We start from the raw sequence: 115,343 nt of genomic DNA on the forward strand, positions 1-115,343 counted from the left end.
TAAAGGCTTCCCAATGTTGATGATGATCAAAAAAGATCTCTTTTAGAATATTTCTGTCCATAAATAAAAAATACCACAGCCCTAATGACTGCGGTAGACCTTAAATTTTTATACTTTCTTATCTTTTCAAAAAAAACCATCAACATATCATTTGTTGATGGTCCAGTTCGAAGTTCACTGTCGTTTTATTCCGTTATTACTTCATATATAAGGGTTGGTGCATCCACTTTTGATGGCGAGACTTTAATATTTCGATACAGTTTTTCTTTAACCTCGCTGACGTCTTCAAAATTGCTATAAATCGTCACAAGTGATTGACCTTTAGTCACTTTATCACCAATTTTTTTATTGAGGATAAAGCCAACTGCTAAATCGATGCTTGACTCTTTTGTCGCTCTACCTGCTCCAAGCAGCATCGCTGCCGTTCCTATTTCATCAGCGACCATTTCTGTTACATAGCCATCCTCTTTCGCCTCTAGCTCAAAGATAAATTTTGCTTGTGGAAGCTTTGACGGGTCATCCACGACTGAACTGTCTCCACCTTGTGACTGTAAAAAGGTTTTAAATATTTCCAAAGCAGTTCCATTCTTAATAACAACTTGTAGCTTCTCTCGTGCTTCTTGGAGATTACTTGCTTTATTGGCCAAAAGCACCATCTGACTTCCAAGGGCAAGGCACAGCTCTGTTAAATCTTCCGGCCCCTCCCCTTTTAATGTTTCAATTGCTTCTTTGACCTCTAAAGCATTGCCAATCGCAAAGCCAAGTGGCTGATTCATATCAGATATAACCGCCATTGTCTTTCTGCCCACATTATTCCCGATTCGGACCATTGCTTTCGCAAGCGCCCGGGAATCTTCAATCGTTTTCATAAATGCTCCAGCACCAGTTTTCACATCTAAAACGATAGCATCCGCTCCAGCAGCAATTTTTTTACTCATTATTGAGCTAGCAATGAGCGGAATGCTGTCCACTGTCGCCGTCACATCTCGCAGGGCATAAAGCTTCTTATCTGCTGGCGTTAAATTTCCACTTTGGCCGATGACAGCTAGCTTATTCTTATTTACTAAACGAATAAATTCTTCCTTTGTTATTTCAACATGAAATCCAGAAATCGATTCCAATTTATCAATGGTTCCACCAGTATGACCGAGACCGCGTCCTGACATTTTTGCAACTGGAACTCCAACCGAAGCGACCAAAGGACCTAATACAAGGGTGGTAGTGTCTCCTACTCCCCCAGTTGAATGTTTATCAACCTTAATCCCTTCTATCGCCGAAAGATCTATTTGTTCACCTGATTGAACCATCGCCAACGTAAGATCCGCCCGTTCTTTTTCAGTCATCCCTTGAAAATAAATGGCCATTGTCAATGCACTAACTTGATAATCTGGGATTTCACCTTTCGTGTATCCTTCAACAATAAACTGAATCTCTTCTGTGGTTAGTTCTTTTCCATCTCGCTTCTTTTCAATTAAATCGACCATTCTCACGCGTATTCACCACTTTTTTTCAGAAATAGATGATTATCGGTTTTACTTTAATTCCTTGATCATGGCTTTGACAAAACGAAGAAAATTTTCTTTCACTTTTTCTGTTGTTTCAATTACTTCCTCGTGGTTTAACGGTTGATCAAGAATACCGGAAGCCATGTTCGAAATACAAGATATCCCTAGCACTTCAAGACCGCTATGACGAGCTACGATTACCTCTGGAACTGTCGACATTCCCACTGCATCGCCACCCATTACTCGTAGCATTCTAACTTCAGCAGGCGTTTCGTATGTAGGACCCGTATTTCCAACGTATACACCTTCTTGAAGCTTAATGTTTAACTGTGAAGCAATTGCTTTTGCCTTATGAATTAGTTCTTTTGAATACGCCTCTGACATATCCGGAAATCTTACGCCTAATCGCGAATCGTTTTTTCCAATTAAGGGATTAGATCCCATATTATTAATATGATCCGTAATTAGCATAAGGTCTCCAGCTGAAAAAGACTCGTTGATGCCACCGGCAGCGTTTGTCACGATAAGCGACTTCACGCCAAGTTCTTTCATTACTCGAACTGGGAAAGTCACTTGCTCAAAGCTGTATCCTTCATAAAAATGAAATCTTCCTTGCATGGCTACAACTGGTGCTCCGTTTAATTGACCGAAGACTAACTGACCAGCATGGCCTTCCACAGTCGATACTGGAAAATCAGGAATTTCCTGATAAGGAATGCGTACTGCATTTTCAATTTCATCAGCCAGTACTCCTAATCCAGAACCGAGAATGAGGCCAATTTCAGGATTCAAATTGAGCTTTTTTTGTAAATACTCAGTTGCTGCTACAATGTTTTCATAATTCATTTCATGATCCCTCCACTACTTTAAATCACCAAGGAAGCTTTGTCCGTATTTAGGGGGCTTTACTTTAAAGTTTTCAGCAACTGTTGCCCCAATATCAGCAAATGTCTCCCGTATAGGCAATGACTTCCCTGCTATATTTTTTGCATAAACAAGCAACGGAACATATTCACGGGTATGGTCTGTTCCATGATGTACAGGATCGTTTCCATGATCTGCTGTTATAATAAGCAAATCATCTTCCTGCAATTTTGCCAATACTTCCGGCAATCTTGCATCATATTCTTCAAGGGCCTTTCCATATCCTTCAGGATCCCTTCTATGTCCGAATAAAGCATCAAAATCGACTAAATTTAAAAAGCTTAACCCCGTAAAATCCATATCCAATGTTTGCACAAGCTTATCCATACCATCCATATTAGAAACCGTTCGCAACGATTCTGTTACTCCTTCTCCATCATAAATATCAGAGATTTTTCCAATTGCAATAACATCAAGGCCTGCATCTTTTAATTCATTCATAACCGTCCGTGCAAAAGGTTTTAAGGCATAATCATGTCTGTTAGCGGTTCTTTTAAAAGCACCAGGCTCTCCGACAAATGGTCGAGCAATCACACGTCCCACCATATACTTCTCATCAAGCGTTAGTTCACGTGCAATTTTGCAAATTTTATATTGTTCATCAATTGGAATAATGTCCTCGTGAGCAGCAATTTGCAGAACGGAATCAGCCGACGTATAAACGATTAAATCACCGGTTTTCATATGCTCTTCACCAAGCTCTACGAGGATTTCAGTTCCACTTGCAGGCTTATTGCCGATAATCTTTCGTCCTGTTCTTGCTTCAAGCTCGGAAATTAATTCCTCAGGAAATCCATTCGGAAATACGCGGAAGGGAGTATCTATATTCAACCCCATAATTTCCCAATGCCCTGTCATTGTATCTTTTCCACTCGAAGCCTCTTGCATTTTTGTATAAAAAGCTAACGGTTTCTCTACCTTTTCAATTCCTTTAATTTCACGGATATTGCTGAGACCCAATTTTCCCATATTCGGCATATGAAGGCCATTCATCCTTTCAGCAATATGACCTAATGTATCGGCACCCTTATCACCAAACTTTTCTGCATCTGGTGCCTCACCGATTCCTACAGAATCCATTACAACTAAAAAGATTCGTTTATATTGAAAAGTCATTCAATCTCCTCCTCGACAACATCATTCATCAGCGGCTATTAATCATTAGTTGAGATTTATCTTGCTTACTTTTCCCTGCTTTCACATAGATTACAAATAACTTTCATTTGTCAGAAGTCTGACATCTATATTTTACTAAAACATGGCAAGAAAAAGCTACCTATAAATCCCTAAGTAGCCGAAAAAATCTATTACTCTATTAAGCACGTGGATGAAATTTACTATATACATCCTTCAAGCGCGTCTTCGTTACATGGGTATAAATTTGTGTTGTTGAAATATCAGCGTGCCCGAGCATTTCTTGAACCGCTCTTAAATCTGCCCCATTTTCCAGTAAATGAGTGGCAAAGGAATGGCGTAACGTATGGGGCGTAAGCTCTTTTTCAATACCAGCTTCTTTCGTAAGCCTCTTTAAAATCTTCCAAAAACCTTGCCTTGTTAATCTTTTTCCATGATGATTTAAAAACAGGGCATCATCCTTATGTTTTTTCGAGACAAACTGCGGACGTCCGTTATCTAAATATTCCTGAATGGCGTTTGTTGCAGACTTTCCTAAAGGGATAATTCTTTCTTTATTCCCCTTTCCAACACAACGGACGAACCCCATTGTTAAATGGGCATCCTCTATATTTAAGCTAATTAATTCACTGACGCGAATTCCAGTCGCATAGAGAAGCTCAAGCATCGCCTTGTCCCTTTTTCCATAATGATTCTCAGCCTTTGGCGAATCTAGTAACCGCTCTACCTCATTCATGCTTAAAACTTTGGGAAGACTTCTCTCAAGCCTTGGGGTATCAATGTGGACAGACGGATCTTGGTCAACAATTCGCTCTCTTAACATAAATTGATGGAAAGCGCGTATAGAAGCAGTATGACGAGCCATTGTTTTTGCTGATTTCCCCTGTTCTTTTAAGTACCCTAAAAAATGGACAATTTGTGCACGTTGCACATTCTGATAATCGGAGATCCTTTCATTTTCCTGCAAAAATTTAATATAGCTTTTCAAATCACGTTCATATGAAATAAGCGTATTTTCTGCTAGCCCTTTTTCGACTAATAAAAAATGCATAAAATCTTTCAATTGAAGCTCCATGAACATTACTCCCCGTTTAAGTAAAACAAAATTAATCGGTTGAACCATGATGGCGTTTCCTCATTGACATTAGCGGATACCTTAATCGCTGTTCCATTTGGCTCATCATAGCGGTGATAATCCTGATACTCTTCATTTACCCATATAATACCATAGTAAAAAAGAATTGTGCATGCGGTGAATAGCAAAAATACTTTAAATGTATTTAATACAAGCTTAAGCCATGATTTCATTTTATTCGTTCCTCCAAAACAGCTATCATATATAGATGTTCTTTTTTAGAAAATGCCTCGCCAGCTTACAAGACAAATAAAAAACATCCTTATAGTAAAAGATATGCCAAGTAGGACAAGAAATATACCTCTCATACATATCTCTTTAAGCTCTATTGGGATCAATATCGGAGAAACGATAGCAAAAGCGCGAAGTGTGTCGAGTTGCTCCTGCAAGAGTGGAGCAAAGTTTCACTCTTGCTGGCCATACAAACCGCAAAGGCCATCGTCTTGGACAAAAAGAAACCGCCGATGGTACCCCACCGTCGGTCGACTTAGCAGGAATTTGATGAAGCATTAAACGCTTGTTCTTTACGTAAATGCACGACTTTTCCCTTAACAACAAAAAAGCCTCTTTCCCAGATAGAAAAAGGCCTTTATCTTATTCTTCTTCTTTATCTTGACAACGATAGCAAATGCCATGAAAGGTTAAACGATGATCTTTAATTTTAAAGTTCCATCTTTGCTCCACAACAGCTTCTACATCCTCTAATAGATCTTCTTGGATTTCATCAACAGCGCCACATTCAATACAAACTAAATGATGGTGGAAATGTGCAGCTCCTTCTTGTCGCAAATCATAGCGGGAAACGCCATCTCCAAAATTTATTTTGTCTACTATTTTTAACTCCGTTAATAACTCTAGTGTTCTATAAACAGTTGCTAGCCCAATTTCAGGTGACTTCTCTTTAACAAGGAGGTAGACATCTTCAGCGCTTAAATGATCCTCTTCGTGTTCTAACAAAACTCTCACAGTCGCCTCACGCTGAGGTGTTAGCTTATAGCTAGATGAATGTAAATGCTTCTTAATTCTTTCAATTCTTGTTTCCATTACAATTTGTCCTCCTCGCCACTGTCACGCTTTTATTATAACAGAGAGCGGAGTAATTTCAAAATAAAATCATTACAACCAAGGAAAGAAAATGATTTTTAAATAATAATCATTTTAATTAACTCTATGTTTACCAGATTCTTATCTACTGCACTGCATTCACAACCAGCTTCATTAAAGCCGGTGATACGTATGCCTCTATACCTGCTGCAGCCATTAATATGGCGAGTACCCCAATATAAGCAAGTACATATCTACCAAGTAATGGGAAAATGGGCTGACCTAACTTCTTCATAAATTGTCTTCTAATCATTTTAATAGAAAACGCCACTGATAGAGTTGCGCCAAAAATAAAGATAGGAATGATGATTAAATTTTGCGGCAAAATCGACACAAAAGAAAGTAAAAATCCATTCCAACCCATTTGATTGACTAAAAAACCGACGGTAAAGCCAACAACCATGCCTTTAATAAACAATAGCACAAGTATAACAGGAAGTCCGATAATTGAAACTCCTAATATCCACATTAAACCAACAAATTTACTATTGTGGAAAAAGCTCTGCATAAATAAATCATTAGAAGCGGCAACTTTTCCATCTGATACTTGTCCGAAAAACTGAGATAAATAATAGAATAAATCTTCTTTTTGCGTTAAGCTTAAACTATTTACCACGATCGCTCCAAAAATCACTCCCATAAGAAAGAGGACGACCACAAACAAATATATGGACGAATGTTCGCGAAAATGATTAATGACAATATCCTGGTACTTCTTTTTCTTCATGCCATGGCCTCCTAGAGTTCTAAATAGACTTATACTAAAATGTATGCCTTGTAGAACCCTTATATGCCATGAGAATCTATTAAAAAAGAAGAATCTATTAATCGCCTGTTTTTTGACATATACACTTTTCCAGCATCGAGAATGAATATGGTCTTATCTAGCAGCTAGTCCAATTTAGCAGAAATTTTTCCATATTTACCGCCGCCACCTGCTGCTAAAGACAAGGTTCCCCTTCTCGCTTGAACAATATATTGTGCGATTTTTTCTGGTACAACCTCATATAAAGCTGACTCCGGCACCGAATGCAAAATCGCCATTTCGGTCCCAAAATGATCCAACAGCTTATCAAACCATTTCGGACCGAGCCCAGGAATAAACTGCAGCGGAACTTGAGCTATATATGGAGGTCGATGCAACCTTCCATGAGCAGATGTTTTTAACTCACTTATTCGCTCTGCAACCCCTTTTATCACTTTTCTATGACCGCACTGTTGACATACTTTTTGATGCTGATCTGCTCTCGCGAAACATTTTGCACAAACTGTTTGATGATATTTTCCTAAAAGAGGATCAAGTCCATAGTTTTCAACAATTTGCTGGCCGTCTATCTCTTTAAAGGCTTCTTCTAAATGGGTAAAGGTCGCTTTTTCCATACGAATTTTTTGATATTCCCTCGCAATTTTCGCAAGCGAATGGGCATCAGAATTGGTTAAAAAGGGATATGAATGGAGCTCTTGTATTTGATCAGCCATTTGTGTATCCGCACTTAACCCAAGTTCAATTCCATCGATCAATGAAGGAATAAAAACCTCTGTTAATGATTTTTTCACCCCTTTTCCATATAAGCTTTTAAATGGTGTAAACACATGGGCTGGAATAAATAAACCGGCAAGCTCCTTTACTTTTTCTTGCAGTTCTCTTCCAGTTACATAAACACGCTGTGAGCTTAAATGAATATTTTTCAGATGATTGGCAAGCCAGTTGGAAAAAATCTTCATTGTCCTAAGATTTGCAAAGTAACAAAGGACATGAATCGGACCATTCGTGCCCTCATCATAGATTTCAAGCTCCGAACCGGGGATGACCGTCAACCCTTCATAATAAAGGCCACCCTCCTCAAGCTCAAGCAACCTTCCTTCCTCTAGTAGCCGCTCCATTTCCATGATCACTTCAGGTGAATGACAATCTATAATCCCAACCATATGCAACCCTTTCAAATCCCTAGCATGGGCAATGATATTTGAAAAAGTTAATGTTTTTGCTCCGGTAATTTTGACCGCTCGGCCTGTTTCCGTTCTGCCAATATGGATATGTAAATCTACAAAATAATCTTTCACTTTTTCAACGCCTCTTGAAGTTGTAAATATTGAATCGCATAAGCTGTTTTTGCATCATAAACCCGTTGTTCCTTCACGAATTCAATCGCCTCTTCCAATGTAACCTCCAGTACGTTCACAAACTCATCCTCATCAAGGCTTGCTGCATTTTCTTTCTTTGTTAGCCCCTTTGCCACATATAAATGAACAATTTCATCGGCAAATCCTGGTGATGTGTAAAAAGAAATAAGCCATTCTAACGATTGACTCTCATAGCCCGTTTCCTCTTCGAGTTCTCTTGCCGCTGTATATGCAGGATCCTCCCCTTTTTCTAGCTTGCCCGCTGGGATTTCGACCAATACCTTCTCCATCGGTTTACGATATTGCTCAACCATAACGATTTTATTGTCGCTTGTAATGGGGATGACCGCAACCGCTCCAGGGTGCTTTACAATTTCCCGTGTTGATGTATTTCCATTCGGTAATTCTACCTCATCCACTTGAAGGCGAATTATTCTCCCTGAAAAAACAGGTTCTGTCTTAATTGTCTTTTCCTCAAGACTTTTCATCATAAAGTCCTCCAGTTCTATTCCTAAATAATCTGTACATATAGTGTAGCATACTTAAATTGGAGGAGTACGAATGAAGGTATATGTGCATAAAAGAAAGATAATTCTGATTGGCAAAGCTCGTGAAGTACAAAAGAAACTAACACAATATAATCAATATCATCACTATGTCAACGATTGGATTCAACATATAAAAAAAATAAAGTCTAGCAATTAGTTTGTTCTTTGTTCCTCATTTTTTATACAATAAAATAAAAGAAGAGGTGAAGAAGATGAAAAAAAACAAGCTAGGAAAATCTGATTTGCAAGTGACAGAATTAGGTTTGGGCTGCATGTCCCTTGGAACAGACAAAGCTCATGCCCAAAAAATCATTGAAGCTGCCTTAGATGAAGGAATTAACTATTTTGATACTGCTGATTTATATGACTTCGGCGTGAACGAAGAAATCGTTGGTAAATCGTTAAAGCAAGTTCGCGACCAAGTCATTATTGCCACTAAAGTGGGCAATCGCTGGAATGAACAGAAAGACGGATGGCGCTGGGATCCTTCAAAACATTATATTAAAGAAGCGGTTAAACAAAGTTTAAAGCGCCTCGAAACAGATTATATCGATCTCTATCAACTTCACGGAGGGACGATTGAAGACAATATTGATGAAACCATTGAAGCTTTCGAAGAATTACAAGCAGAAGGGTTTATTCGTTATTACGGCATTTCCTCGATCCGTCCAAATGTGATTCGTGAATATGCGAAAAAATCGGACATTGTTTCCGTCATGATGCAATATAGTATTCTTGATCGGAAGCCTGAAGAGGAAGCACTTCCCTTCCTTCATGAACAGCAGATCAGTGTCGTAACACGTGGTTCTGTCGCCAAGGGACTCTTAAGTGAAAAAGCTTTGGAAAAGACTTCTCCATCTGGATACTTGGAGCATAGCTATGATGAGCTTCAACAAATCATCACAGAACTACAGGAAAAAGTCGCCGATTCTCGCCCGTTAACGGAAGTCGCTTTACACTACAATCTAGCAAATCCTGCCGTTGCATCTGTTATCGTTGGAGCAAGCTCTGTTGGGCAACTTCAAGAGAACGTGAAAGCCGTCAACTCTACTCCACTGACGAAAGAAGAGGTTACAGCGATTCAGAAGATTGCGCGAGCACATACATATCCAGCTCATCGGTAATGGGGAACGGTTTTCCTGTGCGCAATTATCCAAGAAAAAACAAAGTACGGTTCTCTCACCGCCAATTCCCATTGGTAGTACAAGAACCGTATTTCTCTATAACCCTAAGGTTTTATTTGGCACTTTTATTCTGAATGTGATCTGATCATTCTTCAAATCAAAGCTCTGAACTTTGACCTTGAATTTACTTTTTACTTCCATTTGGGTAACCCCAATATAGATGGATTGACTGCTCGGATCAATGTTGACCCAATTAGGTGTTTCTAATTTTTTTTCACGTATTCAAGAATCTTCTTTTCTGGCAATTGCAATAAACCTAGCGACATGTCTGAAGCATATAAAACAAGGTCACCATTTTCTTGTACCGAGGGCTCTAAAATGATGGAGATCGGAATTTCAGTTTGAAAAGCTTCAATTGACCCTAGTAATCTAACATTTTCACCAAAATCAACGGTGTATTTATCGCTTTGATCCTTCATAAGTTTATCAACATATTCGTTGACTAACTCATTCAAATTTTGTTTGCTTGAGTTGACCGTAAATTCAGCGCCCGGCTCCTCTTCAATATAAGCTTTCTCGGGCATTTCTGCTCCTGATACTGGCCATAGCAAGAGCGCGAAGACAAGGATGAATACAATAGCATTTACTCCAGCCAAACCTATAAATAATTGCTTCCATGACGGCTTTCTTTTTAGTTGTATTCTCATTTTTCCCACCTTCTATTCTGTCTCATCACTTGGCAATCCTGACTGTTCATTAAAATCATCTAAATACTCGAGCACACGCTTAGCCATCAATTTATACCCGCTTGTATTAGGATGGAATTGGTCCTCAGATAAGAGATGGAGCGTTGAATTAGAGAATAAATCTTTAGTCGGAATGTAGATGACATTTTCAAATTCCTCTGTCACCATTTCACTTGCATGATTCCAATCATCAAGAATGATCTCTAATTGTTCAATATCTCCGAAGACACGCTCAAACGGATTGTAAAAGCCAATCAAATAGATTTCCACCCCTGGATTTAGTTCATACATTTTCGTAAAAATAGCTCTTAATCTCTCAACATAGTTTACTCTTTCTTTTTCAAAAGGCTCCATGTTAAGATTCGTGTAATTACTTCGAACCACTTTCATAATATCATTTGCACCAATTGTGATGAGGACAATGTCCGCATTCTTAATTGATGATGCAATTTCTTCATTTTCCAGCCTGAGTAATAATTGATCCGTTCGATTGCCTCTCTTCCCTAAATTCTCAATCGAAATATGAATGTTCTGATCTTCAAACGTATGATTGAGAATTCCGACATAACCGCCACTATCCGTTTCATCTCCTACACCTTCTGTGAGAGAATCACCGATTGCAACGATTTTTTTATCATCATTAAAAAAACGAATTGCGCCTTCGATTATTTCCTTAACCTTCTCCTTAATCACCACTGCCACTGATTGTTCTTGCTCAGCATCTTCTTCTTGTTCTTCTCCACCATCAATATCATCAGAATGATTCTCCACATCTTCGTCATTCAAATTTGATACCACGTTTACACTTTTTTCTTCAGTCCTTGTCGAGATTGTTCCTGATAAAAATATATACAGAAGGAAACAGGCGATGACAAAAATAGCTGCGATAACCCACACTTTATTTCCCTTCAATTCACTCCACACCACCAAATTATCGTAATATCAAAATCTATGCATTGTAGAAGCCAACAAGTTATTTTATCACTCAATTATATGTTAAAGTAAGTGGATTTTAAAACCAGCCGCCTTAAGCCTTACCCTAGTCTAAAGAAGGATGAAACATTGCAACAGTCTACATTTTTATCATCATATAGTGCTAATTCTGCCTTCCCTTGCTTGTCTGCTTTGATGACAGCCTTTCCCTCTATTTCTCACAAAAGTGGATTTAACAATGGTATGCGGCATATTTATTCCTAGCAGAAACAAGCAATAAAAAACCCGAACAACGGCTGCGAAATCGTCATTAGCATTTCGCATCATTGTTCAGGCTTATCTTTAGTCGGATTCTTTTATTCCCCTTAAATGTATCAAAGTTGTTCTATCCTATTTGAACTTTTTCCAATCCATCGGACTTTCATTTAGCAATTCTTCAAACGACTTATTTTTTTCTCGCAACCGGCGCTCTTCTCTTTTTCTTTCCTCTTCTTCAAGCTGCTTTTTTTCTTCCGCTTTCTTTAACTGCTGCTTCTGGTCCTTTAACTGCTTCAGTAAATCAGCATTTAACATATCCCCAAGTGTTACCGGCTTATCTTCTTTTTTTGGTTGGACGTTCTGTTTCTTTTTCTTCATATTTATATTCATTCCTTTCGCTGCACTCAAGGCACAAAACGCAATGAAACAAATGCGCCTCGAGCGTTATTTTTAAAATATTCTAAGGTCATAGGGATAACAGTCAACTACAAATCACGCGGAGGTGAGTAGACCTCTTCGGTTGCGGAGTGACCGCATATTTATATGTGTAGATTGCCTTTCCAAGCACAAATAAGTGTAACTTCGAGCACGCAGACTTATCTTTGTATAAACAACTACTCGTTTATTGCTGGGCAATCAGTCCATGCTGTCTATCCCTATCATTCTCTGAAAGGATCGTTCCCTATGGCTTTAAAAATTGTGTATCCCATCTGTTGTGGACTGTATTGCTTCATCTGAAAAAGGGGTCCCTATTTACAAACGCCATCGCTTTTCAACCTATACAAAAGGATTGAATGAGCTGTCACAATGGCTTTGTGAGAGGAACTGTAAGGATGTCTGTATGGAATCTACAGAGAAATACTGGATTCCTGTGTTTAATGTTCTTGAAGATTCCTGCAACATCACTCTGGCACATCCTAAATATGTCAAAGCTATTCGCGGAAAAAAGACAGACAAAAAGGATGCCAAATGGATTGCTGATTTGTTTAAGCATGACCTCGTAGCTGGAAGCTTTATGCCTCCACATGCGATCAGACAACTTCGTGATTTTATACGTTATCGTTTTAAACGGACTAACATTATGTCAAGTGAGAAGAACCATCTTCAAACCGTTTAACCGTGTCTAACATCCAGCTTGGACATGTTGTTTCAGATACCTTCGGCAAAAGCTCTATGAACATCATTGAAAAGCTCCTTAAAAATCCTTTAAACACTACTTTTGATATTGAACCTTTTATCCACGGCTCCATCAAGAATAAACTTCCTGAACTGGAACTTGCCATTGACGGATTGATTACACCGGAGCAGGCTGTTATAAAGCACCTTTTGGTACAGTGTGCTACCGCTGTGTCAAAAGTGGCATGCATCCCGAAATTTGAAACCGCTATTTGAAACTCAAAAAAAGCGTAGAGGTCACAAACGGGCAATTATTGCCATTGCACGAATGCTTTTAACCGCTATCTACAATAATCTCAAAAAGAAAGAACCCTATAATCCAGAATTGTATAAAAAAGCTGATGTTATTCCAGTAAACCGTGAAATCGCGGTAGAACAAGCTCTTTTATTAGTTAAATCACAAGGGTTTCGTGTCATACCAGTAACGACCTGAGACTCATTTTCAACTAAATATTTCCTGTTCGCTCATTATGTGATGGCTTGTTTCACTATGCCTTCTTTTCTAGTGGTTGACCGTAGTAGTTATTTCAGACTTGTCTCTCACTAAAAGAACTTATATCGATTATAACATTTGAATCAGCCAACTATTCACCGGCAATTCACAAATAATTTAATTTTAATCAATGATTGAACATTATAAATTGGTATAATTTTACTGTATTCCAATGGAAAGGAGCTATGTTAAATGAAAAACTAACAATTGCAGCACTTTGATTATGTTTGCAGTTAATGTTTTTTCTAGGAATCTTACGTTTTTACATGCTAAACGGTATCTCCTTCGTAAATGGTCCTAATTTGTTTTAAAGAATTACATTACTAAATATAAACTTCTATCTTGAAAAACTTATTAACGTTTGAATTTAAAGATTAAACTATTATTCAATAATATGGAGATTTTCTATGAAAAAGTCAATTTTTATTTTTTTCATTATCTTAATAATTATTTTAGCTTTATGGGGATTAACAACGAAATATTTCCCAAAAACCAAAAATACTCAAAGTATACCTTCAAGTATTAATGGTATTACACTTTCCTTAAATAATAATCAAACTCATTTAAATAAACCTGTTTTAGAAATTAATATAAAAAACTCCAATAATTATGAAGTGACGTATGGTAGTGAATGGACAATCGAAAGATACGTCAATAAAGAATGGAAAAGAGTATTCCCAATTGATGAAAAAAGCTTTACAGTTCAATTATTCGCAGTAGAACCGCATTCTTCTAGTATTGAAACCATTAATTTACAATCTTATTTAGAAGATGAATTAATTGTTGGGAAGTATAGGATTATAAAGGAAATCGAGAATAAACAAATCAAGTATCTATTGGGAATTACCTTCGAAATCAAATAGACAACGAAAAGTTAAATTATATTTTGGGGAGGACTACAGAATAGGAAAAATTCTCAAATCGTTATTAGTTTCCGTATTCATTTTTAGTATTGTTAATGTAACTAGCGCTTCTTCAGCAACCTATGAGAATACTAAATTTAACCCGAATCAAGGTGCATTAAAATATATAGAAAGTATTGAAAAGACACTTGAAAAAAACTATGGATCACTCAAAAGATTTGAAGATGTTGGCGGACTATATTTTGATGAGATGGGTGTAGCACACATCGGCTTAAAAAATCGAACTTTAAAGAGTACTGAATTGACCAATCATATCATCGAAATTGTAGGGGATAGTTACATTAAACTTGAAGAAGTGAACTACTCTATTACAGAACTTGATAACTTAAAAGAATCTATCTTAAATGATATAGTATCCTTCTTAATCATATGAAGATTTTAAAAGATCTACTTTTACAATAGATGCTTTATTTAAAACACAAAACCTAGTCCTTACTTTTAATTATGAAGGATTACCAGAAGATTTAGTAAACCAATTAAAAATAAAATATCAAGATGTTTTACTGGTTGAAGAAGTAAATTTTCAATCAAGCCCAAATAAAGGAAGAAAAGAAGATTGGAATCAACAAGTTTCAGGGCTTGGCATTAGAATGTCCAGTGTTCTTCATGCTCAACTGGTGCAATTTTCTATAAAGATGGGAATTACTTTATCTCGACAGCAGGGCATTGTTTTGGAATTGCTGAAACATCTGCAACGAGAGGTGCTTTAGTAAGACAATATTCTACTAATATTGGAAGACAACACGCCGATGGTCGTGGTAGAGGATTAGATATTGGATTAGTTCGAATTACCACTGATAATACATTAACTGGTGGGCGATATGCTACAAATAAACTAAAACGTTATAATTCTGTCGATACTTATGACGCAAGTATTACTTCATTGTCAAATGTTTACACTGGTCAATATGCGTGTAAGTCTGGAATTACATCAGATTATACATGTGGTGCTGTGACAAACGCCAATACGACTGTTAAATACCCAGAGCAGACTTACACTTTTAATATTGCCAAAGTAGCAGGTACTGACTGGTCTTTGCCTGGTGATAGCGGTGCAGGTGTTTATAATAGTAGTGGTTCAACAGCAACTATTTAGGTAATGTTTCTGGTAACTATAAAATAAATGGAGTTGTTCAAGGAGGTTATATTTCAAAATTTAGAGATGTTGCAGATTCATACGGTGTATCTTTATATATATCTAACACAATTTATAAAGTAGTGAATTAAAAAAATGGAGAATTTTTTCGGTTCATGAACCCTTCGGTGTTTGTTAAGAAAGTGTCTAATTTTACTTTTAAAAAAACACCTAAAATGTTTTCATTTGATGGCCACTTCATAAAAAATTATTTCTTGCGGTCTAATCTTTTATGAAGTGGTAAAATCTATTATAGCACCTATCCCATTCTATTTCCGTTGTAAGCTTTTGTTCACTATCACTGAACGTATAAGCTCCTCTTATTTAACTCATTCTATGGATGAGGGTTTATCGAAAAGGAGGAAACGAATATGAGCCAAAAGCGTGAAAAAGGAAACAGTCAAAAAGGACAGCCTCATGCTGAGAATGTGAAACAAAACATAGCTGCCGAAGAGTTAGAACAAGCTATTCATCCAACAAAAAGGCAGAATTCTAAACAATAATGTAGTGGAGAGACTTGGTTTTCTGCCAGTCTCTCCCCGTCATGTAGTCATCCCTATCCTTCGTGGACAATCGTTTAACTTTTGTTTTTCCACTAATTATCTCTGTATCATGTTCAGTTGTTTTAACCCCTAGCCTACGTGCTCCCATGCCAAATGGGCATTCATAACCAACTTCGCTCATTCTGACTAAATTCCTTTTTCCTTTGATTCGATTTCATCATTATCCTAAAATGAAAATACTACGAATATTACAAAAGGAAGGATGAGTGCACATGAGTGAAGATAAACATGTTTTAGTTACCGGTGGAACGGGTATGCTTAAAGGTGTTGTTCGTTACTTTGTCGAGCAAGGCAATACGGTTTCCGTCGTAGCTAGGAATAAGGAGAAGTTACAAAGTTTAAGCTCTACATTTAGAAACCTTCCTGGAACCGTTCATCCCATAGCTATTGATTATACTCAAACCGATGATTTCATTCGTAGAATTTCCCAATCTATTTCCCATTTTGGACCATTTTTCGTGTCAGTTAATTGGATACATAGCACTGCCCCACATACCCCTGCAGCGTTATTGCAATTACAGGCACACACCTCACCAGGCAGCCGCTATATGCAATTGTATGGAAGTGCCTTTGCCAATCCGGAAAGAAAGGATGACGATAGAAATACATACAGAAAAGAATGCCCACAGATTCACTATCAGGAAATTATTTTGGGTTTTATGATTGAAGGTAGCTCTTCTAGATGGCTGACTAATCGGGAAATTTGCGAAGGTGTGATTAACGCTCTTGCCTCTTCACCTGAACGAAAAATAATTGGCGCTGTTTCTCCCTGGTCTTTAAGACCATAATCGGTGCCATCCTTTCCCTAATCGAACAAAAAAGAAAATGAAGTCTAATCGGAGAATTTTTAACTTATTTCGGCTATATTGATTTTTAGCATGAATTTGCTTCCATATCTAAGTTAAAATTCTGTAAACCGCAAACCAAAGCTCGTTTTTGCTCTTGAAATGTGTAAAGATAAAATTGATTCATTTAGATCATGATGCTCACTTGATCATGTTAAGCAGTAAGAATGATTTTTATGGAGGAATCGTCATGAGAAAAGCGCTTCGTCTCATCTTATCAATTCTTTTTGCCTTTTTAACTGTTGGCTTGTACTTTTCCAACCGGATTATGTACATGAAAAAGAAGGATGATGATTTTATCATTGACCGTGAAAAGTCTGCTGGAAGATTAAATACCACTTCTTTTGAGCAATTGCCAAAGCGAGAAATTTTGATCGCTTCCAACTTTGGCTATCACTTAAAAGCGGTTGTTGTTGAACCCCATCAAACCAATAAATACATGATCTTCTGTCACGGTGTAACAGAAAATAAATTTAACTCTATTAAGTATATGAATCTTTTTTTAGAAAGAGGTTTTAATGCCGTGATCTATGATCATAGGCGCCATGGAGAATCTGGCGGCAAAACCACGAGTTATGGCTATTACGAGAAATTTGATTTAAAGGCGATTGTCGATTGGTTGCGGCTAGATCGAGGACCTGATTTACTCTTGGGAATTCATGGCGAATCCATGGGCGCTGCCACCATGCTTCTTTACGCAGGTATGATCGAGGATGCGGCTGACTTTTATATTGCTGATTGCCCCTTTTCTGATTTCCAAGAACAGCTTGCTTATCGCCTAAAAGCAGAATTGAAGCTGCCAGCTAAGCTGCTGTTACCTGTAGCCGACCTCTTTATTAAAATGCGCCAGAAGTACTCTTTAAAGGATGTTTCCCCTATTTCTGTTATTGATCATATTAAGAAGCCTATCCTTTTTATCCATAGTAAGGAAGATGATTTTATCTTGCCGACGATGACTGAGGCTCTCTATGAACAGAAACAAGGACCAAAAAAGCTATTTATTGCTGAAAACGGAGTCCATGCCCAATCATTGAATGAAAATAAAGAAGACTACGCAAAAGTAGTAGATGAATTTTTAGCAGATTATGTAGTTGTAAAAGACCAGAGAAATAAACAAATGGCTGGCATAGAATGATGGTGTATCTATACCAGCCATTTGTTATATCGTTAATTTAGTTTATTGACAAAACTCATTCTCGGGTTCAAGAATTCATTCGGACTTTTTAACTGAAAGCTATTGGAACTCTGAGAAAAGTCAATTTTAAGATTCTCATTTAAAAAAACTTCTTTTGATTTTTCCACATAGATTGAACCGATAGAGGTTTCAATCGCCCGGTCATCTTCATCAATTTCGTTGACTAGCCAAAGTGATGTTACCCCACTAACGACACAACCGCACCCTTCTGTATCATACTTCAGCTTAAGAAAACCCTTTTGTTTTCCAGTCTTTTCCTCAATTTTCTTCGCTGCTCTCTCTGTAACGGTAATTTCCATTCTATCATCCCCTCCATCTGTTGATATTGTAGCATAACTACTCTCTTCTTCCACACCTCATGTTTTCGCATCATTTAAATTGGGAAATGCTATGAAATATACTTTTAGCAAAACCCAAATTTCCTTAACGAAACATTTTTTCGCTTTCCCTATTTATATAGAATGGCACAATAAGATTGCTATAGACCCACCCATTTAGTTGTTGTTATCCTAGTAATATGTTAAATATAGGAGAGTTCGAAGAATGAATACTGAAAAATATCACAACCTCAAACTAGGAGAACGGGGAGCAATTCTTAGTATTTTTGCTTATATTGTTCTGTCTATCATAAAATTACTCGTCGGCCATATGAGCGATTCTGCTGCTTTAAAAGCAGACGGCCTCAATAATACAACCGATATTATTGCATCACTTGCTGTCCTTATCGGGCTAAAATTGGCGCGCAAACCACCTGATAAAAACCATCGTTACGGCCATTGGAAAAGTGAAACGATCGCCTCGATGATCGCCTCTTTTATTATGTTAGCCGTTGGGATACAAGTATTGATTGATGCCGGATCATCTTTATTTGAAGGCAGCAAGGAGCCGCCCGATATTATCGCTGCTTACACTGGTGTTTTTAGTGCAATAGCCATGTATTTTGTTTATCGTTATAATAAAAAATTAGCGTTGAAAATCAACAGTAAAGCCGTGATGGCCGCTGCAAAGGATAACATCTCTGATGCATGGGTAAGTATCGGAACAGCAATCGGGATATTTGCTTCCCAATTAAATATGCCCTGGTTGGACGTATTAACCGCTATTATCGTAGGGCTGTTAATTTGTAAAACAGCTTGGGATATTTTTAAGCAGGCTGCCCATGAACTTTCAGATGGATTTGATGAAACTAAGCTCGTCGTGTATCAAAAAGTGATCTCAAACATTTTTGGCGTTACAGGAATAAAAGAAATTAAAGGAAGGAATTATGGCAATAACGAAGTGATCGATGTTGTCATTTTCGTCAATTCAACCTTAGATATTAAGCAAGCTCATGATATTGCAACCGCAATTGAAGATACCTTGATGAAAGACTATGGAGTTTATGAAGTACATGTCCATGTAGAGCCTCATTGAAAATATTCTAATTGTCTTTTGAAAAGATAAATAGACTATTTCATAACACAACGCCATGCCATCTCGTCAATTTTATACAGTCTGCTTTCTGGATTGTGCGAAGCTTTACATCTATTGCGCAAATTTGAGAGATAATGCACACTTTTTATAGTTTATTGCGGCTCTTCCTCTAAATGACAAGTGCTCAAAAAGGCAAGTGAAGAAAATCATGCCAACTATTTCTCTACTTGCTAGATTGTTTTAAAACTTTTTAATCAGCCATCAGGTGCGCCTATTATCGATTTACGATTGGAAAGAATGACTTGTTTCTCCTAATAGAATGTCAAAATCTTTTACATATACAGCATTTCCAGTAATTTCAACATCTAAAGATTCGTTGTTTTTGGAAATGTGGACCATAACGCGACCATTTTTTTCCATTTCATGACCTTGCTCAACGATAAGGTGCAAAGATTTTTTAAAGTGGTGATTAATATATGTGGCATAAAAAGCTCCCATCACACCCGAAGCTGTACCCGTTACTGCATCCTCGATAGTACCTGAATACGGTGAAGAAAAATGTCGAGCATGCATATCGGCATTGGAATCATAGGTTTCCAAACAGAATGGATGCACAGATGCTGTAGGCATTTCTTTTAAAATAGATGGGAAGTTTTTATTATTAGGGTGCATTTTTTTAAATGCCTCTAATTTTTTTATTGGTAGTAATAATGTCCACGTACCTGTACTTCCATATACTATTGGTAAATTGTCTTCAATATCAGATTCTTCCAATCCGATTGAGTCCGCTAGTTCTTTTCTTGAACCATTAAAACTTTCAAATTTTGGTTGAGCTTGTTTCATCGTTATAAATTGGTCACTTCCAGTTATCGTTACAGGTAATATCCCTGCTTTTGTTTCAATTGTAAGGTCTATTTTATCCCCCAACAATCCTTTCTTTTTTAACGCATAAACCGTTGCTATTGTGGCGTGACCGCATAGATCCATTTCATGACCTGGGGTAAAAAAACGTATTCTCAAATCAGCTACTTGTGATTTAACTGGAAAGGCCGTCTCATTAAAACCCACTTTTAAAGCAATCTCCTGCATTTCCTCTTCAGTTAACTCAGCTCCATTCAAAACAACTCCCGCAGGATTCCCTTTATTAGGTTCTTTGCTAAATGCATCATAATGATAAACTTTTACAGACTTCATACCCATCCCCCTTTTATTTTATCCCACTCATTTCTGCGTTCTTTTTTCATTAAAATAACTTCTATAAATATAAACATAAAACCTCCCTAGGCTATCTTTTTTATAAATCATTTTAACTGATTCAGGCATTTCAAAATCAAATTTTTTTATCCTTCTAAATATTTCTACTTAGGCATTTTTACACTTAAGGGTCATGAATATGTGCTCTTATCAATCTCAATCTAAAAACTGCCATTCCCTTTCTACTTCACAAGCACTTATTTCGCGAGATTTTATTCATCATTTAATCATTCTTTTTCGCTAACCAGAAATATTTCCCAGTACTAATCGAACATACTTTCGTATATAATAAAAGCGAATATATGTTCTCTATAAGGAAAGGAAGATACCAAAATGAAGGATAAAGTGATTTTTCTTGTAGATATTCAATCGTTTTATGCTTCTGTAGAAAAGGTTAGAAACACAGCTTATCAAAATAAACCTCTAGTAGTAGCCGGAGATCCTGAAAGAAGGTCGGGAATTATTTTGGCTGCATGTCCGATTGCAAAAGGTTTCGGAATTAAGACCGCTGAGCTACTGTGGCAAGCTCAAACAAAATGCCCTCAACTAGTTGTCGTTAAACCACATATGCAAACCTATATAAATGTCTCAGTAGCGATTAGCCGGATCATGGAACAATTCACCGATTTAGTTGAACCATTTTCAATTGACGAGCAATTTTTAGATGTATCTGGAAGCTTGAACATATTAGGAAACGAGTATAAAATGGCCGCAACATTGCAGCGACAAATTCTCAACGATGTCGGAGTATATGCCAGGATCGGTATCGGCAAAAACAAAGCTCTTGCCAAAATGGCTTGTGATAACTTTGCAAAAGGAAATAAAAAAGGAATATTTAAGTTAGATGAAACGAACATGGAACAACTTTGGAAGCTACCAGTTAATAAAATGTTTGGCGTCGGAAGAAGAATGGAGAAAAACTTACAAGGCATGGGGATATTTACCATCGGCCAATTAGCTACATTCCCAGTTGAGATCCTTAAAAAGCGCTGGGGAATCAATGGAGAAGTGCTCTGGCAAACCGCTAATGGAATTGACCCTTCTCCTGTTACCGTCAAAACACATGATCAACAAAAAGCTGTTGGCCATCACATGACATTGCCAAGAGATTATTCTGAAATAGAAGAAATTAAAACCGTTTTATTGGAGCTTAGTACTGAAGTAGCCAGAAGATGTAGGAATAAGGGCTATATGGGAACTACCGTTTCATGCGGAGTTAGGGGGGCAGATTTTGATGCTCCAACTGGTTTCCATAGACAGATGACATTGCCGATTCCTACTAATTTTGATATGGATATTTTTACCGCAGCCTATAAATTATTTTTAAGACATTGGGATCGGCAACCGGTCAGAAGTCTTGGGGTTTCATTAACCAATCTGCAAACAGCTGACTGTTATCAAATCGATTTATTCGATAACTATTTAGAGAGAGAACGCTTAAATCATGCATTAGATGCGATCTGGAATAAATACGGACGGACAGCCATTTTTCGAGCTTCTTCTTTAACCCACGCAGGGCAAGCCTTTGAGCGTGCAAAAAAAATAGGTGGACATTACAAATAAGGGTGAATAGAAAATGCCAATAAATAAGTTAAGCAAAGGACATAATTTACGCTGGGAATCCAGTCGGATGATGCTACCTGAGCATAAAGAACAGCTATTAGAAGAAAAACGAAAACAGCAGGAATTTATTCCGCCTCTACTAGATCATGATCAGCTCGAAGAGATTAATCGTGAAATTTTGAAATCGATCGAACAAATGCGAGCAGTGACCATTATCTATGCAGATAAATACGGACCAAGGCAGTTCTGGGGCTGGATTCAAAAGGTTGATCCAATAGAAGGCTCGTTAAAAATCGTGAACGATGCTGATGCTCTGAGCCTTTCCTTTACGAAAATTCTCCAAGTGGAAATCAGCTAAAAACCCCTCTCGTAGATTCTCTGAAATGTTTGGATGGACATTATAAACAGATTCAAGTTCAGGCATCGAGTGATTTCTGTCTTTCAAGGCCTTCATTCTTGGTTTTTTTCTTTACCGAACGAACTCTTTTTGACATAAAAAATAATCCCCTTGAAGTAAACAGGGTGTTTAATCTGTCTACCTTAAGGGGATCATATCACTTTACTTAGTGTCTTTCGTTTGTTAAATCGTAAACTTTAAAAATAATGACATTAGCTTAGCCTTATCAATTTCAAAAACTCACTTCTAATTTAAAAACGAACGTTCAGTTATCTAAATAGGTTGTTTTTCAATTAAATTTCATTTTAGTAACGCTAAATAATTAAAAATTGTTCGTTTTTTAATTTACCTTAACAGATTGTGAAATCAACTCAGCCGCCAAAAAAATTCCGAAAGGATTGCAATGTTGTTTCACGATTCAGTGCAGCGATTGATGTGGTCAATGGAATTCCTTTTGGACAAACCTCCACACAGTTTTGTGAGTTTCCACAGGCTGTTATTCCACCAGCTCCCATAATGGCTGCTAACCTTTCTTCTTTATTCATAGCCCCAGTCGGATGGGTATTAAAAAGACGAACTTGCGATAGCGGAGCAGGACCGATAAAAGAGGATTTCTGATTCACATTTGGACAAGCTTCAAGACAACAGCCGCATGTCATACATTTAGATAATTCATACGCCCACTGCCGCGTTTTCTCTGGCATTCTTGGACCTGCACCAAGATCATATGTACCATCTATCGGAATCCAGGCCCGTACTTGCTTCAATGCCTCAAACATTCTTTCCCTATCGACCATTAAATCTCTAATTACAGGAAAAGTTTTTAAAGGCTCCAGTCGGATCGGCTGCTCTAATTTATCGATCAAGGTTGAGCATGCTTGTCTTGGTTTCCCATTAATGATCATTGAACAACTTCCACAAACCTCTTCCAAACAGACGCTTTCCCAAACAACAGCCGTTGTTTTTTCTCCTTTTGCATTAACAGGATTTTTTCTAATTTCCATTAATGCAGAAATAATATTCATATTAGGACGGTACGGAACAAGAAATTCTTCTTCATAAGAAGGTGAATGAAGATCATTTTGTCTCGTAATCAGGAGGCGAATGCTTTTTTTAGCTTCCATCTCACTTCGCTCCCTTCGCTTTTGTATAATCTCTTTTTCTTGGCTCAATTAAAGAAATATCTACTTCTTCATAAGACAGTTCTGGTGCGTTTTTACTTTCATTATATTTTGCCATCGTTGTTTTAAGCCATTCCTCATCATTCCGCTCTGGAAACTCAGGTTTATAATGGGCACCTCGACTTTCATTACGGGCGTATGCACCAAGAGTGATTACTTTTGCCAACTGGATCATTCCTTCTAGCTGTCTAACAAATGAAGCACTTGTATTGCTCCATTTTGCTGTATCTTCGATATTAATTCTTTGATAACGTTCAGAGAACTCCTGTAATTTCTCATAGGTCATTTTTAGTTTCTTATTCTCTCGAACAACAGTCACATTATCCGTCATCATTTCACCGAGTTCTTTATGAAGAGTATAGGCATTCTCTGATCCATCCATTTTTAAAATAGCTTGATAGTTTTCTTCATCTGCCGTCACTTGCCGTTCAAATATCGAGGATGGAATCTCTTGAGCCGACCTATTTTGTGCAAGGATATAGTTGACCGCTTCAGGCCCAGCTACCATTCCCCCATAGACAGCCGATAATAAAGAATTAGCCCCTAGGCGGTTAGCTCCATGCTGAGAATAATCGCACTCACCTGCAGCAAACATTCCGGGAATACTTGTTTTTTGGTGAAAGTCAACCCATAATCCACCCATAGAATAATGCACGCCAGGGAATATTTTCATCGGAATTTTGCGCGGATCATCTCCCATAAATTTCTCGTAAATCTCCATAATCCCACCAAGTTTTACATCAAGCTCTTGAGCAGGAATATGAGAAAGATCCAAATAAACTTTATTTTCGCCATTTATGCCTAGTTTTTGATTTACACACACGTCAAAAATTTCTCTAGTCGCAATATCCCTAGGAACCAAATTCCCATAGGCAGGATACTTTTCCTCTAAAAAGTACCAAGGCTTTCCATCTTTATACGTCCAAACTCGACCACCTTCTCCACGAGCAGATTCACTCATTAAGCGATTCTTATCATCGCCTGGAATGGCAGTAGGGTGAATTTGAATAAATTCGCCATTTGCATATGTGGCACCTTGCAGATAGAGTCGAGCTGCTGCGTAACCTGTATTAATCGTTGAATTAGTTGATTTTCCAAAAATCATTCCCGGTCCACCAGTCGCCACAATAACCGCATCAGCAGGAAATGCTTTTATTTCCATCGTTCTTAAATTTTGAGAGGTAATGCCTCGACATACACCATTCTCGTCAAGAATCGCTGAAACAAACTCCCAGCCTTCATACTTTGTCACAAGCCCTTTTACTTCATAACGTCTTACTTGTTCATCCAACGCATATAATAACTGTTGACCAGTTGTCGCTCCTGCATAGGCCGTACGATGATGCTGTGTTCCTCCAAATCTGCGAAAATCCAACAATCCTTCTGGCGTACGATTAAACATCACTCCCATACGATCAAACATATGAATGATTTTCGGGGCTGCCTCACACATTGCCTTAACAGGTGGTTGGTTTGCAAGAAAGTCTCCACCATATACAGTGTCATCAAAATGTTCCCATGGTGAATCATTTTCTCCTTTCGTATTAACAGCACCATTGATGCCACCTTGAGCACAAACAGAGTGAGAACGCTTCACAGGAACAAGTGAAAATAAATCTACTTTCATTCCGGCTTCCGCGATTTTTATTGTTGCCATTAAACCGGCTAACCCGCCTCCAACGATCGCTACTTTTCCATTTTGCATATTAGAAACCTCCTGCTTTGAAGTTAGGCTTTGTTATATGTCGGTATTGATTATTGGCTCATTTTCTCAGAAGATCTTTCAGTCATACTTCCAAAAGTTTGTGAAACCATGTTTCACAAGAAATGAGCCAAAAATTGTTTTATCAACAATATGATTTAACGAAGCCATAAGTTAAACAAAAGCGAAAATAGCTCGAACCCCTACGAATGATAAGAGGATAAAAGCCCCTATCGATATATATTGAAAGATTTTCTGCGATTGTGGCGAAACTGTAATTCCCCATGTAATCAGGAATGTCCAAAGTCCATTCGTGAAATGATAGACCGCAGAAACGATACCAATTATATATAAAATTAACGATATCGGATTTGAAACGATGTCATGCATCATGCTAAAGCTTGCTTCGGCACCAAATGCTACTTGCACCCTTGTTTCCCAAACATGCCAAACAATAAAAAAGAAGGCGATAAAACCTGTTAAGCGTTGAAAAAAGAAACTCCAATTTCGAAAAAAATGATAGCGATTCACATTATTTTTAGATTTTAAGGCAATATACACGCCATATACAGCGTGAAAGATCAGGGGTATAAAAATAACAAATAACTCTAAAACGATTTTGAAAGGAAGATTCATCATAAAACTAGAAGCTGCATTATAGGATGCTTCTCCCCATGTCGCTGAATAATTTAAAAGTAAATGAAAGGTCAAAAATACTCCGACTGGAATGACTCCAGATAACGAATGAAGTTTTCTCCAAAAATTCTCAGTAAGACCTTGTCCCATTTGCAATGCCTCCTTCAATCAATCTACAGAAATAGAGTAGGTGCCAACATTTTTAGCACCTAGTCTACTTAAGCAGTTCTATTAACTGTGTGCAAAATCTCTTTCTTTCCTGTTTTTCCCTAGAAGCTCTTTACCAGCAATGCCTGGATGAGTCATTTCCTTTGGAGCAAGGATGATGTCCAATTCATCAGGAGTTAATATTCCTCTTTCTAACACGATTTCACGCACCGAACGTTTACTGCTAATCGCTTCTTTTGCCACTGATGCTGCCACCTCATAACCGACATGAGGGTTGATCGCCGTAATAATCCCCACGCTATTATTTACATACTCTTCCATAACTGAAGTATTGGCTGTAATACCGTTAATGCAGTACTTGCGAAAAACGGTAAATACATTGGTCATAATTTTAATGGATTGCAATAAGTTAAATACTAAGACAGGCTCCATCACATTTAATTCAAATTGGCCAGCTTCACAAGCCATGCTGATCGACAGATCATTTCCGGCTATTTGGAAGGCACTCTGATTAAGCACCTCTGCCATAACAGGGTTTACCTTCCCTGGCATAATTGAGGAACCAGGTTGACGTGGCGGAAGGTTAATCTCGCCAAAGCCGCATCTAGGACCTGATGCCATTAACCTCAGATCATTCGCAATCTTTGACATACTGAGCATACAGTTCTTAATGGCAGATGATACTTCCAAATAACAGTCCGTATTCTGAGTACCGTCAACAAGATTTTGCGTTCCTTTAATTGGATAGCCACTAAAGAAGGCAAGGTAACTATTTACAGTGGCAATGTATTCAGGGTCAGCGTTTAAACCAGTGCCAACCGCAGTTGCTCCCATATTGACCTCATATAAATTTTCTCTGGTACTGCTGATGCGCTTAATATCCCTTTTTAACACTTGAGCATAAGCATTAAATTCTTGGCCTAGTTGAATCGGAACCGCATCTTGCAAATGGGTCCTTCCCATTTTAATCATGCCATCGAACTCTTCTGCCTTTTGTAAAAACTCCTTATACAAACCATCCATGGCATTGAGCAAATTCTCTAAAGTCATTAAAATGGCTAAATGGACGGCTGTAGGAAAAGCATCGTTTGTTGATTGAGCCATATTAACATGGGTATTTGGACTGATGATGCTGTAATTTCCTTTTTCCTCGCCTAACAGTTCTAAAGCACGATTAGCAATAACCTCATTTGTATTCATATTAATAGAAGTTCCTGCTCCACCTTGAATGGGATCAACGATAAATTGCTCATGAAGTTTCCCTTCCAATATTTCATCAGCAGCGGTTAAAATTGCATTTGTAATCGATTCATCCAACTGCCCAATCGCATTATTGGCTAATGCTGCTGATTTTTTTACGATTGCCATCGCTCTTATTAATGCTTCATCAATGCGATATCCGGTAATCGGAAAATTCTCAACTGCACGCAGCGTTTGAACACCGTAATAGGCTTCAACAGGAATTTTCTTCTCACCTAAAAAATCCTTTTCAATACGAAAATTTTCAAGATTGTCAGACATATATATCACTCCTATTCAATATGATGCGAAATCTTATCACGAAACCCTAGAGCAATATGGAACTTAACAAAATGCCGATCGTAACCGCCCCAATTGTTGAAACTAAACCAGGAATCATAAAGCTATGGTTTAAAATATATTTTCCAATTCGAGTTGTGCCAGTGCGATCAAAGTTAATTGCTGCAACAACTGTTGGATAATTCGGAATGAAGAAATATCCATTAACTGCTGGGAACATGGCGATAAGCAAGGCCGGATTAATCCCTAATGTAATACCTAAAGGCATAAGTGTTCGGACCGTTGCAGCTTGACTATAAAGAAGAATCGATAAGATAAATAGCGCGACGGCAAATAACCATGGTGCAGACGTAACTAAATCAGAAATAGAGCCTGTGATCATCTCGCTATTTCCACTGAAAAAGGTATCTCCCATCCAGGCAATTCCAAAAATAGCCACTACTGCTGCAGCGCCTGCCTTAAAGACACTGCCAGAAACAATTTTTTCAACATTGACCTTACATAAAATAATCATGAGAGCTGCTGCAGTAAGCATGATAATTTCAATCGTTACAGGCATTCCCATTCTTTCCAGCTCACCTTCAACCTCCCAAGCTGGACGCAAATTCTCAAATGAACCGAAAAAGACAACTAAAACAGCGGCAAGTAAAAATAATGCAACAGAAAGCTTTGAGCTTTTATCAGCCACATACGCTTTCTTTTCCTTTTTAATTGGTGCTAATCCCGCTTCTAATCGTTTCAAATATTCTGGATCGTCGGACAGCTCTTTACCTGTTTTACTAGCAATAAATGCTCCAATCATACAAGCAATAAAAGTAGACGGAATACAGATCATTAAAATATCTGTAAGCGTGATATTAAAATCAGTTAACAGTGCTAATAGAGCTACCGTTGCCGCAGAAATCGGACTAGCGGTTATCGCTTGTTGGGATGCGATAACAGCGATGGACATAGGTCTTTCTGGTCGTATTCCCGCTTCACGCGATACTTCGGCAATAACTGGTAAAACCGAGTAGGCAACATGCCCAGTACCCGCGCAAAATGTAAACAAATACGTAACCATCGGTGCTACATAGGTGATATATTTCGGGTTTTTCCGCAATGCTTTTTCAGCCAAATAAACAAGATACTCCATGCCACCTGCTGCTTGTAAAGTACCTGCTGCTGTTATAACAGCTAAAATCATCAGCATGACATCAATAGGAGCAGAAGTCGGTTGGAGACCAAAGATAAATACGAAGATAGCTAAGCCGACACCACCCATAACTCCAAGGCCAAGACCCCCTAGCCTCGCCCCTATAAAAATGCAAGTAAGTAGGATAACTAACTGGATCCACAGCATCATTGATTACCTCCTATCATTATTCAATTTTTTAAAAGAATGGCCTAACTTCAAGATTTCATTAATCACCACCTTTTGTGAAGTTTTTCACATGAATATTTGTCTTAAATAAGACTTATTCATATAGGCTATAAATAACCCACATCTCCATCATATGGATGACCTACAAAAACCTACAATAAATTACAAAACCACTCGAGATATACATAATTTTGTCATTTTTAATAAAACAATCATTTTGCCTATCTATTACAATGAAAGTGGAAAAGAAACATCGATTTGAGTTTTTACTCGAAGGAAGGATCGATTAAGTGAATAGAAAACTTTTAACCTATTTATTGCTCATTATCCTCGTTCCGATAGCAGGAGAATTCAATTTTTACCCTTTAAAAACGGAAATAAGAATTAGCTTAGGTACCCCCGTTTTTTTCTTTATTCTGCTATGGTCAAACAGGATTAACCCAGTAATAGCGGGATTTCTTACTGGGCTGTCTGTCGTCATATTTCGGGTGACATTGGGAACCTCTATTATGGTGGATAATTCGATTCCTTCTCTGTGGGGATTCCATGGACCGGTTTTTTTCTATTATTTTACATACGGTCTTCTTTTTTATTTATTAAGATTAAAAAAGTTCCTCCATGCTCCTTTTATCATGGGATTACTTGGAGTCGTTACAGAGGTATCTGCCAGTATGATTGAAATTGGAGCTCGAAATTTAATATTTCAACAGGAAATGTCATTCAGAACCTTTATGTGGATTAAAAGCATTGCAGTCCTTCGCAGTTTTTTTGTTCTCGGCTTTTTTAATATCATTATTTTGCGTAAAACAAAGCAGGCAGAGGCAGAGCTTAGAGCAAAAAATGAACAAATGCTTATTCTTGTCTCAAATTTATACGTTGAAATGATCCAACTGACAAAAACGATTCAAAATGCAGAAAACCTTACAAGAGAATCATATGAACTATATATCGAATTAAAAAAGGAAAATCATCGATTCGCTAAAAACCTTCTCTCTATTTCAGGAAAGACACATGAAATAAAGAAAGACGATCAACGTATTTTCTCTGGGCTGGCAAAATTAATCGATAAGGGGTCAAATGTTGATTATATGGAAATAGAAGAGATTCTCAATGTCATTGTAACCGCTAATCAAAATTACAGCTTGCTGCTAGAAAAAAAGATCGATTTTCAATTATCGATTAACGGGAGTCATCCTCCCTATCGAACCTATGTCATATTGTCCATTATCAATAACCTTGTTGCAAATGCAGTTGAAGCAATCGAAGGTTTAGGCAAAATTGTAATTTCTGCAGATCTAAATGAAGACTTTTTATATATTTCAGTGTCAGATAATGGTCCAGGAATTGCAGAAAAGCATAAAAAATTAATCTTCCAACCTGGATTTACTACAAAATTTGAAGGCAATGGGAAACCATCGAACGGAATAGGTTTAACCTATATTAAAAACGTAATTGAAGAAATAGAAGGAACGATAGAATTAGTCGATCAAGAGAAGGACAGTGGCACAACCTTCGTCATTTCTCTGCCAATCGACAAAATGAAAGGAAGTGATCTTCGATGAGATTTTTCCTTGTAGATGACGACGATTCAATCAGGATGATTTTATCTGATATTATCGAAAATGAACAATTTGGCGAGATTGTGGGGGAGGCAAGCGACGGTTCAGAGATTGATATAGAACTGCTTGCGAAAAAAAAGGTCGACATTTTGCTCATAGACTTGCTTATGCCACATCGTGATGGTCTCGAAACAATCCGAGCGATTACACCTGATTTCACTGGAAAAATCGTGATGCTTTCACAAGTTGAAATAAAGGAATTAATCGGGGAAGCCTACTCTCTCGGTATTGATTATTATATTTTGAAACCAATTAACAAACTCGAAGTTATTAATGTTTTAAAAAAAGTCAGTGAGAGAATTATTCTCGAAAATTCCATTCACAATTTTCAAGCTTCATTAAGACAAATTAATTCTCTCCAATCAATGAAAGGAGAAGAGCGTCCGCTTGTGAAAGATAAATCAATTCGTTTCCAAACGGAATGTCAAGGTATCCTAGCCGAGTTAGGAATCCTTTCCGAAGGAGGCCATAAAGATATTATTGATATATTGGAAATATTATTTGAAAGCAGCGATGATACATACTCTACCATTCCATCTTTAAAACTATTATTTGAACAAGCTGCGCAAAAAAACGGAAATGCTCGCGACGAATTACAAAAAGAAGTTAAAGCTTCTGAACAAAGAGTAAGGAGAGCCATTCATCATTCTTTAAATCACATTGCAGCTCTTGGATTGGACGACTACACCAACCCTATTTTTGAACAGTACGCAGCTAAATTCTTTGATTTTTCACAAGTGAGACTTAAAATGTATGAATTAAAACTAGGCTACCAAGTAGAAAATCAAGTTCCCCGAATCAATATTAAAAAGTTTATTCAAGCACTATACTGGGAAGTGTTAAAGCAGATGGAAGCCTAAAATACACTTAAAAGCTTGTTGCTGAAAAATATCGTAACAAGCTTTTCTTTATTTAGTTCCAGACCTCTTTAAGTGTATTTTTGAAAAGGAGGTCGAGTTTAGGTGTCCAATCTGGAGCATCCTTATTGAGCGTTCGTGTATACGCTCTTAAACGTAAAATTTCCTCGTTCACAAAATCGTTTATGACGTCAATCTTCGATTCAAGGGCAAGTTCTTCACCACTCATTTTTCTTGTGAGCAGCGTTTCTATCTCTTTCTTTAAGTCTCCATCTGGTAAAAGATTCTCCAATAATTTTGTGAACTCTAGCGGTGGAAATTGATTATATTTTTCAATCCATTGAGCAGCCAAAATAGGACGGAGGACATAAAAATATTTCTTTATTTTCACTTCATCCCCCTGCAAATACTCGCGAAAATTGTTGCTTGCCATATTTAAATAATGATGGATACATGAATGTGGAGTAAATATATGTTGACTTAGCTTCTTCATCTGCTCAATCGTTGAAAATGCTTGATAGTATACGATCCCAGAATGCAACCATTCTAATAATGGAGGATTCGATTTTCTCAATAATCTTAATGCCTTAGTAAGTTCCCATCCTGTTATATCTAATAAATTGTTAATCGGCAATTCAATCACATCGCGTTTTTTTCCTATCCCCATTTGGTCAATCGTTAAGTAATCTTCCACTTTATGGACATAAATGAAGCGAACATCATAGTCGCTATCTTTTGAAGGAAACTCCCATGCCCTGCTTCCTGATTCAACCGCATAGAGAATCTTTACATGATATTCTTCTTCTATTTGCATTAATGATTTTAAAATGATCTCTTTCAAAGCGATGACCTCATTTCTTTCCTATCTCCTCTTTAACCTCAAATGAAAATTCACAAGCTATTTTTTATCGAATATACTCCCTGTCAGTTTTTCAGCTAAGTTAGGAAACAAATTGTAAAGGATGCTTCCCATATTCATCCATCGTGGTAAATTTAATTCACGCTTCGGGTTGATCATTAATTTGATTATTTGTTCGGCAACATAATCCGATTTCAGCATCATTCTTTTTACATTCTTCACATAATTGCCAGATTTATCAGCAATGCTAAAAAAGTTCGTTTCAATTGGACCGGGATTAACAGCTGATACGAAAATATTTGTTTTTAACAATTCCATCCGCAGGCTGTTTGTAAAACCAAGGACAGCGTGTTTTGTTGCGGCATAACCGCTCGATTTTGGTGTAGCAAGTTTACCTGCCTGCGAGGCAACATTAATAATATGACCACGTTTCTCCTCCAGCATTGCAGGCAAAACTTCCATCGTACAAGCAATTAATCCAAACACATTCACTCGAAACATCTTTTCAATATCTGCAAAATCGGCTTCATGAACCGATTCAAAAACGCCAAAGCCAGCGTTATTTAAAAGAATATCAATATGACCTACTTCCTGAAGTATTTTTTGAAAAACGATTTTGACTTCTTCAACATCACTGACGTCTAGCTGATAGTATATGGCTCCAACAGTTGTTCTTTCATTTACCTGTTCACATACTTCGGCAAGCTTCTCTGTTGAACGGGCAAGCAAAATTGGTCTAGCTCCTCTTTCCGCCACCATCCTTGCTACTTTTTCACCAATACCTGACGAAGCACCAGTAATCACGATGTTTTTATTGTTCAATGTCACCATTTCCACTCCTCAACTTACTGTATATCGAAAAACACCATCTTCATTGCATTCCTTTATTTCCTTCTCGGCCATTAAATAATCAAATTGTCCAACAGTCTCGGACATCGTGAGCGAAAGTTGACGTTCATACACTTTTGGAAAAAGGAGCTGACACGCTTCAAAAACGGTCAATGCATTTTTCTCCAGCATCTTCTTAACCTTTTTAGCCCGTTCGTGCTGCTGGGATAAGCGGTTAAGAATTAATTCATTTTTGTGGAGGATGTCTTCACCATGACCTGAATAGACAAGATTGATCGGGATATCTAACAATTTTTTTATAGAAGCATTGTATTGAAGAAGTGGCTTCGGCCGATCACTCCCCATCGATATCGGCGGTTCTAATATCGGGTTAGGAGAAACATGCGCTAACAAGTGATCCCCGCCAATGAAGCAACCATCTTTTTCTCGATACAAGCCAATATGACTTTGGGCATGACCTGGCGTCTCAATCACCTTCCAATCAGATAACCCTTGTGGTGAATCCCCTTCTGTTAAAAAGCCGGTCAATAAACGGTTGCAAGAATATTTCAATTCCTTCTTTATCGCCCCAGCCAATCGCCAATAATCTTTTGGAATCCCGAATTCATGAAATGATTTTATAAAAAACTGCTCACTCTCAGCTAAAAAGCTTTCCGTTGGCTGCAACCATCGATTATTCAATGGATGTCCGTATACAGGTAGGGAAGCTGAGAAATAATCGAGTAGGCCAGCGTGATCAGGGTGATGATGGGTTAGCACAACCTGCTCCACGTCTCCTGGTTGCAAATCCAATTCTTTTAACTGCTCATTCAATGCTTGCCAAGCCTCTTCTGTTTTCGGTCCAACATCTACAAGTGTTAACAGCTCCCCCTTAATGACATACACATTCACATCTCCAACTGGAAAAGGAGTGGGCAAAATTAATTTGGCAATTCCATCTTTCCATTCCGTCATTCTTTAGTCTCCTTAAACATTATTTTCCCATACTTATTTATCCATTATATAAACGTATATAATCATTAGTTTACCTTCATTTTCAATAACTGTCATTATTTTCACATATTTAACCATTCACAAGAAACCCATAATATAGATTGTATACAAAGTAAATGTCGTTGCTTCTAACTTGAAGTTGACGATTTATGAATATGTTTTGCCTTATACTATTTAAAATTTAATTTTTTTCTTTATCCCACTTGACAGACAAGCTCTTGATCTTGCATAATCTCTATTAATATTTATACAAAGCAATGACTAAGGACTAGTAAATGGGAAATGATGAAAGAGAGTGAAGCTCAGCGGCTGAAAGGCTTCACCATCCGCTTGACCATTGAACCTACCTCACGAGCTGTTAGCAAACCTAACCGTCTGCCGGCGTTAACGGATATGAGATCATCTAGTTTTAACCTAGATGAACAAAGGTGGTACCACGGGAGCAAACCCTTTCGTCCTTTATAGGATGAAAGGGTTTTTTTAGATAAGGAGAGGATAGCATGAAAAAAATCGCAATGATCGGAGCCGGTTCGATGGCTGAAGCTTTAATTTCCGGTATGGTTAAAAAACAATTTATGAGAGGTGAACAAATTTGGGTAACCAATCGTAGCAACCGAGAAAAGCTAAGTCTGCTCCATCAACAATACGGAATAAATCCAACATATGACTTCGAAGAAATGCTTCAAGATGCTGACGTCATTCTTTTAGCGATGAAGCCAAAGGATGTCGCTTTAGCAGTAAAGCAAATAAAGCCTTATTTAAATCATGAAACATTTCTCGTCTCGATGCTTGCAGGAGTCTCAATTAAAAGTATTGAAATGCTGACTGAACGGTCGGTTCCAATCGTTAGGGCAATGCCCAATACTTCTGCGGCGATCGGACAATCAGCCACTGCCCTTGCTGCCAATTCCATTGCGACAGAGGAACAAATTCATTTAATTAAAACAATGTTTGATACCGTTGGACTTACCGTTTATGTTGAAGAAAAACAGCTAGATGCAGTCACTGGACTATCGGGAAGCGGTCCAGCTTACATTTATTATCTAATTGAAGCAATGGAAAAAAGTGCAGTGGAAATCGGACTTAACGGAGAGTTAGCACAGAAGCTCATTGTGCAAACGTTAATTGGTGCAGCTGGAATGGTTTCAAGAACGACAAAGCCGCCAAAACAGCTCCGAAAAGAAGTAACGAGTCCTGGTGGTACTACTGAGGCAGGGTTAAAAATTTTAAAGGAACATCAAGTCCAGGAAGCTTTTATTCAATGTATTAAAGAAGCTACCTCCCAATCAAAAAGGCTCGGCCTTACATTAGCGGAAGAGCTTGAAAAAGAGCAGCGGACATAAGATAGTGAACTCGATTATCGGAAATACATTGGGATTGTTAACCACTATGCCTAGCCCATTAAATGAAAGTAGCTAAAGAGAAAACATAGATAGCAAAGCTCATTTTCTCCTAATTATTTCAGGACCTTTCAACATAAAGGAATGGCATGTGGAATCATGGTTTCACACAAAAATGAGCTAAAAAATCATACTGTTAAATAAAGCATATTTTTGAACTAGGCACACGATAATAAGCATATATTTTTTGAATTTTTCTTTCCATTGTTATACTTTTAGCATATCGAAACAAGAGGAGGCAATTCAATTGGATGCAAAGTTATTTTCTACTTATACGCTTAAAAATTTGACTTTAAAGAATCGCATCGTCATGGCCCCGATGTGCATGTATTCAAGTGAAAACGAAGATGGAAAAGTCGAGGATTTTCACATTACCCATTATGTCAGCCGAGCGGTTGGGCAAGTTGGGCTCATTATTCAAGAGGCAACCGCGGTAACACCTCAAGGACGCATCTCCTCAAAGGATCTTGGAATCTGGAGCGATGATCATATTGAGGGATTAGCTCGATTAACAAAACAAATGAAAAGCTATGGGAGCAAAACGGGAATTCAGCTTGCCCACGCTGGCCGCAAAGCAACCGTAGATGGTGAAATTTTAGCCCCGTCTGCTATTCCTTTTAACGAAACGATGAAAATGCCAAAGGAAATGACATTGGAAGACATTCATGAAGTAATTTCAGCCTTTAAAGAAGGTGCTTTAAGAGCTAAGAAGGCAGGCTTTGATGTCATTGAAATTCATGCTGCCCATGGATACTTAATTAATGAATTTTTGTCCCCTCTTACTAACAAGCGTACGGATGAATATGGTGGCACAACAGAGAAGCGCTACCGTTTCCTCCGGGAAACAATCGATGCCGTCAAAGAGGTTTGGGACGGTCCACTATTCGTTAGAATTTCAGCGTCTGATTACCATCCAGATGGGATGAAGCCAGAGGACTATATTCTCCTTTCAGAGTGGATGAAAGAACAAGGAGTCGACCTGATCGATGTTAGCTCTGGAGCGGTGGTCCCTGCAAAAATTCAGGCTTATCCAGGTTATCAAGTTCCTTTTGCAGAAACCATCAAACATGAAGCAAACATGCCAACAGGCGCTGTCGGTTTAATTACTACTGCAATTCAAGCGGAGGAAATATTGCAAAACAATCGAGCAGATCTCATTTTCCTTGCCCGCGAATTGCTGCGTGATCCTTACTTCCCTAAAAATGCGGCAAAAGAATTAGGGGCGGTAATCGAAACTCCTAAACAATATGATCGTGGATGGTAATACTCCGTTATCTTGTAAGCAGATCAATTAAATGATAATTGATCTGCTTTTTTATAGAGAACTTAAAAAAATAGTGACATTAGTTTCAACGTAAAAAGATTTTTACAAAAGTCTTTGTGATATAAATAGTCTTAATGTATTGTTAGTGATGCTCTCCCACGACTCATCTATAGAATTGTGAAATTACTGAGAAAGTGATTTCACCAGTGGGATCTCAATTTCTTTAAAATCATATGCAACTTCTGTCGTTGCGAAAACCTTTTTCGCTTCTCCCTCAAGCATTTTCCAATCATCGCGATCATACCTCGAGCTAATATGAGTTAAACATAATTTCTTAACATAGGCCGCTTTGGCGATCTGTGCCGCTTGCGTTGTAGTTGAATGAAAATATTCGTAGGCCAATCCTTCTTCACCAGCTGCAAACGTTGCCTCATGAATAAGCAAGTCAGCACCTTCTGCTAATTCCTTTGCTGCCCCACAAAACCTCGTGTCTCCTAATATGGTTACCACTCTTCCCTTTATATCGGGTCCTGTAAACTTTTTTCCATCCACAACGGTTCCATCTTTAAGGGTTACGCTCTCCCCATTTTTGACCTTTTTATAGACTGGCCCTGGCTCAATCCCAGCTTCCTTTAGTTTGTCAACTAATAAAACCCCTGGCCGATCCTTTTCTACAACTCGATAACCATAAGAAGCAATTCCGTGCTCCAGCAAACGTGCCTCGACAAGAAACTGTTCATCCTCAAACACGATTCCCTCGCTAACTTCAACAAAATGAAGTCGATACTTTAAATAGGTTTGACTGACAGAAAGATTTGTTTCCACAAAGGTTTGAATTCCCTTCGGTCCATAGATCGTCACGTCCAATTCCCCCCCTTGAAAGGAGCGACTTGCTAAAAAACCAGGAAGGCCGTAAATGTGATCACCGTGTAAATGGGTTATAAAGATTTTTTCAACCCTTCGTGGCTTTAGAGTTGTATGTAAAATTTGATGCTGCGTTGCTTCACCACAATCGAACAGCCAAACAGAGCCGCGTTCTTCAAGTAATTTCAAAGCAATTGACGTAACATTACGCAGTTTTGCAGGAACTCCAGCTCCCGTCCCTAGAAATAATACTTCCACAATAAAACTCCTTTCTTCCATTCCAGTTCATCTTTATTTATATTTAATCTCAAGTATTGATGGTTTGAATATGTTACAGAAATGCAAGCCATTTATCAGTAAACCTATAAGAACATTGGCAAACCATAATTCGTACTTACTATACCATATGTGCCATTTATGTTCATTTTGGATAGTTCCATCATAAATGACAAAAAATAGCGAAGAAATATGCTAAAATATTTGCGAATTGCGTCTGAACACTATAAAATTCATATTTGAGTCAAATTCGTAGAACTTCTTTCAAGTAAAGTCTAAACTAGAAGATATATAATTCATACATAAAGTGAGAAAAGAGGTCTAGTATCTTGAACCAGAATGATAATCAAACAGCACTCATCATGATATTTGGAGCAACTGGTGATTTAGCAAAACGCAAGCTATATCCCTCTCTATATAAATTGTTTGAAAAAGATAAGCTCTCTAAAAACTTTGCCGTTATCGGCGTAGCGAGACGCCCCTTAACAAACGATGAATTTCAACAGTCGATCAAGGAATCTGTTAAAACAGCGATTGAAAAAGAAGATCGAATTGATGAATTTGCATCCCATTTTTACTATCATTCCCATGATGTCACTGATTCGGCTTCCTATGCGGCTTTAAAAAATATGGCATCTGATCTCGATAACCATTATCAGCTAAATGGAAATCGTATCTTTTACTTGGCAATGGCGCCCGAGTTTTTTGGCTCTATCGCCCTACACCTAAAGTCAGATGGACTTACAGACGTACGCGGCTTTAAACGGCTTGTGATTGAAAAACCATTTGGTCATGATTTAGAATCAGCCAAAGAACTCAATGACCAAATTAGAACGGCTTTTTCTGAGGATGAGATTTATCGAATTGACCATTACCTGGGTAAAGAAATGGTGCAAAACATCGAGGTCATTCGTTTTGCAAATGCCATTTTCGAACCATTATGGAACAGTCGCTTCATCTCCAATATCCAAGTGACCTCAAGTGAAGTTCTTGGTGTTGAAGAAAGAGGTAGATATTACGAAAATAGTGGCGCTCTGAGAGATATGGTACAAAACCATCTGCTCCAGATGGTGGCCTTGCTTGCGATGGAACCACCAATTCGCTTAAATACAGAAGAGATTCGCTCAGAAAAGGTGAAAGTATTAAGAGCGCTGCGTCCTATCGAAGGTGAAGAAGTAAATAAATACTTCGTTAGAGGCCAATATGATGAGGGGACCATAAATGGAAAAACAGTGCCAAGCTACCGCCAAGAGCCAATGGTTGCAGAAAAATCAAACACAGAAACATTTGTTGCTGGAAAACTATTAATTGATAATTTCCGTTGGGCAGGTGTTCCATTTTATATCCGAACTGGAAAACGAATGGCTGCAAAGTCCACAAAAATCGTCATCCAATTTAAGGATGTTCCGATGAATCTTTATTATCAGACAGAGCAACCATTAAATCCAAATTTACTCGTTATACACATACAGCCTGAGGAAGGTGTAACCATTCATCTCAATGCTAAAAAGGCAGGTACAGGAATGGAGGCAACTCCGATTAAGCTAAATTATGCCAATAAAGGGATTGATGGAATTAACACGCCTGAAGCGTATGAAAAGTTATTATACGATTGCATGCGTGGCGATGCTACGAACTTCACCCATTGGGATGAGGTAGCCCTTTCGTGGAGCTTTACCGACAAAATATCAGACGTTTGGGAGAACCATATTGATGAAAGCTTTCCTAACTATGCATCAGGCACAATGGGACCAAAATGCTCAGATGAACTTTTAGAGAAAGACGGCTTCTTCTGGTGGCCCGTTACGAATTTAGAAGTGAGCGACAAGCAATAAAACTCATACCTTTTAAGAAAAAACAGCGATTGGGATCAATCGTTGTTTTTTCTTAATGCGATTTCGCCGCACCGGATGCTCATCTCTCTGTAAATTAAACATATTCATTTTAGGATCACTTCGAAATCTTTCATCTAATAAATTTTGAATTTGAAGGCGATATTACACCGGAGCACTCAAGATCGTTTATAAAATCGGAAAATCAAAATAGAAGGATCATATGCTTCTTTAAATACTAAAAAAGAACATGGGGATTACAGGTTAGCTTAATCCCCTAGTTTACGTCAAAAAAGAATCCTTGGTTTCTTAAACTCCCATATAAAAACGGTCATGATTTTAACCACTTTAATATTTTGCTAACACAATCGAGGAATCGCCGTTATTTATCTGATTTTTCAGTAAACCACTTGTATAATTCTTTTGATTGGATTGTCAGAAATGTGTTATTTGCCCTTTTTAAAGTAATCGTTCCATCTATCGATGTATCGACATTGTCCACCCTCCACACTTGACTTTCACTTGCATAGTACTCTTTTTCTGTATACAGACGATACCAGGTTGTACTTCCTTCAACATTTTCGACAATTTTGAAGTTGCCTACTTTCTCTTCAAAATCACCACTTCCATCCCCAACAGTCACTTGAATGACTTTAAACCCTTGTTCATCTTTATAAAAATTAACCTCTTTGTTCGACGTTGTTCTTGTACTGCCGTTCGGTGTTGCTTTAAAAGTAATTGCGTCAGTATAATATGGAGGTCCCGCTGGTTCCTCTATTGGATCAACTTGAGTAGCTACAACTTCCAATTTTATATTACCGGTCGCTCCTTGGAAATCAATATCATTATCGCTATGCGGCCAATCGACTAATACTCTATATTTCTCAATATCATTTTCAGGACGAAATGTTGTTGAGTAATCCACATCGACCCAGTTATTATTAATAAATCTTTGAAGGCTCAGCTTTACTGGGGAATTTTCCGCAAAAAGTGCACCGCTTCGTTCTAAGTGAACTTTGTATTCGACAGGCAAAGTAGTATTGTTTTTATTAATTTGGAAATTATATGCCTCTAATGTAGGCATTCCAGGATATAAATCCTCTCCTAAAGCAAACTGGCCATCACCGATGGTCTGGCCCTGACCATTGACCGCCTCTACATCAAACTTAGCTGCAACGGCGACATTATTGTCACTTGTAAAGCTTTTACTAAAGTAAGCGATTGTTCCAATTGTTGCAATCGTTAATAAAAGAACTCCTATTAAACTAATCCATAGCTTATTTTTTTTAAAAAAATTCATCCTCTCTTCTCCTCTCTCGTGTATTTTCAACAAACAAAAAGTACTTAATAACGAACGTTTTTTTTAAAAAATTTTTTACTGTTTTCTTCCCCTTCATTATGCCTTAGTTGATCACCCCCTAAAATTATTTTTGTGTAAGCTGCTCTTTTTTCCGAACAGCCAGTATTTTTCTAATGATCCTTGCGCTTATGGAAAAAGAGACTATAAGCGTTAAAAGAATAAGACCGAGCGGACCTTTTAAAGAGCTTAATAGTAAACCGAGTTTCGGAATCTTAAAAGCGACTGTGCCAGCTATTTGATCAAGTGAAACAAGGTCTTGATCAAATGAATTATTGGCATCCCCTTTTGTTTGAAAAAGACTTGTCCCATTATTGTCAACAAGATCGACAATACGATGCGTAACAAAGGTTCCATTATGATTCCGATATGTAACGACATCATTTATTTTTGGCATCTCAGTACTGTACGGATGAATAATAATCAAGTCTCCTTCGGATAATTTTGGTTCCATACTCCCAGTTAAAACCGTTAACAAGTGGTACCCTAAAATCGATGGTAATCCATCAGAACTTCTACTTGCGTGAATAACGTTAGAAAGTGAAATAAGCAGAATAACTACAAATCCAAGCAATACTAAATTTCCAGTTACCTTAAAAATTCTTTTAATCTTTAATCCCCCTTTCATGTACGCAAAATTTAATCACTGAAATAAGATACAAAATCGTTCTTTAATAAGAACGAATTATTTAAAGTATAATTCAGTTCTATCCATTAGACAAGACTATTTTGTTCGAAATAGTGAAAAAAAATTACTCGAACATTTAGCAATTAGTTGTCTATTCAACGATTTGAAATTGATTACCTCTTAAAATTTCAGATATAATCAATGTATGCTTAGTCCGTAAGCTAAGTAAGATTAAGAAATCTTTATAGCGTAACCAGATTTGAATGCCATGTTATGAAGATGTAAAATGTCAAAAATAGGTTAATAATTAAAGTTTTGCAACTACGTTTCTCCTTCATGAATATGAGGAGATTTTCTAAACCGATTACGCCATTTTAAAAGGAAAAAAATAACGATCACACAACATAATATGATTAAGATGAACTTAAAAAAATGTTCGACCCAATTAAAAACAACCTGCCATTGATTACCGAATATATAACCGATACCGATAAATATGGATACCCATAGGGCAGTTCCTGTATAGGCATATAGAGCAAAGGTTCGATACGGAATTTGAATAATACCCGCAAAATAGCTGTTAAGCTGGCGAATGCCGGGTAAGAAGAAACCAAAGAGAAGCATTTTGTTCCCATATTTTTCGTAAGCCATTTTTGTTTTCTGCAAATATTTGGGTTTCAAAAACAACCATTTACCGTATTTTTCGATCAGTGGCATCCCCAATTTTTCTCCGAGCCAGTAAGTAGTCGTAATTCCGAGCACAGATCCAGAATACGCTGCAGCTAGAGCTGGTAGAAGGTCGAGAACATTTTTATAGGATAAATATCCAGTATATGCGAGAGTCGAGTTTCCTGGAGGGATCGGAAGAGCAATTAATTCCATTGGTAGACCGATTAACAACACTAAATAACCATACTGTGCAAACAAACGTTCAATCATTTCCATAAACTCACCTCATTTCTCCCACTTTATTTATTGATTTCATAAAGAATGGACGAAATATTCTGGTCTATACCATTATTGTTCGTTAAGGATTAAACTTTATACAAAATGACAACGCACATAACAGAAGGATTTTGTCCATTTAGAAGTGAAATTCGGACTGTCTTTTTCGAAAAACTGAGGCATTTCGGGTTAAAAGTCCTCTCAAGCAACTCATCAATTTTTGGCAAGGTCGTTTTTCAAACACAGCTCTTGTAATAGAAAAGTGAAACATGATAAGGCCGGACAACAGGTTTCTTAAATCTCTATCTATCTTGGAATCAAAGTGCTTGCCTATCCGTCCAAAACATAACAGGTACTCACCAACAAATCCCATGAAAAAAGCAAGTGGAGAAAAACCATTCGTTTTTCTCCACTTGCTTTAGTTAAGAGGACGTTTCCAAAACCTTAGGAGGTTTTTTTATTAGTCCAACCATTCCGTATGGAAAATACCTTCCTTATCAACGCGCTGATAAGTGTGAGCACCGAAATAATCTCGTTGTGCTTGAAGTAAATTTGCCGGTAATGTTTCCGTTCTATAGCTGTCATAATACGATAGTGCTGCAGAGAAGCAAGGAACCGGAATTCCATTTTGAACGGCAACGGCGATAATCTCACGTAATGCGGACTGGTAATTTTCAACGATATCCTTAAAGTATGGGTCCAGAAGAAGGTTCTTTAAAGCGCCATCTCTGTCATAAGCATCCTTAATTTTTTGCAAGAATTGAGCACGGATAATACAGCCTCCACGGAAAATCATGGCAATATCTCCATATTGTAAATCCCAGTTATATTCTTCAGAGGCAGCTCTCATTTGAGCAAATCCTTGTGCATAGGAACAAATCTTACTCATATAAAGTGCCTTGCGGACAGACTCGATAAAGCTTGCACGGTCCCCTGAGAATGGCTTTACTTCAGGACCATTCAACACCTTGCTTGCAGCAACGCGCTCATCCTTCATCGCTGAAATGAAGCGGGCAAAAACTGACTCTGTAATAATCGGTAGGGGTACACCCAGATCAAGAGCACTTTGACTTGTCCATTTACCAGTTCCCTTCTGACCTGCTGTATCAAGGATGACATCGACCATCGGCTTACCTGTCTCCTCATCCTTTTTCTTGAAAATATCTGCTGTAATTTCAATTAAGTAGCTATCAAGTTCACCCTTATTCCAATCAGCAAATACTTCATGCAACTCATCCGCAGACAAACCTAGTACATGTTTTAATAAAAAGTAAGACTCGGAAATTAACTGCATATCCCCATATTCGATTCCATTATGAACCATTTTTACATAATGACCTGCACCATCTGGGCCAATATATGTGGTACAAGGCTCACCATTCACTTTCGCAGAAATATCTTTAAAAATAGGAGCGACTAATTCATAAGCTTCCTTTTGACCTCCTGGCATGATTGATGGCCCTTTTAGAGCCCCCTCTTCTCCACCTGAAACACCTGTACCAATGAAATGAATGCCAAGCTCACTTAATTCCTTATTACGTCTTTGGGTATCAACGAAGAAGGTATTTCCCCCATCGATTAAAATATCGCCTTTTTCTAAATGAGGCTTTAACTGTTCAATGGTCGCGTCTGTAGGAGCACCTGCTTTTACCATTAACATAATTTTACGTGGCTTTTCGAGCGACTGGACAAACTCTTCAATTGTATATGTACCGACAAAATTCCGGCCTTCCACTTCTTTTAACATTTCATCCGTTTTTTCTCGCGAACGATTGTAAACAGAAACCGAGTAGCCTCTGCTTTCAATATTCATCGCCAGGTTTTTTCCCATTACGGCAAGCCCAATTACACCAAATTGTTGTTTTGTCATCTGTGTTACTTCCCTTCTAACCTTTAAATACGATTGAATATATCGTGAATCCACTTTACTTTAGCAAGAATTGCGTAAAGATGCAAAAATATGAGTTTCCTATCAATAGTTTTTCAAAAAACAATGAAAAAATAAGCTAAGGAGAATCCTTTTTTCTCTTTTCAATTTGAAGAAAATCCTTATTAAAACTGGTCTCTGTACCGATTTGCCGTTTTTGCTCGTATGAAAGATTGCTTGCCTGCTCAATAATATGAGCACCGAATTTCTCCTTTAGCTTTGACACCGTGTCAATAAGCGGTTCCTTTTTTGCATCCTTTTCATACGTAAAAAGGTCAAGCTGCTTTACCGCATGGTCGTGCTCAACTAAATCTGTCCCAGTAATCCCGAGCAACCGCACAGGATCACCGGTCCAGTTGGCAACAAGCATCCCCTTTGCTAATTGTAAAATTTCTTCTTGAGTAGAAACAGGATTTAATAATTTCCTGCTCCTTGTTACCGTTTTACGATCTTTGTATCGAATTGTAATCCCCAATGTAGTTGCCAGCACTTTTTTACGTTTTAAGCGTACGGAAACCTTTTCAGCTAAACCATTTAAAACTTGAAAAAGCTCCTGTTGATTGGAAACATCCTTCGGCAAAGTGGTTGAATTTCCAATACTTTTAAAATCAGTTATGGCATCTGGATCGACTGGACGATTGTCGATCCCATTTGCCCTCTCCTTTAGCCGTATTCCATTTATCCCCAGCAACGCTTTAAGCTGGATCTCGTTTCCTTTTGCTAAATCCCCTATCGTGTGAATGCCAATCCCTTTTAATTTATCCGCTGTTTTCTTACCGACACCATGCATTTCACCTACTTCCAACGGCCAAAGAACAGTCGGAAGATCCCTTTTTCTTAATACAGTTATTCCTAATGGTTTCTTCATATCTGAAGCCATCTTCGCAAGAAACTTATTCGGTGCCACGCCAATGCTACACGGTAAATCAAGTTGCCGGATTAAGCGCTTTTGAATTTGTTCAGCAATCTCTAATGGAGAACCAAGCTCAAAGCTTTCAGTAATATCCACATATCCTTCATCAATCGATACAGGTTCAACAAGCTTTGAAAATTGGTTTAACAAGTCAAACATTCCCATAGAAGCGGCCCGATAACGTTCGAAATCAGGCCTTTTCACAATCAGCTGTGGACAAAGCTTTTTCGCTTCCCATAAAGGCATCGTCGTTTTCACTCCAAATTTCCTCGCTTCGTAGCTACAAGTAACGATTATGCCCCTTCTTTCCTCTGGGTTTCCTGCAATCGCCAACGGTTTTCCTTTTAATGAAGGATCATAAGCCATTTCCACAGATGCATAGAAGCTATTCATATCCACATGTAAGATGACGCGACCGTTTTTTGGATACATATCTTTCATACCGTTCACACTTCCAAAAGAAGAAATTCTTATAGTTCTATTTTATCATATGTTGGTTTGTTAAACGAATAATGCTCCCATATTGTGACAGAGCTTGTCAGGATTCAAAATGTTTTTTTAAAGAGATGCCATCTGTTTTTTAAAAGGCTTGACGATAAATTTCTTCCCACCGCTTTTCCAGTTCTACTTTCTCATTATAAATTTGTTGTAATTGCGCTAAATCCTGCGTTTCAATTAACAATTGTTCTAACTCTGAAATTCTTGATTCTATTTGTTCTAATTGTACTTCCCATTTTTCATCTAGAGAATTTTCTTCATTGCTCCCTCTTCTATTGCTATCATTTCTCTTTTTATTGCTCACCCTTTCATTTTTCCTAAAAAGGACTTCATCCATTTTCTTTTTCGCATAATGATAATTCCCATCAAAGCAGTAAATTTTCTGCGATTCGATCCAATACACTTTCTCAAAAAGCTTATTAAGAAAATAACGATCATGTGAAACAGCTAATATCGTCCCTTGGAAACGACTCAGGACTTCTTCCAGCACTTCGAGAGATTCAATATCCAAATGATTCGTCGGTTCATCTAAGATGAGCGTATTAACATTTAAATGCATAAGTTGAGCTAAACGAAGTCGCATTCTCTCTCCACCACTAAGTTGAGATATTTTTCTAAAAACCGTATGTCCAAAAAATAAAAATTGCGCTAAAATCCCCCTTGCTTCTCCCTCCGTCACTTTTATGACATTGCGAAAAACATCGATGAGCCTCTCATCTTTCACATCCGCAAAAACATGTTGAGATAGATAGCCTATTCTCACATTACTTCCTATTTTAATTTCACCTTGATCTGGAGTTAATTCCTGCAAAATTAATTTAATCAAAGTGGATTTCCCAGTTCCATTTCCTCCAACAATCGCTACACGTTGTTGATAAAATACATTAATATTCACTTGTTCAAACAGGACTTTTTCTCCGAATCGTTTAGAGACATTCCGGACGATAATAACATCCTTTCCACTGCGGTCCGCAGATACCATTTCTAAGTTCATTTTCTTTTGATTCATTACAGGACGTTCCAAGCTCTCCATTCTTTCCAAAGCTCTTTCCATATTTCTCGCACGTCTATGGAGCCCCTCATTGGGAGGATTAGCCCTGTTTGCCCAATCCCGCAAGCGTTTAATTGCTTCTTTCATTTTCTTTATTTTCTTTTGCTGCTCTTCATATACATGAAATTCTTTTAACAACCTCTCCTCTTTTTCTTTCATATAACCAGAATAATTTTTCACGTAGCTTACAATCTCTCCATCTTCTAAATCTAATATTTTGTTGACTACTTCATCTAAAAAGTGCCGATCATGTGAAACAACAAGCACAGTTCCTTGATAATCCTGTAAAAAATGGCTTAACCATTCGACTGCTGCAAGATCTAGATGATTCGTCGGTTCATCTAGCAACAAGAAATCTGGTGCTTTTAAGAGCACAAAAGCCAGCCCCACCTTTGTTTGTTCCCCACCACTAAGATTCACAAATGGTATATCTAATAGGTCAGTAATATTTAAGCCATTCACAATCTTATTAATAGAGGCCTCAATTTCATACCCACCTTTTCTCGTAAAATCATCTTGCAACTGACCATAGTCCGTTACTAATTTTTCAAGTTTATGAGCGGTTATTTCATTACTCATTTTTCTCGTCAATTCCTTCATCTTTTCATCCAATAATAACAGTTCAGAGAACGCTGTCTTTAATACTTCTGCCGCAGTTACTTTATTTCCAAACTCTTTTAGTTGTTGAAGAAAGCCTACTCGAGTTCCTTTTTTCCAATGGATTTGACCAGAATCCGCTGTTTCTTCACCGGATAAAATTTTCAATAAACTCGTCTTACCACTGCCATTTCGACCGACAAGACCTACCCTTTCTTTTTCCATAATTTCAAATGAACTATTTTCTAAAATAATATTGCCTCCATACATCTTTGTCATTTGATGAACACTGCAAGCAATCATCTCTATATTCCTCCCTTTTACCAATAAACATATTACAAAAGCGCGGGGCACTCACGGACCGAGCGGAAAGATAGCTCCTATTAATCCTTCTAAAAAGCTTTCCATGGTGCTCATGGTCATACAAGCGATAAAGCACCTGTTCAAAACCTGAATTGCGATAGCCACTCATGGTCGCTTATAAATCCCAATAGCAATGTTTGTTAGGTTTTGACTGCTTACGAAAGACTAACCACACTCATTAATGAATGACCGATAATAATAAAATTTATAGTTCCAAAAACACAAAAAAGCCATGGAAAACACATACTTCCCCATGGCTATGCACGTAAATTTAAAGACAAAAAAAGAGAGCATGAAAAGCTCCTCTTTTTTCCATCCTATCTATTGTGGGTTTAAAGATGTTTTCACTGTTTTCATTTACTATTTAGTTACCAAAAAAGGGCATAGCTATCCCGTTAGCAACTAAACTAGCAAATTTTGCACGGCAAAAATATAAGAATTCCGTCCAATATCCGTGCGTTAAAACAGCTTGATTCAACACCTTTCCCCACCTCCGTTTCATCATATTTCTATTATATTGTATTCCTCTTTCGTTCATCTTTCAAGTTTTCGTCGAATATGAATCATTGTCCTTTTTGCCTTCTCGCAGTTATTGTTTCTCCTGCAACACCCCAATTGTCAGTATCAACTTCATCTATTACAACAACTGTTGTGTTTGGATTTTTTCCTAACACATCAACAAGTAATTGAGTTGCTCCCTTAATTAACTCTGCTTTTTTAGCTGCTGTAACATTCTCATTTGTAATTTTAATATTCACATACGGCATTAAATCTCCTTCTTTCCTTTTGAATGTATTAATTTTTTCAATTTTCAGCCTTCTTTCATAGCGAATTCCGCTCACAAGGAAAATCGCTCCAATGAATACTGCGCCAGCTGCTCCCAATAAAACAGCAGCAACGTTTTGTGTAGACGATAATAAGATTCCTGCAATCGTTGGCCCAATCATTTGCCCTAGCGCGTATATCGCTGTTAAATAGCCAATAATCTGGCTGCTGTTTACTGGACTCATTTGCCGTACTAATGTTGTCGCTAATGTCGTAATCCCCATAAAAGTTGCACCAAATAATAATGCACTGAGCAATAAACTAAATTGACTCAACCATGAGGCAGGAAGTGCAATCCCAACTGATTGAACAATCATTGAAAAGACTAATGATTTAACGCTACCCCATTTTTGCGCGCAAGCAGCTAAGCACACACATGATGGGATTGCCCCTAAGCCTACAAACGTCCATACAATAATCGCATCAATGCTAAAGATTGAAGCATTCTCGGCTATTGCCACAATAAATGTACCCGTGACAATATAACCTAATCCTTCTAAACCATAAGCAATCATTAAATACGGAAGCCATTTAATAGGTGGTAGTTGTACGTTAACACATTGCTCTTCCTTTTTTATCATTGTACTAGGGGAATGTTCTTTTAGCCAAAGCCAGACAAAGATTGCAAGAATAGCACTAACGACTGCTAAACCAATCCAAACGCCCTCCCACATAAAGTATCTGTTCAAGTTCGGAATAAAAAGCGTTGAAAAAAAGATTCCAAAACCTACTCCAGCATAAAAGTATCCTGACCAATTTGTTTTACCAACAGCTGCTAGTTTATCTAAAACAATGCTTGACGCTAAAACAAAAATAAAGGCACTTGTTGCTCCGGAAATAAAACGAATAATAAGCATCACGATATATTGATGAGAAAACCCCATCAGACAGGTAGTGATGATGCTTAATATAAGGCTGCTTCTTAAAATAGAGGATCTTGTTTTCAAAGGAAGAACGCCTGTTAATATCGCTCCGACAAAGTATCCTGCATAATTGCTAGATGCAAGATAACCTGCCTTTGCATCGGTAAATATCAACGCTTCTTGCATAAGCGGTAAAATCGGAGTATAAGCAAATCTACCGATGCCTATAGCGATCATTAATGAAAAAATTCCCCCGAATAAAATTAAAAAAGGATTTTTATTCATTTTTCACCTCCAATCAAACTGAGTTTACATTTTTATCATATCTGTTTTTGGCTATATGATATAATACATAAAAATGATATATGGATATCACTTATATATATATCGAAATGAAAGAGGCGTTGAATCATGGATTTGCAGGCTTTAAGGTTTTTTCAAGCGGTCGCAAAATTAGGAAGCATATCACAGGCTGCTCGAGAAATGAACTACGCACAATCCAATCTCACAGCAAGAATTCAACAATTGGAAGCAGAGTTGCAAACAAAGTTATTTTACCGACATAACCGAGGAACCACTTTAACTGATAAAGGGAAAATACTACTCTCCTATACGGATAAAATATTTCATCTTTTAGATGAGGTTCAAAATGTGATCGCTGATGGACAAACTCCAAAAGGACCCTTATTGATTGGGTCAATGGAAACGACCGCCGCCATTCGTTTACCAAAGCTACTGTCAGCATTCCATCAGCAATATCCTGCTGTTGATCTAACTTTAAAAACTGGGCCTACCGCGCAACATGTTCAAGATGTTCTCAACTACACATTGGATGGAGCTTTTATTGCGGGACCTATTCAGCACCCTGATCTCGATTATGAAAGGGTTATAGAAGAAGAATTGGTGCTTATAACAGATAAATTGCATCATCCATTAACTTCAATAAAGGATATTGAAAATCGTACGATTTTAGTGTTTCGTAAAGGCTGCTCCTATCGGGCAAGATTTGAAGAATGGTTGAAGCACGAAGGAATAATTCCAGAGAAAATAATGGAGATGGGAACACTTGATGGCATCATTGGCTGTGTCTCAGCAGGTCTTGGGATAAGCTTACTTCCCAGAAGTGTAGTTGCCAATCATATTCAAAACAATCAACTTAGTCAGCATACCATTCCAACTAGTTATGCAAAAGTCAAAACAATTTTTATTTATCGTAAAAATAAATACATTTCGACTTCATTAAAAACTTTTATAGAAATGTTGAAAAATGGAAAAAATCGCTCAATTGCTAGACTATAAAAAAAAGCTGATTCCAAAAGTCAAATCAATGACTTTTGGAATCAGCTTCCTGCAACTGGCTTTCCATATATTCTTGAATCTCTTTTATCCCCTCTAGTGTTTTCACCATGACTGTTGGAGAAATAATTGTAATAAGGCGACTATCAAGATTCGCTACTCCCGTAAAATAACTTGTTTTTTGATAAGCTACCAGTCCCACCTGTTTAATGACTTCAGATGGAATATCCAATATTTCTTTTGCTTCTTTGACGAGAACGCCTAAGGAAATTTCATCTGTCCGCAACACAATGACTCGAACTGAATCGCTTGCTTCCATTGCACGGTCATACAAAATGGTCTCCGTATCAATTGTCGGAATTAGCTCTCCGCGAACTTTCATAATGCCTTTCACATAAGCTGGTAAATGAGGTATTGGCGTAATCCCTTCTAATTTTTCAATGGACAACACACTTTCAATCGGGATCGCATATTCTTCATCTCCCACTGTAAAAACGACAAATTTACTTGAATCTTGCATGAACATCCCTCCTGACTTTTCTACTTCTATAGTACTCACCGAATAGGCGGCTTGTCTATGCTAACTTTTGTACAAATGGAAATAAGAGAACCTTTCATCCGGTTCTCTTAGAATGAACTATGCCTTGCTCACTTCTTCAATAATGGCAATGACCATTTCAGCAAGCTTATTTAGCTCTTCGATCGGCATCCGTTCATTTTTCGTATGTATCTCCTCATAACCAACAGCTAGGTTGACAGTTGGAATTCCAAATCCAGCGATAACATTAGCATCGCTCCCCCCACCACTTTTCAACAGTTCAGAGCTTCTGCCAATTTTAGCCGCTGCTATACGCGCTACTTCGACAACATGGTCACCTTCTCCATATTTAAAGCCCGGATACATGATCTCGACTTCCACCTCGGCGCCACCGCCCATTTCAGCTGCCACTGATTCAAATGCAGCTTTCATCTTTTGAACCTGGGCTTCCATTTTTTCAGGAACAAGAGAACGAGCTTCGGCGAGGATTTCAACGCGATCACAAACGATATTCGTTGGACCTTCCCCTTTAAAATAACCAATATTGGCCGTTGTTTCTTCATCGATTCTTCCTAACGGCATTTTAGCAATCGCCTTTGCCGCCATTGTAATCGCGGAAATTCCTTTTTCCGGTGCAACACCTGCATGGGCTGTTTTCCCTAAAATGGTCGCTTTCACTTTCGCTTGAGTAGGTGCAGCAACAACAATATTTCCTACTTTTCCATCACTGTCGAGAGCATAGCCAAATTTAGCAGTTACCAAGGATGAATCAAGAACCTTAGCACCAACTAAGCCAGATTCCTCCCCAACGGTAATAATAAATTGAATCGTTCCATGAGCTATGTTTTGCTCTTTTAAGACACGGATGACTTCAAGCATAACAGCTAAACCAGTTTTATCATCAGCACCAAGAATCGTTGTGCCATCAGTGACAACATAACCATCTTTAATGGTTGGCTTAACACCCTTTGCTGGAATAACGGTATCCATATGAGATGTAAAATAAATCGTATCCACACCATCTTTAGTTCCGGGAAGTGTGCAAACTAAGTTTCCTGCACCATGTCCTGTTAATTCCGTTGTATCATCCTCAAAAACCTCGACACCTAGAGCAGAAAATTTTTCCTTTAACACTTTGGCAATTTCCGCTTCGTATTTCGTTTCTGAATCGATTTGGACAAGTTCTAAAAATTCATTTAGCAATCTTTCTTCATTTATCATTGATGTAACCCCTTCCGCTATATCTTCCTATTTCAGTATATCTGTTTCAGTCAAGAATCGGCAAATTTTTCTTTGTTGCTAAAGAGGAATATTTCCATGCTTTTTATGCGGACGTGATTCCTTTTTATTTCGCAGCATCTCTAGAGACTGAATGATTTTGATCCTTGTCTCTCGCGGATCAATGACATCATCAACCATGCCCATGCCTGCAGCCACATAAGGATTAGCAAACTTTTCTCGATATTCCTCAATTTTTTTCGCCCGTGTTTGTTCTGGATTTTCGCTATTTTGAATTTCTTTTGCAAAAATAATATTCGCTGCCCCCTGTGGTCCCATAACAGCAATTTCTGCATTAGGCCAAGCAAAAACAAGATCAGCACCAATGGATTTACTATTTAATGCAACATAAGCCCCACCATACGCCTTTCTTAAAATAACCGTAAGCTTCGGTACAGTTGCTTCTGAATAAGCATAAAGAATTTTTGCTCCATGACGGATGATGCCACCATGCTCCTGCTTAACACCTGGGAAAAATCCCGTTACATCCTCAAAGGTAATCAGCGGAATATTGAAGCTGTCACAAAAACGTATAAAACGCGCAGCCTTGTCGGAGGAATCAATATCAAGTCCACCTGCCATCACCTTTGGTTGATTACAAACTAAACCAACCACTTCCCCTTTTATCCGCGCTAATCCTACGACAATATTTCTAGCAAAGTCTTTGTGAACCTCAAGGAATGAATCTTTGTCTACTACCTCATCAATGATAACCCTTACATCATATGGCCTAATCGCATCAAACGGAATCACGTCGGTTAAGTTCGGACGATAGTCATCTTCAGGGGCAACCGTTAGCATCGGTGGCTTTTCCTCACTATTTTGTGGTAAATAACTTAATAATAACCTTACACTTTTAATAATTTCTTCTTCGGAATCACTTCGAAAATGAGCGTTTCCACTAATCGAATTATGAACCCTTGCTCCACCTAAATCTTCAGCACTAATTTTCTCACCTGTCACCGTCTCAATAACCTTTGGACCTGTTATGAACATTTGACTCGTTTTTTCAACCATAAACACAAAATCTGTTATGGCAGGAGAATAGACTGCCCCTCCCGCACACGGTCCCATTATGACTGAAATTTGTGGTATCACCCCTGAATAAATTGAATTTCGATAAAAGATTTTGCCATATCCATCTAGCGAAACAACCCCTTCTTGAATTCTTGCCCCGCCAGAATCATTTAATCCGATGAAGGGAGCTCCGTTTTTTGCGGCCAGATCCATCACGTTGGCAATTTTATTAGCGTGCATCTCCCCTAACGCACCACCAAACACTGTGAAATCCTGGGAAAACAAATAGACAGAACGTCCATTGACTTTGCCATAGCCTGTCACAACCCCATCGCCTGGGCCCTTTTGATGCTCTAATCCAAAATCCCGTGAACGATGCTCGATAAAGGGGTTTAATTCAACAAAGCTCCCTTTATCCACAAGCAAATCAATGCGTTCTCTAGCTGTTAATTTCCCTTTTTCATGTTGTTTTTCGATGCGTTCATCTCCACCGCCAAGTTCAACTTCTCTTCTCTTATCGTAAAGTTCGTTTATTTTTTCATAGATGTCCATTTTGCTACTCTCCCTTTTCCGTTTTTTCACATAACTCCCATAACACCTTACCTGTTGATTTCGGATGCATAAATGCTACAAGTGCCCCTCCTGCACCTATTTTCGCTTTATCCTGGAGCATTTGAATCCCTTTTCTCTTCATTTCATCAATCCTTGCTTGAATAGAATCAACCCCTAATGCCACATGGTGAATCCCCTCGCCCCTTTTCTCAATATGCTTTGCAATTGCACTTTCTGGACTTGTGGGTTCAAGTAATTCTATCTTCGTCCCGCCTATTTTTATAAACGCCACTTTTACCTTTTCGCTTTCTACTTCTTCAATCCCCTGAATCTCTAGCCCAAGCACTTCTGTATAAAATGGCAATGACTCCGAAATTGATTTAACGGCAATTCCGATATGATCTACTTTTTCAATCATTCTTCTCCCCCCACCTGAGCAAAGCTCAATATAGTTAAAATATTCGCTAAAATATGCCGATTTCCTTCCTAAAATTGAGCGGTTGTTCATTTCTGCAATACCTAGTAAAATAGAAAACAGGATGTATAGATTGGGAGGGAAAGATAATGAAAAATAAAAAGGCTAGAAAAGTAATTGTTTACTTAATGATATTTGCTATGCTCGCATCAACTCTTCTCCTTGGACTTTCCATGTTTATATAAACAATTTCGGAAAATGTAAGCAGCTGTAAAATGGTTCCAGACTTTTCTCCATTCTCACCAGCGGACAAGCTGGAATCATTGGCGCTTTTTTCGCAATATTTATCGAAGGAGCGAAGTTTTATAACCGCTTCTTACAGTGGACATATAAACAATTATAAAGAGTAGGAATCCCTACTCTTTTTTCGTGTAACCTTTTATCAGAAATGAAGTCTAATTAAATGAAGACAATTTAAAAAAAGTGGTGATTCCAATGATCATTTCTCTAAGGAAAACAGCCGTCGTGATTACTGCATTTCTTTTTGCATCCTTAGTAGGCTGTGGAACGACAGACAACTCAAAAAATGAGAACAGTAACGGAGGAGGATCCGGGGAAGAAATGAATATCTCTATCAACAAGATCACTGATTTACAATACCAACTCTCCATTCAAAACAATCAGGAAAAAGAAGAAAAGATAACATTCCCTTCTTCACAGGATTTTGATTATTTTATCAAAGACAATGATGGCACTATCGTTTATACGTATTCAGCAGATAAAATGTTTGCCGCTACAGTAGAAGAAGAAGTATTGGCACCTGGAGAAAAGCTTGAATATGAACTCGATCTTTCTGAAGCTCTTTCCTATATCGAGCCTGGAGATTATGTTTTAGAAGCATGGATTACGGCGACGGAAATTGATGAAAATAAGGTGGAGACTGACTTCAGTTATGAGGGCTAAAAAAGTGCCAGAACATTTAGCAATCGTGCTAACCCCAAAAGATAAATTTTACGGAAACTTTTGGGGACGTTTCATATTTCGACACTCTCCTATTGTTTACTTTCGATAGCTGTTCACGTTTTGCACCCAAGCCCTATGTTCGTTTACAGGTGTTGACACTATCTTTTCACGGAAGTGCCCATTCGGCTTTCTACAAAATATTCACCATATTGTAGATGAAACAAGTTTTGGCTCATTTCGTGTGAAGCCTTAGTTTCACACGCCATTCAGTCATACTGAAAGGTCTTCTGATTCCATAGATGTGAGAAACAAGTTTTCTCTATCGCTTCATGAAATCGAAGAGAAAATGAGCCAAAGATCAACACCGAGATATAACAAAGCGATTGTTTAAAGAGCACGCTCCAAAAAAACTACTGTAATTCCACACTGCCTTTTCGATACTTCTTCTTTTCTCTCTTCAAATACTTGAAGGAGTTTTTCAGCATCAAATATTGTTCCATTTCCTTCGTTAGCTGCAAGAGGGCAGCGCGGACTTCAAATTCTTCACGTGTTTGCGGCAGCTCCATACTTTGAAATTCCTCTCTCATCTCCAACAGATTTTCCAGAAAATTCTTTGGTACTTCACCAGGACTTATATGCTCAGCCAGCTCCTCCAAAAAGTCTCCGATCATTTGGCCTTGCACCACTGTAACAGGTAATGAAGCAACTATAGGCAAAATTCTCTCGATAATCTCGAACTGCTTTTCACGCATTTTAAAATAATGATAGTACAAATTGTCATTGCGACGAAAATGATTCTCTACATCTTGGAAAGCCATTGTTTTTGCTTCATCAATTAACCTTGCTGTACGGGTAAGTTCACTTCCGTCCCAGCTGCTGTCACTTGTTCTTAAATAGTGGACAATTTCCAGCATAATTTTCCGAAAATTATCTTCAAGCTCTGCCTGATATTGAATCAATTTTTTCCCTGCACTCGGCATATAGAGATTCATTATTAACGCCATTCCGACACCGATAATCACAATGCCTAATTCATGGAGAAGAAGTTCGAAGGTGACATTTCCAGCCATGTAAATATGCAGTATGATGACGCTACTTGAAACAATTCCTTCCTGAGCCTTACACATAACCGCCGTTGGGATGAAAAATAATAGCATGAATCCAATCGTAATCGGGTGGTATGTGATGCCCTCAAAAAAGAGCGTTGAAAATAACATGGCCATGAGACACGCAAGAACTCTATCCCATGAAGCTTTAACGGACTTTACCTTTGTCGGTTTAATGCAAAGAATGGTTAATATCCCTGCAGATGCGAAATTATTGAGGCCTATTGTTTGTGCCAGCAAAATTGATAATGTTGTTCCTAGAGCGGTCTTGATTGTTCGATATCCTATCCGAAATTTCATCATTGTCCCCATGTACCTTCCATATTTCAAATTTATCCTAAGAATCAGCACATCTTATTGTATCAAAAAAACCTCGGAAAAAAACCGAGGTCTTAAACTTCTTCACAATATTGTTCAAATGCATCCTGTAATTTTTGGACAACCTCCATCGGACCATGGCCTTCAATATCGTGACGCTCTATCATCGTGACAAGCTCCCCATCTTTTAATAAAGCAAATGATGGAGAGGATGGCGGATAGCCAGTAAAGTAAGAGCGAGCTTTTTCCGTCGCCTCCTTGTCTTGGCCAGCAAATACGGTTACTAATTGATCGGGTCTTTTATCGTAATGAAGGGAGTGCATAGCAGCTGGGCGAGCAATCCCACCGGCACAACCACAAACTGAATTCACCATCACTAATGTTGTCCCTTTTTGCTGTAACGCTGCCTCCACTTCTTCTGGTGTTGTCAGCTCTTTATATCCTGCAGCGACAATTTCTTGCCGAGCTTGGCGAACTACGTCGTTCATGAATAAATTAAAATCCATGTTCATCTATATCGCTCCCTTTTATCTATTTTTCTTTTTCATCATACCAATACCAGTGCAATGTTTACAACCATTCAACTCGTAATTATCATAAGTAGATGAAGAAAGGTAAAAAAAGAAGAAAAGATGTTTTATTTTCTTTTAAATGGGTAAATACATGATAAGCAAGATCTATCCCATAATTACCCCTATTTGGCTACCATCTTTGAATGGTAGCCCTTTTTTAACTTTTCGCCTCAAAAAAATGCTGAAAAAGGCAGTTTACCGCAGAAGTAACCGTTTTATCTCCTGCAATTACCTCATTTTCATATTTTGGGAGCAGTTCTTTTACAAGGGGATGATGAAAGAACTCTGTTTGTAGTTGATCGATGATCATCGATTTCATCCATTCCTTCGTCTGGACTCTGCGTCGCTCCGCAAAGATACCTGATTGTTTCGTCGTTTCCTCGAACGCTTTAACCGTGCTCCAAACATACCCGATTCCTTCATTCTTTAATGCTGAACATGTATAAGCTTTCGTTACCCACCCTTTTGTCGCAGGCTGGAGAAAGTGAAGAATTTGATTAAATTCTTGTTTTGTTTTTTCAGCACGCTTTTTATTTTCACCGTCTGCTTTATTAACAAGAACGGCGTCAGCAAGCTCCATAATCCCTTTTTTCATCCCTTGAAGCTCATCTCCTGCCCCTGTTAAAACAAGGAGCATAAAGAAATCCACCATCTCTCTGACAATGACTTCACTTTGCCCTACCCCAACTGTTTCCACTAATATCACATCAAATCCAGCCGCTTCACACACGAGCATCGTTTCTCTTGTTTTACGATGAACTCCACCAAGCTTTCCACTTGATGGAGATGGGCGAATAAACGCCCTTTTATTTCTAGCAAGCCGCTCCATTCTTGTTTTATCGCCTAATATACTTCCACCGCTAATATTAGAGCTTGGATCGACGGCCAAAACAGCCACTCTTAATCCTTCGTCACAAAGAAAACTACCAAGCGCCTCAATAAACGTACTTTTTCCTGCACCTGGAACACCAGTAATTCCAATTCTTAATGCTCTTCCGGCGTGAGGAAGAAGCTTGTGCAAAAGCTCTTGCGCTTGAGCAAAATGGTGTTCTGCATTGCTTTCAATCAGTGTAATGGCCCTCGCAAGCTCTCTACGCTCTCCTGCTAAAACCCCTTTATACAGCTTTTCGAGCGATGGACCATTAACTTTTTTTCTTTGAAAACGGACCTTTTGTTGGGCGAATGTTATTGGCTCCGAGCCTGCTACCCCTGTTCGAACAACTGAGTTATACTTTTCAGGCTGATTCGGATCGCTCCACTCAGGCTTCTTATCCTCCGTCATGTTCACTCGACACTTCCTCATAGCCTAGTCTTTCATAAATGGCGTGAATCACCTTTTGTGCAGCCACAGGAATTACTGTTCCTGGCCCAAATATCGCTGTTGCTCCACTATCATATAAAAACTGATAATCCTGGGCAGGAATAACTCCACCGACAACCACTAAAATATCTTCTCTTCCCAATTTTGTTAGTTCTTCTCGTAGCTGCGGCAACAATGTTTTATGACCTGCTGCTAAGGAACTCATCCCGATCACATGCACATCATTTTCCACAGCTTGCAAGGCAGTTTCTTCTGGCGTTTGGAATAACGGACCGATATCGACGTCAAATCCTAAATCGGCAAAAGCAGTCGAAATTACTTTCGCACCACGATCATGCCCATCCTGCCCCATCTTGGCAATTAAAATTCTTGGGCGCCTCCCTTCATTTTCTAAAAATTCCTCTGTCATTCGCTGAACCTCTGCAATTTCCTCCTCATTTGAAAAGGCAGAACTATAAACACCACTGATTGAACGTATCACCGCTTTATGGCGATTCACTACCTGTTCAATCGCATAAGAAATTTCCCCAAGTGTAGCTCGTACTCGTGCCGCTTCGACAGCCAATTGCAAAAGGTTCCCTTCTCCCGACTCCGCTGCTTCCGTAATAGCCCTTAACGCTTCCGTTACTTTTGCTTCATCGCGTGCTGCTTTTAATTTTTCTAACTTTTCAATTTGTCTTAAGCGCACTGCCGTATTATCGATATCAAGAATCTCTATCGGTTCTTCCTTTTCGAGTCTGTATTGATTAACGCCGATAATTATCTCTTTTCCGGAATCAATTTGCGCTTGTCGTCTTGCTGCCGCTTCTTCAATTTTCATTTTTGGAAGACCCGTTTCAATCGCTTTTGCCATTCCACCAAGTTGCTCAATTTCTTCTATGTGCTCCCACGCCCGCTCTGCAAGTTCTGCAGTCAAAGCCTCAACATAATAAGAACCTGCCCACGGATCAATCACATCTGTAATCCCTGTCTCCTCTTGTAAAAATAACTGGGTATTGCGAGCGATCCGCGCTGAAAAATCAGTCGGTAAAGCAATCGCTTCATCGAGCGCATTCGTATGAAGCGATTGTGTATGTCCCATCGCTGCCGCATGCGCTTCAATTAATGTACGGGTAACATTATTAAACGGATCCTGTTCAGTTAAACTCCAACCCGAAGTTTGTGAATGAGTACGCAGCGCCATCGATTTTGGATTTTTCGGTTGAAAATTTTTCATCATTTTTGCCCAAATAAGACGTGCTGCTCTCATTTTTGCGACTTCCATAAAATAGTTCATGCCAATTGCCCAAAAAAACGACAGCCTTGGTGCAAAAGAATCAATTTCGATCCCCGCTCTTAAACCCGTCCGTACATATTCAAGTCCGTCCGCTAATGTATAGGCAAGTTCAATATCAGCTGGTGCCCCAGCCTCTTGCATATGATATCCTGATATACTAATACTATTAAATTTAGGCATGTAAGTAGATGTATACTTAAAAATATCAGCGATAATTCTCATCGACATTTCGGGAGGGTAAATATACGTATTACGAACCATATACTCCTTCAAAATATCATTTTGAATCGTTCCAGAAAGTTTATCTTGTGATACTCCTTGCTCTTCTGCGGTAACGATGTAAAACGCCATAATCGGTAGGACCGCACCATTCATTGTCATTGAGACAGACATTTGATCAAGTGGAATCCCGTCAAATAGTGTTTTCATATCGAGTACAGAATCAATCGCTACCCCCGCTTTGCCCACATCCCCTACTACTCTTGGATGATCAGAATCATAGCCGCGATGCGTTGCTAAGTCAAAGGCGACAGAAAGTCCTTTCTGCCCCATTGCTAAATTTCTACGATAGAAGGCGTTGCTTTCTTCTGCAGTCGAAAAACCAGCATATTGCCGGACAGTCCACGGCCGATTAACATACATCGTCGGATATGGACCTCTCGTATATGGCGGCACCCCAGGCAAATGCTCTATATGCTCTAAATTTTGACGATCTTCATTCGTATAAAGCGCTTTGATTTTGATGTGCTCATTTGTTTCTAAAAGAAGCTCTTCCATATTTTGAGCAATTTCCTCTCTCGCTTTTCGTTGCCATTTTTCCTTCAAATCACTTTTCGACGCAAATAAAGAAAATGCCTTAAAATTTGGCTTAGTCATCTATGCCCACCTCCAAATCAGCTAAAATCGTAGCAAGGGTTTGATAGCAGTTGCTCTTTAAATGAATAAAACCAGAAATCCCGACCTTTTCCCAGCTTTCCCGCTCTTCAGGAAGCCCAGCAATATACAAGTGAACGTGAGGGAAGGCTGTTTTGATGTTTTGAGCAAGCTCGATTCCGAATGATGCATATTGCTCATTGCTTCCACAAAGACAGTAATGTTTATAGCCTGTTTCTCTCACAAACTCTAAAGCATGATTGATTGAATGAATTTCTGTACTCATTCTCCCTTCAATACCAGCTGGTGCGAGAAATCCGTTGGCAAAGTCAGTCCGTAGTTTATGAGACTTTAATTCTCCTAACGTGAGCAGTCCTACAGCTAGATCTACTCCTTGCTTTTTCAATTTCTGCGCACTGAGCCTAAGCTCCTCATATGACTCTGATAATCGCCCTTGTGGAATTGGTGGAAATTCGGCTCTATGCTGCACTCCTCTTACTTGCACGTTTTTTAATGACTCACCTTGTAAATCCACATATTTATTCGTTCCCACAATCGTTTGCTGCCTTGTCGCTATCGCTTCTTCACGCATCTTTCTTACTTTAGCAATCTCCGTCTGCATCCAACCTTGCTTAAGTACTTCAACAATTCCACCTTTTTCATCGATCGCCAAAAATAGTTCCCATGCTTTTTCAACAAGCTCTGTCGTTAAAGATTCCACGTACCAAGAACCACCTGCTGGGTCAATTGTTTTTGCCAAATGGGACTCATCTCGTAAAATTAATTGCGTATTTCTTGCAATACGATCTGAAAAAACAGTCTCTTTTCCTTCAGGCTCATTAAAAGGGCTGACATGCAAATATTGAATTCCTCCTAATACTGCTGCAAAGGCCTCACTTCCCGCTCTTAACATATTCACATAAGGATCATAGAGCGTTTTCGTAAAGCGAGAGGTCGTAGCAGAAATAATCATTCCCCGCTCCTCTTCATCTACTCCATAAGCTTTCATTACCATATCCCATAACACTCGAGCCGCTCTTAGCTTTGCCAGTTCCATAAAGAAGTTTGCCCCTATTGAAAATTGAAAAACAAGTTTTGACACTACTGTATTGATGGTTAAGCCCAGCTCGGCAAGTTTTTCAATATGCTGCACCCCTGTGCTAATTGCAATGGCCAATTCTTGCACAGCATGAGCACCACCATTATGATATGGAACTGTATCCACTAAAATGGTGCGAATACGCGGAAATGAAGTTAAGCCATTATTGACCGTTTCAAACAACTGCTGATAGCCTTCATCCATCCGATCTATTCCTTTTTCTGCTAGAAGAGCAACTGGATCGATGCCGATATAACCATGACCTTTCTCAGAGTAAGGCAGACTTTGTATTTTCTTTAAAAATTCATGGTGATATTCTTTTGCATTGATTGAAAATGGGTAGTGGAGCAACTCCTCCTCTAATTCTTCTACTATTCCCAGCACCCTCTCATTGATCTCAAACGAGAGCGCTGTTTGTCCTTTAGAAATCGCTTTGTATAGCTGCTCATTTAAATTTTTATCAATCGTAAGTTTTTGTGCCAGCTTCCATTGATTTGATAAGTAACCTAGAGAAAAGGTTCCTCTTCTAAAATCGGATTGTGCCGGAAACTGACTTACTTCCTCTTGATCGTTTTGCGTGTAAAGCGGTTTCAATCTTATTTGCTCATATGTATCTTTTTCAAGCGACTCAATCTTTTTCCCTTTCATTGAATGCTCGCTTTTTTCAATCCAATCTTTAATAGAAACCTTTGGAAACGATTGCTCACGCATTTCCTCTCCACCTTCCATGAGGTTATTAAAAATTCCGATTATTAAATCTAAACCATATTTTTCTATTGATACCACTATTGTAGTACACGAATTTCATTCTAGCAACGGAGAGAAAAGAGGAAGACCGTTGTCTGACAAACGGTCTTCAAGAAATTATATGCTATTTTAAAATAACATTTAGTAAATCGAGGTATTCTCTTTGCTTGTATGTTCAAGAATTTCTTTCACTCTTTGGAGAAAACGACCACATACTAAGCCATCAAGAACTCGATGATCAAGCGATAAACATAAATTCACCATATCACGAACGGCAATCATGCCATTTAAAACAACAGGGCGCTTAACAATCGATTCCACTTGTAAAATCGCAGCTTGTGGATAATTAATGATTCCCATCGATTGGACAGAACCAAATGAACCGGTGTTATTTACAGTAAATGTCCCGCCTTGCATGTCTTCACTTGTCAATTTACCAGCACGCACCTTTGCTGCATATTCGGTAATCTCGCGAGCAATCCCTTTAATTGTTTTCTCATCGGCTGCCTTGATAACCGGTACAAACAAAGCATCATCTGTTGCTACTGCAATAGAAATATTGATGTCTTTTTTCTGCACGATTTTATCTCCTGCCCACATTGAATTCATTTGTGGGAACTCTTTTAAGGCTTGAGCAACAGCTTTGACAAAAAACGCGAAGAAGGTCAAATTAAATCCTTCTTTATTTTTGAATTCATCCTTGATCGTGTTTCGATATTCAACTAAATTCGTCACATCAACTTCGATCATCGTCCAAGCATGGGGGATTTCATGCTTGCTTCTAAGCATATTTGCTGCGATCGCTTTACGAACTCCAGATACCGGAATTTCAGTATCACCAGCCCCAACTGGAATCGATGGCACAGGAGCGCTTTGTTTTGCTACCTGAGTTTGAGAAGCCGTTTCCTCTACTTTCGCAGGCGGTGTCTCAGTTTGAACCGATTTCGGAATCTGACCTGACTCCACAATTTTTAAAATATCCTTACGGGTAATACGCCCGCCAGCACCGCTTCCTTGTACAAGGTTCAAATCAATACCATGTTCTTGTGAAAGTTTCAGTACAGCAGGTGAGTAACGAGCTTTGCTGCTCGTTCCATCAAACGAAGCGTTTGTACTTGAAAGCTCTTCTTCATTTTGAGGAGCTGGAGCTTCTTCAACTGCTTCACTTGTACCGCCCTCTACTTCCACAGAGCAAATCACTTCACCAACTGCTAGCGTATCCCCTTCATTTGCAATCAGTTCTTTTATAACACCGGAAAAAGAGGAAGGGATTTCCGCATTTACTTTATCTGTCATAACCTCTGCCAGCGCGTCGTACTTATTGACTTTATCCCCTACTGATACAAGCCATTTGCTTATTGTTCCTTCGGTTACACTTTCTCCTAATTGAGGCATTTTAATTTGTTCAATTGCCAATTCGAAAAACCTCCTTCAACTACGCTTATTCTCTATTTAAAATTCAGCCAACTCTCGCATCGCTTGTTCAACTTTATCCGGATTAACCATAAAATACTTTTCCATTGTCGGTGCATACGGCATTGCTGGTACATCCGGTCCCGCTAAGCGCTTAATTGGAGCATCTAAATCGAAGAGGCAATTTTCTGCGATTATCGCCGACACTTCACTAATAATGCTACCTTCCTTATTGTCCTCTGTTATAAGCAATACTTTGCCCGTCTTGCTAGCTGCTTCAATAATCGCTTCTTTATCCAACGGATAAACAGTACGTAAATCTAAAATATGTGCCGAAATACCCTCGCTCGCAAGTCGTTCAGCTGCCTGTAGGGCAAAATGAACACATAGCCCGTACGTAATAACAGTAATATCATCGCCTTCACGCTTGACATCCGCTTTTCCGATTGGAAGAACATAATCATCAGTAGGCACTTCCCCTTTAATTAAACGGTATGCTCTTTTATGCTCGAAAAAGAGAACAGGGTCTTCATCACGAATTGCCGCCTTCAATAGCCCCTTTACATCGTATGGCGTAGATGGCATGACAATTTTTAATCCAGGCTGGTTAGCGAATACAGCTTCAACCGATTGGGAATGATACAATGCTCCATGAATACCACCACCATATGGAGCACGGATCACAATAGGACAATTCCAGTCATTATTGGAGCGATAACGGATTTTTGCTGCTTCAGAAATGATTTGATTGACAGCCGGCATGATAAAATCAGCAAATTGCATTTCCGCAATCGGACGCATGCCATACATTGCTGCCCCAATTCCCACTCCTGCAATCGCAGATTCAGCAAGAGGGGTATCGATTACTCTTTCTTCCCCAAACTGCTCATATAATCCTTGAGTTGCTTTAAAAACTCCGCCCTTTTTCCCTACATCTTCACCAAGAACGAAAACTTTAGAGTCTCTTTCCATTTCCTCACGAATCGCCATCGTCACTGCATCTATATAAGAAATGACAGCCATTTCAATCTTCCCCCTTACTCTGCATACACATGCTTCATCGCATATTCTGCCTCTGCGTATGGAGCGTTTTCTGCATAATCTGTTGCCTCGTTAACAATTCTCATCACACGATCATTAATTTCTTTTTCCTTCTCATCGTTCATTACACCATTTTCCTTCAAATAAGCTCCAAAAGTTATAATCGGATCTTTTGTTTTCGCCTCAGCGACCTCATCAGGAGCACGATAGCTTCTGTCATCGTCATCTGAAGAATGTGGTGTTAAACGGTAAGAAATCGTTTCAATTAATGATGGACCTTCGCCACGGCGTCCGCGATCCACTGCCTCTTTAACGGCCTTATACACTTCTAACGGATCATTTCCGTCCACTGTAATTCCAGGCATTCCATAGCCAACAGCACGATCAGAGACATTTTCACAAGCTAACTGCTTTTCAATTGGTACAGAAATAGCATATTTATTATTCTCACACATAAAGATGACTGGTAGCTTATGAACACCGGCAAAATTGGCTCCTTCATGGAAGTCACCTTGATTCGATGAACCTTCACCAAAAGTGACGAAAGTAACAAGATCTTTCCCTTCCATCTTTCCAGCTAAAGCCACTCCAACCGCATGAGGAACCTGTGTCGTTACTGGGGATGAACCGGTGACAATCCGATTTTTCTTTTGTCCAAAATGCCCGGGCATTTGTCGGCCTCCAGAGTTCGGATCTTCCGCTTTTGCAAATGCAGAAAGCATTAATTCTGTTGCTGTCATTCCAAAGGTTAATACCACTCCCATATCGCGATAGTAAGGCAATGCATAATCCTTCTCCTTATCTAAAGCAAATGCCGCACCAACCTGCGCAGCCTCCTGTCCTTGACAAGAAATGACAAACGGAATCTTACCTGCCCGGTTTAAGAGCCACATTCGTTCATCAATTCTTCTTGCTAACAACATTGTTTCATACATTTCCAGCACTTTTTCATCGCTCAATCCAAGAGCGCTATGACGATTCTCAGTCAATTCCATTCCCTCCCGAGAAATTAATCTTATCCATGTATCGCTTTACCATCAACCGCTAAAGCTGCTTCACCAATCGCTTCTGATAAAGTTGGATGCGGATGAATTGTATGGGCAACCTCCCAAGGTGTCGCATCTAACACTTGTGCTAAGCCTGCTTCAGAAATCATATCAGTTACATGAGGTCCAATCATATGGACACCTAATATATCATTGCTTTCTTCATCAGCGATCATTTTCACAAATCCATCTGATTCACCAAAAACAAGTGCTTTTCCAATCGCACGGAAAGAAAATTTCCCAACTTTAACTTTGTATCCTTTTTCCTTTGCTTCCTCTTCTGTATAGCCAACACTTGCTACCTCAGGAGCGCTATATATACATTTGGAAATTAAACGATAGTCAAGAGGTTCTGGCTTCTCTCCAGCAATATGCTCAACCGCAACAATCCCTTCATGCGAAGCAACATGGGCAAGCTGCAAGCCGCCGATACAATCTCCTATTGCATAAATGTGCGATTCTTTTGTTTGATAAAAATCATTTGTGACAATGAATCCTTTTTCTACCTGAATATCCGTATTTTCTAAACCAATTCCTTCTATATTTGCCATTCGGCCAACCGAAACAAGTATTTTATCTGCTTTAAACTGTTTTTCTGCTCCTTTTACTTCAGCAGAGATGGTGACAGTCTCACCTTTTTGAAGCGTTTCTGGCAAAACCTTTGCACTTGTGACAACATTGATTTTACGCTTCTTCATTAGCCGTTGCATTTCCTTGGAAATTTCTTTGTCTTCTGTTGGTAAAATGCGATCCGCATATTCAATCACCGTCACTTCAACCCCAAAATCGGACAGCATTGATGCCCATTCAATTCCAATCACACCGCCACCAACGATTATGATTGATTGAGGAAGTGATTCCATTTGCAACGCTTCATCTGAAGTCATTACGAATTCACCATCTATGTCTAATCCCGGTAAAGTACGTGGCCTTGAGCCAGTTCCAATAATAACGTTTTTGGGGATTAACATTTCGTTTTCTGTTTTATCATTCATTTCAACAGAAATCGTTCCAGGCATAGGTGAAAAAATTGACGGGCCTAAAATCCTCCCTGTTCCTGCAAAAACATCAATCTTACCTTGCTTCATTAAATGTTGAACACCTTTATGCAGCTGTTCGACGATATTGTTTTTTCGTTCCTGCACCTTAGCAAAATTTAATGAGACACCTGTCGTTTCCACGCCGAACTCTTCGCTTCTTTTTGCCGTCGCAAATACCTCAGCGCTTCTTAGCAATGCTTTGCTAGGGATACAACCTTTATGTAAACAGGTGCCGCCGAGTTTCCCTTTCTCAACGATTGCTGTTTTCAAGCCTAACTGAGATGCCCGTATCGCTGCTACGTAGCCACCTGTACCACCGCCAAGAATGACTAAATCATATTCCTTTGCCATAAAAAACGACCTCCCTTTTCAAATCCTCTCACTGCACTTTACTGGGCTTGGATAATTCTTCTCCTTTTCCTCACCTCTTAACACTCTAAGTGCCCCTTCCGCTAATGCCTGAAGCTCATTCTCTCCCGGCTTAACGATCACATCAGCAATCCATTTGACTCTTTCCTGAATCTCCTGCACAAATCCTTTTCCATAAGCGAGACCACCCGTTAAAATAATCGCATCGACCTTCCCTGATAAAACCGCACTAGCCGACCCAATTTCTTTTGCTACTTGGTATGCCATCGCAGAATAGACTAAGCTTGCTTCGTTATCGCCATTTTCTATCATTTTTTCCACCGCAAGGGCATCATTTGTTTTCAAATAGCCAACTAAGCCGCCTTGTCCGACCAATTTTTTCATGATTTCTTCATAAAAGTATTGTCCAGAATAACAGAGAGCCACAAGGTCACCCGCAGGTACTGTACCCGCACGTTCTGGACTGAACGGGCCATCTCCATGAAGACCGTTGTTCACATCGACAACCCTTCCTTTTTTATGTACACCAACCGTAATGCCGCCTCCCATATGGGCGACAATTAAGTTAAGCTCTTCGTATCTTTTCCCTAACTCCTGCGCTACCCGCCTCGACACTGCCTTTTGATTAAGGGCATGAAAGATGCTTTTTCGGTCTATTAACGAAAAACCTGAAACTCGAGCAATAGGCTCTAATTCATCAACAACAACCGGATCAACAATATAAGCTGGAATATTTAATCCTGATGCAATTTCATGAGCAATAATTCCACCAAGATTAGAGGCATGCTCACCAGCAAAACCAGCACGAAGGTCGGACAACATCTCTTCGTTAACTCGATATGTTCCCCCTTCTATGGGACGCAACAATCCACCGCGACCGCAAACGGCTTTAAGCTTGGAAATATTGATTCCTTCTTTATCAAGTGATTCAAGGATCGTCTTTTTACGGAATTCATATTGCTCGATAATTTGATTAAATTGACCAATTTCATCATTAGAATGACGAATCGTCTTTTCAAAAACAGACTTCTCATTATCGAATACCCCTATTTTCGTTGAAGTAGATCCTGGATTGATGACGAGAATTCGATTAATTGACTCTGGCACTGTTTAACCCTCCAATTGAAAAGCGCAAATTTCCCTTTATATTGCTCATGCTCTTTATTCGATTGTTTGAGCCATGCATAACGGAAGCTTGCGCTTAACACCATTCAACATGTAATAACCATACCATTTAGCTGACAAATCATTTATCTTCTGCTTAAAATGTGATGGCCATTTTGAAGAAATTGACTGCGAGAATTGCGCATTCTTTCAATTCTCTCCTCCGCCATACGATCTGCTGCTTTATAAGTTGGAATTCCATCGCGCTTTGAAATTTCAATTACCTTCTCAATGTTTTGATAAATTGTCTCGACTCGCTTCATCGCTCGGTCGCGGTTATAACCGTACAATTCATCAGCGACATTGATAACTCCACCGGCGTTAATTACATAATCAGGTGCATAGACTATCCCTAATTCATGTATGAGGTCACCATGGGTCGTATCACGAAGCTGATTGTTAGCAGCTCCTGCAATAACTTTAGCCTTTAATTGTGGAATCGTATCATCATTGATAACAGCCCCCAGTGCACAAGGAGCATAAATATCACAGTCGACACTATAAATTTCGTCAGGCTCGACCGCCTTTGCACCGAACTCTTCCACCGCTCTTTGCACAGCTTCTTTATTAATATCAGTTACAATTAAACTTGCACCCTCTTCATGTAAATGACGGCATAAATTAAATGCAACATTACCAATACCTTGAACAGCAACCACTTTTCCTTCTAGTGAATCATTCCCAAACGCTTCCTTAGCTGCTGCTTTCATCCCACGATATACACCATAAGCTGTAACCGGCGATGGATTTCCAGATGAACCGAATGCTGGAGATATTCCCGTTACATAATCGGTTTCTTCATGGATCAAATCCATATCAGCAACGGTTGTTCCTACATCTTCAGCTGTAATATAACGGCCATTTAAACCCTGAATATAGCGACCAAAAGCACGAAACATTTCTTCATTCTTATCTTTACGAGGATCGCCAATAATAACCGTTTTACCGCCTCCAAGATTTAATCCCGCTGCAGCATTTTTATATGTCATCCCCTTCGCTAAGCGAAGAGCATCCTCAATAGCCGCCTCCTCTGATTCATATGTCCACATCCGTGTTCCACCAAGCGCCGGTCCTAAAGTCGTATCATGTATTGCAATTATCGCCTTTAGTCCCGATTGCTTATCTTGGCAAAAAACGACTTGTTCATAATCATAAGACTCCATATACTTGAAAATTTCCATGTTGTATCTCTCCTCTTTTGTTAAATATCATCAATGTTTAATAGAACATATGGCTAAAGCTAGAGAGTAGAGCTTGCTTTCAGCAGAATCGGCCCTGGAAGTTAAAACGATTGGCGCTTTTGCCCCGGCAATGACTCCTCCAACCTTCGCTTTCGCAAAATATGTTAATGATTTATACAACGCATTTCCAACCTCTATTGTTGGCACAAGCAGGATATCTGCTCGTCCAGCAACCTCACTTTTGATTCCTTTTTGCTCTGCTGACAAGCTCGAAATCGCATTATCGAACGCAAGCGGCCCATCAATAAGACAATTCGTGATCTGCCCTCTCCGATTCATTTGCGAAAGTGCAGCAGCATCCAGTGTTGCCTGCATACTCGGGTTGACTACTTCAACAGCAGCAATCGGCGCCACTGATGGCCAATTGACCCCAACACTTCTTGCAATTGCAACGGCATTTTCAATAATTTGTACCTTTTGTTGAAGATCAGGGTAAAGATTCATCGCTGCATCGGTAATAAAAAGGAGGCGATCAAAGTCTGGGATTTCAAAAACAGCAACATGCGAAAGAATGTTTCCAGTCCTTAAACCATATTCTTTATTTAAAATTGCTTTTAAAATAACCGCGGTTTGAACATTTCCCTTCATTAACACACTAGCTTCATTTAAATGTACAGCCTTAACGGCTTTTTCAGCTGCTTCCTGATTGGTAAGAGCATGAATGATTTGAAGATCACCGTTGTTCATCAATTCAGGAAATTTAGCATTGATAAGCTCGATGATCTTCTCCCTGTCGCCATATAAAAGGAAGCGGGAAAGCGTTCTTCGCAGCGCTTCTTGTATCGCCTCAAGAACATCCTCATCTTCAGCAGCAGCTACTGCCACCGTTATTGGAGGAAATTGTATGGCTCTATCAATTAGAGATTGCAATTTCAAGCTGTATTCAACCCCCTTTAATTTTTATCTGTATTTTCCTTTATTTGGTCAAATACATTTTGCGATAACATTAAAATATGTTTGCAATTTTTATGCCAATTAATTCAAGGTGTCAAACTTCCCTTTTGCTTTGCCATCCATGAATTTTTTTGCAGACATGCGAAAAAAGTTGCATGCTAATCTTTACAAACATGATCATAGCCTTATAAATTGTATTTGTCCAACTTATAGTAGAGATTACGAACAGATAAACCTAATGCTTTGGCTGTCTCCGTCTTATTGCCATTCATTTTTACAAGCGTTTTTGCGATAATTTCTTTCTCATATCGCTCTAATCTCACGTTTAATGTCTCTCCTTCTGTTTCAGAATGAGAGAATGGTTCAATTATCTGCTCCTGAATGATGTTTAAATTCGGTAAATGCAGCAGAGCAATCTCCGTTTCATGATAATTCATGAAAATAATCGCTCGTCCTAATATATTTTCCAATTCTCTAACATTCCCGGGCCAATGATATTGAAGCAAATGTTTCATGGCCTCTGCCGTTACTCCTTCCACATTTCTTCCATAATCTTGATTAATCTTCTGGATCAGACGCTCACATAATAACGGAATATCTCCTTTTCGATCCCTTAACGGAGGAATATGGATCGGCATTCGATTGAGACGATAATATAAATCTTCTCTAAATGTCCCATTGATGATCCCTTTTTCAATATTAACATTTGTAGCCGCAATTACTCTTACATTAATGGAAATTGGCTTCGTGCCACCGACTCGAGTAATTTCATTTTCCTGCAGTACTCGTAATAGTTTCGCTTGAGTATTCGCTGTTAATTCACCAATTTCATCTAAAAAAATACTACCATTGTTCGCCTCTTCAAAAAGACCTCGCTTTCCTCCTCTTTTCGCACCAGAAAAAGCTCCTTCTTCATAACCGAAAAGTTCGCTTTCAAGTAATGACTCTGAGAGGGAAGCACAATTAACGCGAACAAATTTGTTATACTTTCTATCACTTGCGTTATGGATTGCATGAGCAAAAAGCTCTTTTCCAGTACCGGACTCTCCACGGAGAAGAACGGTAGCAGGTGTTCTAGCCCCCAGCTTCGCTTGCTCAATAGCTAAACGCATCTCTTCGGAATCACCAATAATGTCTTCAAATGAATATTTTGCTTCCAGTGTTCGAATAATCTGCCTCGCTCTGCTCAGTTCTCGGTTCAAGCTCTTTATTTCAGACATGTCATGAACGACTCCGACACTTCCTTTTAATTTGCCATCAACAATGACGGGCGCCACATTGACAATGACCTCTTTTTTGTTCGGGCCTAATCGCATTGCCACCCCACGAACAGCACGTCTCGTTTTTAAAACTTGCATATGCATGCTTTCTCCTTCAGAAATATCAGCAGTCGCCGGTTGACCGATAACCTCTGCTTCAGAAAGCCCAGTTAACCTCGTGTAAGCTGGATTAATAATGATCCCTATTCCATTTTCATCAACAACAGAAATCGCTTCTTCACTCGATTGAATCACTGATTCAAGCATCGTTTGTACTTCTTTTAGATTGGTGAGTTCCTCTGCTAAATTGACAACCTCTGTTATATCCTTAAAAACGGCAAATGCCCCGATTATTTCATTATTTTCAGCGATCATCGGGATTCTCGTCGTGATGATCTTCATCCCGTTCGCAAGAGTTTGCTTTCGATTCGTTTCAGGTTTTCCAGTTTCTAAAATAATCGGCAAACGGCTTGTTGGAACAACTTCTAAAACCGGTTTTCCGATCATTTCTTCCTTTTTCATCCCGATCATCGTTGCTGCACTATGATTGATGAAGGTGATCGTCGCATCTTTATCTACAACTAGCATGCCATCACCAGTTGCATTAAATATTAAGTCATGTTTGTAGGTTTCGTATTCAAGTCTAGAGATTAATTCTTCTTTTTCTTCAATCAACTTAGAAATTAGATAAGCCATACTCCCCGGAATTAACACTGTCCTCCGGTCTCTTAACTCACGAATTTCATTAAATACCTCTTGTCTTCCTGTTACTTCTATGACCACATCTAGTTGATCAGCTAAATATTTTTTCCAATCCGTTCCCACTTCAATCCCTAGCTCCTTAGCAAACAAGATTCCCGGAGCATTTTCATCTATATCGATGACCACTTTCACATCCAGAACAGCGGTTTCTTTTAATATCTTTAAAATCGATAATCCACCCAATCCAGCTCCAACAATCATTACTGTTTGCACATGATTTCCCCTACCTTCTTGCAAGAAAAAATTTTCATAAAGAATGAATTTTTTTGCACATAAGTCTATTTTAGTGTTAATCGGTTTCAATGACAAATTTTTTTAGAATATGTTTTAGTATAAGTTGCCGTTGATTTTTGGCTAATTTTCTTACCCTTCTGCATAACAGAAAGAAATATGAAACCAATGTTTACCGCGAAATAAATCGTTTTATTCACCGTATTTTTTTAACAAAACCTTAAAAAAATGTTAAAAGTTTGGGAAACGAGAATGTCAAGAGGACGACATACTTATATTGAAAAAGCATGTTATAATATAGGGGATCAAATAGAAATGAGGATTTTTATGATTCGGATTATAGCATTATTAATTTTAGTAATACCTGGAATCATTGCAGCATATGGAATTAAAATGATGCGCGATATGGTCTTTGGAATTACAATTGGACCGTTTACCTCCTCATTATTATGGCTGCAATTTATCTCTGGACTATTATTGTTTTTAGCTGGATTAGCCTTTATCGGAGGATTTATCCTTCATCGTGATCGCAAGAAAAATAAAGTGCAGAATCGCTTTAAATTGGATAAGAAACTTTAGTTTAACACATTTATTTAAAGAGCAGGGCGCCTTTTAAGCTAGTTCAAATAGGTTACCAGCGGACGATAATAAATGGAGCTTTCCTCTGTACCTCCGTACAGCACCTGTTTCTGCCCGACAACGGATGAGGCTCTCTTTCTTACTCGCTTGTTAACGCGCTCATTAATGACTAGAAAGGCATCCACAAACTTTTTGTGGATGCCTTTCGCAATTGAGAATAATTTAATGATACTCTTTTCTAATTTTAAGCGCCTTCACTGGATCGTCTGTAATAAATGCCGTACAACCAATATCAAAGAGTCTTCTCATCTCCTGTTCTTTATTGACAGTATAAGGTCTCACTTCAATACCAGACTCAAGAGAAGCTTTAATGATTTCATTGGGAGCGACTCGATAATTAGGATGCATCCCCTTTGCTTTAATCGAGCGGGTATAGACCCAAGGCATGTAGAGCCCCTCATGATATAAGGGAGCAATTTCAATTTCAGGAGCAAGGCGATAGCAGTATACGATACTATAATGATTAAATGACGAAATGATCACTCGCTCTGTTAAAGCAAATTCACGAATAAGCTCAATAAGGGGCTCCTCTATTTTCATGTATGATTCCGCACTGCTTTTAATTTCAATATTGCACTGAAGTTGATTGGTTTGTAGCCACGCAAGCACTTCTTTTAAAGAAGGAATCGGCTCTTTTTTTAAAATTGTCTTATGCTTATAGCTTGCATCAAGTCTCCGCAATTCTGCGAAGGAATAATCTTTCACAAAACCTCTCCCATTGGTCGTACGATCGACTTTGTCATCATGAATGACAACGAGCTCATTGTCTTTTGTTAATTGGACATCTAATTCAATACCATCAGCACCTGCATTTTCCGCTTCCCTAAAAGCTTTCATCGTATTCTCAGGGAATTTTGCAGAATAACCACGGTGGGCAAAAATAAGTGTCAAGTTTCTCCTACCTCCTAAATCAGAAATAAAAGACGCCCATTCGACATCTTTTATTTAGTCCTTTCCCTTTCAAGAAGCCTTATGCTCCAAACGAAGCTTATCAGCCACCATTGCGATAAATTCTGAGTTGGTTGGCTTTGCTTTGGACATGGATACGGTATAACCAAATAAAGATGAAATTGAATCGATATTACCACGGCTCCATGCCACTTCGATGGCATGACGAATAGCACGCTCGACGCGGCTAGCTGTAGTGTTATATTTTTTGGCAATATCGGGATATAAAACTTTCGTAATCGATCCTAATAATTCTATGTCATTATAAACCATGGAAATAGCTTCTCTTAAATATAAATACCCTTTAATATGAGCAGGGACACCAATTTCATGAATAATACTTGTAATACTAGCATCGAGGTTTCTTGGCTTTTCTTCCACAACTGGTCTAACAGCACTTGCTAACCCTGATGATTTTCTCATAACAGGCGCTTCCTTTCCGCTTACCTGACGAATGTGATTGCCTAAATGCTCTAAGTCAAATGGTTTTAAAATAAAATAAGACGCACCTAACTCAACTGCTTTTTTCGTTACATCTTCCTGGCCAAAGGCCGTTAACATAATAACATTAGGAAGATGGTTCTTTTTCATCTCCCTTAGCCTTTCCAATACTGCTAATCCATCTAAATGCGGCATAATAATATCTAAAACAAGAACATCTGGGTCAGTTTCCTGCAATACTTCCAGGCACTCCTGTCCATTATGGGCCACACCTACAACTTCCATGTCTTCCTGAGAAGAAATATAATCTTCTAATAGACCCACTAGTTCTCGATTGTCATCAACTACACAAACTTTAATTTTCTTCACTTACAGTTTCCTCCTCGATCCTTAAGTTTCTCGTCTCTAAAATTTGATTCTTATATCTTTATTCTAAATATTCAATTCGACAAAGCCAATAAAAATCCTTTTCTTTTTTTATTTTTTCTGCAAAAATGTATTAATTCTTTGATTTTCTTCTATTTTCTCTTATTTTCGACTAGTTTCGTCACTTGATTTTTTTAAAATGATAACTTTGTCGAAAAATCTTTATCTTTATCCATATTATACACTGCTATCATAAAAAAAGAAGATGGAGGCGGAAAATTCCACCTCCATAAGGTAATTAATTTAACTTGCTTTTTCCTCTTCTTTTTCATAAATATCGATCCCTGCTTCATTAAGCATCCACTCTATATGAACCCCGTAACCTGAAGTTGGATCGTTAACAAATACATGAGTAACAGCTCCAACTACTTTACCATCTTGAATAATTGGGCTTCCCGACATCCCTTGAACGATTCCGCCTGTCTTATCAAGCAATTCTTTATCTGTAACCTTTAAGACCATTCCTTTCGTGGCAGGGAACTTTTGCGGGATCGTACTGACAATTTCGATGTCAAAAAGTTTAACTTCATCATTATCGACAACTGTCAGTATTTGTGCCGGACCTTCCTTAACTTGATGAGAAAGAGCGATTGGCAAAGCTTTATCCATAACTCCGTTCTCAATATCACGATTAAGCTTTCCAAATATTCCAAATGGGCTATTTCGTTGGATATTTCCAATTACCTCTTTATCTGAAGAGAACCTAGCTAATTTTTCTCCAGGATCTCCATTGCTTCCTTTTTCAATGGATGTTACAGTTGAACGAACAATTTGCCCGTCTTCTACGACAATGGGCTTTTTCGTATCCATATCAGATATGACGTGCCCTAAAGCACCGTATTTTTTACTTTGAGGATGATAGAACGTCATCGTCCCTATTCCTGCTGCTGAATCTCGAATATAGAGACCAAGCTTAAACTTATCTTCATCTTTTTCCTTTTGCGGCTTTAGTTCTGTTGTTACTTTTCCACTTTCACGACTAATCTCAACCTTCAACGGTTTTCCTGATTCTCCGGCCTCTTGAACAAAAGGGGCAACATCAGACATTTTTTCAATCTGCTTCCCATTGATCCTCGTAATAATATCGCCGACTTTTATTCCCGCTTCCTCTCCCGGTGATTGCTTTCCTTCAATTGTATTCACCTGATGGTGTCCTACTACCAGAACCCCAACTGTATTTAATTTAACCCCGATAGATTGGCCACCTGGAATTACTTTAAAATCCTTTAGAACATTGACATCGACCTTTTTAATTGGAAAACCCGCTAATTCTAATAGCATCTCATTTTTTCCGTATTTGTTTGCATTTAATGAAACTGTATTATCTTCATCATCGACTGAAACACTAAGGTTAGAGCTATTCATTTCTGCTGACACTGGTCGGGATTTCTGAAAAGTAAATTCTTGCCCTTCAAAAAGGGTTACTTCCTTTGGTAATTGAATATACTGCTGCACAGGTTTCGAAAAACCAAGAGCAACAATTGAAACAAGGAGAATTCCACCAATTATTTTTCTAAGAAGTTCAAAATTCAACATCTTCACTCTCCTCGCTTCTAGTCCACACACACTCACTCTAAAATGGCTACACCTTTAATTTTGCCTCCTTTAGACGCATTTATAACCGCTAGAGAGATAAAAAAGCTACCCAGAATGGATGTTAATGGAACTTGGGCGCTTGCAGAATTATTTTGCTATATGTTGTTATAATAATGAAGTAAAATGATCATTTTGGCTGAACGATGATGGCTTTTAGATAATGTTAACGTATTTGGCCAACCATTTCTCAACAACAGTATTTACTTTATTTTCAATCGTTATACTGCTTCTTTAAGGACATTGCGTATACTAAATGATTTACCCTTTATTCAAATAAAAAGATAAAAAATGATAATCACGCGTGAACTATGATTTACCTTTTTATTTCTATCCATTCGAATCTTCCTCTATAAAAATAAAGCTATCCAAATTCGGATAGCTTTCATTGTGTTATTTTAATCTCTTTTGCTAAATGAAGAAGTTCTTTTGCATGCTCCTTCGTTAAATCGGTTATCTCTACCCCTGAAATCATCCTCCCAATTTCACGAATTTTTTCAATTTCATCCAAAACTTTTACGGATGTCCTTGTCCGACCTTCCGCGATTTTTTTCGCAATAAATAAGTGAGTATCGGCCATTGCTGCTACTTGAGGAAGGTGGGAAATACACAGAACTTGCGAGTCAACAGACACATGATATATTTTTTCAGCAATCGCTTGTGCTACCCGGCCACTGACTCCCGTATCGACTTCGTCGAAAATAATCGATGTGATGCCCTGATGCTTTGAAAAGATGCTCTTTAAGGCAAGCATAATTCGCGATAATTCTCCACCAGAGGCAATTTTTGAAAGTGGTTTTAATGGTTCACCCGGGTTGGTAGAAATGTAAAATTCAACTTTATCTGAACCGGCAGATGTAAAATGCTCGTAATCACTAATAAATCGTACTTCGAATAGTGTTTTTTCCATGTAAAGCTCTTTTAATTCAGTATGAATCAATTTTGTTAGTTGTCCAGCATACTTTTGTCTCACCTTACTTAATTCACGAGCTTCAATGGCCAGGTCTTTCTGGATGACGGAAAGCTCCCGCTGCAATTTCTCAATATGTGTTTCTTTATTCTGCAGTGTTTCCAGCTCTTCCTCAATTTTGGCCGCATACTCTAATATCTCGGCAATTGTTTTTCCATACTTTCGCTTTAGTTGATTAATTTCGTTAAGCCTATCCTCAATATTACTCAAACGTTCAGGATCAAATTCAAGGATATCAAGCTCATTTCTTAATGTCCGTACGATATCCTCAAGTACATAAAAGCTATTGGAAACCGTATCAGATACCTCTTTATAGTGCTCATCAATCGATGCTGCGTCTTCCAAATGGTTCATCGCGAGACCAAGCCAATCGAGCCCTTTATTATCGCCCTGTAAGGCTGAATAGCTTATATTCAACGCTTCATGAAGCTTCTCAAAATTGCTCAGCTTCCTTCTTTCCTCGATAAGCTCCTCATCTTCATGAAGCTTTAAATCCGCTTTTTGAATTTCCTCTAATTGAAAAGAAATTAAATCTAAACGATGTGCAACCTGCTGTTCATTTTCACTCAAATGTTTTAATGCCCTATGCGTTTTTTCATATCGCTGATAAATATGTACATACTCTTGATAGACGTCCTCAATTTCCTTGCCGCCAAATTGATCAAGCAAGAATAAATGACGGGTTTCATCCATTAATTCTTGATGCTCATGCTGACCATGAATATCAACAAGCGCCGCACCGATTTCACGCAGTGTTGAAATTGTCACTAGCTTCCCATTTATGCGGCAAATACTTTTCCCACTCTTTGAAATGTCGCGTCGAAGGATGATCATTCCGTCTTCAATCTCGATGCCAAACTCCTGCACCTTATGAAATAATGGATGTGAATCATGATCAATTTGAAAAAGCCCTTCAATTTCCGCTTTCTCTTCCCCATGGCGGACAAATTCAGATGAACCTCTGCCACCAACGAGCAAATGAATGGCATCAATAATAATTGATTTTCCTGCTCCTGTTTCGCCAGAAAGAACCGTTAGCCCTTTGTCAAAAGAAATCGAAAGTGCCTCAATTATAGCAAAATTTTTAATCGATAACTCGCTGAGCATGAATAATCACCTCTAAATCAAATTCATCTTCACTTAGTCCAGATTCACATGTATGATTGATTTCATTTGTTCTTTAAACAAAATGAAAATAAACGTAAATATTACGCTCAGGTTTTGAATCACGGACAAAGGAATTGTTACAGCATTTCAAGAAATCGAGCCTGTATGATTTCTGTCTCAACTGGAGTTTTGCAAATAATTAAAATCGTATCATCCCCGCAAATTGTTCCTAATATCTCTTCCCAATCAAGATTATCAATTAACGCCCCTATTGCCATTGCGTTTCCAGGCAATGTCTTCATAACAAGCAAATGTCCCGCTTGATCGATGCGAACAAACGCATCCATGAGATTTCTTTTTAATTTTTGCAGAGGATTAAAGCGTTGATCGGCCGGGAGACTATACTTATAGCGGCCATCCATAAGAGGTACCTTTACTAAATGAAGCTCTTTTATATCTCTTGAAACCGTTGCCTGCGTAACATTAAAACCTGCTATTTTTAATTCATCAACAAGCTCGTCCTGTGTTTCAATATCATTATTTGTTATAATTTCTCTTATTTTAATATGGCGCTGACCTTTATTCATAAATAAATCACCTCTGAAATTTATACAGTGTAATGGTGTTATACTATTTTACTTTTTTACATTCATAATTGCACAGATCATTCAATAATATGTTAGCTGAAAAACAGGAAAATGTATACTTTTTCATATAATGATTCGTGATTAAACGACGATATTCCTCTTTAGTCTCCACCTTTAGCAATGCTTTTTTTGCTAAAATTTCCAAATTTACAACTCACACAAAAAAGGAATAAGCCTCTACTTATTCCTCTGTTTGCTTTCTTTTCAATTGTTCATGGGCGCTACGCACAATGTCTGATGGTAAATAAAGCAAGCTTTTCTCCCCCATAACCTTCGACCCATTCCACTGAATATGAAGGAGAAACTCGATATTCCCATCTCCTCCCGTGATCGGAGAGTAGGACAAATTCTTGACATCATAACCTTCTTTTAACACGAAATCAATCATTTTTTCGAGAACCTCTTCATGTACATTTGGGTCCCGAACAATCCCTTTTTTTCCTACCTGCTCACGTCCTGCTTCAAATTGAGGCTTAATTAACGCGACAATATCACTTCCCGGAACAAGCAATGTTTTTAATACAGGAAAGATCAATTTCAATGATATAAATGAAACATCAATTGAAGCAAAGTTAGGGAGCTCAGCCGACAGATCAGCTGGAGTCACGTAGCGAAAATTAGTTCTTTCCATGACAACAACTCTCTCGTCCTGTCTGAGCTTCCACGCTAATTGGTTATAACCTACATCAAGAGCATAGGACATTTTCGCCCCATTTTGTAGGGCGCAGTCTGTAAAACCACCAGTCGAAGCACCGATATCTAGCAGAATCTTGCCTTCAATATTTAAATCAAATTCTTTCAACGCTTTCTCAAGCTTTAATCCTCCCCGACTTACATAAGGAAGGACATTTCCTTTCACTGTAAGCGGACTTTCAATACTAATTTTTTCCCCAGGCTTGTCTAACCGTTCTTCATTACTATAAACAAGACCAGCCATAATCGCTCTTTTGGCCTTTTCACGGGTTTCAACTAAACCTCGTTCTACTAATAAAACGTCTATCCGTTCCTTTTTCATTTTTGTTTAGGCCCTTTTTTGTTTTTTTCTTGCCAATGTTTGCAGTTTATTGACAACATTTTCTGTTGTCAGGCCAATTTCATTTAGCAATTCATTCACACTTCCGTGTTCGATAAATCGATCAGGAATACCAATGCGATCAATTTCAGCATGGTGGTATCCTTTTTCAGATGCAAATTCTAAAATAGAGCTACCAAATCCACCTTGTAGAACAGCTTCTTCGATAGTAAGAATCGGCATATCTACTCCTAATAGACCGAGAAGCATATCTTCATCAATTGGTTTAATGAAACGCGCATTAATCACCTTGATCGAAACTCCCTGTTTCTCAAGAATTTCTGCCGCCTTCATAGCCATTGGGATCGTCGTCCCAAAAGTTAAAATCGCTCCATCAAGCCCTTCTTTTAATACTTCCCATGTTCCAATCGGTATTTCTTTCAGCTCTTCATCTAAAGGAACTCCGAGACCATTTCCTCTTGGGAATCTCATCGCAATTGGACCCTCATCGTATTTTAACGCCGTATGGACAAGATGTTGTCCTTCATTCTCATCCTTTGGCATCATTAACACCATATTGGGTACATGCCGCAAAAAGGCAATATCAAATACCCCTTGATGAGTTTCTCCGTCAGCCCCGACTAAACCAGCACGGTCAATTCCAATAAAGACATTTAAGTTTTGACGACAAATATCATGGACGACCTGATCGTAGGCACGCTGCAAAAACGTAGAATATATCGCTAGGAACGGCTTCATGTTTTGTGTCGCCAATCCTGCTGCCATTGTCGCGGCATGCTGTTCAGCGATCCCGACATCATACATGCGCTCAGGAAATTCGCTAGCAAAGCCTTCTAATTTAGAACCAACTGGCATTGCTGGAGTAATCGCGACAACCCTCTCATCTTCACGGGCAATCTTCCGTACCGTTTCACTAACAAGTTTGCTCCATGCTGGAGGAGATTGAACAGGCTTAATAAAGTCACCCGTCTCAATTTTATAAGCTCCGGTTCCATGCCAAGTTCCGATTGTATCATTTTCTGCCGGCTGATAACCCTTTCCTTTTTTCGTAATGACATGAAGAAGAACGGGTCCTTCCATTTTCTTCGCATAAGCAATATTTTCTAGCAATGCATCGTAATTATGGCCATCAATTGGACCTAAATAGGTAAAGCCGAGCTCTTCAAAGAAAACTCCCGAAACGAGCAAATACTTTAAACTGTCCTTTATTCTTTCCGCTGTAGCCGCCAATTTACCACCGACAGCTGGAATTTTCTTCAGTAAGTACTCCAATTCGTCTTTAGCCCATTGATATTTACCTGCCGTCCGAAGTCGTCCTAGCACATTGTGAAGAGCACCGACATTCGGTGCAATTGACATTTCGTTATCATTTAAAACAACAATCATATTTTTTCGTTCATGCCCAATATGATTTAACGCCTCAAGTGCCATCCCACCAGTAAGCGCTCCATCACCAATAACGGGTACAATGAAGGACTTCTCCTTTTTTAAATCACGGGCGATCGCCATTCCCATCGCAGCAGACAATGATGTAGAGCTATGGCCTGTTTCCCAGACGTCATGTTCACTTTCGACCATTTTGGGGAATCCACAAAGACCCTTATATTGTCTTAACGTGTCAAATTGATCGGCTCTTCCTGTAAGAATTTTATGAACATACGATTGATGACCGACATCCCATAGAATCTTATCCTTTGGGCTGTTAAAGCATTTATGCAACGCAATCGTAAGTTCAACAACACCAAGATTTGGGCCAATATGGCCTCCTGTTTTCGACAACTTTTCAATTAAAAACTCACGAATTTCTTGGCTAAGCTTCTCTAGTTCCTTATTAGACAATGCTTTCAAAAAAGATGGGTCTTTTATTGATAACAGATCCATAACGGACCACTCACTTTCATTTCTTTTTCGGATTATTGATTCCGATTTCGGATTTCTAAAAAAAACTGTGTTAAATATGGTTTCGTTCATTTTTGGATTATTTTATGGCTGACTCGATGAAACGAAAAGAAAACTTACTTATTTCCACAAAGTCAGAATCAGCTTCATAGACGTAAGAAATGAAGGTTGCTTACGTAGATGAGCCAAAAATCAACTTAAATCATATAAAACATAGCCTTGAAAAAAGAACCGCTAGCACAAAAGTGATAACGGCTGAACTGACCTCATGTCAATTTAGACTTTTTGTATCGTCGTTAAAAATGTTGATTGTCTGATAGAAATTATGTTTTGCAAATTCCATTTAAAGCAAATTATTTATTTTACTCGTTCCTTTTCACTGCTACAGCTTGTTTAAAATAAAGAGTGAAGGTTGATATACTCCATTTTGTTGTACCCTCTCATTGCTGTGTTTACAGAGAAAGTTTTTGTTTACATTCAGTTTATGTAGCAAAATAAATATTTAGACAAAATCATTCTGTATTATAACATAGAAATTCCATTTAGTAAAAAAGCAGATTTAAGCCACCTTATTAGGGGGAGATTAGTGATCTCGATTTGCAACCAAATCAGTTAATTCCATAAGCACTCCTGTATTTAAACCCGTTTCCTGAAGAATGCCTTGCGCTTTCGCAATTTCCTGCACCAATGCTTTCTTTGCACCGTCCATAGTTAATAATGCAGGATAGGTGCTTTTATGATTAAAAGTATCACTGCCAGTACGCTTCCCCAACTTTACCTCATTTCCTTCCAAATCAAGAATATCATCGCGAATTTGGAATGCTAGTCCTAGGTGATGGGCAAATTTTCCAAATTGCTCAACCATAGCGTTTGGTGCTCCAGCTAAAAGAGCTCCTGCGACAGCACTAAAGGACAACAGTTTGCCCGTTTTATGAATATGAATATATTCAAGCTCGTCCAAGGTCAAACAGCGATTTTCTCCGCTTATATCAGCAACTTGCCCCCCGACCATTCCTTCGGCACCAGCAGCGATAGAAAGCTCTCGTATTAGTTTAAGCTTTGTTTCAGCATCTACCTCAGCAGTTTCCGTAATCAATTGGAAGCTATAAGTTAGAAGAGCATCTCCTGCTAAAATCGCAAAAGCATCCCCGTATACTTTATGATTTGTCGGTCTGCCTCTTCTTAAATCATCGTTATCCATGCTTGGGAGATCATCATGAATCAAAGAATATGTATGAACCATCTCAATTGCTGCTGCAGTCAGTAACCCTTTTTCAACTTTATCCCCGAATGCATCAATTGTGGCAAATAAGAGCATCGGTCGAATTCTCTTCCCGCCAGCCTCCAAAGAATATAACATCGATTCTTTTATAATCTCTGGGGCCTTCATTTGCATCACACTTGTCCGTAATTGCTGCTCGAGGAGCTCTTTATGTTTTTGCATAAAAGGTGCTAAAAGCTCCACTTTACTCCTCCTCTTGGATAGAAAACTCCTGTTTTTTCCCATCTTCAGTAATAATTTGTGTCAATTGTTCTTCGACATCTTTTAGTTTATCGTGGCACAGCTTAGAAAGCTCCATTCCTTTTCGATAAATTGTGATCGCTTCTTCTAACGGCACATCTCCTTCTTCCAGCTTTTCCACAATATCTTCGAGATTTTTCATCGCTTCCTCAAACGTCATTTTTTCTTCCATTATTAATTCTCCTTCCCCTCAACATTCAGCACTTGGCACTGAATCGAACCGTCTGCCATCCGTACGGTTAGTTGATCCTCTTTTGAAATGCGACAAACACTTTTTACCAGTTTGCCGCTATCATCGTAGACAAGACTATAGCCCCGTTCCATTACCTTCAATGGACTTAACGCTTCCAATGTTGTAAGCATTTGTCTAAAATCCTTCTGTTTGTCTGCCAAAATAGCTGTCATCATACGGTTCAGTTGCCTTTCCGCTTTTTCATGCTGTTCCCTTGCTTCATTTAACAGTTCACGTGGTTTATGTCTTTCAATACGGCGATATAAATTTAAATAGGCTTCTTTTTGGGTTAAAAATTGTTTTTCCGCACCTTTTACAAGACGTTCTGTTGCTTTGTCAACTTGCTCCATCTTCTGCTCATATGCTCGCCTTGGATAACGAAATGCATAAGAACGTTCAATTTGCTTTAGACGTTCTTGTGAATAATGAACTCGCTCTTTCATAACCCGCAGCATTCTTGTTTGTCTCGTCAATATCCGTTCCATCAATTCATCTACGTGAGGTACTGCTAATTCAGCAGCTCCTGTCGGGGTAGGAGCGCGCATATCCGCCACAAAATCAGCTATCGTAAAATCAGTCTCATGCCCAACTGCTGAAATAATAGGAATCGTTGAAGTATAGATCGCTCTAACTACTATCTCTTCATTGAACGCCCATAACTCCTCAATCGAGCCACCGCCGCGGCCCACAATTAAACAATCGACTTTATCCATTTCATTCGCTTTTTTAATGGCGTTTACAATCGAGTTTGGCGCTTGATCTCCTTGAACAATTGCGGGAAAAATGAGGATGCTGGCAACCGGATATCTCCTTTTTATCGTCGTTATGATATCTCGGACAGCCGCACCTGTTGGTGAAGTTATGACTCCAATTGTTTTTGGATATTTAGGAAGTGGTTTTTTATGTGCAGGTGAAAATAACCCTTCTTTTTCTAATTTTTCTTTTAACTGTTCATACGCCAAATAAAGTTCACCAATACCGTCAGGCTGCATGTTCTTAACATAAATTTGATATTGCCCGCTTTGCTCATACACGGTGATATTTCCGGTAATCAAAACCTTCATCCCATTCTCAGGAATAAATTTCATGGCACGCGCATCGCTGGAAAACATCACTGCCAATATTCTTGCTTTATCATCCTTTAAGGTAAAATACATATGCCCACTTGAATGCTGTTTAAAATTAGAAATTTCCCCTTTTACATGAACTCCTTGTAAATGGGGATCGGCATCGAATTTTCTTTTTATATATTTCGTTAAGGCTGCGACAGTAAGATAGCGCTTTTCCTTCATAAGATAACCCCTTTTACATAAGCAAACTAGTTACAATCCATTAATGAATCTTTGATAATATTCCATTGATAAAGCGGCTCGATTGGTCATCTCCATAGATTTTAGCGATTTCAATCGCTTCATCAATCGCCACTTTCGTCGGAACATCCTCTTTGCAATACAAAAGTTCATATGCTGAAAGTCGCAAAATGTTACGATCGACAATCGCCAACCGTTCAAGCGTCCAATTTTCGAGATGCTTCTGCAACATTTCGTCTATTTCTTCTTTGTTTTCAACAACGCCTAAAACTAACTTCAATAAATAATCGTCATTCCTTACTCCTTCAAGGACATGGGCAATCGCATCCTTCGGCTCCACACCACTTACATCAATTTGGAACAACGCCTGCAGCGCTTTTTCTCTAGCTGTTCTTCTTTTCATTTATTTTCTACTCCTTTTAGGATGGTTTAGATGGAACTTATATCGTTAAACTTCCTAACCAAAATGGCTAAAGTGATTGGAATAACGTAGCATCCTATTTTGCCAATTGGATTAAGCCACTCGTTCAAGCTTTATGGCTTTTCTATAAGTCATTAAAAATAATAGCATAACAAAGGGCTATGTTAAACAATATTATTGTGTGGCCGATTTTCGTGTTCACCGCAAGTACCTTCTTATTTTCAAACGCCTTTCAGCTCGACTCTTGCACCCTACTTTAAAGCTAAAATTTGCGGGTGCTTCTAATCTTATCCTTCACTATAACCGTTATTTTGATAGGTTAATCTCCTTTATCAGAATTAAACAGAGCCAAGAAGCTTTTTTTGAAAAGAAAACAAAAACCAAAGACATTTCGTCTCTGGTTTTTTCATTGTACCATTACATTTCTTGCTCAGTTTCCGCTTCTTGTTTCGGATTGTCAAATTGGATTCCAACAATATGAACATTCACTTCTTCAGCCTCAAGTGCAGTCATATTTAGTAAGGCTTGGCGGATATTATCTTGAACCTTTCCAGCTACCGCTGGAATAGAGATTCCAAATTTCATCAAACAGTAGACATCGACTTTAATCCCGTCTTCAGTAAGCTCCACTTTTACGCCTTTTCCATGATTTTTCTTCCCTAATCGTTCCACCACACCTGTTGCAAAGCTACCACGCATTTGTGAAACTCCTTCAACCTCTGAAGCAGCAATTCCAGCAATGACCTCTATAACCTCTGGAGCAATTTCTACTTTTCCAAGTCCAGTTTGACCTTGACTCATTTCCAATATGTTTTCGCTCATATCCGAGTCCTCCTATTTGTATTAAGATTTCATAACATCGTGCATTTCCAGAAATTTCGTATTGAAATCACCTTCCACAAATTTCTCGTGATTAAGCAATTTCAGGTGGAAGGGAATGGTTGTATGAATCCCTTCAATGACAAATTCGCTCAATGCTCTTTTCATTCTTGAAATAGCTTCTTCTCTTGTACTTCCATAAGTGATTACCTTTGCAATCATCGAGTCATAGAAGGGAGGGATTGTATATCCTGGATATGCTGCCGAATCGACCCTAACTCCCAATCCTCCCGGTGGAAGATACATCTCAATTTTACCAGGAGAAGGCATAAAAGACTTTTCTGGATTTTCCGCATTGATTCGGCATTCAATCGCCCATCCATTAAATTCGACTTCTTCCTGCTGAAATTTCAATGCTTCACCAGATGCGACTTTAATTTGCTCTTTTATGAGATCGACTCCTGTCACCATCTCTGTTACTGGATGTTCAACCTGAATTCGCGTATTCATTTCCATGAAATAAAATTGGCGATTTCGATAATCATATATAAATTCTATCGTACCTGCACCAGTATAATCAACTGCTTTAGCTGCTTTTACAGCCGCATTCCCCATTTCTTCTCGAATTTCACTATCTAATGCTGGGGAAGGAGTTTCTTCTAAAAGCTTTTGCAGTCTTCGCTGGATCGAACAATCTCTCTCACCTAAATGAACGACATTGCCAAAATTATCAGCTAAAACTTGAATCTCTACATGGCGAAAATCTTCTATATATTTTTCAATATATACCCCTGGATTGCCAAAAGCAGTAAGTGCCTCTTGTTGAGTGATGTTTATTCCTTTAATTAAATCAGCCTCATTGCGCGCAACGCGAATTCCTTTTCCACCACCGCCGGCAGTTGCCTTGATAATCACAGGATAGCCAATTTCTTCGGCAAGCTTAATAGCCTCCGTTTCATCTTTAATAATTCCTTGCGATCCGGGAACGATTGGAACTCCAGCTTCCTTCATCGTTTCTCTTGCAATATCCTTTGTTCCCATTTTTGTAATCGCTTCCGGAGTCGGACCTACAAATATAATATTGCACTCTCGACAAAGCTCTGCAAAGGCTGCATTTTCAGCTAAAAACCCATATCCAGGGTGAATCGCCTGGCAATCGGTAAGTTTCGCCACACTGACAATATTCGTAAAGTTCAAATAACTATCCTTCGATAACGTCGGCCCAATACAATAGGCTTCATCAGCAAGTTGAACATGAAGGGCATCCTTATCCGCTTCAGAATATACAGCTACTGATTCAATATCTAATTCCCGGCACGCACGTATGATGCGGACAGCAATTTCTCCTCGATTGGCAATTAATAATTTTTTTATCATTTCGCTTCGCTCCTTATTCAGGCTTTACCAAAAATAGTGGTTGACCATACTCTACTAATTGGCCATCTTTCACAAGGATCTCCACGATTTCCCCACTTACTTCTGCTTCAATCTCGTTAAATAATTTCATTGCTTCAACAATACAAACGATCGAATCATTGGTAACCTTACTCCCTACTTTTACATAAGGCTCCGCCTCTGGTGATGGCTTGTGATAAAAAGTGCCGACCATTGGCGATGTTATTTTATGTAAGCTTTCATCAACAGAAACAGGTGCAACATCCGTTTCCTTTACTTCAACTTCCTTGTCAGCTTGAACAACCTGTGGTTTTGGTGCTACTTCGACGGCTGCTCGTTCAACAACTGGCGGAGCTGATACAGCAACTACACCACCATGGTTTTTTTTCATTTTAATTTTGCAATCATCAACTTCATATACAAACTCATCTAAATTGGATTGATCTACAAGTTTAATTAATTCACGAATTTCTTGTACCTTTAACATTTATGACACTCCTATTCACATTAAAGTTTAGCACTAGATACTAATACTATACGATAAGACCTTACAAAAGTTCAATCATTACATTTTTTTCAATCCTTTTCAGGCTTCTCCATGAAGATATTCAAGGCATTGATTAATTCCTTCTTGAGGGTAAAGCAAGGATATGTACTTTCTGCCAATCCCTCCTTAGTATTTGCTGAAGGAAAAGGAGCGGAATACTCTTGTCCCCAGACCTTTCAGTAATATGAGCGCGTTATCATTACTGTTGATTTTTAATTTATTCAGAATATTTTTAAATGATTCGAAATAGACGACTAACCATGTTGCTAAAACACAATTATGAAATTACATTTTTGAAGAGGATTTTTTACAATTATAGCGAAATTTATTGTTTGAAGGAAAAATCAGGGAGGAATAGGATGAAAACGATTATAGAAATTAAACAGGAGGATTTAACGAGAAAGAATTCACTCGTAATTAAAGCTACATTTGTCTGTGTCATCTTGGCAGCTCTTGTAGACATCGTCATGCAAAAAGAATTAGCTCTTATTTTATCTATTATTTTCGGCGGTGGTCTCGGAGTTGGCCTTATTGCTCTTTTCCATTATACAAAAAAGTTCGTAACCATTATTCCATACTTAGCAGTTCTCCTTGTCGCTGTTGTTATGTATGTGATCATGGCGAATAGTGTATCTCCTACCGCCTATGTTCTATTGTACTTTATTCTAGCTACGGCAGCTATCTACATGGATAAAAAGGTACTATGGTCAGGCTCGATACTGGGTTTTGTCGCAATTAGCGCCTTCACTTGGGTGTATCATCCTGCATTGCCGTTAGATATAAAGAACTATGCAACCGTCTATCTTCTCTATCTTTTAGTATCGATTTTGTTAGCATTCCAATTATCCATTGCTAAAAATTTATCTGAAAATATTGTCGCAGCGCAAAAACAGACAGAAGAGCTGTTATTGCTTGATCGGGAAATTAGAAAAACGGTTGGTGAAAGTACGGTTAGCCTCTCAGATTTGATCCAGTTTGTCAAACATAAAAGTCATGAAAATTATGAAGCTGCGCAAGAAATGAACAATTCAATTAATGAAATTGCCACGGGCATGCAAACTCAGACTGATTCAATTCAAGAAATCACTAGAGAATTAGAAAATTCAAATCAAGTAATTCATGAAACAAGTGAATTAGTTCATAAGCTCCACAGAGATTCAATCGCTGCACAAGAAGTGACCAATAATGGTGCTGTGCTCGTAACCGAGTTAAAAGATGAACTTGAAATTTCCTATTATAATATGGAAGAGATTGCGAAACAAACCACAACACTAGCTTCTCTAGTAAAAGAAACCGTTAAATTTTCAGAGGCAATCCAAGGAATAGCGGATCAAACAAATTTACTCGCGTTAAACGCCTCCATTGAAGCTGCACGAGCTGGAGAATCTGGTAAAGGATTTGCGATTGTAGCTGATGAGGTAAGAAAACTTGCGGAAATAAGCCATAAAACGGCCACGCAAATTTCCGAAAACCTTCAATATGTGGTGGGCGGTACTGAATCTGTGACAGAAACAGTCTCGTCAACGAGAACAAAAATTAATCAAAATCTACAGATGGCGATCGATACACAGCAGACCCTTATACAAATTCAAACCACATTCCGCCAACTTAAGGAGGATATCTCCAAATACGAGACGCTGACGAAAAGTGTACTTGGCTCCTCTAGATCGATTGAGCAGGCAATCAGTGAATTTAGCGCTGTTATTGAACAAGCAAGCGCCACACTACAAGAATTATCATCGGCAGTCGGAGTACAAACGGCACAACATGAAATATTGCTAAATTCTGTAACAGAAGCGCATCAATCTGTTGATAATTTAGTGAAACTTCAACAAACATAACGGGAGGCGTAAGCCCTCCCGTTATGTTTATTTATTCATTCGGTTGAAATTCTACTGCGACTGCCTGCATTTGGCCAAGCTCTGTTTTCACTACTTGAATAATTTCATTTGCTGCAGAAGCAGAAGGCTCATTAGATTTAACAGTTATACGAACTCTCTCACCATCCGCACGAACAAGAGCATCATCGTAACCCATAGCAACAATTAATGTTTCTAGTACAGCTTCCTTCTGTGCAACTTGATCAAGATTTTGAATCTTATCATAAGCGTCACCACGTTCCTCTGATGGCAGCTCTGTTGATGCCATAATATCTCTTAATTCTTCCTTATACTTACTTCTCTCTTCATCAAGTTGAAGACGTAGTGCATCAAATACTTCATCACTAGCCACGCTTGAAATCACTTCACCCTCTGTTTCTGTTTCACTAATTACCCCTTCCTCCTCTTGGGTTACAGCTTCTTCTTTCTCTTCTGTTGTCGCCAATTCTTGCTGCCTTTGATCTGGTGATGTCATATAATAAACTGATAATACAACCACTAAACTTAACATTGTTAAAAGCCAAACCGTTTGCTTTTTTAATAACATTTATAAATCCCCCTTCATGAAAATGAATATAAATTGTTTGTTCACACAATATATAAAATCGTTTCCTAAAAATGCTTAGGAGCGATGTTCTTCATTTCGCTACTTCCTTGGCATGACTGATACACGATGGCTTGGAACATCAAGCAATTTCGTAACAGACTCAATGATCCACTTTTTAACCTGAATATTGTCAGCGCCTTTTGCTACTACTAAAACCCCACGAATCTGCGGCTTTTTCGTTTCTAATTCAATTGGAACCTCTTTTTCCCCATCCCGAATAATGACAATTTGACTGTCTTTAGACTGATCCTCTACTTTCCTTTGTCCACCTTCCCGATCGGTTTCTTCGGTCGTTTGTGAACGAGTTACTGTGTTTTTTTCGTATACACTTTTTTCTGTCGCATCAACATTAACGACAACCATCACATCGCTAACGCCAGCGATTCCCTCTAAAGCTTCCTTTAACTGCGCTTCATATCTGGCTTCATAAGTACTAATCTCATCGTCTCCTGCTGCCTTCGCAGTTCCTATTGCTTCAATTTCACTCTTTTCCTCATCTTCATGATTCAACACTGGGATGCTAGAGTTATCTTCATCTAATAATGAATTACTCACTATCATAATAGCTGCCCCAAAAAGAAGAATAACAATGAAATAGCGGTATTTCTTATCTATCTTTCCTTCCTTTGAAAGCAATCTTTTCAGCCAAGACAACGGGCCTTTTTCTTGCTCCATTGATTAATCGCTCCCCCCTTCTACGACGATTTCTATTTTTTCTTTTTCAACATCCCATTTTTCGGAAAGAAGAGATGCAATCGCTTGACTTTCTTTTGTTAATTTCTTAGGTGGGAGAGGCTCACTTGTATTGATCTCTACTTTTTTCACGACTTCAACTGCGTCTGTCTCAGTATTAGGTTCCTTTAGCTCGACAACGATTGATTGAATTTGTTCAAAAGACTCACTCTGACTGTCATCGTCTACATCAATTTCTATATGGGCAATTTCTAATCCGTACTGATCCATCAACTCCTCCTCTACGTCCGATTGCAGTTGGACAGCCGTTTCTTCTAAAATATATGCATGGTTGGAGGCTTGTATTTCTTTTTTCTGCAATTCTATTAAATTTTCCATATTTTTTTCTTCACTCTTGGATGAAAGCGATGGGATCGAAGCCAGCGCTGATTCAAAATCGGAAGAAAGAAGCTTAAATATTGGAGACAAAATAATGGTTATTAACAATAGACCCGCCACCATTTTCGTATATTTTTGTAAACTCGTATTAGGGAGCAGAAGGTCTATTACAGTCGCAATGAGAACAAAGAGAATAATATTGGTAATCCATTCAGTAATGTAATCCATAGCTACCCCCTAAGTACCTTATTTATCGCACCATCATCGTTAAATTCCCAGCTGCAATAATAACCGTCAAACTGAGAAAGAACATTAAGGAGACAATCGCCAATGCTGCAAACACATATATGACACTTTTGCTAATAATATCCAAACACTTTATAATTGGTCCTCCACCAAGAGGCTGGAGAATGGCCGCTGCAAATTTATAAATAAAGGAAATCATTAAAATTTTAATAGCCGGAAAAGCCACAATTAAGAGCAGAATCGCGACGCCAGCAATCCCGACTGTGTTTTTTAAGAGTACTGAGGCGCTTATGACGGTGTCCGTTGCATCTGTAAACATTCGACCGATTACTGGAATGAAATTTCCAGTAATAAACTTCGCTGTTCGAATTGTTACCCCATCTGTAATTGCGGTGGATGCTCCCTGAACCGAAATAACACCAAGAAATACAGTTAAAAAAAGACCGAGCAATCCAATACTCCAATTTCGCAGCAAATTTCCCAGTTGTGTCACTTTATAGTGATCGGTCAACGTGCTAACAATATTCAACAAAGTAGATAAAAAGAGAAATGGCAAGACGATAAACTGAATGAACGTTCCACTTATATTCATGAGAAACAAAATAACAGGATGAAAAAAAGCTGCTGAAATCACTCCGCCTGAACTTGCAATAAGAGCTAGCAACAGCGGAATCAATGCCAGAATAAACGAAGTCATCGTCTGAATGGCATCTGTCGTATATTCAATCGCTACATGAAAACTATTTAAAGCAATGATGACCAATACCATAAAGACGATGGAATACGCCACTTTACTAACTGTACTTTGTTCAAACGCATTTTGCAGGGATTGTAAAAACATCGAAAAGATTGTGAGCATAATTAATGTTCCAAGCAATTTACCATTCACTAAAAACTCATGAAACATGTACTTCATAAAACCTGAAAACCATTCTTTTATAGAAAATTTCTTCTCACCTTTTAAAAAGTCATATATACTGCCCTTTTGACTTTCAGGAAGAAATCCGCCGTATTCATCCAACACATTCTCCCAATATAATTTAAGTTCATCTAAATTTAATGCCTCCAGTTGAGCGTCAACTAACGCTTGCGGATCTAATCCGTCACGCTCTTCTTCCGCTGCGTGTGCTTGTCCATTTAGTAAAAATAAAAAAAGGATGCAAAGGAACATTATTGAAAAAATTGTTGAAGAGTGCTTCATAAATTTCACCTTCTCATGAGAAAAGCATAGACGCCTTTAAAACGCCGTTGATCGTTTTCCTTCATACTCATCGCCTAACATCATGGAAGATTCGAATGTCAGATTGGCGATTTCCAAATCTAAATTTTTACTTATCGTTTCAATCGAATTTGGGAAGGAGAACCGATGCTTGGCGCTGGTGTTAAACTATTCTCAAAGTTAAGTTATGTGCTTTATAAAAAACGAAAAGCATTGGTATGATTAGCGCAACAGATGGAAGTAACGAATCTTCAGCTTGGGATTAACTTAATGATCGTTTCAATTAAAACGGATAAAATTGGAATCGCCATTGCCAGAATTAATATTTTTCCTGCTAGTTCTATTTTTGAAGCAATGGCTCCTTGCCCAGCATCTTTCGTAATTTGGGCTGCAAATTCAGCAATATAGGCAATTCCTATAATTTTTAAAATCGTTTCAACATAGACGATATTAACTTTGGCATTTACGGCAATTACTTCGAGCATGTGAATAACTGCATATATTTGATCAAGCAAAAATAAAAAAATCGTACAACCAACAAAAACAATAAGTAAAAATGCAAAATTGGGTTTCTGCTCCTTAACAATAAGTGCTAAAAAAGTGGATACTAGGGCAATTCCTACAATTTGGATAATTTCAATCTTTAAGCCCTCCCTTTATCCTTGGAAGAGGAACACCGATTTTATTTTTTGAAACAAGTCATCTACAATCGATGCGACCATAAACAGAATGTAAATAAAGCCAAACAGAGTGACCCACTGGGCATATTCCTTTTTTCCAACTTGGTCAAGAATGGTGTGCAGGAAAGCAACGACAATTCCTACTCCAGCTATTTTGAAGATTATATCTACCTCTAACCCCATGTGTTTTCCTCCCTAAACGCTAAATAAGTGATTTCATAATGACATTAAATAGCCGTTATGAAAGCGAGAGTTTTATCTGAACATATATAATGGTGAGTACTCTGTGTTGCTGTTTTTGAACCTGTCATATCAAAAGGATGACCAGCAATATTCCGGATAAAAAACCAAGGCTTTTAACCATTTTTTCGTATTTTGCTTGTCTGTCATAAGCATCTTGTTCCTCTCGTTCTAAGTGTGTCAAAGTAAGTTGAATTTGCTTCTGCTGGGAGATTCGGTCGTGCCGCCCCAACGTTTCACCAAATTGCTTCATGATTTCAAATTCTCCTTGCTTTAGCGCTGTCAACTTCCATACTTCTTTTAAGCTTTCCTCCCACGCCTCTCTGACTGTTGTTTCCGTATTCGTTAACTTTTTCGCAAACGTTTCGAAAAACCATGATAATGGCTTACTCATCTGGACAGCTATTCTTCTTGATGCCTCATGCAATGGTGTGTGCCCGTACATAATTTCCGCTTCAAGAGACTGCAGTGCCGATTTTAACAAGCGCAATTGTCTTGGCCTTTCATTTAGATGGCGCGATGCCTCAAAACCTGTCCATGTCGTGGCTAAAATAATGACGATAGCTCCAATCATTTTCATCATTTATGTCACTCTCACTTTTTTAACAAGCTCTGAACCGTTTCCGTCCTTTATGGCGGATATCGTTCCAGGACCCTTGAGCCGATTTAATTCAATAAAACGTTGAAAGATTCCCATTTCAATCAATGGTTTCAGAGTTGGTCGATTTTTCACTTCTTCATATGAATAACCATGGGTTGTTGTAAAAAGCTTAATCCCAGCATGGAGAGCTTCTAAAATTGCTTCACAATCTTCCTTTCTCCCGATTTCATCGACAATCAAAACATCTGGACTCATTGAACGAATCATCATCATCATCCCTTCCGCCTTTGGACATGCGTCCAATACATCAACACGGGGGCCAAAGGTTAGCTGCGGAATTCCCTTGACGCTTCCTGTGATTTCTGATCGTTCATCGACAATCCCTACTTTTAAAGGAGAATAAGTACGATCACCACCGGAAATGATGCGTGCAAAATCTCGAAGCAATGTTGTTTTTCCAGTTTGTGGAGCCCCGATGATCATTGTGTGTTGCCAACCATTGTCATATATATATGAGGCAAGTCCATCTGCTATCCCGATTTTTTCTCTTGCGATCCGAATATTAAAAGAAGATATATCCCGAATCGCTTTAACAGAATCGTTCTCTAAGATGACCTTCCCAGCTAAACCAATTCGGTGCCCCCCTGCGATTGTCACATACCCTCTTTTTAATTCTTCTTCCATAGTGTAAATGGAAAAATGACTAATTTTATTCAAAAGATGAATCGCATCTTCCTCCTTCACTATATAAGGAAGAAAGTGGGGAGTTCCCTTCACAGCAATTTCAAGCGGTCGATTTATCCGAATTCTTATTTCTTCCATTTCATTAACTTGAAAAGGAGGAAGCAACTCGATCTGGTGAGTAATATTGAGAGGCAGCATATTTAAAACTTGTTCCAACATAATTCCCCCTCTCTTCAATCTTGAATTGTAAGATGAACCTATTAAAAATGTATGCCTGCTTGGACACTTTATGACTAGTTCAGCGTAATCACTTTTAGAAGAAAATATTTTAATTAAAACATAGTGTTAAATACTATGTTTGCGCATACTATTTTTTAACTTTTTTCGCTCTAACTCGATGGAACGAGGAAGAAAACAAGCTTTCTCTTAGCGTTTCATCGATTTAAAGTGAGCTTTTATGAAAAAACACGAAAAACGAAGGCTTCTCACAAAAAGAGGCAAAATTCAACAGAATCATATAACATTAGGCAAGACATAAAATGTAATAATGGGAATAAGAACAAAATTTAAGTGGGTGGAGGGAGAAGAAATGTATCATCAACAACCGTACTATCAAGGAACACATAGAAATCTTTCCGAAGGGGAGATTAAAGTAATTGGCGAAGGAATCGTTACAATTCAGCCGGATAAAGGAAGTGTAAAATTAGGAGTTGAAATAGAAAACAAAGAATTAATGAAAGCCCAAACAGATAATGCAAAAGCAATCTCTTCGATTATGAATGCATTGCAGCAAATTGGAGTATCAGCAGAACATATTCAAACAGATCAGTTTACAATCTATCCAATGTATGATTATGTGGATGGAAAACAAATTTTTCGTGGCTATCGTGTAGAGCATTTGTTACGAATAACGGTAAGTAATCTTGAAAACATTGGGCTTGTTGTTGACACTGCCGTCGAACATGGAGCTAACCGTGTTTCGAACATCTCGTTTCAAGTTTCAAATTCCGCTGAAGTTTATCGAGTCGCTTTAAAAAAAGCAGTAGAGGATGCTGTAAAAAAAGCATATACAATTGCAAAGTCGTTTAATCTAAGCATTGTCCCAACACCAAGGAAAATTACAGAAGAGAAGATGGCTCTAAGAGAACCTAGTCCATTATATGAAATGCAGATGGTCAAAGCTGCTTCCACCGAAATAGAACCGGGAACGACTGAAATAAGATCTGTGGTAACCGCGATATTCATCACCAACTAATAAATAAGTCATGATTTGCCGGCTATCACCCAAATTAAGAGCGTTCGTTAACTCAACAAAAAAATCCCAAATGGAACTTCCACTTGGGATTCTTACTCATTTAGTTTATGCGCGTGAGACATAAGAGCCTTCTGAAGTGTTAATGATTAAACGATCGCCTTCATTGACAAAGAAAGGTACCTGAACGATAAGACCTGTTTCAAGTGTTGCTGGCTTTGTACCTCCAGAAGCTGTATCTCCTTTAATACCAGGCTCCGTTTCTGTTACTTCTAATTCAACTGTATTCGGCAGCTCAATTCCAAGCGTTTCACCTTGGAACATCATAATATGAACTTCCATGTTTTCTTTCAAAAACTTCAACTCATATTCAATGGCAGATGCAGGTAACTCAATTTGGTCATATGACTCATTATCCATAAACACATGCTGATCACCATTAGCATACAAATACTGCATTTTACGGTTATCAATTTGAGCTTTAGCTACTTTTTCTCCTGCGCGGAACGTTTTTTCTTGAACCGCACCTGTACGAAGATTACGTAATTTAGAGCGCACAAACGCTGCTCCCTTACCTGGCTTTACATGCTGGAAATCCATCACACGCCAAAGCCCTCCATCTACTTCAATCGTTAATCCTGTACGGAAATCATTAACAGAAATCATCTTAAAAATCCTCCCAAAGGTAATGTAATAAAAATATAAATTGGAAGCACGGAGTCTTTTTCCAAAATATCAAAAAAAACTGATTTACATAATTTTATTTTATAATATAATGAGTTCTTTTGTAGAGTGAGTCAAAGACTCATTTCCTTTTTCGGTAATCACTGTGTCGTCTTCTATACGAACTCCGCCAAGTCCCGGTATGTAGATCCCTGGCTCAACCGTTACAACCATGCCCGGTTCTAATTTGAGATCAGATTTAAAGGATAATGCAGGTCCTTCATGTACTTCAAGTCCAATTCCATGCCCTGTTGAATGTCCAAAATAATCCCCGTATCCTTTTGCAGAAATATAATCTCTTGTTAAAGCATCGGCTTCTCTTCCAGTCATGCCAGGTTTTATTCCTGCCATCCCTAATTGTTGAGCACCTAGCACGATTTCGTAAATTTCCTTTAATTTTGCGTCTGGTTCACCTACAGCTAACGTTCTCGTAATGTCAGAAACATATCCTTTATAATAGGCTCCAAAATCTAAAGTAACGAAATCCCCTTTTTCAATGATTTTATCCGATGCCACACCATGCGGAAGTGCTGAACGTGTTCCTGAAGCAACAATAATGTCAAAAGAAGAAGAAGTGGCACCAGCTTTTCTCATAAAGAACTCTAATTCATTCGAAACATCTAACTCCGATATGCCAGGACGAATGAATTTCAATATATGTGTATATGCAGCATCAGCTATTTCTGCTGCTTCCTTTAATATCTTAATCTCTGCATCAGTCTTAATCAAGCGAATTTTTTCAATTAAGCCGGACACAGGTACAAGTTCTGCATCAACAGCTCCTTCATAGTTTTTAAAGCTTGCATATGTAAGATGCTCCTGTTCGAAACCTAGTCGCTTAATAGCTAAGTTCTTCACTTGAAGAGCTACTTCTTCAGGAATCGTGCCAGTGTGTTTGACAATATCGAAGCCTTCACATTGCTTTGTTGCTTGCTCCACATAGCGAAAGTCAGTAATAAATTTGGCAGCATCTTTACTAATCAAGACAACACCACTTGAACCGGTAAAATTAGAAATATAACGTCGATTGTAGGTGCTTGTTATCAGTAGACCATCAATCCCTAACTTTTCAAAACTATCCCTTACTTTTTGCAATTTATCCACTTTGGCTCTCTCCTTTAACTTACCACTTGTAAGAATAGTAAAAATATACTTAACAAGAATATTCTATCATATTGTTTTTTTAAGTAACATGCTAAGACTCTGGCGGAGAGAGAATCCACACTGTTGCTGAAGATGCCCTCACCTAGGAAGGCACTTCTTCAGCTTCTTGTCTTTTTCGCATTTGCAGCTCATCATATTCATATGAGATGGAATAACCAATAAATATTCCATATAATATAAATAAACAAACCGAAGTAATAATCGTCGTTCTCTTAAGTTCTCCAAACGGTTCTATCCCAGGAAAAATGGGATTTAACACCAAAAACACGAGCAGGAATAAAGCGACGCCGTAGCCAATTCCTCCAAGAATACTCGTTATTTTTTTTAGAACAGCATAATAAATTAGTGCAACTCCAATAGAAATAATGCCGATAAAAATAATGGAAATTACCGTTCCGAGCCATTGCTTTTTCCATTCTCCCAAGGCCCATGGTTCAAGTATGACATTAGGACGGATCTCCGTGAAATGAAACACATATAGTAAGTAGCCAACGCTACTCCATAAAATTCCCCCGACCAAACCTGTTAAGACTACCATTGTCATGATGGACATCGGTGCCTCTTTATTATTTTGCTCTAATTTAGGATTTGCTTTCATTCCTTCCACCTCCAATTATATTATGTCCTAGCAATAGCGTTCCTTTACATTTCAGGTGGAAATCTTTTTGCTAAAATGGCTTTATTTAAGTTGGTGTTGATTTTTAACTCTTGTGAAACCAAGGTTTAACAGGAGCAACCATATTGTTTAATAAATAAATAAGAAGAAAAAGTTTACGATTATGGAGGTTTTATTGATTTTCTAGTAGAATAAATTATAATAAATACTAATAAACCCCAATTATTTCACAATTTTCAAAATAGCGTGCCAATAAAACAAATAAGCGCATAAAATATTGGTAAATTCTTCAATCCTATTGTTCGTTTTTCATTCACCACTTATTTGTTCAAGCCCATTGTGTTGACGTTCACATATTTATTTATAAAATAATCTTTAGAGTGGTTTAAAATTAGAAATTTATGCTAATTATGCTTGTAGGGAGGTGGCTTTATTGAAAAATCGAACTTCTTTTTATTTTGTAGCAGGTCTAATTGGTTTGGCAATTATAGGAATAGTGAGTCGTTTTATCTCTAATCCTACTTCTTTTTTGACAAATATTTTTGTCTTTCTTATTATTGGATTCGGTATCTTCTTTTTAGTTCGTCGCTTCTATGGTGCAAGCCCACAAAAACGCGAACAAACTGCTTTTAAAAAAGCTGCGAAACGGTCAAAGAAACGATTTCAGCAAAAAGACGCGCCTAAGCCTTCTTCTAAAAGCATTTCTGGGAATGTTAGTACCTTTAGGAGAACAGCCAATAAAGCAAAATCAGCAGCACATTTAACCGTAATTGAAGGAAAAAAAGGAAAAAAGAAAAAGCGGGCCTCCTTTTAACAAATAGGCTCGGGGCTATTAAAACGGGAGTTCAATTAAATTGGGCTCTTTTTTTGATTACTAACTTTAACGATGAAACATAGCTTGATTTTTTTACTATCAATCTTCTTTTACTCACCCTCTGCATTTCTTAATGGCATGTATAGCTTATTAAAAATTAATAAGACCACGTTTTAAAGAATTTAGTTGTGCGATTGTAACCAAGCTCAAATAATAATCGTTTTCTTTCTGGACTTAGATCAAAATCAGTTGTTAGCACCCCTTCAGTTGGGATAAAAATGATGTTTTTTTCATGCTTACGTGAAATGTAGCGAGAATCATGGGCATCTTTCATTGTCTCAAATAATGCTTCAAAAAGATTGATAGCATTATTAATTTCATTCTTTGGAAGCTCATTAAGATGATGACTCAGCTTTATTCCTAAGACCGGGCGTACCTTTTTCACATTTTCTTTATCAAAAAGCCACATCGGAAAATTACTTAATACTCCACCATCCACAATCATACTAGGCGTAACACTGTTTTTAAGTTTTACCGGTTCAAAGAAATAGGGAAGACTACAGCTCATTCGGATCGCCTTTGCAACTGAAAAAGCATTGAGATTAATTCCGTAATTATGCAAGTCATCCGGTATCACCATTAAGCGCCCGTTCGTCAAATCAGAAGCAATTACCCTTAATGTCTGTGGTGGTAAATCAGCAAAGGTACGAATGCCTCTAACCGCTAATTTCGTCTCCAACCATTCTTCTAATTTATTTCCTTTATAAAGACCCATTCGCCAATATAATAATAACCATTTCGCAACCTTCGTTGGGATAAAGGTTCTGCGCTGATCTAAAAAATCAACTAAATCTAACTCATCAATAAGCTGATAAACTTCCTTGCTCGTGTAGTTGGCCGCAATCAAGGCAGCGACAATTGAACCTGCACTTGTCCCAGCTACACGTTTAAATTTAAGTCCCCTTTCCTCGATGGCTTGATACGCCCCGATTAAGGCAAAACCCTTGATCCCTCCACCGGAAAAAACTCCATCTATATACATAATCGTCACTCCTTAGATGTTTTTTCACTTCTTCGTTGTAGGACCTATTGGACGATTGAAAATACAGCAGCATACATATTGCTTGCCTACGAACAAGGGCGACATTTCTTAGAAAAAAGCTTTTTACATAAATAAGCAGGAGTCTATCAAAATAGTACAGTGGACATGAAAAAAGCTGCTTTTTGCAAACATAGAAAGTTACCTGAATGGCTAATTCTTAAAACAAAATATATGTATAAATGTTTAGTGCTCTAAGATTTAAAGTAGCCACCTTATTCGAAAAGGTGGCTTTTTTAGAATCAGTACTAACAGAATTTAAGCAAGAATATTTAGCTCCACGATAATGATCCGAAAGGATACTTACCCTAACTGACGTCTGAATGCTTTGCTAGCAAATGAGTAAGCAATGACCATAATACCGATGCACCAAGCAAATGCGAACCAAATATCATTGCCAATTGAACCTTCAAACAGCAGGGAACGAATCGTATTTACAATGGAGGTAACCGGTTGATTCTCAGCGAAAGCACGAACCAGTTTAGGCATCGTTTCTGTCGGAACGAAAGCAGAACTGATAAACGGCAAGAAAATTAATGGATACGAGTAAGCGGTTGCTCCTTCCATAGACTTTGCTGTTAAGCCAGGAATAACGGCAAGCCACGTCAAAGCTAAAGTAAACAGTCCAAGAATCCCTGCAACTACAAGCCACTCCAGAATGCTAGCACTAGAACGAAATCCGATTAAGAAGGCAACGATGAGAACAATTACGAGAGTAAGTGCATTGGAAACCAGTGATGTTAACACGTGAGACCATAATATAGAAGAGCGCTTTATTGGCATGGTAATGAAACGTAACATCAAACCACTCTTTACATCCGTAAATAGCCGCACGGAAGTATAAGCAACACCTGATGCAATCGCTATCAGTAAGATTCCAGGCAATAAATAATTGACATAGTTAGCCATGCCAGTCTCGATGGCTCCACCAAATACGTAAACAAACAACAGCATCATCATGATTGGTGTAATTGCCACCGTGATAATGGTATCTGGGCTACGCATGATGTTACGCATTAATCGCCCTAGTAATACTCCTATGCTGCTTTTCATTTATAACGCCTCCTTTTTACTTATAATGGCAAGGAAAATTTCCTCTAATGTTGGCTGCTTCTCAATATATTCCACTTTCGCTTTCGGGAACATCTCCTTTAGTTCGTTAAGGGTACCCGTTTTGATAATTTTTCCTCCATGGAGAATGGCAATGCGATCCGCCAACTGTTCCGCTTCTTCAAGGTATTGAGTCGTCAGCAATATAGTCGTTCCGCAATTAGCAAGCTTCTTGATCGTATCCCATACTTCCATCCGCGCTTCAGGGTCAAGACCTGTCGTCGGTTCATCAAGAAAAATCACTGCCGGTGCCCCAATTAGGCTCATGGCGATATCAAGTCGGCGTTTCATCCCACCAGAATATTGCTCTGCCCTTCTATGCGCCGCATCGGTTAGGCTGAATCTTGCCAGCAGCTCGTCAGCAACTTGAATTGGCTTAGAAACTCCCCGCAACTTAGCAATCAGTGTCAGATTTTCCCGTCCGGTTAGCATGCCATCAAAAGCAGCAAACTGACCAGTCAGACTTATACTTTGACGAACGTGATCCGGTTGACGTTGGACGTCGTATCCGCAAATACTTGCTTCACCACCATCGGACTTCATCAAAGTCGAGAGAATGTTAACTGTCGTCGTCTTTCCTGCTCCATTTGATCCGAGTAATGCGAAAATTTCACCCCCTTGTACCTCAAAATCTACCCCCTTTAAAACTTCTTTATTTTTAAAAAATTTTGTTAACCCTTTTACAGAAATCGCTGAATGAATCATATTAATTTCTCCCTTTATAAGTGGTTCTCCATAAAAATCGATTTCCAGACTCTTACTATTAAGTGTGACTGATATTCTGTAATACTTACTACCGTGGTGAAAATAAAACTGATTAACAAAGTGAAGATTCACTATTCCAATCAGCTAAAATTTTTTTATTGATTTATTTCGAAATCACGTTCCTGATAGACGATCCGTACGTACTTACTTTCCACCACCAAGCATATCATTCAACCTCTTACGATATTTGTCCTTCCAACTTTGTTCGTCCTTCACTAGGTCATCACAGAAAGCAGCCACGTCGTCACCGGTAAGATCAAGGACGCTTTTATCACCTGCAGCTCCTTCCTCAAAAAGATCGAGAATACCGCCATAAATTCGGCTCATGTCCTGCCATTCAGTGGGACCACCAACAGTCCACATATACTTTTGAATAGCTTTATAAGCAGTTTGGTACTCATTTGGTAACGCCTTCGCACGTGCCTCCAACGCCTTCCATTCCTTTTTTTGATCAAGGCTCCCAATAATTTTTTCAAAAAAACTCATAATATCTCTCCTTTTATTTTCTTATTTGTTTTAAGCTCGTTAATTTTACTTGAAACAAATTCCCATTTTCTCCAGAAAAGCTCCAATTGCTCCTCTCCAGCTTTATTGAGGGTGTAAAATTTTCTCGGTGGTCCCATAGTGGATGGCTTTTTCTCAATATCCACTAAATTGTTCTTCTCAAGACGCATCGTAATCGTATATACGGTGCCTTCAACGACATCTGAAAAGCCAAGTTCTCGTAACTGTTGTGTGATTTCATATCCATAAGTCTCGCCTCGGCTGATGATTTCAAGAACACACCCCTCAAGCACTCCTTTCAGCATTTCCGTAATATTATCCAAAATTTCACCTCCTTTATTGACTATATTCTTCAGTATTTTGTTATACATATATTCAGTATTACTTATTACTAGTATATAGTAATGCAGAATAGTGTCATTTGTCAACTGCTGTTACTGCCCTTTCAAAAAAAATATAGCACATGACGTATACGAGCAAATCGATTAGCTATTGATTTATACACCGCATGACGCCTAACTATTTTTCAATTATAAAAAAAGTAACCTCTTGCGGCTCTACCGCAGAGGTTACTTTTTATCAAACTTTATTCAAAAAGAGAGCTCGACTCGCTTCAAGGAATTAAAGTCCACATTTTAATTGCGTATTACAGTTGGTACATGTATTACATCCGCCAATTTCTTTCACTTTTCCTTTACGGCATACAGGACAAGTATTGCCCACTTCAGAGCCAATTGTCACATCTGTTGAACGGAGATCACTGATCGTGTCAACAAGTACGACATGCTGCTTTGGCGCTTCTTTCTTTTCCTCTGGCTCTTCAAAGCTGTTTTCTTCCGCTTTCAATGTCAATACTTGTGAATCACGAGAACCGTCGACATAGACTGTTCCACCTTTTGCACCACCGCGGTATAATCTTTCATATACTTTTTGAACCTGTTCTACGCTGTAGCCTTTTGGCGCGTTAACCGTTTTACTAATTGAGCTATCAATCCAACGCTGAATGACACATTGAACATCCGCATGTGCTTCAGGAGCAAGCTCCATCGCTGTTACGAACCAATTTGGCAGATTGTTTTCATCTGCTTCTGGGTGACTTTCCAAATATTCTTGGACGATATCTGCTTTTACCTCAATAAACTTCCCTAAACGTCCACTTCTGAAGTAAGAGAAGGAGAAGTAAGGCTCAAGGCCAGTAGATACCCCAACCATAGTTCCAGTGGAACCTGTCGGAGCAACAGTTAGTAAGTGCGAGTTACGAATACCATACTCTAAAATGGATTGACGAATATCTTCAGGCATTTTTTTCATAAAGCCTGTTTCTGTGAATGCCTTACGAAGACGATTTGTTTCTTCTTCTGTGTCAGCAGTTAAGAATGGGAAGCTTCCCTTCTCTTTCGCTAGCTCAACTGAGGTTCTATAAGCAGTAGTTGCAATCGTTTCGAACACTTTATCTACAAGCTCATTACCTTTTTCAGAACCGTACTCTGTTTCACAGTAGATTAATAAATCATGTAATCCCATCACGCCTAGACCTACACGACGCTCCCCTAGAGCTTGTTTTTTATTTTCCTCCAGAAAATAAGGGGTTGCATCAATGACGTTATCTTGCATGCGTACGCCAACTTCAACGGTACGCTTTAACTTTTCAAAGTTAACAGTTTTTGTTTCTTTATCAGCCATTTCAGCTAAATTAACTGCTGCTAAGTTGCAAACTGAGAATGGCGCGAGAGGTTGTTCGCCACATGGATTTGTTGCAACAACTTTTTGACCATAGCTTACCGCATTTGTCATGTCATTCGCATTATCAATAAAGAAAATTCCTGGCTCTGCTGAGTAAGTTGCACAAATGTTGATAAGGTTCCAAAGCTCTTTCGCTTTAATTTTACGATATACTCGGACTTTATGGCCCATTTTCTCCCACTCGCGTACATCGCCAACATTATGCCATTCTTCATTATAAGTTTTCATTTCTTGAGCATTGTAATGTTCTACATCTGGGAAACGAAGCTCATACTCTGCATCGTTTTCAACAGCATCCATAAATTCTTTTGTTAAACAAACAGAAATGTTTGCACCTGTTAGAAACTCTGGGTTGTGAACAGAATAATTCCCACCAGTACTTAATTTTTCTTCCGCTTCAGCCATAATGTTTTCGCTGAATCCACCTTGTCCAGGAATATGTCTGTAATTCAAGATTCCCTGATACATCGCTTTTTCCTGTTCTGTAAGTGGTGTGAATTTCAATTTTTCTTTTGCGTATTTTTTAATCGTTTCATCATTTGTCGTTTCAAGTAAGAAACGAAGAATTCTTGGGTTTTGCATTTTCGAAATAATAAATTCGATGATGTCTGGATGCCACGTATTTACCGTCCTTTTCAGGATATTTCATTGCCTATAGCAATCGGACTAGACTATATCATCACCCTCAGCTTTAAACTGTTAGGGGTCGGGCGCTATTGAGAGTTTATTGTTGGGACTCACTCTCTAGTCGTTGAACCTTCGCCATTACCTTTGCCCAATGACGCTTGGCTGCAGATTGTCCAATGAAAGCAATTTTTATAGCCTTCACGCTCACCGTTTCCAGTCACGTTGTAGCTTACTTTCCTCTAAGGAGTTCCCTGCAATTCACCCGATTTTCTAGTCGCTCATTCTCTGAACGACGCGGACTAGTGCATCTAATTAATCCGCCAACATAATCATCTGCGCCCCACGGCGGGAGCCACCTTGTTCAACTAAATGTGTCAGCTTTGCAATATCATCCAACCAAGATACTGAACCAGATGATTTCCCGTTTACACCTCGTGCCAAGGTGTTACGCGGTCTTAAAGTAGAACCGTTTGTTCCAACACCACCGCCACGGCTCATGATTTCCATCACTTGCTTGCGATGCTCGGAAATTCCCTCGCGTGAGTCTTGAACAAAAGGCATTACGTAGCAGTTAAAATACGTTACATCTGTATCAGCGCCTGCACCGTACAAAACACGCCCAGCCGGAATAAAATTCAAATGAACAAGTTCTTGATAGAACTTCTCAAACCACTCTTGTCTCTTTTCTTCCGTTGTTTCAACAGATGCCAAGCCTGTTGCGTTGCGTTTCGCAATTTGTTCATAGTAAAGCTCTAACGGCTTTTCAATTACATCTAGTGAACGATTGATAACACCAGTGCTAGCTTCTTCTGGATCGTCAAGTACACCACGATACTCTTCATCTACAAGAACTTGAGCCCTTTTTTCTTCCCAATCAATCTGTAAAATTTGGCCAAGGCCTCTAGCTGGAAATTTCGGATCCTCTTTAATAGTAAGAACGACGAAATCCCCGTTCGTAAGCGTAATTTTTTCTGTATCCTTAAAAGTGTAGCGATCTAACATAACCAATCTAGAAACACCTTTATGGGTAATTTTCATGTCTGGGGTAATGGGATGAACTTGAGGAAACAATCGGATGTCCTTGTTCAAACGCTCCACATCAATATTTAGTTTTTGTCCTAACGCAACAGACATACACACAACTCCTTTAAATTAAATCCTTTTTAGTCTATTGAATTATCGGTAGAAGAACACTAGTTAAATCTAGCTGTAATTCAAATTACTATTAAATTATCACACCGCTCCAACAAAATCAATATATAGTATGTCAAATATTTAAACCACTACTATATATTGTGTGCGCAGCAAAAAAAATAAATTTTGTCAAACACAAAAACGATTAAAAACTTGAGAAAAAGAGAGATTGTCCGATGTTTTCAGCAAATATTGATAAATTTTAACATATTTCAACACTTGCGCTTTTTATAAACCGGGACAAAAGATTCATGTTAAAAAAGAAAAAAGATAAAACGAACTTTTGGCCGTTTATCTTTTAAAATTCCATTCATCACTTTCATATCTACTTTTTGCTAACATATTTACATAGTCAAGCTGTTTCTGTGATAACTCGAATGGGGTCAGCTCGATCTGTAATCCATTTTCAAACCCTGTTTTAAAAGCGCGTTTTGCTTGTTCCAGCGTCACTTTTTGCGGACTAATTTCATTAATGGCTACTGCTTTATTTTTAAACGCCCTCTGCATTCTTTCTTTCACTCTATCATTCGGATAGTTAAATAAGCTAAAGAGTTTATCTTCATCTAAATCAAGGAGAATCGAACCGTGTTGAAGAATAACCCCTTTTTGCCTTGTTTGGGCGCTCCCCGCAACTTTTCTTCCCTCTACAACAAGCTCATACCAACTTGGCGCATCAAAACAAACCGCAGAGCGTGGGTTTTTTAATGATTCTCTATCTTCTTCCGTCTTCGGTACAGCAAAATACGCATCCATCCCTAATTGCTGAAAGCCTTGTAGAATTCCCTCTGAAATAACTCGATATGCTTCTGTAACGGTTTTAGGCATGTCGGGATAGTCCTCAGAGACAATGACGCTATAGGTGAGTTCATGCTCATGCAGCACACCCCTTCCGCCTGTTGGTCTACGAACAAAGCCTAATCGATGCTTCCGAACCGCTTCCATATTAATTTCTTTTTCTACCCTTTGAAAGTATCCAATTGACAAAGTAGCCGGGTTCCATCCATAAAATCGGATAATCGGCGGAATGCTTCCCTCACTGTGCCAATCAAGCAATGCTTCATCTAATGCCATATTGAAGGAGGGAGAGCAATCTCCTGAATCGATAAAACCCCAAATTTCTTTTTTCATTTGTAACCCTCTTCTTTAATACGAAAATTCATGTCGATAATAATAGACACTGAATAATAGCATAACAAACCAGTGCAAAAAAAAAAAGAAATAGATACTGCTCAGTTTGTCGACAAAAGGTAGTGAGAAGCCCTATTCGTTACCTTTTGTGATGTTTTTGTTAAAGAATGGTGGAAAAAAGGCTGATTTCCGCTCCGGGCGGTGAGCCTCCACGAAGCGAGGAAAGCGGCTCGGCTCGGCCCCACCCGCGAAAAAGCGTTCACCCGGATGGAAATCTAACTACATTGGTATTCTATCTAGTATTTTAAAATAAAATGGACCGTAAACAAACTCGAAATCCTCGAGTTTGTCTACGGTCTAGATACTGCTTATAATTGTTTAAAAAGAAAAACGACCGGATTCATTTTTACCTGATTTTATTAGCAGATCGTTGCAATGTTACTTCAACAATCCGGTACGAAAAGTACCTCATTTGATAAGAAATTAAATATCACGCTTATTTTTGCTCAGATCTTACTTCCCAAGTGATGAAACGAAAAATTTGTCCAATTTCCTTTACTATCTTATGAAATCACCTATATAATATTATTTGGCACATTAAATGTGTGGAAGGAGAAAGGATATGAAAGCATTTTATATTTTGCTAATATTGACAGTTGCATTTCTTGTATATAGCATAATCAACTGGCTCTACCAAAGAAAGATTGTTAAGACTCTTACTGAAGAAGAGTTTCGTGCAGGATATCGAAAAGCACAATTGATTGATGTTCGAGAACCGAACGAATTTGAGGCTGGACATATTCTTGGTGCAAGAAATATTCCCCTTTCTCAAATGAAAATGAGAATGAAAGAAATCCGTCCAGACAAGCCTGTATACTTATATTGTCAAAGTGGCATGAGAAGTAGCCGCGCCGCACAAACCCTCCATCGTAAAGGCTATAGAGATTTATCACAGCTTAAAGGCGGATTTAAAAGATGGACGGGCAAGATCAAAACAAAAAAATAAAATCAAAACCACCAGTGTGAACTGGTGGTTTGCTCTGCGGCTGAAAGCCTCTCTTACCGGCCTTGGCCTTAAAGGCCAACTGAAAGGGTTTCCCTTCTGCACCACATTCACTCACTAATTCTAAAGAATTTCTTTATTTCTTCCGATTTTTCTCTCCTGTGAATGGATCAAATACTTCGAACAACGTTAATTGATCAGCCACGTAATCCTCTTTTAGCTGATTTCTTATATATTCTTATATTTGCTTCTTATTTCTTCCCACTGTGTCAACATAGAAACCTCGACACCAGAATTTTCGATTTCCATAGCGATATTTCAGATTCGCATGTCGATCAAATATCATCAAGCTACTTTTTCCTTTTAAATACCCCATAAACTGAGATACACTTAATTTCGGTGGAATACTCACCAACATATGAATATGATCTGGACAAGCATTTGCTTCATGTATGATGACGCCTTTCCTTTCACATAAGTCTCTTATGATCTGTCCAATACTCTTTCTGTATTTTCCATAGATCATTTGCCTTCTGTATTTTAGTGCAAATACTATGTGATACTTACAATTCCATGTTGTGTGTGCTAAACTATTCATGTCCTTCATCAGGGCATACCTCCTTCATGAGTGAGATAAAGTGGTCGGGAAACCAACTTTATCCTACCCTGAAGTGAGGGTTTTTTGTTACCACGCTTTAAGCTCTCTGAAACCCCCGGCATAGCCAGGGGTTTTCTAAACCATTGGCTCTGTTAAAGTTAATTGTTGATATTACTTATAAAAAATAGAACTTCCTAATTAATGGTAGTTCTATTTTGTAATATTTGCTTATTAAACTATCGCACCCGTTCGTTGAACAATTTATGCTTTTTTTATTGGTATGAATAGGATATTAAGTTCTTCATATTATTTAGGTAAATTTAGTTGCCACGAAACTCCATAACGGTCATTTAGCCAGCCAAATTTCTTACTGAATCCATAATCTCCTATTGGCATAAGTGCTTGTCCATCTTCAATGAGTTTCTGATAAAGATTGTCAAGTTCTTCTTCAGTATTACAAGTAACAAATATTGAGAATGAGGGTGTGAAGGAAAACTGATGTTTAATATTGCTGTCTATGCACATAAATTCTTGACCTTTTAAAGTGAAAGTAGCCTGCATAACAGTTCCTTCATCCCCACTTTCATTTGCACCATATCGAACAATATTTGTAATTGCTGAATCCTCAATCAGAGATGTGTAAAAATTCATTGCCTCTTCTGCGTTGCCCTCTTGAAACATTAAAAATGGTGTTACCTTTTCCATTATAAATCTACTCCTTTTAGAATCTATTTTCTAAATTATAATTCAACCTATATTATAATATCCATTCTTTTACTAACCTGCACGTTAGTTGAACAAGCCGTAATGTTTATAGCGTAAATTAAGATAACTTAAGTGTATCATACGTTTCCATATTTTGTATTAAATTTCCTTTAATCATCAAGTCATTCATAGCAATAGGATTCCTTTGATGTTGAATTGATTCCAACAAACTGAAACAAGCAAGGTAATTATTCAGATATTTAGTTGCAACTCCATTAAAACGTTGTATCCATCCTTTAAGCCTTCGGTGATAATTGTTAACGTTCTGGATATGGAATAGTCCCTTTGTGCGAACCTTACCATCAGACTTGAATTGATAAATATCCATCCCTTTTTCAGCAGCATATGTTTTAAAGGCACGCCAATCGGTGCATAATACATTTTCGCTTGAAAGTTTATGTCCGATGGCTTTATCTAACTGTTCTTTTGTTAATCGCCCCATTCCCAATGTCTGCGAAAAAGCCATCTTTTCACGGTCTCTTGCGACCTATACACATACTTGTTCGTTGCTTATGCCACGTTTCTTAGCAGAACCTCCACGTTTACAAGGTTTTCTGTCTTTTAACTTTCTTTGCCCTTTTTCTGAGTATAGGAAATAGGTCTCGTCCATTTCAACGATACCTTCAAAATTAGATATTTTCATTTGTTTTAGTGATGGTAAGAGTTTATGCCTCCAGTAAAACAATGTAACGTGAGTAACATTTCCAACTAATTTAGCAGATTTACGCAGAGAGTATCCCTCTACCATACATTCGATGAATTTAATCCATTGATTGAGATGGCGTGTTCGATATAGAGCAGTATTTGTTAGGTCAGTAAATGTCTTTTTACACGCTTTACAGCGATAACGTTGCTTTTCTACTTCATCACCATCAACACTCGTTGAGTATGTGCCATACCGAACGATATGTTCTGATTCACAGTCAGGACAATGATAACCGCTCTTATTTTTGCGTTCAGATATTTCTTGCAGAACAGTTCCTGTCGAAGAAGATGCAGTAAGTGCATCAATTAAATACTCTCGTAGTCGGTGCTTTTCTGCTGGATTTAGTTTTTGTATGGCTTTAAGAATATCAGTTGCTCTCACGTTCATCACCACTTTTATATAGTTAAATTCATTATAGAACATATGTTCCTTCGGATCGAATTATCAACAACAGGATTTAACAGTGCCAAACCATTAAAACAAATAAAGAGCTTTGCACATAGGCAAAGCTCTTTTTCATTCAGCACTATAATACGCTCTAGTTATTTCGCATTTCGTACAAAATAAGTGAAACATTGTACAGCAGCATAATTAAATACACTACCTTTTATTAAAAACTTATTGTTTTTGATAGCGCAAGATTGGTTTTCTTGCTGCCGTTGTTTCATCAAGACGACCTACGACTGTAGAATGGGGAGCCTCTTGAACGATTTCTGGATTCTCCTCCGCTTCTTTAGCGATTTGAATCATCGCGTCACAGAAGGCGTCTAACGTTTCCTTTGACTCCGTTTCGGTCGGCTCAATCATGATGCACTCCTCCACATTCAGCGGGAAGTAAATCGTTGGTGGGTGATAGCCAAAATCAAGGAGACGTTTAGCAATATCCAACGTTCTCACCCCAAGCTTTTTTTGACGCTTTCCACTTAGGACAAACTCATGCTTACAATGTCTATCAAATGGAAGATCGTAGAATGGCGCTAATCTTCTCATCATATAATTGGCATTTAGGACCGCATATTCTGTTACAGCTTTGAGCCCATCTGGACCCATGCTGCGAATATACGTATAAGCACGGACATTAATTCCGAAATTACCATAATAAGGTTTAACGCGACCGATTGAGTGCGGACGGTTATAATCTAGTACATATTCGTCTCCCTGCTTCGTGACAACAGGCTTCGGTAAAAATGGAATTAAATCTTCCTTCACTCCTACAGGTCCTGAACCTGGACCACCGCCACCATGAGGGCCAGTAAATGTTTTATGAAGGTTTAAATGGACGACATCAAAGCCCATATCACCTGGTCTTGCTTTTGAAAGCACAGCATTTAAATTGGCACCATCATAGTATAGCTTCCCACCGCCTCCGTGGACAATTTCTGCCATCTCTACGATATTTTCTTCAAATAGACCTAAAGTATTAGGATTCGTCAGCATCAATGCTGCTGTATCTTCTCCAACTACGTTTCGTAAGTCCTCTAAATCTACCAATCCGTACTCATTTGACTTTACTGTTACCGTTTCAAAACCAGCCACCGTTGCCGATGCGGGGTTTGTTCCATGGGCAGAGTCAGGAACAATCACCTTCGTTCGTTTCGTATCCCCGTTTGCTTCATGATAAGCGCGAATCATCATTAAGCCAGTCCATTCTCCATGGGCACCAGCTGCAGGCTGTAACGTAACTTCATCCATACCTGTGATTTCAATTAAATGTTCTTGAAGATCATACATCAGCTCCAAGGCACCTTGGACAGAGCTCTCATCCTGCAATGGATGGATATGAGCAAAGCCATTAAAGCGTGCTACATTTTCATTCATTTTTGGATTGTATTTCATCGTACAAGAACCGAGTGGATAAAAACCAGAATCGACCCCATGATTTCGCTTCGATAACGCAGTATAGTGACGCATAATGTCGAGCTCAGATACTTCTGGTAATTCCGCTTCTTCCGCTCGTATATAGCCTTCCGGTAAAAGCTCGTTCACATCAACCTCTGGAACATCCATTTCTGGAAGGCTATAACCAACTCTGCCTCGCTTGCTAAGTTCAAATATAAGGGCTTGATCTTCTTTATGCATGGAAATCCCCCATTTCTTGTGCAAATGTATCGATCTCTTCTTTCGTTCTCAACTCTGTAACCGCTACTAACATGTGCTGTTCGAGCTCTGGGTAATCACGACCTAGATCGTAACCACCGATAATTCCTTTTTGCAGAAGAGCTTGATTCAATTCTTTCACAGGCTTTGAAACTTTTACGACAAACTCATTAAAGGATGGACCTTCAAAAACAATCTCCAACCCTTTTTCTTGCAAGACTTTCTTTGCATAATGGGCTTTCTGAATGTTTTGTAATGCCATTTCCTTCACGCCTTTTCTTCCTAATGCGGTCATCGCTACAGATGCAGCTAATGCATTCAAGGCTTGATTCGAACAGATATTTGACGTTGCCTTATCACGACGAATATGTTGCTCGCGCGCTTGAAGAGTAAGGACAAAACCTCTTCTTCCTTGATCGTCAGTCGTTTGTCCAACCAAACGGCCTGGTACTTTTCTCATCAATTTGCTTGTGACAGCAAAATAACCACAATGTGGACCACCGAATGCTGTAGGAATACCAAATGGCTGGGCATCCCCTACGACAATGTCTGCACCGAACTTTCCA

At 38.5% G+C, this 115,343-nt stretch carries 108 protein-coding genes and 6 pseudogenes (1 of these 114 running past the window's edge); 26 read left to right on the forward strand and 88 right to left on the reverse strand.

From position 1 onward, the window contains the following. Positions 1-185: 185 nt before the first annotated feature. The 9 genes from PZE06_RS04740 to PZE06_RS04780 all read right to left on the reverse strand — a co-directional run bounded on the left by PZE06_RS04740 (position 186) and on the right by PZE06_RS04780 (position 8,414). Positions 186-1,490: a pyrimidine-nucleoside phosphorylase gene (locus PZE06_RS04740; protein WP_150915017.1), complete on the reverse strand. Its 1,305-nt coding sequence runs from the start codon at positions 1,488-1,490 to the stop codon at positions 186-188. Positions 1,491-1,532: 42 nt separating this feature from the next. Next, positions 1,533-2,351, reverse strand: a complete 819-nt coding sequence (locus PZE06_RS04745) for a purine-nucleoside phosphorylase (RefSeq protein ID WP_150915018.1) — start codon at positions 2,349-2,351, stop codon at positions 1,533-1,535. A 15-nt stretch (positions 2,352-2,366) separates the two neighbouring features. Beyond that, positions 2,367-3,545 (reverse strand): phosphopentomutase, encoded by a 1,179-nt coding sequence (gene deoB, locus PZE06_RS04750; protein WP_150915019.1) that lies wholly within the window; start codon positions 3,543-3,545, stop codon positions 2,367-2,369. 199 nt (positions 3,546-3,744) lie between these two features. After that, entirely contained in the window at positions 3,745-4,638 is an 894-nt protein-coding gene (gene xerD / locus PZE06_RS04755; RefSeq protein WP_150915020.1) for a site-specific tyrosine recombinase XerD, read from the reverse strand. Positions 4,639-4,643: 5 nt separating this feature from the next. Beyond that, positions 4,644-4,871 carry a YqzK family protein gene (locus tag PZE06_RS04760; RefSeq protein WP_150915021.1) on the reverse strand — a complete coding sequence of 76 codons (228 nt, stop codon included), beginning with the start codon at positions 4,869-4,871 and terminating at the stop codon, positions 4,644-4,646. Positions 4,872-5,292: 421 nt separating this feature from the next. Next, the gene (gene fur / locus PZE06_RS04765) at positions 5,293-5,742 is read right to left on the reverse strand and encodes a ferric iron uptake transcriptional regulator (protein WP_150915022.1); all 450 of its coding nucleotides are present in this window, start codon (positions 5,740-5,742) and stop codon (positions 5,293-5,295) included. Positions 5,743-5,887: 145 nt separating this feature from the next. After that, positions 5,888-6,529, reverse strand: coding sequence for a stage II sporulation protein M (gene spoIIM / locus PZE06_RS04770; RefSeq protein ID WP_150915023.1), 642 nt, complete (start codon positions 6,527-6,529; stop codon positions 5,888-5,890). 164 nt (positions 6,530-6,693) lie between these two features. Further along, on the reverse strand, positions 6,694-7,866 hold the full coding sequence (locus tag PZE06_RS04775) for a TIGR00375 family protein (protein ID WP_150915024.1): 1,173 nt from the start codon (positions 7,864-7,866) through the stop codon (positions 6,694-6,696). Then, positions 7,863-8,414 carry an NUDIX domain-containing protein gene (locus PZE06_RS04780; protein WP_191963161.1) on the reverse strand — a complete coding sequence of 184 codons (552 nt, stop codon included), beginning with the start codon at positions 8,412-8,414 and terminating at the stop codon, positions 7,863-7,865. Before PZE06_RS04780 ends, PZE06_RS04775 begins: the two co-directional genes overlap by 4 nt. A gap of 73 nt (positions 8,415-8,487) precedes the next feature. Here PZE06_RS04780 and mciZ point away from each other — a divergent pair, with 73 nt between their 5' ends. Beyond that, positions 8,488-8,631: a Z-ring formation inhibitor MciZ gene (mciZ, locus tag PZE06_RS04785; protein ID WP_150915026.1), complete on the forward strand. Its 144-nt coding sequence runs from the start codon at positions 8,488-8,490 to the stop codon at positions 8,629-8,631. A 55-nt stretch (positions 8,632-8,686) separates the two neighbouring features. Then, a complete protein-coding gene (locus tag PZE06_RS04790; protein ID WP_150915027.1) occupies positions 8,687-9,598 on the forward strand; it encodes an aldo/keto reductase in 912 nt (303 codons plus the stop codon). 96 nt (positions 9,599-9,694) lie between these two features. Here the strand turns inward: PZE06_RS04790 and PZE06_RS04800 are convergent. From PZE06_RS04800 to PZE06_RS04810, 3 genes and pseudogenes are all read right to left on the reverse strand, one after another. Next, positions 9,695-10,305 (reverse strand): annotated as a pseudogene (locus PZE06_RS04800) (YpmS family protein). Between the two features lie 12 nt (positions 10,306-10,317). After that, complete coding sequence (locus tag PZE06_RS04805) at positions 10,318-11,256, reverse strand: SGNH/GDSL hydrolase family protein (RefSeq protein ID WP_150915028.1); 939 nt, start codon at positions 11,254-11,256, stop codon at positions 10,318-10,320. A gap of 411 nt (positions 11,257-11,667) precedes the next feature. After that, the gene (locus PZE06_RS04810) at positions 11,668-11,913 is read right to left on the reverse strand and encodes a YqkE family protein (RefSeq protein WP_150915029.1); all 246 of its coding nucleotides are present in this window, start codon (positions 11,911-11,913) and stop codon (positions 11,668-11,670) included. 337 nt (positions 11,914-12,250) lie between these two features. Between PZE06_RS04810 and PZE06_RS04815 the strand changes: the two genes are divergently transcribed. From PZE06_RS04815 to PZE06_RS04840, 6 genes are all read left to right on the forward strand, one after another. Then, on the forward strand, positions 12,251-12,652 hold the full coding sequence (locus PZE06_RS04815) for an IS110 family transposase (protein ID WP_225310615.1): 402 nt from the start codon (positions 12,251-12,253) through the stop codon (positions 12,650-12,652). 56 nt (positions 12,653-12,708) lie between these two features. Continuing rightward, positions 12,709-12,927, forward strand: a complete 219-nt coding sequence (locus tag PZE06_RS04820; RefSeq protein WP_225310611.1) for a hypothetical protein — start codon at positions 12,709-12,711, stop codon at positions 12,925-12,927. Beyond that, the gene (locus PZE06_RS04825; RefSeq protein ID WP_225310779.1) at positions 12,911-13,144 is read left to right on the forward strand and encodes a hypothetical protein; all 234 of its coding nucleotides are present in this window, start codon (positions 12,911-12,913) and stop codon (positions 13,142-13,144) included. Before PZE06_RS04820 ends, PZE06_RS04825 begins: the two co-directional genes overlap by 17 nt. A gap of 467 nt (positions 13,145-13,611) precedes the next feature. Then, positions 13,612-14,067 carry an immunoglobulin-like domain-containing protein gene (locus PZE06_RS04830; protein ID WP_150915030.1) on the forward strand — a complete coding sequence of 152 codons (456 nt, stop codon included), beginning with the start codon at positions 13,612-13,614 and terminating at the stop codon, positions 14,065-14,067. A 943-nt stretch (positions 14,068-15,010) separates the two neighbouring features. Further along, a complete protein-coding gene (locus tag PZE06_RS04835; protein WP_150915031.1) occupies positions 15,011-15,223 on the forward strand; it encodes a chymotrypsin family serine protease in 213 nt (70 codons plus the stop codon). 410 nt (positions 15,224-15,633) lie between these two features. After that, positions 15,634-15,765: a hypothetical protein gene (locus tag PZE06_RS04840; RefSeq protein ID WP_263641551.1), complete on the forward strand. Its 132-nt coding sequence runs from the start codon at positions 15,634-15,636 to the stop codon at positions 15,763-15,765. Here PZE06_RS04840 and PZE06_RS04845 read toward each other — a convergent pair. After that, positions 15,755-15,946, reverse strand: coding sequence for a hypothetical protein (locus tag PZE06_RS04845; protein ID WP_150915032.1), 192 nt, complete (start codon positions 15,944-15,946; stop codon positions 15,755-15,757). The genes PZE06_RS04840 and PZE06_RS04845 overlap by 11 nt on opposite strands. Positions 15,947-16,037: 91 nt before the next feature. On the opposite strand from PZE06_RS04845, the gene PZE06_RS04850 reads away from it, so the two are divergent. Beyond that, positions 16,038-16,613: an SDR family NAD(P)-dependent oxidoreductase gene (locus PZE06_RS04850; RefSeq protein WP_150915033.1), complete on the forward strand. Its 576-nt coding sequence runs from the start codon at positions 16,038-16,040 to the stop codon at positions 16,611-16,613. A gap of 247 nt (positions 16,614-16,860) precedes the next feature. Continuing rightward, positions 16,861-17,805 carry an alpha/beta hydrolase gene (locus PZE06_RS04855; protein WP_150915034.1) on the forward strand — a complete coding sequence of 315 codons (945 nt, stop codon included), beginning with the start codon at positions 16,861-16,863 and terminating at the stop codon, positions 17,803-17,805. Between the two features lie 32 nt (positions 17,806-17,837). On the opposite strand, the gene PZE06_RS04860 is transcribed toward PZE06_RS04855, so the two are convergent. After that, a complete protein-coding gene (locus tag PZE06_RS04860) occupies positions 17,838-18,164 on the reverse strand; it encodes an iron-sulfur cluster biosynthesis family protein (RefSeq protein WP_150915035.1) in 327 nt (108 codons plus the stop codon). Positions 18,165-18,408: 244 nt separating this feature from the next. Here PZE06_RS04860 and PZE06_RS04865 point away from each other — a divergent pair, with 244 nt between their 5' ends. Then, positions 18,409-19,278 carry a cation diffusion facilitator family transporter gene (locus PZE06_RS04865; protein ID WP_150915036.1) on the forward strand — a complete coding sequence of 290 codons (870 nt, stop codon included), beginning with the start codon at positions 18,409-18,411 and terminating at the stop codon, positions 19,276-19,278. Positions 19,279-19,560: 282 nt separating this feature from the next. Here PZE06_RS04865 and PZE06_RS04870 read toward each other — a convergent pair whose 3' ends face one another. Continuing rightward, positions 19,561-20,472, reverse strand: a complete 912-nt coding sequence (locus PZE06_RS04870) for a PhzF family phenazine biosynthesis protein (protein WP_150915037.1) — start codon at positions 20,470-20,472, stop codon at positions 19,561-19,563. Positions 20,473-20,865: 393 nt separating this feature from the next. On the opposite strand from PZE06_RS04870, the gene PZE06_RS04875 reads away from it, so the two are divergent. Further along, a complete protein-coding gene (locus tag PZE06_RS04875; RefSeq protein ID WP_150915038.1) occupies positions 20,866-22,095 on the forward strand; it encodes a DNA polymerase IV in 1,230 nt (409 codons plus the stop codon). Between the two features lie 13 nt (positions 22,096-22,108). Beyond that, positions 22,109-22,453 (forward strand): YolD-like family protein, encoded by a 345-nt coding sequence (locus tag PZE06_RS04880; RefSeq protein WP_150915039.1) that lies wholly within the window; start codon positions 22,109-22,111, stop codon positions 22,451-22,453. Between the two features lie 410 nt (positions 22,454-22,863). Here the strand turns inward: PZE06_RS04880 and sdhB are convergent, their stop codons facing one another. The 5 genes from sdhB to PZE06_RS04905 form a co-directional block, all read right to left on the reverse strand. Further along, complete coding sequence (gene sdhB / locus PZE06_RS04885; RefSeq protein ID WP_150915040.1) at positions 22,864-23,616, reverse strand: succinate dehydrogenase iron-sulfur subunit; 753 nt, start codon at positions 23,614-23,616, stop codon at positions 22,864-22,866. Position 23,617: 1 nt separating this feature from the next. Beyond that, complete coding sequence (gene sdhA / locus PZE06_RS04890; RefSeq protein ID WP_150915041.1) at positions 23,618-25,378, reverse strand: succinate dehydrogenase flavoprotein subunit; 1,761 nt, start codon at positions 25,376-25,378, stop codon at positions 23,618-23,620. Between the two features lie 171 nt (positions 25,379-25,549). Beyond that, entirely contained in the window at positions 25,550-26,161 is a 612-nt protein-coding gene (locus PZE06_RS04895; protein WP_150915042.1) for a succinate dehydrogenase cytochrome b558 subunit, read from the reverse strand. An 81-nt stretch (positions 26,162-26,242) separates the two neighbouring features. Further along, complete coding sequence (gene aspA, locus PZE06_RS04900; protein ID WP_150915043.1) at positions 26,243-27,700, reverse strand: aspartate ammonia-lyase; 1,458 nt, start codon at positions 27,698-27,700, stop codon at positions 26,243-26,245. A 46-nt stretch (positions 27,701-27,746) separates the two neighbouring features. Next, a complete protein-coding gene (locus PZE06_RS04905; protein ID WP_150915120.1) occupies positions 27,747-29,060 on the reverse strand; it encodes an anaerobic C4-dicarboxylate transporter family protein in 1,314 nt (437 codons plus the stop codon). A gap of 311 nt (positions 29,061-29,371) precedes the next feature. On the opposite strand from PZE06_RS04905, the gene PZE06_RS04910 reads away from it, so the two are divergent. Together PZE06_RS04910 and PZE06_RS04915 are read left to right on the forward strand one after the other, a co-directional pair. Then, entirely contained in the window at positions 29,372-30,643 is a 1,272-nt protein-coding gene (locus PZE06_RS04910; protein WP_150915044.1) for a sensor histidine kinase, read from the forward strand. After that, positions 30,640-31,560: a response regulator gene (locus PZE06_RS04915; protein ID WP_150915045.1), complete on the forward strand. Its 921-nt coding sequence runs from the start codon at positions 30,640-30,642 to the stop codon at positions 31,558-31,560. Before PZE06_RS04910 ends, PZE06_RS04915 begins: the two co-directional genes overlap by 4 nt. Positions 31,561-31,612: 52 nt before the next feature. Here PZE06_RS04915 and PZE06_RS04920 read toward each other — a convergent pair whose 3' ends face one another. From PZE06_RS04920 to PZE06_RS04930, 3 genes are read right to left on the reverse strand one after another with little or no spacing between them, the layout of a single operon-like run. After that, positions 31,613-32,398 carry a nucleotidyltransferase domain-containing protein gene (locus tag PZE06_RS04920; protein WP_150915046.1) on the reverse strand — a complete coding sequence of 262 codons (786 nt, stop codon included), beginning with the start codon at positions 32,396-32,398 and terminating at the stop codon, positions 31,613-31,615. A 57-nt stretch (positions 32,399-32,455) separates the two neighbouring features. Then, the gene (locus tag PZE06_RS04925) at positions 32,456-33,247 is read right to left on the reverse strand and encodes an SDR family NAD(P)-dependent oxidoreductase (protein ID WP_306421115.1); all 792 of its coding nucleotides are present in this window, start codon (positions 33,245-33,247) and stop codon (positions 32,456-32,458) included. A 9-nt stretch (positions 33,248-33,256) separates the two neighbouring features. Continuing rightward, positions 33,257-34,219 (reverse strand): MBL fold metallo-hydrolase, encoded by a 963-nt coding sequence (locus PZE06_RS04930; protein WP_150915048.1) that lies wholly within the window; start codon positions 34,217-34,219, stop codon positions 33,257-33,259. 539 nt (positions 34,220-34,758) lie between these two features. Here PZE06_RS04930 and proC point away from each other — a divergent pair. After that, positions 34,759-35,601, forward strand: coding sequence for a pyrroline-5-carboxylate reductase (proC, locus tag PZE06_RS04935; protein ID WP_150915049.1), 843 nt, complete (start codon positions 34,759-34,761; stop codon positions 35,599-35,601). 304 nt (positions 35,602-35,905) lie between these two features. Next, positions 35,906-36,922 (forward strand): NADPH dehydrogenase NamA, encoded by a 1,017-nt coding sequence (gene namA, locus PZE06_RS04940; protein WP_150915050.1) that lies wholly within the window; start codon positions 35,906-35,908, stop codon positions 36,920-36,922. A gap of 183 nt (positions 36,923-37,105) precedes the next feature. On the opposite strand, the gene rnz is transcribed toward namA, so the two are convergent. Then, positions 37,106-38,044 (reverse strand): ribonuclease Z, encoded by a 939-nt coding sequence (gene rnz, locus PZE06_RS04945; protein WP_150915051.1) that lies wholly within the window; start codon positions 38,042-38,044, stop codon positions 37,106-37,108. 380 nt (positions 38,045-38,424) lie between these two features. Between rnz and zwf the strand changes: the two genes are divergently transcribed. Next, positions 38,425-39,897: a glucose-6-phosphate dehydrogenase gene (gene zwf, locus PZE06_RS04950; RefSeq protein WP_225310614.1), complete on the forward strand. Its 1,473-nt coding sequence runs from the start codon at positions 38,425-38,427 to the stop codon at positions 39,895-39,897. Positions 39,898-40,276: 379 nt separating this feature from the next. Here zwf and PZE06_RS04955 read toward each other — a convergent pair whose 3' ends face one another. From PZE06_RS04955 to PZE06_RS04990, 9 genes and pseudogenes are all read right to left on the reverse strand, one after another. Next, positions 40,277-41,194, reverse strand: a complete 918-nt coding sequence (locus tag PZE06_RS04955) for a hypothetical protein (RefSeq protein ID WP_150915053.1) — start codon at positions 41,192-41,194, stop codon at positions 40,277-40,279. Between the two features lie 124 nt (positions 41,195-41,318). Continuing rightward, entirely contained in the window at positions 41,319-41,825 is a 507-nt protein-coding gene (locus tag PZE06_RS04960; RefSeq protein WP_191963160.1) for a signal peptidase I, read from the reverse strand. A 375-nt stretch (positions 41,826-42,200) separates the two neighbouring features. Beyond that, positions 42,201-42,824 carry a DedA family protein gene (locus tag PZE06_RS04965; RefSeq protein ID WP_150915055.1) on the reverse strand — a complete coding sequence of 208 codons (624 nt, stop codon included), beginning with the start codon at positions 42,822-42,824 and terminating at the stop codon, positions 42,201-42,203. 460 nt (positions 42,825-43,284) lie between these two features. After that, positions 43,285-44,694: an NADP-dependent phosphogluconate dehydrogenase gene (gene gndA / locus PZE06_RS04970; RefSeq protein WP_150915056.1), complete on the reverse strand. Its 1,410-nt coding sequence runs from the start codon at positions 44,692-44,694 to the stop codon at positions 43,285-43,287. 136 nt (positions 44,695-44,830) lie between these two features. Continuing rightward, on the reverse strand, positions 44,831-46,105 hold the full coding sequence (locus PZE06_RS04975; RefSeq protein WP_150915057.1) for a DNA polymerase IV: 1,275 nt from the start codon (positions 46,103-46,105) through the stop codon (positions 44,831-44,833). A 139-nt stretch (positions 46,106-46,244) separates the two neighbouring features. Continuing rightward, complete coding sequence (abc-f, locus tag PZE06_RS04980) at positions 46,245-48,113, reverse strand: ribosomal protection-like ABC-F family protein (protein ID WP_150915058.1); 1,869 nt, start codon at positions 48,111-48,113, stop codon at positions 46,245-46,247. Positions 48,114-48,537: 424 nt separating this feature from the next. After that, the gene (locus PZE06_RS29495; RefSeq protein WP_483314054.1) at positions 48,538-48,711 is read right to left on the reverse strand and encodes an RAxF-45 family protein; all 174 of its coding nucleotides are present in this window, start codon (positions 48,709-48,711) and stop codon (positions 48,538-48,540) included. A 25-nt stretch (positions 48,712-48,736) separates the two neighbouring features. Then, a complete protein-coding gene (locus PZE06_RS30060) occupies positions 48,737-48,940 on the reverse strand; it encodes a 2-hydroxymuconate tautomerase family protein (protein ID WP_225310613.1) in 204 nt (67 codons plus the stop codon). Between the two features lie 24 nt (positions 48,941-48,964). Further along, positions 48,965-50,146: pseudogene (locus tag PZE06_RS04990) on the reverse strand (YbfB/YjiJ family MFS transporter); the annotation flags it as partial. 126 nt (positions 50,147-50,272) lie between these two features. Between PZE06_RS04990 and PZE06_RS04995 the strand changes: the two are divergent. Further along, complete coding sequence (locus PZE06_RS04995) at positions 50,273-51,160, forward strand: LysR family transcriptional regulator (RefSeq protein WP_150915060.1); 888 nt, start codon at positions 50,273-50,275, stop codon at positions 51,158-51,160. Positions 51,161-51,185: 25 nt separating this feature from the next. Here the strand turns inward: PZE06_RS04995 and PZE06_RS05000 are convergent, their stop codons facing one another. The 4 genes from PZE06_RS05000 to mce all read right to left on the reverse strand — a co-directional run bounded on the left by PZE06_RS05000 (position 51,186) and on the right by mce (position 54,960). Then, on the reverse strand, positions 51,186-51,677 hold the full coding sequence (locus PZE06_RS05000; protein ID WP_150915061.1) for a chemotaxis protein CheW: 492 nt from the start codon (positions 51,675-51,677) through the stop codon (positions 51,186-51,188). Positions 51,678-51,794: 117 nt separating this feature from the next. Continuing rightward, entirely contained in the window at positions 51,795-52,916 is a 1,122-nt protein-coding gene (locus PZE06_RS05005; RefSeq protein ID WP_150915062.1) for a M20/M25/M40 family metallo-hydrolase, read from the reverse strand. A 78-nt stretch (positions 52,917-52,994) separates the two neighbouring features. After that, the gene (locus PZE06_RS05010) at positions 52,995-54,542 is read right to left on the reverse strand and encodes an acyl-CoA carboxylase subunit beta (RefSeq protein WP_150915063.1); all 1,548 of its coding nucleotides are present in this window, start codon (positions 54,540-54,542) and stop codon (positions 52,995-52,997) included. A 4-nt stretch (positions 54,543-54,546) separates the two neighbouring features. Continuing rightward, positions 54,547-54,960 (reverse strand): methylmalonyl-CoA epimerase, encoded by a 414-nt coding sequence (gene mce / locus PZE06_RS05015; protein ID WP_150915064.1) that lies wholly within the window; start codon positions 54,958-54,960, stop codon positions 54,547-54,549. A gap of 146 nt (positions 54,961-55,106) precedes the next feature. Here mce and prli42 point away from each other — a divergent pair, with 146 nt between their 5' ends. Then, on the forward strand, positions 55,107-55,202 hold the full coding sequence (gene prli42 / locus PZE06_RS05020; RefSeq protein ID WP_150915065.1) for a stressosome-associated protein Prli42: 96 nt from the start codon (positions 55,107-55,109) through the stop codon (positions 55,200-55,202). Positions 55,203-55,452: 250 nt separating this feature from the next. After that, positions 55,453-55,920, forward strand: coding sequence for a BsuPI-related putative proteinase inhibitor (locus PZE06_RS05025; RefSeq protein ID WP_150915066.1), 468 nt, complete (start codon positions 55,453-55,455; stop codon positions 55,918-55,920). Between the two features lie 410 nt (positions 55,921-56,330). Here the strand turns inward: PZE06_RS05025 and PZE06_RS05030 are convergent, their stop codons facing one another. From PZE06_RS05030 to PZE06_RS05090, 13 genes are all read right to left on the reverse strand, one after another. Next, entirely contained in the window at positions 56,331-57,326 is a 996-nt protein-coding gene (locus PZE06_RS05030) for an aromatic acid exporter family protein (protein WP_150915067.1), read from the reverse strand. 92 nt (positions 57,327-57,418) lie between these two features. Next, positions 57,419-57,856 (reverse strand): BrxA/BrxB family bacilliredoxin, encoded by a 438-nt coding sequence (locus PZE06_RS05035; RefSeq protein ID WP_150915068.1) that lies wholly within the window; start codon positions 57,854-57,856, stop codon positions 57,419-57,421. A gap of 217 nt (positions 57,857-58,073) precedes the next feature. Beyond that, positions 58,074-59,198 (reverse strand): methylmalonyl Co-A mutase-associated GTPase MeaB, encoded by a 1,125-nt coding sequence (meaB, locus tag PZE06_RS05040; protein ID WP_150915121.1) that lies wholly within the window; start codon positions 59,196-59,198, stop codon positions 58,074-58,076. Beyond that, a complete protein-coding gene (scpA, locus tag PZE06_RS05045; protein WP_150915069.1) occupies positions 59,185-61,389 on the reverse strand; it encodes a methylmalonyl-CoA mutase in 2,205 nt (734 codons plus the stop codon). The genes meaB and scpA overlap by 14 nt, the downstream gene beginning before the upstream one ends. Further along, on the reverse strand, positions 61,382-63,196 hold the full coding sequence (locus PZE06_RS05050; protein WP_150915070.1) for a methylmalonyl-CoA mutase subunit beta: 1,815 nt from the start codon (positions 63,194-63,196) through the stop codon (positions 61,382-61,384). Before PZE06_RS05050 ends, scpA begins: the two co-directional genes overlap by 8 nt. A 177-nt stretch (positions 63,197-63,373) precedes the next feature. Next, positions 63,374-64,648: a dihydrolipoamide acetyltransferase family protein gene (locus PZE06_RS05055; protein WP_150915071.1), complete on the reverse strand. Its 1,275-nt coding sequence runs from the start codon at positions 64,646-64,648 to the stop codon at positions 63,374-63,376. A gap of 36 nt (positions 64,649-64,684) precedes the next feature. Beyond that, positions 64,685-65,668: an alpha-ketoacid dehydrogenase subunit beta gene (locus PZE06_RS05060; protein ID WP_150915072.1), complete on the reverse strand. Its 984-nt coding sequence runs from the start codon at positions 65,666-65,668 to the stop codon at positions 64,685-64,687. Positions 65,669-65,682: 14 nt separating this feature from the next. After that, a complete protein-coding gene (locus PZE06_RS05065) occupies positions 65,683-66,675 on the reverse strand; it encodes a thiamine pyrophosphate-dependent dehydrogenase E1 component subunit alpha (protein ID WP_150915073.1) in 993 nt (330 codons plus the stop codon). 26 nt (positions 66,676-66,701) lie between these two features. After that, a complete protein-coding gene (lpdA, locus tag PZE06_RS05070; RefSeq protein WP_150915074.1) occupies positions 66,702-68,123 on the reverse strand; it encodes a dihydrolipoyl dehydrogenase in 1,422 nt (473 codons plus the stop codon). Between the two features lie 18 nt (positions 68,124-68,141). Beyond that, entirely contained in the window at positions 68,142-69,248 is a 1,107-nt protein-coding gene (gene buk / locus PZE06_RS05075; protein WP_150915075.1) for a butyrate kinase, read from the reverse strand. A gap of 143 nt (positions 69,249-69,391) precedes the next feature. Next, positions 69,392-70,486, reverse strand: a complete 1,095-nt coding sequence (bcd, locus tag PZE06_RS05080) for a branched-chain amino acid dehydrogenase (RefSeq protein WP_150915076.1) — start codon at positions 70,484-70,486, stop codon at positions 69,392-69,394. Between the two features lie 30 nt (positions 70,487-70,516). Next, entirely contained in the window at positions 70,517-71,422 is a 906-nt protein-coding gene (gene yqiS, locus PZE06_RS05085; RefSeq protein ID WP_150915077.1) for a phosphate butyryltransferase, read from the reverse strand. A 203-nt stretch (positions 71,423-71,625) separates the two neighbouring features. Then, entirely contained in the window at positions 71,626-73,674 is a 2,049-nt protein-coding gene (locus PZE06_RS05090; protein ID WP_150915078.1) for a sigma 54-interacting transcriptional regulator, read from the reverse strand. Positions 73,675-74,019: 345 nt separating this feature from the next. On the opposite strand from PZE06_RS05090, the gene PZE06_RS05095 reads away from it, so the two are divergent. Then, positions 74,020-74,271, forward strand: a complete 252-nt coding sequence (locus PZE06_RS05095) for a DUF2627 domain-containing protein (protein WP_095306723.1) — start codon at positions 74,020-74,022, stop codon at positions 74,269-74,271. 222 nt (positions 74,272-74,493) lie between these two features. On the opposite strand, the gene PZE06_RS05100 is transcribed toward PZE06_RS05095, so the two are convergent. From PZE06_RS05100 to accB, 14 genes are all read right to left on the reverse strand, one after another. Further along, positions 74,494-75,222: a glycerophosphodiester phosphodiesterase gene (locus PZE06_RS05100; protein WP_150915079.1), complete on the reverse strand. Its 729-nt coding sequence runs from the start codon at positions 75,220-75,222 to the stop codon at positions 74,494-74,496. Positions 75,223-75,291: 69 nt separating this feature from the next. Beyond that, the gene (gene spo0A, locus PZE06_RS05105; protein ID WP_095306693.1) at positions 75,292-76,089 is read right to left on the reverse strand and encodes a sporulation transcription factor Spo0A; all 798 of its coding nucleotides are present in this window, start codon (positions 76,087-76,089) and stop codon (positions 75,292-75,294) included. 300 nt (positions 76,090-76,389) lie between these two features. After that, positions 76,390-77,682: a SpoIVB peptidase gene (gene spoIVB, locus PZE06_RS05110; protein ID WP_483314055.1), complete on the reverse strand. Its 1,293-nt coding sequence runs from the start codon at positions 77,680-77,682 to the stop codon at positions 76,390-76,392. Positions 77,683-78,124: 442 nt separating this feature from the next. Beyond that, positions 78,125-79,816, reverse strand: a complete 1,692-nt coding sequence (gene recN / locus PZE06_RS05115; RefSeq protein WP_150915080.1) for a DNA repair protein RecN — start codon at positions 79,814-79,816, stop codon at positions 78,125-78,127. Positions 79,817-79,953: 137 nt separating this feature from the next. Beyond that, positions 79,954-80,403: a transcriptional regulator AhrC/ArgR gene (gene ahrC / locus PZE06_RS05120; RefSeq protein ID WP_095306695.1), complete on the reverse strand. Its 450-nt coding sequence runs from the start codon at positions 80,401-80,403 to the stop codon at positions 79,954-79,956. Between the two features lie 241 nt (positions 80,404-80,644). Then, entirely contained in the window at positions 80,645-81,478 is an 834-nt protein-coding gene (locus PZE06_RS05125; RefSeq protein ID WP_150915081.1) for a TlyA family RNA methyltransferase, read from the reverse strand. Positions 81,479-81,484: 6 nt separating this feature from the next. After that, positions 81,485-83,377 (reverse strand): 1-deoxy-D-xylulose-5-phosphate synthase, encoded by a 1,893-nt coding sequence (gene dxs, locus PZE06_RS05130; RefSeq protein WP_150915082.1) that lies wholly within the window; start codon positions 83,375-83,377, stop codon positions 81,485-81,487. Positions 83,378-83,978: 601 nt separating this feature from the next. After that, positions 83,979-84,839: a polyprenyl synthetase family protein gene (locus PZE06_RS05135; protein WP_150915123.1), complete on the reverse strand. Its 861-nt coding sequence runs from the start codon at positions 84,837-84,839 to the stop codon at positions 83,979-83,981. Between the two features lie 22 nt (positions 84,840-84,861). Next, a complete protein-coding gene (locus tag PZE06_RS05140) occupies positions 84,862-85,089 on the reverse strand; it encodes an exodeoxyribonuclease VII small subunit (protein ID WP_150915083.1) in 228 nt (75 codons plus the stop codon). A 2-nt stretch (positions 85,090-85,091) separates the two neighbouring features. Continuing rightward, positions 85,092-86,441, reverse strand: a complete 1,350-nt coding sequence (xseA, locus tag PZE06_RS05145; protein ID WP_150915084.1) for an exodeoxyribonuclease VII large subunit — start codon at positions 86,439-86,441, stop codon at positions 85,092-85,094. 40 nt (positions 86,442-86,481) lie between these two features. Then, positions 86,482-86,862, reverse strand: coding sequence for a transcription antitermination factor NusB (nusB, locus tag PZE06_RS05150; RefSeq protein WP_150915085.1), 381 nt, complete (start codon positions 86,860-86,862; stop codon positions 86,482-86,484). Between the two features lie 435 nt (positions 86,863-87,297). Beyond that, entirely contained in the window at positions 87,298-87,702 is a 405-nt protein-coding gene (locus PZE06_RS05155; RefSeq protein ID WP_150915086.1) for an Asp23/Gls24 family envelope stress response protein, read from the reverse strand. A 21-nt stretch (positions 87,703-87,723) separates the two neighbouring features. Next, complete coding sequence (gene accC / locus PZE06_RS05160) at positions 87,724-89,076, reverse strand: acetyl-CoA carboxylase biotin carboxylase subunit (RefSeq protein ID WP_150915087.1); 1,353 nt, start codon at positions 89,074-89,076, stop codon at positions 87,724-87,726. Positions 89,077-89,089: 13 nt separating this feature from the next. After that, positions 89,090-89,581, reverse strand: coding sequence for an acetyl-CoA carboxylase biotin carboxyl carrier protein (accB, locus tag PZE06_RS05165; protein WP_150915088.1), 492 nt, complete (start codon positions 89,579-89,581; stop codon positions 89,090-89,092). 419 nt (positions 89,582-90,000) lie between these two features. Here accB and PZE06_RS05170 point away from each other — a divergent pair, with 419 nt between their 5' ends. Further along, entirely contained in the window at positions 90,001-91,482 is a 1,482-nt protein-coding gene (locus PZE06_RS05170) for a methyl-accepting chemotaxis protein (protein ID WP_150915089.1), read from the forward strand. A gap of 31 nt (positions 91,483-91,513) precedes the next feature. Here PZE06_RS05170 and PZE06_RS05175 read toward each other — a convergent pair whose 3' ends face one another. The 8 genes from PZE06_RS05175 to spoIIIAA all read right to left on the reverse strand — a co-directional run bounded on the left by PZE06_RS05175 (position 91,514) and on the right by spoIIIAA (position 97,085). Next, positions 91,514-92,068: a SpoIIIAH-like family protein gene (locus PZE06_RS05175; protein WP_150915090.1), complete on the reverse strand. Its 555-nt coding sequence runs from the start codon at positions 92,066-92,068 to the stop codon at positions 91,514-91,516. 99 nt (positions 92,069-92,167) lie between these two features. After that, positions 92,168-92,803, reverse strand: a complete 636-nt coding sequence (spoIIIAG, locus tag PZE06_RS05180; protein WP_150915091.1) for a stage III sporulation protein AG — start codon at positions 92,801-92,803, stop codon at positions 92,168-92,170. A 3-nt stretch (positions 92,804-92,806) separates the two neighbouring features. Then, positions 92,807-93,427, reverse strand: a complete 621-nt coding sequence (gene spoIIIAF / locus PZE06_RS05185) for a stage III sporulation protein AF (protein ID WP_150915092.1) — start codon at positions 93,425-93,427, stop codon at positions 92,807-92,809. 22 nt (positions 93,428-93,449) lie between these two features. Then, entirely contained in the window at positions 93,450-94,646 is a 1,197-nt protein-coding gene (spoIIIAE, locus tag PZE06_RS05190) for a stage III sporulation protein AE (protein ID WP_150915093.1), read from the reverse strand. Positions 94,647-94,915: 269 nt separating this feature from the next. Beyond that, on the reverse strand, positions 94,916-95,296 hold the full coding sequence (gene spoIIIAD, locus PZE06_RS05195; RefSeq protein ID WP_137744516.1) for a stage III sporulation protein AD: 381 nt from the start codon (positions 95,294-95,296) through the stop codon (positions 94,916-94,918). Positions 95,297-95,320: 24 nt separating this feature from the next. Next, entirely contained in the window at positions 95,321-95,527 is a 207-nt protein-coding gene (gene spoIIIAC, locus PZE06_RS05200; RefSeq protein ID WP_009794945.1) for a stage III sporulation protein AC, read from the reverse strand. A gap of 124 nt (positions 95,528-95,651) precedes the next feature. Then, entirely contained in the window at positions 95,652-96,167 is a 516-nt protein-coding gene (gene spoIIIAB, locus PZE06_RS05205) for a stage III sporulation protein SpoIIIAB (RefSeq protein ID WP_150915094.1), read from the reverse strand. Further along, entirely contained in the window at positions 96,168-97,085 is a 918-nt protein-coding gene (gene spoIIIAA, locus PZE06_RS05210) for a stage III sporulation protein AA (RefSeq protein ID WP_150915124.1), read from the reverse strand. Positions 97,086-97,458: 373 nt separating this feature from the next. Between spoIIIAA and PZE06_RS05215 the strand changes: the two genes are divergently transcribed. Next, positions 97,459-98,124 (forward strand): SIMPL domain-containing protein, encoded by a 666-nt coding sequence (locus PZE06_RS05215; RefSeq protein WP_191963159.1) that lies wholly within the window; start codon positions 97,459-97,461, stop codon positions 98,122-98,124. Between the two features lie 105 nt (positions 98,125-98,229). Here PZE06_RS05215 and efp read toward each other — a convergent pair whose 3' ends face one another. The 3 genes from efp to PZE06_RS05230 form a co-directional block, all read right to left on the reverse strand. Next, positions 98,230-98,787 (reverse strand): elongation factor P, encoded by a 558-nt coding sequence (gene efp, locus PZE06_RS05220; RefSeq protein WP_095306713.1) that lies wholly within the window; start codon positions 98,785-98,787, stop codon positions 98,230-98,232. Between the two features lie 99 nt (positions 98,788-98,886). Continuing rightward, complete coding sequence (locus tag PZE06_RS05225) at positions 98,887-99,948, reverse strand: M24 family metallopeptidase (RefSeq protein ID WP_150915096.1); 1,062 nt, start codon at positions 99,946-99,948, stop codon at positions 98,887-98,889. 142 nt (positions 99,949-100,090) lie between these two features. Then, the gene (locus PZE06_RS05230; protein ID WP_150915097.1) at positions 100,091-100,606 is read right to left on the reverse strand and encodes a YqhR family membrane protein; all 516 of its coding nucleotides are present in this window, start codon (positions 100,604-100,606) and stop codon (positions 100,091-100,093) included. Between the two features lie 442 nt (positions 100,607-101,048). Here PZE06_RS05230 and PZE06_RS05235 point away from each other — a divergent pair, with 442 nt between their 5' ends. Continuing rightward, positions 101,049-101,438 (forward strand): SA1362 family protein, encoded by a 390-nt coding sequence (locus tag PZE06_RS05235; protein ID WP_275791634.1) that lies wholly within the window; start codon positions 101,049-101,051, stop codon positions 101,436-101,438. 157 nt (positions 101,439-101,595) lie between these two features. Here PZE06_RS05235 and PZE06_RS05240 read toward each other — a convergent pair whose 3' ends face one another. The 8 genes and pseudogenes from PZE06_RS05240 to PZE06_RS05275 form a co-directional block, all read right to left on the reverse strand. After that, entirely contained in the window at positions 101,596-102,480 is an 885-nt protein-coding gene (locus PZE06_RS05240; protein WP_150915099.1) for a patatin-like phospholipase family protein, read from the reverse strand. Positions 102,481-102,840: 360 nt separating this feature from the next. Further along, positions 102,841-103,590, reverse strand: a complete 750-nt coding sequence (locus PZE06_RS05245; RefSeq protein ID WP_150915100.1) for an ABC transporter permease — start codon at positions 103,588-103,590, stop codon at positions 102,841-102,843. Then, on the reverse strand, positions 103,591-104,352 hold the full coding sequence (locus PZE06_RS05250; RefSeq protein ID WP_150915101.1) for an ABC transporter ATP-binding protein: 762 nt from the start codon (positions 104,350-104,352) through the stop codon (positions 103,591-103,593). It lies immediately after the preceding gene. Positions 104,353-104,556: 204 nt separating this feature from the next. Further along, positions 104,557-104,898: a DUF1048 domain-containing protein gene (locus tag PZE06_RS05255; protein WP_150915102.1), complete on the reverse strand. Its 342-nt coding sequence runs from the start codon at positions 104,896-104,898 to the stop codon at positions 104,557-104,559. Then, positions 104,895-105,239, reverse strand: a complete 345-nt coding sequence (locus PZE06_RS05260) for a PadR family transcriptional regulator (protein ID WP_150915103.1) — start codon at positions 105,237-105,239, stop codon at positions 104,895-104,897. Before PZE06_RS05260 ends, PZE06_RS05255 begins: the two co-directional genes overlap by 4 nt. Before the next feature lie 298 nt (positions 105,240-105,537). Next, positions 105,538-107,277: pseudogene (locus PZE06_RS05265) on the reverse strand (vitamin B12-dependent ribonucleotide reductase); the annotation flags it as partial. 324 nt (positions 107,278-107,601) lie between these two features. Beyond that, a pseudogene (locus PZE06_RS05270) lies at positions 107,602-108,420 on the reverse strand (ribonucleotide reductase N-terminal alpha domain-containing protein); the annotation flags it as partial. 351 nt (positions 108,421-108,771) lie between these two features. Then, positions 108,772-109,608, reverse strand: a complete 837-nt coding sequence (locus PZE06_RS05275) for a lipoate--protein ligase family protein (RefSeq protein WP_150915105.1) — start codon at positions 109,606-109,608, stop codon at positions 108,772-108,774. Between the two features lie 622 nt (positions 109,609-110,230). Between PZE06_RS05275 and PZE06_RS05280 the strand changes: the two genes are divergently transcribed. Next, positions 110,231-110,614 carry a rhodanese-like domain-containing protein gene (locus PZE06_RS05280; RefSeq protein ID WP_150915106.1) on the forward strand — a complete coding sequence of 128 codons (384 nt, stop codon included), beginning with the start codon at positions 110,231-110,233 and terminating at the stop codon, positions 110,612-110,614. 133 nt (positions 110,615-110,747) lie between these two features. Here the strand turns inward: PZE06_RS05280 and tnpA are convergent. The 5 genes and pseudogenes from tnpA to gcvPA all read right to left on the reverse strand — a co-directional run. Further along, positions 110,748-111,218: pseudogene (tnpA, locus tag PZE06_RS05285) on the reverse strand (IS200/IS605 family transposase). Positions 111,219-111,515: 297 nt separating this feature from the next. Continuing rightward, positions 111,516-111,914: a VOC family protein gene (locus PZE06_RS05290; RefSeq protein ID WP_150915107.1), complete on the reverse strand. Its 399-nt coding sequence runs from the start codon at positions 111,912-111,914 to the stop codon at positions 111,516-111,518. A 118-nt stretch (positions 111,915-112,032) separates the two neighbouring features. Beyond that, positions 112,033-113,067: pseudogene (locus tag PZE06_RS05295) on the reverse strand (IS1595 family transposase). A 231-nt stretch (positions 113,068-113,298) separates the two neighbouring features. Further along, positions 113,299-114,759 carry an aminomethyl-transferring glycine dehydrogenase subunit GcvPB gene (gene gcvPB / locus PZE06_RS05300; RefSeq protein ID WP_150915108.1) on the reverse strand — a complete coding sequence of 487 codons (1,461 nt, stop codon included), beginning with the start codon at positions 114,757-114,759 and terminating at the stop codon, positions 113,299-113,301. After that, positions 114,752-115,343: the 3' end of an aminomethyl-transferring glycine dehydrogenase subunit GcvPA gene (gene gcvPA, locus PZE06_RS05305; protein ID WP_150915109.1), read on the reverse strand. The gene runs 755 nt beyond the window's last position; only the last 592 of its 1,347 coding nucleotides appear in the window; the start codon falls outside the window, past its right edge — the gene reads right to left on this strand; it ends in the stop codon at positions 114,752-114,754. Before gcvPA ends, gcvPB begins: the two co-directional genes overlap by 8 nt.

The sequence above is a fragment of the Robertmurraya sp. DFI.2.37 genome (assembly GCF_029211245.1).
In the GTDB taxonomy this organism is placed as follows: domain Bacteria; phylum Bacillota; class Bacilli; order Bacillales; family Cytobacillaceae; genus Robertmurraya; species Robertmurraya methanolica_A.

Excerpts from the sequence above, each read along its gene's own strand:
- efp (WP_095306713.1), bottom strand. The coding sequence starts at position 98,787 with ATGATTTCTGTTAATGATTTCCGTACAGGATTAACGATTGAAGTAGAT.
- spoIIIAG (WP_150915091.1), bottom strand. The coding sequence starts at position 92,803 with ATGGAGCAAGAAAAAGGCCCGTTGTCTTGGCTGAAAAGATTGCTTTCA.
- PZE06_RS05095 (WP_095306723.1), top strand. The coding sequence starts at position 74,020 with ATGATTCGGATTATAGCATTATTAATTTTAGTAATACCTGGAATCATT.
- PZE06_RS04745 (WP_150915018.1), bottom strand. The coding sequence starts at position 2,351 with ATGAATTATGAAAACATTGTAGCAGCAACTGAGTATTTACAAAAAAAG.
- spoIIIAF (WP_150915092.1), bottom strand. The coding sequence starts at position 93,427 with ATGGATTACATTACTGAATGGATTACCAATATTATTCTCTTTGTTCTC.
- PZE06_RS05250 (WP_150915101.1), bottom strand. The coding sequence starts at position 104,352 with ATGATTCATTCAGCGATTTCTGTAAAAGGGTTAACAAAATTTTTTAAA.
- PZE06_RS05245 (WP_150915100.1), bottom strand. The coding sequence starts at position 103,590 with ATGAAAAGCAGCATAGGAGTATTACTAGGGCGATTAATGCGTAACATC.
- PZE06_RS05060 (WP_150915072.1), bottom strand. The coding sequence starts at position 65,668 with ATGGCTGTCATTTCTTATATAGATGCAGTGACGATGGCGATTCGTGAG.
- PZE06_RS04905 (WP_150915120.1), bottom strand. The coding sequence starts at position 29,060 with ATGCTGTGGATCCAGTTAGTTATCCTACTTACTTGCATTTTTATAGGG.
- PZE06_RS04855 (WP_150915034.1), top strand. The coding sequence starts at position 16,861 with ATGAGAAAAGCGCTTCGTCTCATCTTATCAATTCTTTTTGCCTTTTTA.
- PZE06_RS05255 (WP_150915102.1), bottom strand. The coding sequence starts at position 104,898 with ATGAGTTTTTTTGAAAAAATTATTGGGAGCCTTGATCAAAAAAAGGAA.
- PZE06_RS04760 (WP_150915021.1), bottom strand. The coding sequence starts at position 4,871 with ATGAAATCATGGCTTAAGCTTGTATTAAATACATTTAAAGTATTTTTG.
- PZE06_RS04820 (WP_225310611.1), top strand. The coding sequence starts at position 12,709 with ATGAACATCATTGAAAAGCTCCTTAAAAATCCTTTAAACACTACTTTT.
- lpdA (WP_150915074.1), bottom strand. The coding sequence starts at position 68,123 with ATGGCAAAGGAATATGATTTAGTCATTCTTGGCGGTGGTACAGGTGGC.
- PZE06_RS05140 (WP_150915083.1), bottom strand. The coding sequence starts at position 85,089 with ATGGAAGAAAAAATGACGTTTGAGGAAGCGATGAAAAATCTCGAAGAT.
- PZE06_RS04955 (WP_150915053.1), bottom strand. The coding sequence starts at position 41,194 with ATGAATTTTTTTAAAAAAAATAAGCTATGGATTAGTTTAATAGGAGTT.
- proC (WP_150915049.1), top strand. The coding sequence starts at position 34,759 with ATGAAAAAAATCGCAATGATCGGAGCCGGTTCGATGGCTGAAGCTTTA.
- PZE06_RS30060 (WP_225310613.1), bottom strand. The coding sequence starts at position 48,940 with ATGCCGTATGTGAATATTAAAATTACAAATGAGAATGTTACAGCAGCT.
- mce (WP_150915064.1), bottom strand. The coding sequence starts at position 54,960 with ATGATTGAAAAAGTAGATCATATCGGAATTGCCGTTAAATCAATTTCG.
- spoIIIAC (WP_009794945.1), bottom strand. The coding sequence starts at position 95,527 with ATGGGGTTAGAGGTAGATATAATCTTCAAAATAGCTGGAGTAGGAATT.
- PZE06_RS05035 (WP_150915068.1), bottom strand. The coding sequence starts at position 57,856 with ATGAACATGGATTTTAATTTATTCATGAACGACGTAGTTCGCCAAGCT.
- spoIVB (WP_483314055.1), bottom strand. The coding sequence starts at position 77,682 with ATGTTGAATTTTGAACTTCTTAGAAAAATAATTGGTGGAATTCTCCTT.
- spoIIIAB (WP_150915094.1), bottom strand. The coding sequence starts at position 96,167 with ATGATGAAAATGATTGGAGCTATCGTCATTATTTTAGCCACGACATGG.
- PZE06_RS04860 (WP_150915035.1), bottom strand. The coding sequence starts at position 18,164 with ATGGAAATTACCGTTACAGAGAGAGCAGCGAAGAAAATTGAGGAAAAG.
- PZE06_RS05290 (WP_150915107.1), bottom strand. The coding sequence starts at position 111,914 with ATGGAAAAGGTAACACCATTTTTAATGTTTCAAGAGGGCAACGCAGAA.
- PZE06_RS05135 (WP_150915123.1), bottom strand. The coding sequence starts at position 84,839 with ATGCAAAAACATAAAGAGCTCCTCGAGCAGCAATTACGGACAAGTGTG.
- PZE06_RS04870 (WP_150915037.1), bottom strand. The coding sequence starts at position 20,472 with ATGAAGTCTGTAAAAGTTTATCATTATGATGCATTTAGCAAAGAACCT.
- PZE06_RS04930 (WP_150915048.1), bottom strand. The coding sequence starts at position 34,219 with ATGACGGAATGGAAAGATGGAATTGCCAAATTAATTTTGCCCACTCCT.
- gndA (WP_150915056.1), bottom strand. The coding sequence starts at position 44,694 with ATGACAAAACAACAATTTGGTGTAATTGGGCTTGCCGTAATGGGAAAA.
- PZE06_RS05000 (WP_150915061.1), bottom strand. The coding sequence starts at position 51,677 with ATGCAAGATTCAAGTAAATTTGTCGTTTTTACAGTGGGAGATGAAGAA.
- accB (WP_150915088.1), bottom strand. The coding sequence starts at position 89,581 with ATGTTAAAGGTACAAGAAATTCGTGAATTAATTAAACTTGTAGATCAA.
- PZE06_RS05240 (WP_150915099.1), bottom strand. The coding sequence starts at position 102,480 with ATGTATATAGATGGAGTTTTTTCCGGTGGAGGGATCAAGGGTTTTGCC.
- zwf (WP_225310614.1), top strand. The coding sequence starts at position 38,425 with ATGATATTTGGAGCAACTGGTGATTTAGCAAAACGCAAGCTATATCCC.
- PZE06_RS04965 (WP_150915055.1), bottom strand. The coding sequence starts at position 42,824 with ATGGAAATGATTGAACGTTTGTTTGCACAGTATGGTTATTTAGTGTTG.
- recN (WP_150915080.1), bottom strand. The coding sequence starts at position 79,816 with ATGCTCAGCGAGTTATCGATTAAAAATTTTGCTATAATTGAGGCACTT.
- PZE06_RS05125 (WP_150915081.1), bottom strand. The coding sequence starts at position 81,478 with ATGAAAAAGGAACGGATAGACGTTTTATTAGTAGAACGAGGTTTAGTT.
- PZE06_RS04780 (WP_191963161.1), bottom strand. The coding sequence starts at position 8,414 with ATGAAAAGTCTTGAGGAAAAGACAATTAAGACAGAACCTGTTTTTTCA.
- PZE06_RS05155 (WP_150915086.1), bottom strand. The coding sequence starts at position 87,702 with ATGAGCGAAAACATATTGGAAATGAGTCAAGGTCAAACTGGACTTGGA.
- PZE06_RS04840 (WP_263641551.1), top strand. The coding sequence starts at position 15,634 with ATGAGCCAAAAGCGTGAAAAAGGAAACAGTCAAAAAGGACAGCCTCAT.
- PZE06_RS05175 (WP_150915090.1), bottom strand. The coding sequence starts at position 92,068 with ATGTTATTAAAAAAGCAAACGGTTTGGCTTTTAACAATGTTAAGTTTA.
- PZE06_RS04845 (WP_150915032.1), bottom strand. The coding sequence starts at position 15,946 with ATGAGCGAAGTTGGTTATGAATGCCCATTTGGCATGGGAGCACGTAGG.
- xerD (WP_150915020.1), bottom strand. The coding sequence starts at position 4,638 with ATGGAGCTTCAATTGAAAGATTTTATGCATTTTTTATTAGTCGAAAAA.
- PZE06_RS05025 (WP_150915066.1), top strand. The coding sequence starts at position 55,453 with ATGATCATTTCTCTAAGGAAAACAGCCGTCGTGATTACTGCATTTCTT.
- accC (WP_150915087.1), bottom strand. The coding sequence starts at position 89,076 with ATGATAAAAAAATTATTAATTGCCAATCGAGGAGAAATTGCTGTCCGC.
- PZE06_RS04830 (WP_150915030.1), top strand. The coding sequence starts at position 13,612 with ATGAAAAAGTCAATTTTTATTTTTTTCATTATCTTAATAATTATTTTA.
- PZE06_RS04790 (WP_150915027.1), top strand. The coding sequence starts at position 8,687 with ATGAAAAAAAACAAGCTAGGAAAATCTGATTTGCAAGTGACAGAATTA.
- aspA (WP_150915043.1), bottom strand. The coding sequence starts at position 27,700 with ATGTCTGACAATCTTGAAAATTTTCGTATTGAAAAGGATTTTTTAGGT.
- meaB (WP_150915121.1), bottom strand. The coding sequence starts at position 59,198 with ATGACGGAGGATAAGAAGCCTGAGTGGAGCGATCCGAATCAGCCTGAA.
- ahrC (WP_095306695.1), bottom strand. The coding sequence starts at position 80,403 with ATGAATAAAGGTCAGCGCCATATTAAAATAAGAGAAATTATAACAAAT.
- PZE06_RS04850 (WP_150915033.1), top strand. The coding sequence starts at position 16,038 with ATGAGTGAAGATAAACATGTTTTAGTTACCGGTGGAACGGGTATGCTT.
- scpA (WP_150915069.1), bottom strand. The coding sequence starts at position 61,389 with ATGACTAAGCCAAATTTTAAGGCATTTTCTTTATTTGCGTCGAAAAGT.
- PZE06_RS05280 (WP_150915106.1), top strand. The coding sequence starts at position 110,231 with ATGAAAGCATTTTATATTTTGCTAATATTGACAGTTGCATTTCTTGTA.
- PZE06_RS04875 (WP_150915038.1), top strand. The coding sequence starts at position 20,866 with ATGAAGGATAAAGTGATTTTTCTTGTAGATATTCAATCGTTTTATGCT.
- deoB (WP_150915019.1), bottom strand. The coding sequence starts at position 3,545 with ATGACTTTTCAATATAAACGAATCTTTTTAGTTGTAATGGATTCTGTA.
- spoIIIAE (WP_150915093.1), bottom strand. The coding sequence starts at position 94,646 with ATGAAGCACTCTTCAACAATTTTTTCAATAATGTTCCTTTGCATCCTT.
- spoIIM (WP_150915023.1), bottom strand. The coding sequence starts at position 6,529 with ATGAAGAAAAAGAAGTACCAGGATATTGTCATTAATCATTTTCGCGAA.
- abc-f (WP_150915058.1), bottom strand. The coding sequence starts at position 48,113 with ATGATTGCTTGCAGTGTTCATCAAATGACAAAGATGTATGGAGGCAAT.
- PZE06_RS04895 (WP_150915042.1), bottom strand. The coding sequence starts at position 26,161 with ATGGGACAAGGTCTTACTGAGAATTTTTGGAGAAAACTTCATTCGTTA.
- PZE06_RS04995 (WP_150915060.1), top strand. The coding sequence starts at position 50,273 with ATGGATTTGCAGGCTTTAAGGTTTTTTCAAGCGGTCGCAAAATTAGGA.
- dxs (WP_150915082.1), bottom strand. The coding sequence starts at position 83,377 with ATGGATCTGTTATCAATAAAAGACCCATCTTTTTTGAAAGCATTGTCT.
- fur (WP_150915022.1), bottom strand. The coding sequence starts at position 5,742 with ATGGAAACAAGAATTGAAAGAATTAAGAAGCATTTACATTCATCTAGC.
- prli42 (WP_150915065.1), top strand. The coding sequence starts at position 55,107 with ATGAAAAATAAAAAGGCTAGAAAAGTAATTGTTTACTTAATGATATTT.
- gcvPB (WP_150915108.1), bottom strand. The coding sequence starts at position 114,759 with ATGCATAAAGAAGATCAAGCCCTTATATTTGAACTTAGCAAGCGAGGC.
- PZE06_RS05230 (WP_150915097.1), bottom strand. The coding sequence starts at position 100,606 with ATGAAAGCAAATCCTAAATTAGAGCAAAATAATAAAGAGGCACCGATG.
- PZE06_RS04880 (WP_150915039.1), top strand. The coding sequence starts at position 22,109 with ATGCCAATAAATAAGTTAAGCAAAGGACATAATTTACGCTGGGAATCC.
- PZE06_RS05170 (WP_150915089.1), top strand. The coding sequence starts at position 90,001 with ATGAAAACGATTATAGAAATTAAACAGGAGGATTTAACGAGAAAGAAT.
- xseA (WP_150915084.1), bottom strand. The coding sequence starts at position 86,441 with ATGAAGGAAAAGCGCTATCTTACTGTCGCAGCCTTAACGAAATATATA.
- PZE06_RS05275 (WP_150915105.1), bottom strand. The coding sequence starts at position 109,608 with ATGAAAAAAGAAATTTGGGGTTTTATCGATTCAGGAGATTGCTCTCCC.
- PZE06_RS04925 (WP_306421115.1), bottom strand. The coding sequence starts at position 33,247 with ATGGTGACATTGAACAATAAAAACATCGTGATTACTGGTGCTTCGTCA.
- PZE06_RS04915 (WP_150915045.1), top strand. The coding sequence starts at position 30,640 with ATGAGATTTTTCCTTGTAGATGACGACGATTCAATCAGGATGATTTTA.
- sdhB (WP_150915040.1), bottom strand. The coding sequence starts at position 23,616 with ATGGAAGCTAAAAAAAGCATTCGCCTCCTGATTACGAGACAAAATGAT.
- mciZ (WP_150915026.1), top strand. The coding sequence starts at position 8,488 with ATGAAGGTATATGTGCATAAAAGAAAGATAATTCTGATTGGCAAAGCT.
- PZE06_RS05005 (WP_150915062.1), bottom strand. The coding sequence starts at position 52,916 with ATGATAAATGAAGAAAGATTGCTAAATGAATTTTTAGAACTTGTCCAA.
- nusB (WP_150915085.1), bottom strand. The coding sequence starts at position 86,862 with ATGAAAAGAAGAACAGCTAGAGAAAAAGCGCTGCAGGCGTTGTTCCAA.
- bcd (WP_150915076.1), bottom strand. The coding sequence starts at position 70,486 with ATGGAAATTTTCAAGTATATGGAGTCTTATGATTATGAACAAGTCGTT.
- PZE06_RS04975 (WP_150915057.1), bottom strand. The coding sequence starts at position 46,105 with ATGAAAGATATGTATCCAAAAAACGGTCGCGTCATCTTACATGTGGAT.
- PZE06_RS05050 (WP_150915070.1), bottom strand. The coding sequence starts at position 63,196 with ATGCGTGAGCAATCGTTTCCAAAGGTTTCTATTAAAGATTGGATTGAA.
- PZE06_RS04810 (WP_150915029.1), bottom strand. The coding sequence starts at position 11,913 with ATGAAGAAAAAGAAACAGAACGTCCAACCAAAAAAAGAAGATAAGCCG.
- PZE06_RS04865 (WP_150915036.1), top strand. The coding sequence starts at position 18,409 with ATGAATACTGAAAAATATCACAACCTCAAACTAGGAGAACGGGGAGCA.
- PZE06_RS29495 (WP_483314054.1), bottom strand. The coding sequence starts at position 48,711 with ATGAACGAAAGAGGAATACAATATAATAGAAATATGATGAAACGGAGG.
- PZE06_RS05215 (WP_191963159.1), top strand. The coding sequence starts at position 97,459 with ATGTATCATCAACAACCGTACTATCAAGGAACACATAGAAATCTTTCC.
- sdhA (WP_150915041.1), bottom strand. The coding sequence starts at position 25,378 with ATGCAAAATGGAAAAGTAGCGATCGTTGGAGGCGGGTTAGCCGGTTTA.
- PZE06_RS05010 (WP_150915063.1), bottom strand. The coding sequence starts at position 54,542 with ATGGACATCTATGAAAAAATAAACGAACTTTACGATAAGAGAAGAGAA.
- PZE06_RS05030 (WP_150915067.1), bottom strand. The coding sequence starts at position 57,326 with ATGAAATTTCGGATAGGATATCGAACAATCAAGACCGCTCTAGGAACA.